The organism is Acidobacteriaceae bacterium (assembly GCA_028283655.1).
Taxonomy (GTDB): domain Bacteria; phylum Acidobacteriota; class Terriglobia; order Terriglobales; family Acidobacteriaceae; genus Granulicella.
Map to the genome: position 1 here is coordinate 2474554 of JAPWKE010000003.1, position 115343 is coordinate 2589896.

Here is a 115343-nt window from a genome sequence, read left to right on the forward strand (position 1 = left end):
TGAAGGCTTTGCGATGTTTGCGTTGAACCAGGGCGAAGTTTGCACCTGCCCTTCGCGTGCGCTGATTCAGCAGTCTGTTTATGAGCGTTTTATGGAGCGGGCGATCAAACGCGTCGAAGCAATCAAGCAGGGATCGCCGCTGGACAAGGTCACGATGATTGGTGCGCAGGCATCTTCAGAGCAGATGGAGAAGATTCTTTCTTACATCGATATCGGCAAGCAGGAGGGTGCGAAGGTGCTGACCGGCGGCGCACGCAATGTGCTGGAAGGCCAATTGGCAAAGGGCTTTTATGTGCAACCGACGATCTTTGAAGGCAACAACAAGATGCGCGTCTTCCAGGAAGAGATCTTTGGGCCGGTGGTTTCGGTGACGACGTTCAAGGATGAAGAGGAAGCACTCGCGATTGCCAACGACACGCTCTATGGGCTGGGTGCAGGTGTGTGGACGCGCGACATCAACCGCGCGTATCGCTTCGGTCATGAGATTCAGGCCGGTCGCGTATGGACGAACTGTTATCACGCCTACCCTGCGCACGCAGCGTTTGGCGGATATAAGCAGTCGGGCATCGGGCGTGAAAACCACAAGATGATGCTCGAGCATTATCAGCAGACGAAGAACATGCTCGTCAGCTATAGCCCGAACAAGCTCGGCTTCTTCTAGAGCGCAACGCAGGACAGGGCTGGAGGAGCCGAGTGCGTCTCCAGCCCCCAACGTTAAAGGTCAAAGCTTATGAGCGATTGCGCGATTGAGGTTCCGATTCAAGTGCAGATGACGCCTGCTGCGAGTGCACTGCTGCGCAAACTCATCACGCAACATGGGCCTGTGCTGTTTCATCAGTCAGGCGGATGCTGCGATGGCTCTTCGCCGATGTGCTATCCGCGGCAAGAGTTTCTTGTGGGCGATCACGATGTGCTGCTAGGCACACTGGAGGAAGGCACTCCGTTCTATATCTCCGCGCCGCAGTTTGAGTACTGGAAGCATACGCAGCTTACCGTCGATGTTGTGCCGGGGCGCGGAGGAATGTTCTCGCTGGAGAACCCGGAGGAGTTGCGCTTCCTGATTCGCTCGCGAGTGTTTCGCGAGGAAGAGATTGCAGCACTGCGCAACGCCGGGCGAATCTAACGTACGAGGAGTATGCTGATCGACAACATGCGAATCGCTGCTCTCCTCGCCACTCTAGCCGTTACCGCTTCCACCGCCCACGCGATCAATAGCAAGGCCTCCCTTGTCGACGTGGCGAAGCAGCCTGCAGTGCTTGCACGTCATGCAGAGCTTGCGCCCGTGCTGGCCAAGCTTTATCACTGCTCGGCGACGTCGCTGATTCCTTCGCCGATTGGCCGTATGGAGATTCCGCATCACTATCTGAACGGATCGAGCGGCCCGACGAACCCCGCGGAGCATGCAGCTACTGAGACTTACATCCACTTTGAATCGCGCGTAACCGCAGGGATGAATCGCTACCTCGCCACCGGCGATCAAGCCGAGGCCAACTGCGCGCTGGAGCAACTGGATGCCTGGGCCAAAGGCGATGCACTGCTGAATTACGATCCGACGGACAGCTCGCAGGCCTGGTACCAGAGCGAGTGGACATTGGCTTCAGTAGGCGTTGCGATGACCGTGCTCGTGAACGATCCGAAGCTCGATCCAGCTGCGGTGCAACGGGTGACTGCGTGGCTTGATAAAGCGACGAATAAGCTGGTCAGCTTTGAGCGTCCGGGCAAGGACAACAACAATCACCATTACTGGCGCGGACAGGCTGCGATGAGCGTAGGCATTGTGGCCAAGGACAAGAAGCTTTATGACTTTGGTGTGACCACCTACAAGCAGGCTGTTGCTGATATCGACGAACGTGGCGCGTTCCCGAAGGAGATGGCGCGGCATGAGAACGCGATCCACTATCAGGCGTTCGCACTGCAACCGCTGATGATTATTGCTCAGCTTGCCAGCCGACAGGGTGACGACCTCTTCACCTACTCCGCGAATGGACGCAGCATTCGCGACGCCGTAGTTTTCCTCGGCAAGGCAGTCGATGATCCTTCGCTGGTGAAGCCTTATACGAGCGATCCGCAGAAGATGGGCTTCAGGAACGGCGACCTTGCTGTGATGGCGTTTTACGTGACGCGGTTTGGTACGCAAGGCTTGTCCACGGCCATCGTCAAGGCTGCGGCCGAACCCTCGTTCACCTCCCGCAGCGGCGGCGACATGCTGCTTTTCACCACCAAATAGAAGGCACGGACAGGCTGGAAATTATTTACATTGAATCCGTAAATAAAAGCTAATATGGGACTTAGCTTCCGCCTCACAATTCAGAAAAGACTGCGAGACACCATGGTCACTGTGGTTGCGCGTCCGGTAATGAAGCGTGCTGATGATATTTTCTTCACCAGCCTGTCCGTCCTCATGCTGCTCATCGTAGTCGTTGGCTTTGCGCCGAGCTACTTCCTCAAAGGCGCAGTCTTTGCTCATCTTCCGAGCCTGCTGGTTCATCTGCATGGCGCGGTGTTTTCGGCGTGGATCATCCTGCTCCCGATCCAGTCATGGCTTGTTGCAGCGAACAACATCCGGCTCCATCGAAAGCTTGGCGTGCTGGGTGCGGTGATCGCCGGACTAATGGTTGTATTTGGCGTGATGGCTCCGTTTGGTACATTGCGCCGCGGTGCAACGGTACCGCCGTTCTTCACACCAGCGTCGTTTCTTATCGACAACGTCATCGGCATGATTCTCTTCGGCGCGTTTGTGGCCGTGGCGATCTGGCAGCGCAATAACCGCAAAGTTCACAAGCGGCTCATCCTCATCGCAAGCACAATGCTGATGCCTCCGCCACTTTCCCGCATTGTGTTCATGCAGCATCACTCTGCACTGATCGGGCTGATTCCACTGGGGATGATTGTCGCGATCTTTGTCTTCGACCTTTTCACGTGGAGGCGTCCGCTGCTCGTAACCATGATCGGCGGATTGATCTTCGTGGGCTCGCAGCCAGTGATGGACGTAGCGACGCGAAGCTCTTTTGGGCAAAGGTTGACCGTGTGGGCGCAGCATCATCCTTGATGGCGCACGTTGCCAGAAACGAGAAAGGCCCGGTATCGCGAGTGCGACGACCGGGCCTTTTCTCTTTGGCTGCGTGAACGTTATCGCCGCTTGGCGACCCACTCGACTGCGCCGCGCACCATGTCTTCGTGTCCGAACGACTGCTCAGGGTGAGGCGAGATGACGAAGACACGACCATCGCCGAACGTGCCGCTTGCCAGGGCCGTGGTGCCGATCATCACGCCGTGCGGAGCGCCCTTCAGAGCGACTTCGCTATCGAACGTTGCGACAGTGGTGTACGGCGGCAGGCTCTTGTCATCGTACGGAGCCAGCAACGGGCCCTGGTGATACATCACGATGGGCTTGTCGTTCTTCTCGCCAATCTGCTGCTTGCCTTCCTTCGTGAAGCCGAGTTCGACATCACCACGGCCACGCGCCCAATGCTCGCGGTCCACGACCTGAGCGTTCAGAATCTTCAGCTGGTAGTCCTTATCTGCTGCAGCGAGGTACGCTCCGGCGCAGATGCCGAGGTAACCGCCGCCACCACGCACAAACTTGCGAATTTCTTCGCGACCTGCGGGTTCGAGCTGCGCAGCCTGCGCCTTCGAACCACCACCGCCCTGCACGATAACGTCGAAGTCCTTCAGCGCGCCGGCGCGGATCTGCTCAGCCGTTACGTTGGTCAACTGATAATGCTCAGGATCGCTGCCGAAGACGCGCTCAAAGTCGCGCGGGGTGCGCGGGCTTCCCTTGTCGTCATACACCGCGATGCGAATCGGCACAGGCTTCTTCGCAGGAACGTCCTGCGCTACGGCTCCGCCCACACAGACACACATCAATACCGCCGCTACCAACAGCTTCTTCAAAGACATCTCTCCCTGCTTGAAAATCTGCTCTTACGCTACGCTGTTTTGCAGCCCATGTCGGCATCGAAAATGTTTATAACTATCGCAAATTCGATTGACGTTTCTTATGCTTAAGACATGAGCACGAACAATACTCGCAGCGTCTTCGAAGCTACCGCCGCCACCTATGATCACGACCGGATGAAGCTGATCCCGGGCTATGAGCGTTTTTATGCCGCCGCGCTGGCGCTGGTTCCTGGCGAGGCGCTCACGATTGTCGATCTCGGCGCAGGCTCCGGGCTCTTCTCCGCCATGCTGTACGCGGCGTTCCCGAACGCAGAGCTTTACCTCGTGGATTTTTCGACGAACATGCTGGAACTGGCGAAGAAGCGGCTGGGTGAGTCGCCGCGTGTGCACTATGTGCTCGCGGATTACAGCACCGAGGCCCTGCCCACGGATGCGGACGCTATTGTTTCGGCTCTCTCCATCCATCATCTGGAGGACGACGCAAAGCAGGCGTTGCTGCCTCGTATTCTCGCGGCGCTGCGCCCTGGGGGAGTTTTTGTGAACGCCGACCACATCGCCGGGCCCACGCCTGAGGCTGAAGAGATCTATCAGCAGCGGTGGCTAGCCGCGATTCGCGAGGACGGGGCGACCGAGCAGCAGATCAGCGACTCGCTCTTCCGCCAACAGGAGGACCGACGTTCGCCGGTGGCTGAGCAGCTTGGCTGGATCGCGGCAGCGGGCTTTGCGGACGTCGATTGCTGGCATAAGGACAACTCGTTTGCGGTAATGACCGGAATTCGCCCCTAACGGCCAGATTCTTTAGGGCCAGATTGAGGTCAGGAAATGCCCTCTGGCCCAAAGAATCCTCATAGCGGCGAAAGCGTCTTATCCTTATAAGCAGAGCAGAGAGGACGCCCACCGCATGAAACTGACACGCTATACCCGCTTCAATGGTGACCTGTCCACGAGCTTCGACCTCGAGGACCTCATGCAGTCGCTCTCCGACTTCCTGCTCGACTCCGGTTTTCAGGACCCGTTTTCTCCGTTTGCCAATGATGGCGAACAGACGATGGAGAACCTGCGGGATGCGATCAAGCAACAGTTGGACTCCGGCGAGCTGCTCGACGAAGACTCCCAGGACCAGTACGACCAGTTGCCGGACGAAGGCAAGGACGAACTCGTCGACAAGATTATTCAGCGCATGAAGGATGAGGCGTACCTCTCCGCTGAAGACCCCAGCGATGCGCAAGGCAAGGGCGAAACCGGTGAGGGTGAATCCTCAAAGTTCGAAGTGACGGACAAGGGGATGGACTTCCTCGGCTATAAGGCACTGCGAGAGTTGCTGGGCCCGCTGGGCAAAGCTTCGGCTGGACGCCACTCCACGCTTTACGAGGCTGCCGGTGTGGAGACCAACGGTTCGTCCAAGCCGTATGACTTTGGCGACTCGTTGAACCTCGACATTACGTCGACGCTGAACAGCGTGTTTGCGCGCGAAGGGATGCCCGCAGACGGCAAGCTGAACCTGGAGTACAGCGATCTCCACGTCCACCAGTCGGACTTCTACTCAAGCTGTGCGACGGTTGTGCTGCTGGACTGCTCGCACTCGATGATTCTGTACGGCGAAGACCGCTTTACGCCTGCCAAGCGCGTGGCGATGGCTCTGTCACACCTGATTCGCACGCAATATCCAGGCGACTCGATTGACCTGGTGCTCTTCCATGACTCGGCTGAGCATATTCCGATTCAGGAGCTTCCGCGCGTGAAGGTGGGGCCACACTACACAAACACCCGCGAGGGTCTGCGTGTGGCGCAGCGAATTCTGAAGCGCTCGTCGAAGGACATGAAGCAGATTGTGATGATTACCGACGGCAAGCCGTCGGCGCTGACGCTCGATGATGGTCGCATCTACAAGAATGCATTTGGGTTGGACCCGATCGTGATCGCCGAGACGCTTGAAGAAGTGAACCGCTGCAAACGGGCAAACATCATGATCAACACGTTCATGCTGACGGATGATTATCCGCTGGTGCAGTTCGTGCGGCAGGTTTCGGCGATGTGCAAGGGCAAAGCCTACTTCACGACTCCACAGACGCTGGGCAATTACCTGCTGATGGATTTCATGAGCCGCCGAGCGAAGCATATCAACTAGTCCGCCAGCCACGTTGGAACAGATATTGGAAGCACGATCAAAGTAAATCCAGCTTCATCGTAAAGCGATATTTATTTCCTTGCTAATCATGTACTTGAGCGTCATTCCTTGCATCAATATCAGGTAGCATAAGCGTTTCAACCAGTCTTTATTGCTGTTACTGTGGCGCGCGGTGTCTTCATGCAGGGGCTGCACGTATTGCTTCTGAAGCCATCCGCACAAATTCCCGGAGGCTCTTGATGTATCTCTCTGCAACACGCACTTTACGCTCTCTCTCCGCTCTTGGCTTATGTTCGCTCGCCGTCGCTTTGACGGGCTGTGGCATGGGCATGTCCTCGGTGGCAACTCCTAACTCCCTGAGCAACCTGGGTGGCATTGTGCATGGCGGACCGCAAGGCGACGCAGGCGCTACAGTAACCCTCTACGCAACGACCACGGCTGCTTACGCAACCGGCGGTACAGTGCTGGCAACGACGACGACCGACCAGTTCGGCTTCTTCAATTTCGGATCTTCAGCCGCGGTTTGCCCCACAGGCCAGCAGGCGTACATTACCGTACAGGGCGGCAACCCTGGTTTAGCCCAGTCCGCGTCGAACCCCAATATTCTTTTGATGGCCGCGCTGGGAGACTGCTCGGGTATCTCCACGAGCACCAGCATTTACATCAATGAGTTGACCACCGTGGCAGCCGGCTATGCTCTCAGCAACTTCATGAGCATTGGCAGCGATGGCACGGTTTACGTCTCGGCTCCGTCGACCAACAATGCGGCAACAGGCAACTGCACCGTGAACTCGACCACAGGTGAGTCCACCTGCACGGCAGCCGGTTTGCGCCACGCCTTCCTGAACGCGCTGAATCTGGTGAACGCGGTTTCGGCGGACGGCTCCAGCACACCCACGGGCACCGCGTACACCACTGTTCCCGGCAATACCTCGTCCACGGTTCCGACGCTGCTGATCAATACGCTGGGCAATGTTCTGATGTCCTGCGTAAACTCTGCTGGTGGCACGGCAGGCGACACGTCACCCTGCGGTCTTCTGTTTACGGCAACGACGCCTCCCTCCACCTCGACGACAGCACCGGTAACGCCGAGCAACACTCTTCAGGCTGTTCTCAACCTGGCGAAGTACCCGACGCTGACGCCCGCAAACGTATCTGCGGTTTTCGATCGCCAGAGCGGTTTCGTGTTCTACACGCCGAACCTGGCAGCAGCGCCGTCTGACTACTCGCTCGCAATTGCGTATGCAGGTCCGGTCAGCGGAACGAACTACCAGTACGGCTTCTACACCGTGACGGACATCAACGACACAACGTACACCATCACCCAGGCAGCAAGCAGCGGAGCTGGTCACACGCATGTGGACGCGATGAGCCCCTACGGTGGCGCCAGCTATGAGGGCGCAGTGATTTCAGCCGCTGCCTGTGCTGCGGCTTCTCCCTGCGAAGCAGGTGTGGACACTGTGGGCAATATCTGGCTGGCAAACACCTCCGGCTCCAACAGCAATGTGTATCAGATCAACGCTGCAGATGGTTCCGTTGTAAGCACCATTCCGCTGTCGACCGCAGCAAACTCGGCAGCCGTGGACAAGTACAACAATGTCTATGCAACGTCTGCACTGGTAACCGGCAGCAACGTCTTCGAAAAGTCGCCCACGGGTACTACCTTTACCGCGGTGGCTTCGGAAACGCAAGCTACGCCGGAGTACATTACCGTTGCCGCAGACGGCAGCGTCTGGAACTCCAACTACAACACCTCCAATGTGCAGGCTTCTTACCTTCAGAACACCTCCACATCGTCAACCCCGGCCCTGTCTGCACCTGTTCTGGCAACGGGCGGCGCAACCAGTTCGGCTTACGGCATCTCCTTTGATGCCTCGGGCAATGCTTGGCTCAATGGCTTGACCACTCTGTACACCATTGCTCCCAGTGCGACCTCGGCTTCGGCCACCTACACCATCAGCGGCCCCGGCGGTGCGGGATCTGGCGTAACCAAGACCTCGACCGGTTCTCGCTTCCATGCCCAGGATGGAGATGGCGATATCTTCCTCCCGGACAACGGCCAGAACGTTGTTTACCAGTACTTCCCGGGAACCCATAACTTCGTCTACATGGTTCCCTGCACTGGCAACTCGGGTACGGCCTGCATCACGACCGGTCAGCGCGTGGCAGCATCGCGCAACGCTGAAGTCGACGCAACCGGCAGCCTGTGGATCTCCAATCCCAGCGCTACTCTCGCAAATGGCAACATCGTTCAAATCATCGGCACCGCTGCTCCTGCCTGGGGACAGCGTTCCTACCAGAAGATTGGTTCGCGTCCGTAAGCGAATCTCTCCGACCAACACAAAACGCCCTGCTTCGGCAGGGCGTTTTGCTTTTGCAGAACTCGTATCTCTGCTCGCACTGCCTTATGAGCGCTCCCGCCACAGCCGATACATGCACCATGCGGCGAGAGTGCAGTTGTCCATCACACGGCCGTCGAGCATCATCGCTTCAAAGTCACTCACAGCGACGCGGTGTACGGTCATGTCGAACTCTTCTACATCGCGGTCAGTATCGCCAGCGACGAGCCCCTCCGCGAGATAGACCGAGTGCAGTTGTCGCATCGCACCGTAGGCGATCCAGTTGTCGCCAAGGTGCGTCATCGTCTCGGCCGACATGCCAGTCTCTTCGCGAAGCTCTCCGCGCGCTAGTTCTTCGGGCACGATATCGTCGCTCTCCCAACCGCCCTGGGGCAGTTCATAGAACGACTCGCCCACGGTGTAGCGGTACTGCCGCACAAGCCAGACAAAATTGCCTGCATCGGTGTGCTCGATCGGCACAACGATGCAGGCGTGGTGTTTGTCCATCACTCCATAGATTCCGCGCGTTCCATCTGGCCGTTCGATGATGTCTTCGCGCATCGAACACCATGCGTTGCGATAGACCTCGCGGCTACTGATCGTCTTGATCATCTGCACCTCCTGCGAGGACAGTATCTCAAGCCGGGCGCGGTTCGACCTCACGATTCTCCACATCTTCCGCAGAGGACTCGAGCACGATCAGTGTCATCGGCGGCAGTGTCAGGCTATTGCTCTTCGGGGCAAGCTCGGCTCGTGACGACAGGCAGAGTTGCTCGCCTTTGAGAAGGTCGATCGACCACTCCGTTGTGCCAAGGTTCGCCATGATGCGTACAGCATCACGCTGCATCGTGAGGAGCCTGCGAGCATCGTCAGAAGAAACGCGCAGGTGGTGCATGTTGCCATCGTTCAGGCAGACCGAGTTCCGACGCATCCTGATCAGCGACTTCACCCAGGACAACATCTCTGCGTGCTTGTCCTTATCGATCTCGCTCCAGATCAGCTTGGAGTCGTTGAAGGTCTTCATGTCCTCAGGGTTGGGAACATCGTCGCCGAAGCCAAAGGCTGCAAAGTCATTCTTGCGGCCTTCGGAGACGGCGCGGCGCATATCCTCATCATCATGGTCTGCGAAGTAGAGGAAGGGTGAGCTTGCAGCCCACTCCTGCCCCATGAAGAGCATGGGGACATACGGAGCCATGAGCGTAATACCGACGGCAACCTTGGCTGCGTCCATGCCGCAGAGGTGCTCAATTCGCTCGCCGAAAGCGCGATTGCCGATCTGGTCGTGGTTCTGGTCGAAGTGAACAAAGTGATGCGCGCTGAGTGCTTCAACAGGCCGACCGTGCCGACGCATTCGATAGCCGGAGTATTGGCCATCGTAGACGAACGCGTGCTTCAGTGCCTTGTGAAGATCGGCCATCGAGCCGAAGTCCGCGTAGTAGCCCGCTTCCTTGGGGTTGGTATACAGCAGCGTGAAGAGCGAGTGATGGAAGTCATCACTCCACTGCGAATCCATGCCGTAACCCTGTGCTTCCCTGGGGCGAACGACGCGCGGATCGTTGAGATCGCTTTCGGCGATGAGATAAAACTCGCGGCCGAGCGTGGCCCCCAGGCGCTCGACTTCGACAGAAAGCTGCTCCATGAAGTGAACGGCAGAAAGATCAATGAACGCGTGTACGGCGTCGAAACGCAGGCCGTCGATGTGGTAATCCTTCAGCCACATCAGAGCGTTGTCACAGAAGAAGCGACGCACTTCATCGGAGCCGCCTTCGTCCAAATTGACCGCGTCTCCCCAAGGAGTCTTGTGGCTGTTTGTCAGGTAGGGACCAAACTTGTTGGTGTAGTTCCCTACCGGGCCGAAGTGGTTGTAGACCACATCAAGGATGACGCTCAGCCCCTTAGCGTGGGCCGCATCCACAAAGCGCTTGAGACCATCGGGGCCACCGTAGGCCTCATGTGTGGCGAAGAGAGCGACACCGTCGTATCCCCAGCCGCGATCGCCTGCGAAGCCTGCAACGGGCAAGAGTTCTAGATGCGTAACGCCGAGTTCTGCGAGGTAGTCCAGACGCTGGATAGCGGAGTCGAATGTGCCCTCCTCGCTGAAGGTGCCGACGTGCATCTCGTAGATGATGGCGCCGGACTTAGGAGAGCCGCGCCAGAGCTGATCGTGCCACTCGAACCTGCTGTGGTCGTAGAGCTCCGAGGGGCCGTGAACGCCCTGCGGCTGGCGCAACGAACGCGGGTCAGGGTACGGCGTGGTGTCATCGTCGACGAGGTACGCATAGAGATCGCCGCACTCGCAGTTGGCTTCCAGGTTCCACCAGCCACGCCGATTGGGGCCGGTCATGGGCATCGCTTTCTCGCCCATCTTCAACTGCATCTTCGTTGCTCTGGGAGCCCACACTCCGAACTTATGCATTCACGTTCTCCTTCGGTTGTGCACGCTACGCGCGCGTCAGCAAGGCCAGCGGGAACTCAGCCAGCAAACTCTTCATCGGGACAGCGCCGCCGTTCCACGTTTCGCCCGTGAGACGGTTCAGCCACTTCCCTCCAGGCAATATGAGCGAGCTCTCACCCCAGTCGGCAGCGAGACGCAGAGAGCATCGCGGCATTACGGAGACCACTTGGCCAGCACGGCAGAATGCAAGCACATGCTCTGCCTTCACACCCTTCGCGCGTAAAGGAACATAGTCACCCTGCTCACCGAACCACTCCGGACGCTCGCGGCGCAATGTGAGTGCGTGATGCAGCACCCACAACTTGGGCAAACCCTCGTCCATACGCGCCATCACGTCAGCCGCACTAAGGGAGCTCAATTCTGCTAACAGTTGTGCGCGTTGTTGATAGTCCACCGGGCGACGGTTGTCAGGATCCACCAGCGAAAGGTCCCAAAGCTCGCCGCCCTGGTAAAGATCAGGCACGCCAGGCACAGTACACTTCGCCAGCGTTTGAGCTAGTGAGTTGATGCGGCCGGGCAGGAGAACCACATTCACAAAACTTTCGAGAGAGTGAACGAAGACTTCGTCAGCGAGCAAGGCATCGATGTACTCGGAGACCGATTTCTCGTACTCGACGTTGTTGTTTACCCATGTTGTACGAGCCTTGGCTTCGCGCATCGCCTTCTGCATATAGTTGCGCAGGCGCTCGGAGTCGATGGGCCATGCGCCTACGAGGGTCTGGAAGAGAAACCACTCGGTTCCACCATCGACTTCGGCACCCCGGTACTTCGAGCCGATAGAACGCCAGGATTTCACGGCATCGGCAAACGCATCGGGGATTTCGGAGAGCACCATCAGACGCGCACGTACATCGTCACTGCGCTTGGTGTCGTGCGTTCCCAGCGTAGTCATCGTCGTTGGGAAGGTGCGCTGCATCTCGAGTTGATAGCCGTGAAACTCGTCGAGTGAGAAGCCCGTGCAGTCCGGGTCTCCGCCGACTTCGTTCATCGCGGTGAGGCGGTTGGAGCAGTAGAAGGTCGTGTCCTCCACACCCTTTGCCATGACGGGGCTGGTGAACTGCTGGAAGCGATAGACGAACTCTGTTTCGTTCTTGCCCGTGACCTCCAGCGTGAGAACAGCCTGCATGAAGTCGAAGAGCGAAGGATCAATGTCGAGCCGATTATCCTTCGCGCATTGCACGGCCTTCGTGATGCGGTCGCGATCTTCATCGCAGATCTCGTTGCGCTCCGGCACAACGTAGGTGCGATAGATGGAGAAGCAGGCGGCAACTTCGCGCACTGCTCGGCGGCACTCTGCGCGGGTGAAATCACGATACTCGCGGTTCGATTCGCAGATGTGAACGAAGAGGTTTGCGAGTCGGTTGACATCGCTGCCCAGAGCCTCCTGCGTAACGGCAAGCTTCTTATCGTGCGCCATCGTGGGGAACGGCACGTTATCGCCAGTGAACGCGGCATAGTGGCCACCGAGCTCTTTGAGACCCTGGCTGTCGAGCAACGTTCCCATGATGACATTGAGGAAGTCGTAACCGCTGGTGCCCTGAATGGGCCACTCCGCGCGAAGCCACTCACCGGGTTCAAGAATTTTTTCGCCGATGATCCAGGCGTCCGGAGGCAAAGCTGCGCAAGCGCTGGAAGTAGCTCAATGGATCGCGAAGGCCATCGGGATGATCGATGCGGACACCGTCGAGCGTGCCAGACTTCAGCCATTTCACGATGAGCGCATGGGTTTCATCAAAGACGTGGTCGCGCTCCACGCGCAGACCGATCAAGGTGTTGACGTCGAAGAAGCGACGATAACCGAGCTGCTGATCTGCAGCCTTCCAGTATGAGAGGCGATAGTTCTGCGCCGATAAGAACGTGTCGAGGTCATCGACGTTGGCGTTGAACTCCTTCACCGTGCGATCGATGGCGTGGCACGCTGCATCCTCTTCCGCGCAGAGGCGTTCCAGCAGCTTCAACAACACATTGCGATCACGATGCCGCGCAAGGATCAAGCGGCGGTCCCAGAACTCAGCCTGCGGAAGGCGCGCGAAGCTTGCGGCGAGAAAGCTGAGTGTGTCGCTCTTTGCGTAGTCCGCTGCACGAGAGAGAAGAGGCGCGAGCGTTTGTGGTGCAACGGGGAGCGCCTGACTGGAGGCTTCTACCGTGAAGTTCGCCCCGTTGCGAACAATTTTGACGCCGCCATCACGCAGCACACGACCGTACTGATCACCGAGGATCGGCACGAGCACCTTGTCGCGAAGTCTCTCTTCAGAAGAGTTCCAATCGATGTCGAAGAAGCTTGCGTAACGGCTGTTTGTTCCGTTCTCCAACACGTCCCACCAGTAGCGGTTCTGCTCAGCGAGACTCATGTGGTTCGGAACGATATCGAGAATCTGACCAAGGTCCAGATCGGCAAGCTTCTTACAGAAACGTTCGTGGCCTTGCTCTCCACCAACCTCTTCATTGATACGGCGATGATCGACTACGTCATAGCCATGCATGGAGCCGGGCGCGGCTTGAAGATAGGGCGACGCATAGACGTGCGAAACACCCAGAGCCTTCAGGTAATCAGCGATCGCAGAAGCATCGTCGAAGGTAAATTCTTTGTGGAACTGCAAACGATATGTAGATGCAGGGACGCGCGGCAAATCTCTCTCCTATAGGGCTGTTACGGCCACACAGAAGCGCGGCGCTCTCTTTCGGGGAGCTGCAATGGCAGCGGGTCTATTGGGTTAGAGTCCTCAGTGGTGGGTTGAGGTTGCCTCGCGACTACTTCAGGACACCTTCCCTGACCATGCGCGGAGCCCACTTCCCAGACAATGTAAAGGCTGCGTGTACGAGTGCGATGTGCGACAACGCTTGCGGGAAGTTCCCCAGCATACGCTTGGCGCGCGGATCGTACTCTTCCGACAAAAGGCCTAAATCATTGCACAAGGCTAACAAACGCTCGAAGAGCGGTCGAGCCTTCTCGCTTTCCCCGATAAGGCAAAGGCCTGTGACGAGCCAGAAACTGCAGGCCAGAAACGTGCCTTCGCTTCCGCTCAAACCGTCGGGCGAGCGGCTTGTGTCATACCGTTCCACAAGGCCATCGCGCATGAGTGTGTTCTCTACAGCGTGCACAGTGCCGATGATGCGGGGATCATCGAGAGGAAGGAAGCGAATGAAGGCGAGACGCAGCAGCGATGCATCGATGGTGTCGCCATCGTAGGTTTGCGTGAAACTGTTGAGCCTCTTGTTGAAGCCGCGTTCGCAAATTTCTTTATGCAGCATGTCGCGGTTCTTGCGCCAGCGTTTTACATCGCCCTTACCGTCGTAACGCTCGTGATGCTCGATAGCGAGATCCAGCGCGAGCCATGCCATCGCCTTTGAATGCACGAAGTGCTGACGTCCGCTGCGAACTTCCCAGATGCCTTCGTCGGGCTGATCCCACACCTTGCAGACACGATCGACGATGGAGGCCATGACGTCATTGGACGGCGTGCGAAGATCATCGACAGCATCTGGCAGACGACTCATCGCGAGGACCACTTCGCCAAAGACGTCGAGTTGGAACTGCCCGGAGGCAGCGTTGCCAACACGGACGGGCGAGGAGTTTTCATAGCCCGGCAACCAGCTTAGAGAGGTCTCCTCCAGACGGCGCTCGCCATGAATGCTGTAGAGCACCTGCAACTGTTCCGGTGAGCCGGCCACAGCGCGTAGCAACCATTTGCGCCAGCTCATGGCCTCTTCCGTAAAGCCTGCGTTCAGCAGCGTGAGCAAGGTGAAGGCAGTATCGCGAAGCCAGCAGTAGCGGTAGTCCCAGTTGCGTCCCCCGCCGATTTGCTCAGGGAGACTCGTTGTTACGGCGGCTACCATGCCGCCAGTCGGCTCATAGGTCAGCGACTTCAGCGTGACAAGACTTCGCTCAACCTGCTCGCGATAGATCCCCTCGTACTTGAGCGGAGCTATCCATTTCTCCCAGAAATTCTTCGTGTCCTGAAGTTCTTTGTCGATGTGTATTGCCGGGGGCAATTCATCGGTCGAAGGGGCATAGGTCATGGCGAAGCAGACACGATCACCTTCGCGAACCGTGAACTCGCTGACCGTGGCCATCGTGTCATCATCGCCACGCAATGTGGCGGTCACGCCTCTGTCGCAGACGGCGCGGAGCACCACCATGTTTGGTCCGGCGACGGCGCGGAGCTCATGGTTATGCATGGTGACCCACGGCACGGTGAGGCCGTAGTCGAAGCGGATCTTGAGGTCCATCCGCATCTTCACCTTGCCGCGCACGCCGGTAACGATACGGATGATGTCGGAGTACTTCCCGCGCGGCGGCATAAAGTCTGTGACACAGACCTCTCCATCCTTTGTGCGGAAGGTCGATTCGAGGATGTTGGTGCAAGGGACGTATCGACGGGAGGCTACTACTGGCTCGTTTTCACCGCAGAGCGGATAGACCTTCCAGAAACCGTTGTCAGCGGTGCCGAGTAGTGAGGCGAAGCAGGCGGGTGAAGAAAATGTAGGCCAGCAGAGCCAATCGATGGAGCCTTGCTTGCTGACGAGGGCCGCGGTTTGCAGGTCCCCGATGATGGCGTAATCTTCAATGCGTGCGCCGTGCAGATGCGGTGCGTCCTGGGTGTGTTTGCGACCGAAACCGAACAAGTTGCCTCCATCCTGCTTTTCTCTAACCTGTTCAGCTGCAGGTGGCATACAGGTGTACGTTAATCGCTTGATTGCGAGCTGCTGTTAGTTTGGATGCAACCGAGAGGCCTGCGTTTGTGCGCTGAGTTGCATCTCACCTAAAGAAAGATCTACTGGAAAAGGATTTGAGGATGAAACCGACCGAAGGCCGCCGCCGCGTAGTGATTGAAGAAGTGCAACCGAGTGTAGATGCTGGACGATATCCGGTAAAGCGTGTTCTCGGCGACGTGGTAAAGGTCCGTTGCGCCGCTTTTTCCGATGGTCATGATCATGTGGCCGCCAGGATTCTGTACAAGCCTGTGAATGAACGCAAGTGGCGGTCGGCTCCGCTGACGTCTCTGCCCAACGATTACTGGGAGGGCGAGTTCCCCGTCGATGCAATAGGCGCGTGGAGCTTCACGATTGAGGCCTGGGTCGACCACGTGGACACATGGGTGAGCGATCTCGAGAAGCGGTTGGCAGCGCAGGGAGCAGGTGGGCAGGATATCCCGCTGGCGTTGCGTATTGGTGCGAACCACATTGAAGCTGCCGGCTCGCGGGCCAAAGGCGCAGATGCGAAGAAGCTAAAGATGACGGCGAAGCAGTTGGAAGCGCTGGCCGAGTCGAACCTGCCCTTCTACGAGTCGCCGATGAAGGCAGAGATCGTGGAGCTCGCAGCGAAATATCCAGACCTCAGCTATTCGACGAAGTATGACGAGGAGCTACCGGTGTGGGTGGATCGTGAACGTGCACGCTTCTCCGCCTGGTATGAGCTGTTCCCGCGCTCGTGCTCGCCTATCGAAGGACGTCATGGAACGCTGAAGGATGTGGAAGAGCGTCTGCCTGAGATTGCGGCGATGGGCTTCGACATCGTGTACATGCCGCCGATCCACCCTATCGGCGTGCAGTATCGCAAAGGCAAGAATAACTCCGTGACAGCAGAGCCGGGTGAGGTAGGGAGCCCATGGGCGGTGGGCTCGAAGGAAGGCGGCCACACGGCGATTCTGCCGGAGCTAGGCACGCTGAGCGACTTTGCCGACCTGGTAAACGCAGCGCAGATGCAGGGCATGGAGCTTGCGCTCGATATCGCGTTTCAATGTGCGCCGGATCATCCGTGGGTGACGGAGCATCCTGAGTGGTTCATTCTGCGGCCTGATGGAACGATTCAATATGCGGAGAACCCGCCGAAGAAGTATCAGGACATCTACCCGCTGAACTTCGAGTCGAAGGACTGGAAGGGCTTGTGGGATGCGCTTTACGGCGTCTTCAAGTTCTGGATCGAGCGCGGTGTGAAGGTCTTCCGCGTGGACAACCCACACACCAAGGCGTTGCCGTTCTGGGAGTGGTGCATCGCAGAGGTTCATGCCAAGCACCCGGAGGTACTCTTCCTCGCCGAAGCGTTTACACGGCCGCACGTGATGTATTCGCTGGCGAAGGCCGGTTACACGCAGGGGTACACCTACTTCACATGGCGCAACACGAAGACAGATCTGGCGGAGTACTTCACTGAGATTTGCAACGAGCCCGTGCGTGACTTCTTCCGCCCCAACGTGTGGCCGAACACGCCGGACATTCTGCATGAGCAGTTGCAGACAGGCGGGCGTGCGATGTTCCAGTTGCGCGCCGTGCTGGCGGCTACGTTGTCGGCAAACTGGGGAATTTACGGCCCGGCGTATGAGCTTTGCGAAGGGCACCCGGCAAAGCCTTCTGCAGGTAAGACCAGCAGCGAAGAGTACCTGGATAGCGAAAAGTATCAACTGCGGTCGTGGGATCGCGCGTCTTCGATCTCGATCGCTCCGCTGATTCGCAGGTTGAACAAGATTCGTCACGCTCATGCTTCGCTGCAAAAGAATGAGAACCTTGTCTTCCACGCCAACCCGAACGAACAGATTCTGGCGTATTCGAAGTCAAACGGCACGGACACGATTCTGACCGTGGTCAACCTCGACAGCTTCAACGAACAGAACACGATGATTGAACTGGATCTTGACGCACTTGGGCTGCAGGCGCAGGAGAGCTTCGAAGTGGAAGATCTGCTGACAGGGGCTCGCTATACATGGCACGGAGAACGCAACTACGTGGCGCTACGGCCATGGGAAGCGGTGGCGCACGTCTTCAGGATTGTGCGATGATTTTTCGTTCCTGTGCAGTGATCGTGCTTTTAGGGATCGGCCTAAGGCCTCTAAAAGCACAAGATACTGCTCCCGTGCACGATTTCGTGGATGGAATCTATGCATGGGATTCGAACGACCAAGCAGACGATCCTCTTCCAGACGAAAAGGTCTACACCCCAGCGCTTATTCACCTCTTTCATGACGATCAGCGACGAGCAGGCAAAGGAAACATCGGCAAGCTGGACTTCGACCCCCTTTGTTCCTGTCAGGATGCCGGTGGGCTGAAATATGCCTTGGGGCCGATATCAATGTCGGGGTTCACTACGTCGAAGGTGACAGTGCATCTTTCGGATTCGAATTTCAGTAGCAACATAACGTTATTTCTCAGGCGAACTCCAAAAGGCTGGCGGATCGACGACGTACAAACGAACAAGATCGCCAGCTTGCGCCAATTTCTTGGCAAAGAATAGCCATCATTGCGGATATTTTTCGCATCCAAACAGGCGAGTCCAGCACGGAGAGGCACCCTTTGATCGTCAAGAAACCCTGCAGCGCCAGCGATCCCCTTTGGTACAAAGACGCGATCATCTATGAGATTCACGTTCGTGCGTTTGCAGACTCGAATGGCGATGGTATCGGTGACTTTCAGGGGCTGCTGGGCAAGCTGGACTACCTGCAGGAGCTAGGCGTTACCTGTCTCTGGATTCTTCCGTTCTTCCCTTCGCCTCTGCGTGATGATGGCTACGATATCGCCAACTATGTTTCGGTGAATCCGAGCTATGGCACGATCGAAGACTTTCAGCAGTTCCTGAACGAGGCCCACGCACGCGGGATGCAGGTGATGATTGAGCTTGTGATCAATCACACGTCGGATCAACACCCGTGGTTTCAAGCAGCACGGCTCGCGCCAAAGGATTCGCCCGAACGTGAGATGTATGTGTGGAGCGATACGGACAAGCTCTACGACGGTGTTCGCATCATCTTCACAGACACGGAGAAGTCCAACTGGACTTGGGATGAAGTAGCCGGGCAGTACTACTGGCACCGCTTCTTCTCGCACCAGCCCGATCTGAACTTTGACAACCCACGCGTGATGGACGAAGTGTTGAAGGCGATGCGCTTCTGGCTGGACATGGGCGTGGATGGTCTGCGGCTGGACGCGATTCCCTACCTCGTAGAGCGCGATGGAACAAGCTGCGAGAACGTTCCTGAGACGCACGAGAAGATCAAAGAGATTCGCGCGGCGATCGATGCTGAGTATGAGAATCGTCTCGTGCTGGCAGAAGCAAATATGTGGCCCGCGGATGTGCGGCCTTACTTTGGCGATGACGACGAGTGCAACATGGCGTTCCACTTTCCGCTGATGCCACGCATCTACATGGCGCTGCGGCAGGAAGATCGTCTGCCCATTACGGACATCATGGCGCAGACGCCGGACATTCCACCAAACTGCCAGTGGGGCTTGTTCCTGCGCAACCATGACGAGCTAACGCTCGAGATGGTGACCGACGACGAGCGAGATTACATGAACATGGCGTATGCGTCGGACCCTCGCATGCGCGTGAACGTAGGCATTCGCCGCCGGTTGGCGCCGCTGATGGACAATAACCGCCGTCGCATCGAGCTATTGAACTCGCTGCTGCTTTCGTTCCCCGGCACGCCCATCATGTACTACGGCGACGAGATCGGCATGGGCGACAACATTTACCTGGGTGACCGCAACGGCGTGCGAACGCCGATGCAGTGGAACAGTGATCGAAACGCGGGCTTCTCGAAGGCTGTGCCCGCGAAGCTGTACTTCCCGGTGATCATGGACCCGATCTGGGGCTACCAGGCGATCAACGTGGAGGCGCAGCAGAGCGATCCGTCATCGCTGCTGCACTGGACGCGCAACATGATTGCGCTGCGCAAGCTCTTCCAGGTCTTCGGGCGTGGGTCGCTGGAGTTTCTGCATCCGGAGAACCGTAAGGTACTGGCGTACGTCCGAGATTATGAAGCGAACGGCCACACCGAGACGGTGCTATGCGTCGCGAACCTTTCCCGTTTTGCTCAGCCGGTGCAGCTTGATCTGAGCAAATACGTTGGGCGACAGCCGGTGGAAATGCTCGGCTACGTGCCCTTCCCTGAGATCGACAACACGCCGTACGCGCTGACGCTGGCTCCCTACAGCTTCTTCTGGCTGGAGTTGCAGCCAGCGGCACCGAAGCCGGAAGCGCCCGTGGTGGACGCCTCGCGGCACAGTGCAGAAGAGCGACTGGGTGCGCTGGCGAAGGCACAGCGAGCGGAGTTCTTCTCGCTGGATCGCTTGATGGAAGAGTCCGCGCAGGAGCTGGTTGGAAGACTGTTGCCGGGGTACCTGCCGCAGCAGCGCTGGTTCGGAGGCAAGTCGCGCAGCATCCGCTCGGCACAGATTCGTACAGCAACTCCCGTGCCGAATACGGCGGCGATCCTTGCCACCGTTGAGGTCGCGTATGAGACAGGCGATAGCGAGCTTTATCAACTGCCGCTCGCGCTGGCCGATGATGGTGAGGCTGAAGCCATTCGCGCGAACATTCCCAAGGCGATCATCGCGCAGCTTACGGAAGACGGTTCCCATCGCGTGCTCTATGACGCGAGCGCCAACGCGGCGTTCCGCGACTCGCTCCTGCGCATGATTCTGGAAAGCCCGGCTGGCAGCGCGGAAACAGCAGCGTCGCATGATGCAGGCACCAGCAACTCCGTGGCTCTGAGTGGAACGCGCTCGGCTTCGCTCGATGCGATGGCGCTGGCAAATGAGGTTTCTCGACTGGGTTCGGCGGAGCAGTCAAACACGTCGATCCTTTACGACGACAAGGCGATCCTGAAGCTCTTCCGCCGTCTGCGTACGGGAGAAAATCCTGACGTAGAGATCACACGCTTCCTGACGGATGTCGCGCACTTTGCGAACATCCCGGCGTATCTTGGCGATCTGCACTTGAACTCAGACGGCACGACCGTGGCGTTCCTGCAGCAGTTTGCGGCGAACGAAGGCGATGGCTGGCAGTGGACGCTGGATGAGTTGGCGCGGTTCTATGAGTCCGCCGCAAACAGCCCACACCCTGTGCAGCTTGGTTCGCCTGCTAACTTCGAACATCCGTCGGCGATTCCCGCAGAGGCGCATGAGCATGCAGGGCTCTACCTGGATGCGGCAGCGCTGCTGGGCAAACGTACAGCAGAGATGCACCTTGCTCTGGCAACGCCGACCGAAAACACGGCGTTCGCCGCCGAGGCGTTCGACGATGCCGCTCTTGCGGCAGAGCGCAAGCGCATTGCCGACGAAGCGACCGAGGCATTCACCGCACTCGAAGCCAAGGCTGCAGAGCTGACCGGAGAGGCCCGCGAAGCTGCGGACAAAATTCTGGCAGCACGTACCGCACTCACGGCACGCCTCGACAAGCTCACCGGCGATCCACGGCAGTTTGGCGAGCGTATTCGCATTCACGGTGACTTCCATCTTGGCCAGGTGCTACGTGCTCGCGAAGACTTCCTGGTCGTCGACTTCGAAGGCGAACCAGCTCGTTCGCTGGAAGAACGCCGCACCAAGCAGTCCCCGCTGAAGGACGTTGCGGGGATGCTGCGGTCGTTCAACTACGCGGCCCGCGCGGCGCTGGATCGCCACGCGCAACGGCGGCCGGAGCAGGCTGCAGCGCTGGCTCCGTGGGCGACGCTGTGGGAGAATTCAGTTTGCTCAGCGTACCTGCAGGCGTACAAAGAAAGCATTGCGGCGAGTCCGCAACTGCTGCCAGCGGCGGAAGCAGCGCAAACGCTTCTGCTCGCCTTATTGCTGGAAAAAGCGTCTTATGAATTGTTGTACGAGTTGAACAACCGGCCTTCGTGGCTGCCCATTCCCATCAACGGTCTGCTCGCTATTGCAAGCGAGCCTCAGTAACTTTGCCGGAGAGCCTCAACGACGCCTATGGCAGCAGCATCCATCTCGCCCGAAGTAACCACTCCCCCGGCACCTACCAGCGGCGGCATACTCATTTGCCTGCCTGCGATGCCGGTAGACCAGATCGACGTCGCCGTAGAGCATCTGCGGGAGGCCTTTGCAGGGCAGGCTGTCTCGTTCGCTGGCACGTCTGGCGCGGATAGCCTGCAGTACGTCACGCCGCGGCCGCAGCTTGGCTGGGTGCTCGGCGCTGGTGACTACGCTGCCGCCGCAGGCCTGTTGCAGCAGCAACAGCCTGACGTGGTGTTGCTGCTGGGAGCCGATGCAACGACTCTGCCCGCAAGCTCACTGCGAGCCCTGGTAGACATGGTGCGGACAGGCGTTGATCTTGCCCTGCCTCGCTACCCGCTGGGGCCACATGACGGACTGGTGAGCAGCGCCCTGCTTTATCCGCTGACGCGCACTCTGTTCACCACGGACATTCGTTTTCCTCTGCCGGTTGATGCTGCACTGTCTGCGCGAATGCTCTCGCGGCTGGCGGCGCTTGCGAATCGCGCGATCGGGCCAGCAGGCACGGAGTCGCTGATCTGGCCGGTCGCTGAAGCGTCTGTAGCAGGCTTCCAGGTGCGGCAGGTGGAGATGCCTGCGCGTACGTTGCCGCCGCCTGCTGACGGCGATTTGAACTCGCTGCTTGCTGCAGTGGCTGGCTCATTCTTCGCAGATGTCGAAGCCAAGGCGACCTACTGGCAGCGTGGTCGCGTGATGACCGCAGCCAGTGCAGCCACATCCGACCAAAGCTTTCCCTCGTTTGATACGGCAGAAACAGCGAGTATGCTTGAGGCGTTTCAGCTTGCGAGCAACAACCTGATGGAGCTTTGGGCGCTGGTGCTGCCGCCACAGACGCTGCTGGCGGTGAAGAAGCTTTCGCGCCTGCCCGCAGGTCAGTTCACCATGGACGCAAGCCTCTGGGCGCGCATTGTGTACGACTTTGCACTGGCGTTTCATGCACGCTCGCTCAACCGCGGACATTTGCTCGGCGCAATGACGCCGCTCTATCTAGCGTGGGCGGCAAGCTACATTCACGTGGTGGGCGATAGCAGCGAACGCGCTGCAAGACAGATTGAATCGATCGCGCAGGCCTTTGAGCGCGAAAAACCATACTTCGTTTCGCGCTGGCGCTGGCCGGACCGCTTCAACCCGTAGGCTTCGCGCGCGACGCTTCCGCGCATAGAAAGGACTTATCCCGATGGGACAGCAAATTCTGATCGCTCTCAGCCAGTCGATGCACCGCGCACTGGTCACGCTAGTGAACTTTCTGCCAGGTATCGTGGCATTCCTTGCAGCGGTACTGATCCTTGGATTGATCGGCGTCGTGCTCGCGGTAGTCATTCGCCGCGTATTGACGGTGCTGCGCTTCGACGAGCGCTTTGGCAGCCGCGCCCCCTCGGGCTGGACACCATCGGCCTCGCCTACGCTGATCGTCTCGCGCACAGCGATGTGGCTCTGCCTGTTTGTCGGCGTGCTGATCGGGCTGACCGCGTTCTCCGAGGCGTTCTCTGCCAACAGCAACGTCTCGCTACTGCTGCTGCCGTACTTCACGCACATTATCGGCGCAACGGTGATCCTCTTCTTCGGCGCACTGATTGCACGCTTCCTGGCACGCAGCGTGCTGGTGGGAGCGGTGAACGCGCAGTTGCAGTACGCCCGCTTTCTTTCGCTGGGCATCAAGTGGCTGGTGCTGGTGCTGGCAGCAGCGATGGCGATGGACCACATCGGCGTAGGTGGCTCGATCATCGACCTGGCGTTCGGCATCCTCTTCGGCGGCATCGTGCTGACGCTTTCGCTGGCGATTGGCCTGGGCTCGCGCGACATCGTCACGCGTTCGATTGAGAAGACGATGGAGCGTCCGGGAAATCCAAACCCAGGTACGGTTTCTCCGATCAATGAGGCTGATCCGACTCGCCCACGGCTGCGGCATTTCTAGCGCGCCTATAATGCACGTAGAGTAAGTTACGCATGCAACAACAAGACATCTACACACAACTGACCGCTATCTTTCACGATCTGTTCGACGACGACACGATCGTGCTTTCGCCGGGGCTCACTGCTGCCGACGTTCCCGACTGGGATTCCTTCAACCACATCAACCTGATCGTTGCGGTCGAAGCGCGCTTCGGCATCAAGTTTCAGACCGCTGAACTGGAAAGCCTGCAGACCGTCGGCCACCTCGTCGACCTCGTTCAGTCCAAGCTGGCGGCCAAAGGCCGCTAAGCTTCGCCTTTTCAGGCGCGGCGGTTTGCGCTATCCTCTTCCGATACCCCGAACAAACGAAGGTATTGGCCCATGGCAGCAGATATCACTGGCGGAATCGGCGCTTCACCCATTCGTAAGGAAGGCCGCGCCAAGGTTCTGGGCGCCGCTCGTTACATCGACGACATCAGCCTTCCTGGCATGTGGTACGGCGCTACGGTGCGCTCCACGATCGCTCGCGGAAAGATCCGCAACATCACCTTCGGCCCCGAAGTGCACTGGGACGAGTTCTGCATCGTTCGCGCGTCGGACATTCCAGGCGAGAACACCATCGTTCACCTGACGAAGGATCATCCCTGCCTCGCAGCGGAAGCGATTAATCATCCTGACGAACCGATTCTCTTGCTGGCCCACCCCAGCAAGACCGCGCTGCTGCATGCCGTGAAGGCTGTGCGCATCGAGTATGACGAACTGCCCGGCATCTTCACGCTGGAAGAGTCAGAGCAAGCGGTAGAGAACGGCGACGTAGACCGCATCATCTGGGATGGATCGAAGTGGGGCGCGACAGCGAACTGCTTCAAGACCTACACGATGTACTCGGGCGAAGGCACTGAAGTGGAAGCGGGACTCGCAGACGCCTTTGAGAAGGCTGACTTCATCGTCACCGGCGAGTACGCGACCGGCGCACAGGAACAGCTCTACATCGAAAATAATGGCGTGATCGCCGAGTGCGTCAAAGACGCGCGTGGCAACGTCGAAAGCGTCTTCGTACAAGGCTCGATGCAGTGCCCGTACTACCTCGTCCATGCGCTGACGCTGGTCTTCAATCTTCCCGAAGAAAAGTGCCGCGTACTGCAGGTAGAAACCGGCGGCGCGTTTGGCGGCAAAGAAGACTTCCCTTCCGTCATCGGCTCGCACGCTGCTCTGCTGGCGATGAAGTGCGGACATCCGGTGAAGCTGACGTACGACCGAGCCGAAGATATGGCCGCGACGACGAAGCGGCATCCTTCGCGCACACGTCTGCGCACGGCCGTGACCAAAGACGGCAAGCTGCTCGGCGCAGAGATTGAAGTGACCATTGACGGCGGCGCCTACTCCACACTTTCGCCGGTTGTGCTTTCGCGCGCGACGATTCACGCTCCTGGCCCGTACAAGTGGCCGTTTGTGCGCGTGAAGTCAAAGGCGATGGCAACGAATATTCCTCCTCATGGAGCGTTCCGCGGCTTCGGCGCGCCGCAGTCGTTGTTCGGCCTCGAGCGCCACATGGACAAGATTGCGAAGACGATCGGGCTGAGCCCGGAAGAGCTTCGCCGCCGCAACTTCCTCGCCACAGGCGACTGCACGGCAACGGGCCAACCGCTGGTGGAAGAGGTCGACATGCAGAAGCTGTTGACCCGCGCGCTGGATGAGGCCGGCTACCACGAGAAAATCGCCCGCTACGCCGAAGAGAACAAGACTTCGCCCGTGAAGCGTGGCGTAGGCTTTGCGACGTTCATGCACGGTACAGGCTTTACCGGCTCGGGCGAGCGACGCTTGAACTCGCTGGTACACCTTGACCTGCTGCCGGATGGCCGCCCGCAGATTCTTGTTTCCTCCACCGAGTTTGGTCAGGGTACGAACACAATTCTGTGCCAGGCGGCAGCGTCCGCGCTGAAGCTTCCCTATGAGCTCATCACGATCGCACAGCCGGATACAAGCGTTGTGCCGAACAGCGGTCCCACGGTGGCGAGCCGTACCGCGATGATCGTCGGCAAGCTGATACAGAGAGCCAGCGAACAGATGCTGCACACACTAAGCACCTTCGCCGGACTGCCCGAAGGCCACACGGCCAAGCAGTTCGAAGAGGCTGCACTGAAGTATCTCGGCGAGTTCAAATCACTGCGCGAAAGCGTGCGCTACGAGCCACCGACGAAGATTTACTGGGATGACGAACTCTATCGCGGCGACGCTTACCCAGGCTACGCTTGGGCGGTGTATGTGGCAGAGGTTGCCGTCGATACGCGCACCTACACCGCAACGTGCACGCGCTTCGATGCGCTGCAGGAAGTTGGTCGCGTGATGCATCCGGTGCTGGCCAAGGGACAGATTGAAGGCGGCGTGGCACAGGGTATCGGCTATGCGATCTACGAGAAGTGCGTATGGAAGGACGGTCACATGGCGAACAACCAGATGACCAACTACATTATGCCGACCTCGGCCGATCTGCCGCCAATTCATGTTCACTTCGAAGAGGTGCCATCGATCCACGGTCCGAACGGTGCCAAAGGCATTGGAGAACTGCCGATGGATGGCCCTGCTCCTGCGATTCTGAACGCGATTGAGAATGCAACAGGCGTCGGCTTCAACACGATCCCCCTGCTGCCGGAAGACATCTTCGAACGCTTCACCTCGCTTGGCCATCCGCACGGCGGCAGCGAAGAACTCGACCCCAACGTTGACCGCGACACACGCGTAGAAGAAGTGCTGGCATGAGCAAGACCACCCCAATCACGTTTACCCTGAACGGCGGTCAGCAGACCGTTGACGTTCCCCCGATGAAGCGCCTGCTCGACGTGCTGCGCGAAGACCTGCACCTCACCGGTACCAAGGAAGGCTGCGGCGAAGGCGAGTGCGGTGCCTGCGCGGTGCTCTTCAACGGCGAACTCGTCAATAGCTGCTTGATCCCTGCCCTGCAATCAAACGGAGCACGCCTGTGCACGATTGAAGGCGTCAGCACGGATGGCCGTCTGCACCCGATTCAGCAGTGTTTTCTGGAGAAGGGTGGCGCGCAGTGCGGCATCTGCACGCCCGGCATGATTCTCGCCACGCATCAGTTGCTGGACAAGTATCCAAACCCCTCGATGGCGCAGATTCAGGAAGGTCTGGGCGGCAATCTGTGCCGTTGCACGGGCTACATGCGCATCTTCGAAAGCGTGCAGGAAGCTGCTGCCCTCAACCCCCTGGCGGCCAAATAAACAATGCGCTCTGACGTTACGCTTTACGAACTGACTGCGCCGCCGACGTTGGCTGCGGTGCTCGATAAGCTGGCCGCTGAGCCGGGCAAGCATACGCCTATCGCTGGTGGCACGGAGTTGATGGTGGCGCTTGGCGTAGGCCGCCTGCAGGCGCAATCGCTGCTTTCGCTGCAGCACCTGACGGAGTTGCGCTTCATCCGTCAGGAAGGCGATGCGCTGGTGCTGGGGGCGAACACTACGTTCACCGACATTCGCAAGAACGCCCTGATCGCCGAGCACCTGCCGTTGCTCGCGCAGTCGGCTTCATGGACCGGAGCGATTGCCAACCAGAATCGTGGCACGCTCGGCGGCAACATTGTGAACGCGTCGCCCGCAGCGGACAATCCGCCGGTGCTACTGGTGTACGAAGCAACGATCACACTTGTCAGCGCAAAGGGTACACGCACGCTGCCCTACAGCGAGTTTCATCTCGGCTACAAGAAGACCGTGCTGCAGCCCGATGAGCTGGTACACAGCGTCACGATTCCTCTGGCGTACGACGAGCACCGGCAGTACATCCGCAAAGTAGGCACGCGAAATGCACTGGCGATCTCAAAGATCGCGCTCGCAGGTATTGCCAAACTCGACGGTGAGCGCATCGCTGAGATTCGTCTCGGAGCTGCTTCACTGACCGACCGGCCCGTACGTTGTGCGGCGGCAGAGGCTGCCTTAAACGGCGCTTCGCTGGCCGCAGAGGATCTCGAGGCCACGATCAAAGTAGCGCGTGCAGCCCTGGCGACAGAGGCCAAGCCGATCGACGACATTCGTTCGACAGCACGGTACCGCTCGGCAGTTGCGGAAAACCTGCTGGAAGAGTTTCTGCGCGAACTTGTGGACTAGCTGCGGCTTTCTGCTTCGAGCAACGTACGCGCTCGAAGCAGATCGTCTTCTGTATCGATATCCAACGCAAGATCTTCGTTCACCACGGCTGCGGCTTCGCGCAGGAGTGAGCGTGCCCCTTCGTCCCCCTGTAGCTGGGACAACGAGCCAAACGTTGCAGCAGGAAAGTAAGCAGGAACGCCGATACGCTTGGCGTACCTTGAACCCGTGATTTGATCGCGGACGCGGCTCAGGCTTTGCAGGTGGGCCGCCGTCAGCATCACCTGGTCGCACGTCATCAGGACCGCGCCTTCAACACCAGCAGCAGGCAAAGTACGCAAGCCTGCGTGGATTGACGTTGCCATCCCTTCTAAGGCTTTGCGATTGAGCACTACCAGCGCCCCCAGGGCCTGCAGCGGTGCGATCAAGTCGGCCTCGCGCACCACGGCGACGACAGGCTCAAGGCCTGCTTCCACGGCGATCCTAACCGCACGCTCGACGAGCATCTCCCCGTGAAGCTGGACGCGTTGCTTGTCCCGGCCTAAGCGTCGAGAGAAGCCTGCGGCAAGAAGGATGGCGGCAACGCTCACAGCGCACACTGCGTCTGCAGATAGCGCGACGCTCCACCTTTGGCAATCTGTTCGGAGACGACCTCGGCCGTCATGCGCCGGATACGAGGAAGCTTGCCGCTGAGGCTGGCCTGTATCTCGGCCACAGTGGCCAGAGCGATGGCTTCCGCGCCATCGCCACCAAGGTCGAGCCCCATGGGGGCGAAGACGTCTTCGCAGGCCCGCTCGATGGGCCAGCCCAGCATAGCTGCAGCCTCAGAAAGCAGCAACGCGCTGCGATGCCTTGCGCCAAGCAGTCCAAGATAGCGCGGAGAAGCGGGGAGCGCCTGACGCAGGAACTCGCGGTCCTGCTCATAGCTATGCGTCATGATGGCGACCGCATCTGCATCGTCGATGCAGAGCCCGGCAAGCGAAGCCTGCACAGTCATGGCCTCTGGAAAGCGCTCGCGCCGCGCCCACTGCGCGCGGCCATCGATCACGATCACTCGCCATCCCATGGCGGCTGCCGAAGCAACGAGGGGCTGGGCATCGTCGCCCGCGCCGAAAACGAAGAGACGCTGCGATGGGGCAAACACTTCGTCAAAAGAGTAGGCCGCATCATCGTGCAAGGTGCTTGCCGTGCTGTAGAGTACATCGCCACAGGCGTTCAGCACTGTACGCGCAAACACTCGACCGTCTTCCGGCAAGGTTGTACTGACACGGCGAAGCTCGCCGTGCAGTGAAGCCTCCATCGCAGCCATCAGAGCGGCGAACTCGGGCGTGTTTGCTGGTTCCAACAGAAGATCTACCGTGCCACCGCAGCCGAGGCCGTACGGAATATCCGCCGTGTCGTCGAAGAGCGTGGAGTAGCGATCCATGCAGGCACCGGAACGAACCTTCCACTGCGTCTTGCGAATGACTTCAGCTTCGAGACAACCACCTGAGATGGCCCCCGCATACTCGCCATCAGAAGCGATGAGCAGACGCGCACCGGTGCGCCGATAGCTTGAGCCTTCCACGCGCACAAGCGTGACCAGCGCCGCAGCGTTGCCGCGCTTCCACAACTCGACGAGTTTGCGCCGGTCAGGCATGGGTTGAACTCGAGGTTACGCCTTCTCGCTGAAGGTGTGAATGCCGCACTCGAGCTTCTTGCCACCCCAACGGCCTGAACGCGGGTCCGCGCCAGCTTCAGGAATCTTCGTGCAAGGCTCGCAGCCGATGGAGGTATAGCCCAGGTCATAGAGTGCCAGGCGAGGAATGCCGTTCGCCTGCGCGTACTCTTCCACGCGCGCCCAGTCCCAGTCAGCAAGGATGCTGACCTTCTTGAGCATCTTGCCCGTGGGCAGCTTATGGTCTTCGACCTTCTTCAGACCTGCACGGGTAGGCGACTGCTCACGGCGAAGGCCTGTGAACCACCACGCGAACGGCTCAAGTGAGCGCATCAGCGGTTCCACCTTGCGCATGTTGCAGCACTCAGTCGGCTGCACGATGTGCAGCAGACCGTACTTGCCTTCGAACTCCGCGAGCGGCAGCTTCGGCATAGCGTTGACGAGGTTCAGCCCCCAGTCGCGGACGAGTTGATCGCGGTACTCAATCAGCGCCGGGAAGTGGTAGCCCGTTTCGAGGAAGATGACAGGCACGTTCGGCAGTTGCTTGCGCAACAGGTGCAGCACGACCATGTCTTCCGTCTGGAAGCTGGAGGTGAAGCAGACCTCGCGGCCTTCGCTTGCGCGAACCACTTCGGCAACCAACTCTTCTGCGCTCAGCGCCTCAACGGCAACTGCATCGTCCAGCAAATTATTCTCTGCCACACTCGACATGGTGCATGCCCTCCCCTCGTTCGCGGTTAGCGAACGAACCGCTGCTGCGCGGCCTCTTCTGATTCGATGAGCGCATCGCCCGCAAGGTCGCGAAGCTTTGCGAGAGTCGTTTCATCCAGCGAACGCGATGTGATGGCGACAACGTTGGCAAGCTGTAGCGCACGAGCGACCGAAACGACAGAAGTGTCGTCGATCAGGGCATCGTCGATCACGACGGCCTGATGATGCTGCGCGTCCAACACTTCAGCCAAACGCTGCACCGCAACCGGTTCGCCACGAAGAGCCACAAAGGCGAAGCCCGATCCAGGCTGTTCGCTACGCTCTTCCGTAGCAGCCACGATCATCGCAGCGCCTACGGTTGCGTTCGTCACCGGGTCGATAAGGATCAGCGAGCCCATGCCGCGCGACTCGCGGTACGCGTCGAAGAAGAGCGGCAGGCTCGTCTCAAACTCAACCTCGGCGATGTCGTTCATCTGCAACTCGCGTGCATCAACATGCTCGGTGGAGTTGACATCGACGCGGTAACGGATCGCCCGCACCGTAGCACGCACGGTGCGCGTGGTGTGCTTGGCGAGATACGTCTTGCCCACGGAGAGCGGCGACTCATGCATCCAGACGAGCATGGCGCGGAACGCGGTGCTCGTCGCAGGAGCAGGCTGACCTTCAAGCACCAGCATTTCGCCGCGCGAGAGGTCGATCTCGTCTTCCAGCTCCAGCGTGACAGAGCGTGGGAACGATGCGGCCTTCAACTCGCCGTCGTAGGTCACGATGCTCTTGACGCGTGTGGTGCGTCCGCTGGGAAGAGCCTTCACTGTCTGGCCCGGCTTGACCTCGCCACGTTCAACGCGACCGGCAAAGCCACGGAACTCGGCGTTCGGGCGCACGACAAGCTGCACGGGGAAACGCATGGGTTCAGCCGCAGTCGTGTTGACATTTAGCGGCACGGTCTCGAGGTATTGCAGAAGCGTCGGGCCGGTATACCAGGGCATATTGGCGCTGGCATCAACGACGTTGTCGCCAGCAAGCGCGCTTACCGGAACAATGTCCATGCTCTCGATGCCGAGCTTCGAAGCAAGCGCGGTGAACTGCTCCTTCACCTGATTAAAGACGTCCTCGGAGTAGCCAACAAGGTCCATCTTGTTCACCGCCGCAACCACATGCGGGATGCGCAGCAGGCTTGCAATGTAGGTGTGCCGACGCGACTGTGGAAGCAGGCCGTCAGCCTTCGCAAAAGCGTTCGCGTCGATCAGCACGATGGCCACATCGGCGGTGGACGCGCCCGTGGCCATGTTGCGCGTGTACTGCTCGTGGCCCGGCGTATCCGCGATGATGAACTTGCGCTTCGAGGTAGAGAAGTAGCGATACGCCACGTCGATAGTTATGCCCTGCTCGCGCTCGGCCTTCAGACCGTCGGTGAGCAGCGAAAGGTCCACGCGGCCTTCGCCCGCACGATTGACGCGACTGGCGCGGATCGTGGCGAGTTGGTCTTCATAGACGCTCTTGGTGTCGTGCAGCAGACGGCCAATGAGCGTGGACTTGCCATCGTCAACAGAGCCAGCGGTGGTGAAGCGCAGCATCTCCTGATCAAGATGAGCGTCAAGGAAAGAGCGGAAGCGCTGTTCGTGCGCGGCGTCGGTAAGGTTCAAAGTCGTCGTTGCCATTTAGAAGTAGCCCTCCCGCTTCTTCAGCTCCATGGAGCCTTCTTCGTCGTGGTCGATAGCGCGGTTTTCGCGCTCGGAACGGCGGAAAGTGATGAGCTCTTCGATGATCTTGGGCAGCGTGTCTGCCGTGCTTTCAATTGCACCTGTGCAGGGCGAGCAGCCGAGAGAACGCATACGCACCATGCGCTTCTCCGTTTTCTCGTGCGGCAGCAAGCGAGTGGTGTGGTCCACGATCGTAACGGTGTTGCCACGAATGACGACGTCGCGCTCCTGCGCAAAGTACATCGGCACAATAGGAATCTGCTCCGCGTAGAGGTAGAGCCAGATGTCGAGCTCCGTCCAGTTCGAGAGCGGGAAGACACGAATCGACTCACCCTTACGCAGGCGTGAGTTGTAGAGCGACCACAGCTCGGGGCGCTGGTTCTTCGGATCCCACTGCCCTGCACCGTCGCGGAAAGAGTACACACGCTCCTTGGCGCGGGACTTCTCTTCGTCGCGGCGAGCACCGCCGAACGCGGCATCAAAACCACCCTCGGTGAGCCCGTCGAGCAACGAACGCGTCTTCAGCGCGCCGCAACAATTCTGCGTTCCGAGCTTCCAGGGGCTGGCGCCGTCGGCAATAGCCTGTTCGTTGCGATGGACGATCAGCTCTGCGCCGATCTCCTTCGTGTACTTGTCGCGAAACTCGATCATCTCCGCGAACTTGTAGCTGGTGTCCACATGGAGCAACGGAAACGGCATCTTGCCGGGGTAAAAGGCCTTCTGCGCAAGACGCAGCATGACGCTCGAGTCCTTGCCGATGGAGTAGAGCATCACCGGTTTGGCGAACTCAGCGACAGCTTCGCGGAAGATATAGAGGCTTTCGGCCTCGAGCGCCTGCAGGTGGTTCAGCCGCTCGTTGTAAACCTCGCGGACTGCCTCAGGCATGGTTTCGACTGGGATGGACAAGAAACGCCTCCGAAGAATTCTGTGTGTGCGCTCACGCGTTCCAGCCATTCAGGCCGGTAGCGAAAAAGTACGCCGCGAACGCAAGTCAAAAAAGAGTAGGTGTTGCGAGCCTCGGTCCTGCGGACGGGACCGGGTAGGGTGGATCAGGCAGCAGTCAACAACCGGCCTGGACAAGCCGTGGACAGCGTGCGGTGATCCCCTCAAAACGTCGCATGGATATAGTCTAAGCGGCTCGCGCCCAGGCCGCAAACCTTTCGTTCAAAATCCACCGTGCTCTCCCAGCAGGTTTCGGACAGGAAATCCACAAGCGCAAAGGGCTGAGGATTGGGAAAAAACCCAATAAGCAGGAATAAATCCAGTAAACTCCCCACAGTCGCCCGTGCTCGCGTCTGCTTTTTCTGGAGGTCACTTGCAGCCCAAACTTCGTCCGCTTGCCCGCCGCATCGCCGGTGTCGTAGCCGTTCTTCTCTGCGGCGCCTTCGCCTCTGCTGCGCATTCGCAAGCAACGAGGACGGCCGCCGAACACCCCGACTCACGCGTCGATATTTACGGCGGCTACGCCTTCTGGCATCCACTGAACTCGGGCATCGACCACAAGCAGTATCAGGACCTCTGGAACCCGAACGCCACGGCCAGCGTCTCGTACTACTTCAATCATTTCGTCGGCATACAGATGGAAGGCAGCTATTTCTCCGGCAACGGAGAGCACAAGACCTACAACCCCACCTGCTCCAAGAGCATGTGCGACCAGTTGATCTACACGGCAGAGGCCGGTCCGGTCTTCCGCTATCCGCTGGGGAACTGGGTTCCGTTCATCCATCTGCTCGGCGGTGGCGAACGCACCAATGGCCCGGTCGATCAGCACCTGTTCTGGGGTTGGGGCGTCACGGGCGGCTTTGGCGTTGACTACGTCGTGCCGATCTGGGGCAAGCATCTCGCCGTACGCCCCATCCAGGCGGACTATCAGTACTCGCAGGTCGTTTACGGCCCGCTGCAGCTTCCTGCCGGCAACGTCGGCGGCTTTGGCGAGATCGACGCGATGAAGCTCTCGGCAGGCGTCGTCCTCCGCTTTGGCGACAAGTCCGAGCCGCCACCGCTCGCGCTCGGCTGCACGGTGAACCCCATCGCGGTCTATGCCGGAGATCCCATCACGGTTACGGCCAGCACCATGGGACTCGACCCAAAGAAGAAAGTCGACTTCACCTGGAACACCAACGGTGGACGCCTGACACCAAACGGCGCGATCGCCACCATCGACACCACAGGCCTGCAGCCGGGTGAGTACGTCGTCGCCGGTCATGTCTCCCAGGGCGCCAAGGCCCGCCAGCAAGCAAGCTGCGAGGCTCCCTTCACGATCAACAAGATTCTGCCGCCGACGGTCACCTGCGCGGCTTCGCCGTCCACCGCGACTTCGGGAACGACGATCGACATCAACACGGTGGGCACCAGCCCGCAGAACCGTCCGCTCTCCTACTCCTACTCGACAACTGGTGGGCAGATCGAAGGCAGCGGCTCAACCGCCAAGCTGACCACCGCGGGACTCGGCGCAGGAACGATCGACGTCACCTGCAACGTGGTGGACGATCTTGGTCAGCGCGCCACGGCCATCGCCCAGGTACAAATCTCGATGCCGATGGTTCCGGTCATCCCGCAGACGCGCACGCTCTGCTCCATCGGCTTCGAACGCGACAAGCGCCGTCCGGCCCGTGTGGACAATGAAGCCAAGGCCTGCCTCGACGACATCGCACTTACCATGAGCGCACAGGCTGACGCGCACATCGAGATGATCGGTAACGCGGCCCCCACCGAAGACCCGCAGATGGCTGCAGAACGCGCTCTGAACGCACGCCAGTACCTGACGCAGGAGAAGGGTGTCGATCCCTCACGCATTGAAGTCCGCGTCGGCCAGACCTCCGGCCGTACGCTCGACAATGTGCTCGTGCCCTCCGGCGCGACGTTCAACGATGTGAATACTCAGCTCTTCGACGAAGCCAGCATCAGCCGTCACGGCGAAGCGTACGGCATCCACAAGGGCACCGGAACGCATCCGGCGTACCGCGGCACTTCGCGCACACACATCACGCATCCGCGTCGCAACATCCACCGTCGCACAGGCAAAGCATCAACGTTTTCGACCATGGAGGCACCCGCGACAAACAGCGGCGCGCCTGTCACGACGATTCCTCCGTTGCAGTAGAAGGCTGGCAGACGGCTGGCAGAATCCCACGCCAGCCGTCCCCGCACAGAGCCGCAAACTCTGTTAGACTAAGCAAGTCGCCAAGCGGCAGTGCTGTGTTCCATCCTCTGGAGCCACGCCGGCCGCGGATTCCCGCATGGTGACCCACGCAAAAAGGTTCGGGGCGTAGCGCAGTCTGGTAGCGCACCTGCTTCGGGAGCAGGGGGTCGTTGGTTCGAATCCAATCGCCCCGACCATCTTCTTTCACAAAATTTGATTGAGTTCAACTCATAGGGAAGCAAAGTCTAAAATCCCCTCGGGATAGTAGGCAGTGTCACGCCCTTAAATCAAAGAAGACCCTTCCCATCTCACAGGTTTGCCTAGGCACGGCAGACAGATCTCTCCTAGCAGGCAGCCAAGCTCAACCGGAGAAATGGAGAGGGGGTGCGTCGCACACCTTGATCTTGGACAAATACGCCCGAGCGGCCTCAGCCGTTTTTTTGTTGAAAGCCGGGATATCTTTCACTGATTGGAGAACCTCCCAGCCAGGAGAGGCAAGCCGCTTGTACTCTTCGTACTCAAGCTTGTCGACCACGATGCTCTTGCCGCTGTCGTGCACTACTTTGTATCTCGCCTCACAAGCCGGACAGGTGAAAGTCCAACTTGGAGTCTGATGTCGACTGAGGTAAACGTCGTGCTCTGAACGTTCGCCTTTGAGCAACCCCTGACCACACATGCAAGGCATTTCACCCCGATACCATTCCGTTCCCATGCGACCAATCGTATCAAGCTGCGATGTGGTGCTCTGGAGCGCGTGGTCTGTGCATCCGGCCTACGGATTGATTCTTCCGTATCAACGACAAGGGCTGCGCTTTTCGCGCAGCCCTTGTCGTATTTATTGCATGTAGCGAACTAATCAGCGATCTGCCCGGACGGCGCGCTGTGCCGAACATCCGATCCCTGCACCCAGAAGATCACGTCTTCCGCAATGTTGGTGGCATGGTCGCCCACGCGCTCCAGGTTGCGAGCGATGATCAGAACGTTCAGCGCCTGCGGAGTCAGCTCCGGCTGGCTCTGAATCAGGTCCGTCAAAGCGCCATACGCGGCCTTGTTCATCGCATCCACTTCGTCGTCCATCGTCAGCACCGAGCGAGCCATATCGGCGTCGGCCTCGATAAACGACTGCAGTGACTTGCGAACCATCGCCTGCGCCAGCGAAGCCAGCTTGGGAATGTCCACAGGAAGATCGATGTTGGAGTGCGAACCCATCTCCACCGCGCGGGCGGCGATGTTCACAGCCTGATCGCCAACGCGCTCAACATCAGCGTTGATGCGAATAACAGCGAGGATGAAGCGAAGGTCGATCGCCATCGGCTGCTCGGTAGCGAGCAGCTCGTAAGCCAGTTCGTCGATCTCGCGCTCCATGCGGTTGATCGCCGGCTCCGACTGGAAGACCAGATCGCAGAGCGAAAAATCGCGAGTACGATACGCCTCGGTGGAACGCTGAATCGCCTGTTCTGCGAGTCCAGCCATCACCAGCAGGCGCTCTTTCAGCCCGTCCAGATTCTGATGAAACTTTGTACGCATTAACCGAACCTCCCGGTGATGTAATCTTCCGTCCGCTTGTCCTGCGGCTTGGTAAAGATAGTGCTGGTTGGAGCAAATTCTACGAGCTGACCCGTGAGGAAGAAGCCTGTGTTTTCAGCCACGCGTGCAGCCTGCTGCATGTTGTGCGTCACGATCACGATCGTGTACTCGTCCTTGAGCTGGAAGATCAGATCTTCGATCTTCGAGGTCGAAGCCGGGTCAAGCGCGCTGGCGGGCTCATCCATCAGCAGCACTTCGGGGTCCACCGCCAGAGCGCGTGCAATGCACAGGCGCTGCTGCTGTCCACCCGAAAGCGAGGCACCGGACTTCTTCTTCAAATCGTCCTTCACTTCGTTCCAAAGCGCTGCCTGCTTCAGCGAGCGCTCAACGACTTCGTCCAATATCTTCTTGTTGCGGAAGCCGTTCAGCTTCAACCCGCTGACTACGTTGTCATAGATCGACATCGTCGGAAACGGGTTGGGGCGCTGGAACACCATACCGATGCGGCGGCGAATCTCTACCGGAGACGCCTGCTTGTAGATGTCGACATCCGCGACCTTGACCGTGCCTTCGACACGAGCAGTCGGGTTCGTTTCATGCATCCGGTTCAGGCAGCGCACGAACGTGGACTTGCCACAGCCCGACGGCCCGATTAGCGCAGTGGCTGAGTTTGCAGGAATATTCAGGTTGATATCCCGCAGCGTGTGCGTACTTCCGTACCACGCGTTGAGATTGACGACTTCAATGCCGACACCCACTAGTGTCCTCCCTTGAGTTGGCCACGCGACGTCACGTAGCGGACCAGTCCCACCGAAACCATGATCAATGTGATGAGCACGAGCGAGCCAGCCCACGCCAGGCGGTGCCACTCGTCGTAAGGACTCATCGCGTACACAAAAATCTGCAGAGGAAGCGCAGCCATCGGCTCGTTCAGGTTGTGCGGCCAGAACTGCGAGCCGAACGCCGTGAAGAGCAATGGTGCGGTCTCACCCGCGACACGCGCAAAGGCCAGCATGCAACCCGTAATGATGCCGGGAGCTGCCGTGCGCAGTGAGATCGACATGATCATGCGCCAGCGCGGTACGCCCAGGCCGTACGCCGCTTCGCGAATGGCGTGAGGCACAGTCAGCAGCATCTCTTCGGTCGTACGCGTCACGGTCGGGACCATCATGATCGCCAGCGTAACGCCGGCAGCCAGTGCCGAGAAGTGCCGCTGATGAACAACGATCAGCGCATAGCCTGCGATGCCCATCACGATCGACGGCACACCGTTCAACACGTCCGCCACGAAGCGGATGATCGTACCGAGGCGCTTGCCCGGGCCATACTCAGCGAGATAAACACCGCCGAGGATACCCACGGGGATGCCCATCAGACTAGCTAGTGTGAGGATGATGCTCGATCCAAAGATCGAGTTCGCCATACCGCCGCCGGTCTCTCCGACAGGCTTCGGTGTCTGCGTGAAGAACGCAACGTTGAGCGAGCTTGCACCCTTGTAGATCAGATAAAAGAGAATCGCGATCAGCGGGATAAGGACAACCAGCGTACCGAACACCGAAATGAACGTAACCGCGTGGTTTGAAGCCGCACGCCTGTGAGAGTTCGCACGGCTGGGGCGAAGCTGAGTAGCACCGTTCATCGGGCCTCCGATGCGTTACCGCGCGTCACAAACCAGACCAGCAGACGTGCAATGCTGTTGACGACGATCGTGACGAGGAAGAGCGCCAGGCCGATCTCGATCAGCGACGAGAGGTACAGATCGCCGGTCGCTTCTGTAAACTCGTTCGCGATAACGCTGGCCAGCGTATAGCCAGGAGCGAAGAGGCTCTTCGCTACATCCGGATGGTTGCCGATCACCATCGTGACCGCCATCGTCTCGCCCAGCGCACGCCCCAGACCGAGGATGATGCCGCCGACAATACCGACGCGAGCATTACGCAGCACGGCGATGCGAATCATCTCCCAACGCGTAGCTCCCAGAGCCAGGACGCCTTCCTTCTGACTCACCGGAACCGCTCCCATCACTTCGCGAGTGATGGAGGAGATCACCGGTAGAACCATGATCGAGAGAATAATGCTCGCCGTCAGAATGCCTTCGCCGAAGTTCGAGCCAGAGAACAGACCCGTCCAGCCGAAGTACTTCACCAGAAAGGGGCCAAGCTGGTCGCGCATGATCGGCACGAGCACGAACACGGCCCACAGACCGTACACCACTGAAGGAATCGCAGCGAGCAGCTCTGTCAGAAACGCTACTGAGCTACGGAACGGCTTCGGGCAGATCTCCATGATGAAGACGGAGACGCAAAGCGCGAGAGGAACGGCGATGCAAAGCGCAAGGAACGACGTGATCAGCGTTCCATAGATGAACGGCCATGCGCCGAAGTCGCCCGTGACAGGATTCCACGCCGAGTGGAAGAAGAACTTGATGCCGAACTGATGCAGCGAGAGCTTCGACTGCTGGATCAGCATGAAAAGAATCAGCGTGACGATGCCGATGATGGAGAGTGCAGAGAGCAGAACGATGGAGCCAAAGGCGCGATCGGTACCGGCACCGCTGCCTCGGCTGCTCAGAAAGTTGCGCACTGCAGCCGGAGCTTTGCCTGCGACAGCCGGGGCTGACGTGTGGTGCTCCCTGTTCACAGCTACCTTTAGCAGGGCGGGCTCTTCGGCTTGAGTTGTTTGCGGATCAGACATAGAAGAAGGTCTTCAAATTCCCATTCTGACTTCTTTGTGGAATACGTACAAGAGTATCCGGCAATTGTGAACGTACCGTGAATAACTGCTTAAACACTTGGAAATTCAATTGTGATGAAACGAAAAACCCGCACGCCACTCTTTGCGACGTGCGGGCCGACCGATTGAATACCGGGGTCTACTTGAGGTAGTTGATTGCGCCCGAAACCTTGATCGCTACGTTCTTCGGCAGCGGAGCGTAGGTCAGACCAGCAGCTTCCGACTCACCATGCTCGAGCATCCACTTCAGGAAGTCCTTGAGCACAGCAGCCTTCTTCGGGTCCTGCGACTGCATCGGGATCAGCAGCCAGGTGAAGGAGGAGATCGGGTAAGCGTTTGCGCCGGGAGCGTTCGTGATTGAAACGCGGAAGTCATTCGGCATGTGAGCAGCTGCGCCAGCGGCAGCTTCCGTCACAGCCTCGGTCGAAGCCTTCACGAACTTGCCTGCGGGGTTCTTTACCGTGCCGAAGCTCATGTGGTTCTGCACCGCGTAAATCAGCTCAACATAACCGAAAGAAAACGGGCTGCTGCGAACCATACCGGCAACGCCTTCGTTGCCCTTCTGGCCGATACCGATGGGCCAGCGAACCGAAGTCGCCTTGCCAACCTTCGCCTGGAAGTCCGACGAAACCTTCGAGAGATAGTCGGTGAAGATGTATGTCGTGCCCGATCCGTCCGAACGATACACCGGCAGAATCTGGTGATCGGGGAGGTTTACACCCGGGTTGATGGACTTGATGCGAGCATCGTCCCACTTGGTGATCTTGCCGAGGTAGATGTCAGCAATGATGTCGCCCGTGAACTTCAGCTCAGCGTTTACACCGGGGATGTTGTACGTCGGAACCACTGCGCCGAGCACGGTTGGGATGTGGAAGAGCTTGATCTTGGCTTCCGACATCTGCTGGTCGGTCATCGGGCCGTCCGAGGCGCCGAAGTCGACGATGCCCTGCGATGCCTGGCGGATACCAGCGCCGGAACCAACAGCCTGATAGTTGATCTGCACGCCGGGGTGCGAAGCGGAGTACTCGCTGAACCACTTCGAGTAGATCGGGTTCGGGAAGGTTGCGCCTGCACCGTTCAGGCTCTGCGCGCCAGCGCTCACCGTAAGGATGGCGGCTGCTGCTGCGACCGCACTCATCAACTTCAGCTTCATATCTGTCTCCTGGGACTTGCTTCACGGCTTCCTGCCGGAAGGTTTTTCATTACTGACTGCAAGAGGATGCTAGGCGCATCCTATTGCAGCCAGATGAATTTGTGGCAATTTCCTGTGATTTAGGGGATGTAGTAGCGCATGCCCACGTGGATCATGCTGTCCTCAGCGCGCGGGCCGGTCGGAGCGTTCGCCACCGTCGAGCCTGCCACCGAACCCGACCACAGGTTACGCTGAATGTACTGGTACGTCATCGAGTACTGCAGGCGACCGATCTTCGGGCTATCGACCAGGCGATAGGTCCAGCCAATCATGCCTTCCTGGATGTAGCGAGTCAGACCAGCGCAGTTGGCAGCAGTATCCGAAGCAGCGTTACCGCCGACGGCAGCCACTGCGTAGCAGCCTGCGTTGTTCGCCGAAGTTGCACCGTAGCCGAAGATGTTCGAACCGATCTGGTACTGGGTGCGCTGATTGTACTCACCACCGTAGTACGTGAACACATCAAGCTTCTTCGTGGGGTGCGTCTCGAGCGAGAAGAGACCGCTGTAGTGGCGGATCGGCTCAAGCGTACCGTCGTTCTTCACGGTCACATCCGAGAGCGTAGCCGAGCTGTAGCGAGCAACGCCCTGACCGGCAAGACCCTGCACTGCAAGCGTAACGAACTTGCTCGGGGTTACGCGGGCGCTGGCGAAGACACCGCCACCAACCTTGGTGTCCTTGAGCTGCTTCGTCGTGTCGTAGGTGTAGGTCGAGCTGTTGCCGCTCGTCAGAGGGTTGTACACCGTGCGGAAGAAGCGAGCGAGACCGCCTACTTCAAAGTGCGAGTGCGGATAATCCAGCGTGCCCTTCACGAGAACGTCAGGAGCAACGTTGTTCGAATAGCTTGCCGTCGCATTGTAGAGACCGCCGCCGACGCCAGCACCCTGGAAGAGATAGCCAGCCGGAGCCGTACCGCTCACGCCCACGCTGAGGGTCTGAGCCTGCTCAACGCTGAGCGCTGCGGTGAAGAGACCGGTCTTGAGGTCGCCAAACTGTTGCTGCACGCGGATCGCGGGCTGGCGGGTCCAGTTGAAGCCGACCATGTACTGCGGATCGATCGTGTTCGGCAGCTTCTCGGTTGCGTTGTTCGTGCTCAGGCCGGTCTCCGTGATCAACGACCACATCTGACCGCCGGTCACAGCGAAGCGGCTCGCCGTTTCAGCCTTGCCCCAGAACTGACGCTGACGCAGCGTGTAGGAGTTCGACTGGTTGTCATTCGAGGTCGTGCCCGAGCTGAGGAAGTCAGCTTCGAAGTAGCCCGAGAGCTTGAAGTTGCCTGCATCGCCCGTGAACAGAGCGCCGATACGGCTCTGGCGGCCCGAGAAGTTCAGTTCGCTGGCGTGGCCTTCGTTCGCACCCGGCAGCGGAATCGTGTTGAAGGGAGTGTTGATGTCCGAGTTCACCGAACGCTGACGCCACACACCTTCAAACGCGAAGAAGGCAACGGGCTTGATCGTCACACCCTTGTAGTGTAGAGCGAGCGGGCTTTCGATCTCCTGGCGCATCTGCGCCTGGTTCGCAACCACAGTCTCCTGCAGGCCCTGGTCGGTCGCCTTCAGGTCGTTCACCGACTGCTGAAGCGTATCAACCTTCTGCTGTGCAGCCGAGGAGCTGGAGTACGCTTCGCTGGCCTTGGCCGTTGCATCTGCCGCGCTCTGCTGTGCCGCTGCAGTGTTGGAGGTCGCCGTTACGATCTGCTGATCGCGATCAGCAAGCTGGCTCTTCAGAGCATCGAGCTGCTCCTGCTGGCGCTTCATCTGCTCCTGAAGCGCGTCGATCTGCGCCACGGCAGAGCTCTTCGAAACCTTCTTCTTCGTCGTGTGCTTCGGCTGGCTGGTCTGGCCTACCGCCACGCCAGTCAACATCAGTGCCGCTGCCACCTTCACAAGTTGCTTCATCGTCGTCCTCTCAATGTGCGGACCGTGACGCGTGCAGGTGTAGCCTGCATTCGCACGCGCATCATGGAGTCAGCCATCAGGGCTTCAAACCATCTGCGCATTCGTCTCACGGGACCGTTGAGAGTGATATTGGCAGGCGACGATAAATGCACTGCTAATTCGCCGTGAACGTTCAGAGAACGAGCTGTTACGAAACGATGAATAGCACTGAGAAGTAAGGACGTTTCTTGTTTCCAACAATCGTTAAGAAATAATGACTAAGCAGCAACAGGCAACGTGAACAAAAATGTTGAACCAGAGCCGAGATCACTCTCTACCCAGATCTTGCCGCCATGCTGTTCCACAATATGCTTCGCGATCGCAAGTCCGAGACCCGTTCCACCCGTCTCACGCGAACGTGCTTTGTCCACGCGATAGAAGCGCTCGAAGATGCGCTCCAGGTGCTCGCTGCCAATGCCCACGCCGTGATCACGCACAGAGAAGCGCACCATCTCGCCGTCCAGCACAGCGCCCACTTCCACCGTTGCCGGCTCGCCTGCCCGCGTACGCCCATAGCGGGTCGCGTTCTCGATCAAGTTGGAAAGCACCTGCACGATCTGATCTGAGGACGCCATCACACGAACAGTCGTAATGGCATGCAACGACAACTGTGCTCCTGCATCCACGACCAGTCCGCGTACCGCCGCTACCGCATCGCTCACCATACGATCAGCCGGATGCGCAGTCGGCGTAAGCTTGTCCTCGCCGCTTTCAACTCGGGCCAAAGCCAGCAGATCTTCCGTCAGACGCGTCATACGTGTGGCGTTCTTCAGGATGATCTCCAGGAAGTTTTTCGCACCAGCGCTCAACGACTGCTCGTGATCAAGCAGCGTCTCCACATAACCGCTGATGGAAGTCAGCGGCGTACGAAGCTCGTGGGAGACGTTCGCGATAAACTCACGCTGCGTGCGCTCCGCATGCTCAATCGGCGTCGAGTCACGCATCACCACCACCGCGCCGCCACCGGGAATCGGCGCCGCAGTCACATCATGAATACGTCCCGGCAACAATCCTGTCGCACGGCGCTCCGCTACGATGTGGTCATCCAGCACCACACGAACGCAGAGCAGAACCTCAGGATCTCGAACAGCCGCTACCAGCGGATTGCCCGAACGTGTCGCCCCATTCAAGACCTCGCGCATCGGCGCGTTGGCCCACAGGATGTAGCCCCCTGCATCAACGGCAACCACCCAGTCACGCATAGCATCGAGCACCGCAGCCAGCTTCGCACGTTCGTCTTCCAGAACTTTACGTTCAGCGAGATGTCGTCCCTGTGCTTCAAGCAGCAGGAACTCCAGCCCCGGCAGCAGGTGGGAGAAGGCAGCGTTATCCGAGGCAATCTGGGCAGGAAACGCGCGCAACGCGTGCTGCATGGCATCGAGTTCCATGCGGCGCTGCTTCACCAGCGCAACCGCAATCCAGAACACGCCGAAGACCCACAGGGCGAAGAAAACGCCCGGGCCCCACGCCGGTGTATGCGGCAACTGATCCGCCAGCCCGGCACCGGCGATCGACGCAGCGATCGCCAGCACAAAGATTCGCACTGCCCAGGAGATTCGCATTGCTGGCCGCCTTAGCTTACCTTCGGCATCTCAAAGCGATAGCCGGCGCCACGCATCGTCTTCAGATAACGCGGATTTTCAGGATCGGTCTCGACCTTTTCACGCACGCGGCGCACATACACGTCCACCGAACGCGGCGTCACGAAGCGAGCGTCACCCCAGACAGCATCCAGAAGCTGATCGCGACTGAAGACGCGGCCCGGATGGCGGGCCAGATAATCCAGCAAGCGGAACTCGGTCGCCGTCGTTGCCAGCAACTCACCGTTCACGCGCAGCTGCATCGCAGCCTGGTCAATTTCAATGCTGTCGAACTTGAGCAGGCTCGGCGCTGTCGGGCGCTCGAAGCGGCGCAGCACAGCCTTCACACGAGCCAGCAACTCACGCGTCCCAAAAGGCTTGGTGATGTAGTCATCTGCGCCCATCTCCAGGCCAAGCACGCGATCGTTCTCGCTCGCACGCGCCGTAAGGAAGATGATCGGCACGCCGGACAGCTTGGCGTTCGAGCGCAAACGGCGGCACAGGTCCAGCCCATCGCCACCCGGCACCATGATGTCCAACAGAAAGAGTGAAGGCGGATCGCGCTCTGCATCGGCGGCAATCTGCCCCGGCGTCGCATAAGCCTTCACGTCATACCCAGCCGACTCCAGCTGATACTGCACCAGCCGCTGGATATCGATATCGTCTTCAAGCACTACAATCGTCTGACTCACGTTGAGCAAACCTCGTTCGTTGGCTAGCCAGAGTATCGCATCGGGCGCCACTACGGATTATTGCGCTTGCGTGAATATGAACAACAATCCCAGCAGAATCAACACGCTGTAACTTGGCTGTAACGGATCTGTCACGATCCAGCGGGATTTGTCGCAACAACCATCTGCACCTCGATGAGTGCATTCCGTGGCAAGGAGCTCGCCCCGACAGCCGTGCGAACATGCTTGCCCGCCTCGCCAAAGACATCGACCATCAAATCAGAGAAGCCGTCCATGACCCCGGCCAGCTTGTCGAACTCCGGCGTCGCGTTCACAAAACCCGTAACACTCACCACGGATGCCACGCGCTCCAGCGAGCCTAGTTCGCTCGCCAACATCGCCAGCGCACGCAACCCGCTCGCACGCGCCGCGCTGTAACCTTCTTCAACGCTGCGGTTCTCCCCCATGCGCCCCGTGATCACCACGTCACCATGCAGCGAGATAGCTCCAGCCAAAAAGCACAACCCACCCATCTGCTTCGCCAGCAGATAATTTGCCGCGGGCTTCGGGGCCTGCGCCAACTCAATCCCCAGCGCCTTCAATCGTGCGTCAATATTCATATCCGTCGTTACTCCAGCAGGTACGCTAGCAACGCCATGCGTACATAGAGGCCGTTCTTTGCCTGCCGGAAGTACGCTGCCCGCAGGTTGCGATCGACGCCCGCAGGAAGCTCCTGCAAGCGCGGCAACGCGTGCAGAATAATCGCCTCCGGCTTGAGCTGATCCGCAACCTCTTCCGTGAGAATGTACAGCGCCTTCACCGCCTCGTACTCCTCATCCGACGCAAAACGTTCACGCTGCACCCGCGTCATATAGACCACGTCCGCCTCGCGCAGAATCTCCGTACTGAACTCTTCGGTCTCCACCACAACGACACCGCGCTGCTGCAACTCCGCCACCGACTCCGCCGGCAGACGCAACGTTGGCGGAGCGATCATCGTGACGTGCAACCCAGGAAAAAGGCTGAGCAAGGGCAACAAAGAATGCACCGTGCGACCGTTCTTCAGATCACCCACGACCGCAATGCGCAGCCCATGCAGACGGTGCAACTCCTTGCGAATCGTGTACGCATCCAGCAAGGCCTGCGTCGGATGCTCCCCCGCCCCGTCCCCGGCGTTGATCACCGGCACCGGCGACGCGCTCGCCGCCTCCGTCACGGCACCCCGCTCGAAGTGGCGCAGTGCGATCACGTCCGCATAGCCACCAATCACTCGCGCCGTATCGGCAATCGACTCGCCCTTCGCAGCAGACGAGTTGTCGACCGCATTCTCCGCCGTCAGCACACCGCCACCCAGCCGCTGCATCGCGGCCTCGAACGAGAAGCGCGTACGCGTGCTTGGCTCATAGAACATTGTCGCCAGGATGCGTCCGCTCAACCGCGTGCGCGACTTGCGCTCGACCTCATCGCGCTCAAACTCCCACGCCAGCTCGAAGAGGTCCTGCAGCAGTGTCACATCCATCAACTGCTTCACGCTAAGCACATGCTGAAGCTTCTCAGCCATTTCCAAACACCTTCCCGCGCAGAATCGTCGCGCGCACGCTTCCAGGGAACGTAAAGCCTTCAAACGGGCTCCACGCACACTTCGTCTTCACACTTTCGCGCGTCACCGTGTACGGCGTCTGCATATCCAGCACCGTCAGCGATCCCGCATAACCCGCAGCAATCGCGCCAAAGCCTTCGCCGAGCTCCTTCGGAAGAAACTCGCGCACAAACCGCGCCGGGTTCGCAGAGAAATACTTGCAAATTAACTCTGGCGTAAACCCATGCTCCGCCATCAGCCACGTCGCAAACGGAGCCAGCGTATCGAGATGCGGCACACCGCTTGCGCCCTTCAGCTTCTCTTCGTGCGAGTGCGGCGCGTGGTCCGTTGCCACATAGTCAATGTCGCCTCGCCGCAACGCCTCGATCATCGCCAACCGGTCTTCCGTGGCTCGTAGCGGAGGATTCATCTGCAGCCACAAGCGGTTCTCCTCCGTCAGCGACGACGTATCAAAGAAGAGATGATGCGGCGTCACCTCAGCCGTCACCTTCACACCACGCTGCTTCGCCGCCACAATCATCGGCAGACCTTCGCGCGTGGAGTAATGACAAAGCTTGCCCTGCAACTCGTACTTCTCGATCAACTGCAGCGCCAGCGCCGTCGCAGACACCTCCGCTTGCGCAGGCCGACGCTCTTCATGCGTCGGCTCGCCGCGATGCGCGTCCATGATGATCGGATCTTCGCAATGAAAGCTGACGTTCTTGCCGCGATAGCGTGCAATCGCCTGCTCCAACTGCTCCGCGCTGGTAAAGAAAAGATCCCCCACCGACGGCCCCATGAACGCCTTATACGGCACATGGCGATGCAGCGGATTCGTCGTCGGCCCAATTCCCGCATAGAGCGTCACATGCACGTCGCTCTTCGCCGTCAGCTTTTCTTTCTCGGCATACAGCTCATCGTTCACCGGAGCGATCACGTTGTTCGGCATGTCCGCCACCTGCACCACGCCACCGTGCACAGCCGCAGCAGAGGTCGTCGTGAAGTCTTCCTTGTACATCTGCTTCCCGCTCGCATCTTCACGCGCGTGGATATGGATGTCGCCAAAGCCCGGAAAGATCAGGCAGCCCGTCGTATCGAGATCGCTCTCGCCGCGCGCGTCTTCCACGCTCACAATCAGGCCGGTTGCATCGTCAATAACGACCGCACCCTGCCAAACCCGATCTTCCGCAACCAACGTTCCTTCAACGCGCACTCTTCGTCACCCGTGCTTCTTCGATTTCCTGATGCAGCGCCTGCGCTGCCGCCCGCGGACTCTCCGCAAAGATCACTCCGCGCGAGCTGGAAATCATCAGCCCGCCACCGCGACCATCCAGCCCAGCATCCACCACCGCACGCACATCACCGCCCTGCGCCCCGATACCCGGCACAAGGAACGGCAGCGTCGCAGCCGTCGCACGCACTTCGCGCATCTCCTCCGGCCACGTCGCTCCAACCACCAGCGCGCAGTTGCCGCGAGCGTTCCACTGCGTGCTCACCTGGTGCGCAACCCGCTTCCACAAAGGCTGCCCTTCAACCAGCAGGTCCTGCAACTCGCCCGCACCGGGGTTCGACGTGCGGCAGAGCACGATCGACAACTTATCGTCACGCTCCAGAAACGGCTTCAGCGCCTCGCTCCCAAGATACGGATGCAGCGTCACCGCATCGAAGCCCATCGCATCAAAGATCGACTCCACGTAGCCGCGATTCGTATTGCCGATGTCCGCCCGCTTCGCATCGCAGATCGTCACAGCTTTCGGTGCAGCCTCGCGAAGAAACGCAACCGTGCGCTCCATCTCCAGTACGCCCTGCGCGCCACGGGCCTCATAGAACGCAGCGTTCAACTTGTACGCACCGATATACTCGCGCGTCTCTTCAATCACCCAACGGTTGAACGCCAGTTGCGGCTCCGCCTGCGACTGAAACCGCTCCGGCAGCAAGCCCAGCTCAGAGTCCAACCCAACACAAACCAATGAGCCTGCACGTTCAAACTTCTCGATCACTGGATTCATGCGCGTGGCCTCCAGTCGCGCGGATCACGCAGCCACTCACGCACGGCAGCAGCCTCGCCTTCACTCACGCGGCCCTCGGCCGACGCCGTCTCCAGCACCTCTCCAAACGTCGTCAATGCATGCAGCGTCACACCTGCGTCGCGGAACTTCTCTTCCGCCTCCGCAAAGCCGTAGCTGATGATGGCGAAGCAGTCCGTAACCTCGGCACCTTCCGCCCGCAGCATCTCAATCGCCGCCAGCGAACTCATACCCGTCGTCACCAGGTCTTCAACCAGCACCACACGCTTGCCCGCAACATCGCCACCTTCGACCAGCTTCTTCGTGCCGTGGTCCTTGGCCTGCTTGCGCACAAACACGCTCGGCTTGGCCGTCGCAAACCCCAGCGCAGCCGAGTGCGGAATACCCGCAGCCTCAACGCCCGCAATCACATCGCACGCGAGCTCTTCTTCCGCGATCACCTGCGCGAAGCCTTCGATCACCTGCTTCCACTGTGTCGGCCAAAACGGAAAGCGGCGATTGTCGCAGTAAACCGGCGACACGATACCGCTCTTGAACGTGATCGGCTGCGACGCGCAAAAACCCGCCGCACCAATCTCCAGAATTGCCTGCGCTATCTGCTTCACGCGCTCACCGCCTCCGTCTCTGCTTCCCAGATTTCCTGCGCCAGCGCAGGGTTCCACATCGCTGCCGTCGCACTCATCACCGCATCCGCGCCCGCAGCCCGATACTCCGCATAATCCGCCGCAGAAGAAACTCCCCCCACGCCGCAGATCTCATACGAAAGCCCAAGCTCCTCGCGCAGACGCGCCAGCTTCTTCACCATCGCCACGCCTGCCCAGCGGATCGAGCGGCCGCAAACTCCGCTCATCAAGCGGCCTTCGCCCGGCAACGCCTGGTTGCCCTCGCGATCGCGAACCTCCGCCGAAATCGTGTTGATCGCCGAAAGCCCGCTGACGAACGGCCCAAGTACGCGCACCAACTCTTCGAGCTTCGCATCGTCCTTGAAGTACGCCATCTTGATCAGCAGCGGCGTCTCGCCCAGCTCTTCGCGGATCGCTTCCGCCACCCGCTGCGACCGCTCCACATCGAAGCAGAGCAGGTTCGCCGTTCCCTCATTCGGGCAGCTGAAGTTCACCTCGACCGCCTTCACGCCGGTCTCACGCATCAACCGCGCGCCCCGCCGAAAGTCCTCGATGTACTCAGCCACGCCGCCGCCATGCTCCGGCAACGTGCCCTGGTAGCTGCCCACAACCAACTGCCCCGGCTGCGCATAGCGCACGCACTCGGCAAGGTCCGGCTGCCACACGTCAGGAGACATCGACGGCACGCCAAAAGAGTTTGTAATCGAGAGCGGCTCTTCGTACTCTTCGCCTGCAATCAGCGTCCGGCCATCTGCTGCCAGATCGCCTTCCACCTTCACCGGCAACACGTTCGGCCAGGCGTGGCTTTTGTACGCCCCTGTCCGTACGGTCTTGTAAACAGGTACGTCAAAACCCTTATCCAGAGCGGCTTTCACGAACTTTCCGTTCACCAGCGGACCTGCTGGAATCCCGAACGGCTGCCAAACTTTCTGACCGGCAAAAGAAAAGCGCGGATCGCCCGCGCGTCTTAAAACTCCCGGTTTGCTGAATTCTCCAAATGGTCCGCGCTCGTAGTTTTCTTCATACGACAGCAACGGGTTGTACATTGGCTCGACTAGCATCCACCACCCTTTATGAGGGTAACACTAGGGTTCGAGAATACGCATCACCTTACCACCCGCATGTGCGCGAACAACGTACGCTCCCTCCCCCGCAGGCAGCACCACAGCCTGCCCCTTCGGCAGCCGCGTCTCCTCGCTGCCGTCCAACGCCCGCAGCGAAGCGCCTTCCACAAGAGCAACAAAGATCTGCAGTTTGCCCACCGCATCCAGCGGAGTCGCTTCGTTGGCCGTCAGCTTCAGCTCATCCACCGCAAAGTACTCGCACCCGACAAGCCGCGTGTACTGCTCATGCTCTTCCGCAGCGACCAGCCCAGCCTTCGTCTCCATCTTCGAAACAGCCAGTCCCTGCTGCAAATGCAACTCGCGCGGACGCCCATAGTCGTACAGCCGATACGTCACATCGCTGTACTCCTGCGTCTCCAGCACCGTCATCCCGGGCCCAATCGCGTGGATCGTTCCGGCATCGACGAAGGCCAGATCGCCAGCCTTCACCGGCACCATCTTCATCTTGCTTTCCATCGTGCCGTCGGCAATCGACGCAGCCAGGTCTTCGACCTTCACCCCGGGCTTCAGACCCAACGCAATCTCTGCTCCAGGCTCCGCCTCCAGGATGTACCAGCACTCCGTCTTGCCGCGGGCCTCGCCAATAAGCCGTGCTTCCTCATCATTGGGATGCACCTGCACACTCAGCTTCTCCTTGGGCAGCAGAATCTTCAGCAGCAGGGGAAAGTCAGGCAGCAGATCGCCCAGCCTCTTGCCCGGCTCCCCGCCCTCGGCAACAGGACACTCCAACGCCGTCAGCCACACCTCACCGATCGGCTTGCCGGGTTCCGGCTGAGGGTATGGGGCGGGCAGTTGCTCCACGCCCCATATGCGTTCCTTCAAGATCGGCTCAAGAACCAGCAGTCCCATGCGACGGTAAAACTCCCTTTGAGGTGTGTACTCAGCAGCGTACTACGTCACTGGCATGGGATGACAAGAACGTCGTCTTTCTCCAACGCAAGTTGCAGGTCATCCTTCTGCCCGCCCACAACCTCAGCCGTCGACTTGCCCACAACCGGCTTGCCCAACCGGCAGCCCATCATCCACGTTTCATCAATCGGCACCGTACGCTTCTCCGCCGCACCGCGATGGATCACGACCAGCGCACGCTCTTCACTTGCCTTCTGCGCTCCGCACGCCTCCGGCGCTGCCGCATGGCGCATATCGCGCAGGAAGACGAGCGTGTCCTTGTCCGTCTCCAGCAACTGTTCCGCACCGCAGCTCAGCGCCGGGTTCTCCCGCCGCACCTTCGCCAGCGTCGACACCCAGTCGAACATCGTCGCCTGCTCGCCCACACGGCCAGCCGCCGTAAACGCGCTCACCTTCTGGTCCGTAAACCCGCCCGGAAAGTCGCGGCGATTGTCAGGATCATCCTTGCCACGCATCGCAAGCTCGTCGCCGGAGTAAATCTGCGGGAAGCCGCGTGACAGCATCACGTACGCAAACGCCTCACGCATCGCCGCATCGCTGGAAGCCTCTTCGCGGAACCGCGACGTATCGTGGTTACCGATAAACATCGGCAGACGCTCCGGGTGCGGATACAGCGAATCATCCGCCAGCACATCCGTCAGCTTGTCCATCGACTTGCCCTTCAGAAAGACCTCACGCACCGCGAAGTACGTCGGGAAATCGAACGGCGTATCCAAGCCCGTATCCACACCCACGCGCGTCACTCCGCCCGCATAGGACGACGTAAACACTGGGTTCGGCGAGAACGTCTCCCCCACAGACGTCAGCCGCGGATACAGCTTCCGCAGCGTCGCATGAAACTCATGCCAGAACGCCCGCTCGACATACGGATACGTATCAATACGCAGCCCATCCGCGCCCGTCTCTTCAATCCACCAGATCGCGTTCTGCCGCAGATACTGCGCCACCGCCGGGCTACTCGTATTCATGTCCGGCAACGCGTTCGCAAACCATCCCTGCTGCGTCGCCCGCTTGTCACGTTCGCTCGCGTGCGGATCAATCAACGCCTGAAAGTCACTCTCGGCCTCTTCATGATTCGCCTTCGTTCCATGGAACCAGTCCGGCGCAGGCGCATCGGCCAGCCAGGGGTTCGCCGGCCCAACATGGTTCGGCACCGTGTCCAGCACCAGCTTCATGCCGCGCGCATGCAGAGCCTTGCCCAGCGACTGAAGGTCCTCCAGCGTGCCATAGTGCTCGTCCACGCGATACATATCCGTCGCACCATAGCCGTGATAGCTGTCAGCCTCATGGTTCTGATACACCGGCGTCATCCACACCGTCGTGGCGCCAAGCTCTTGAATGTACTTCAGATGATCTTCGATCCCGCGCAGATCGCCGCCATGCCATCCACGAACCAACGCGCGCTGCTGCGCCGCATCTGCGCTGGAAGCAGCAGCATCGGCGTGCAGGCCATCGTTCTTCAAATCGCCATCCGCGAAGCGGTCGGTCATGATGAGGTACATCACGTCGCTCGAATTAAAGCCTGCAAACCCCGCCGACGCAGCCTTGCGCTGCTCGAAGCGATAGCTCGCCTCAGCGTGCTCTGCCCCCACCCGCGCGCGCAGAATCACCGTCTCGGGCTTCGTCGGCGAAGCAGCCAGCCACACCTGCGCCCAGTGCCCATTCTCGCTCGGCACCACACGCTCCACCCGCAGCGATTTATCGCTCAGCGAAAACGTCGCAGTCTTCAGACCTTCACCATGAACGAGCAACATTGGCTTCGGCATCTGCGCCCACCAGTTAGGAGGATCAACCTTATCGATCTTCACCTGAGCGCTCATCACAGCGCTTCCCGTCAACAAACAAGCCAGAGCCAGCAATTGCTTCATCGTTTCAAAAACCTCTTTTACTTAAGGCAAAACGGCCCGGCGATCACTCGCCGGGCCGTTTTGGTTCATTGCACTTCGTTGACGACCTACAGTTAGAAGCTCACACGGAAGCCAAGCTCGACTTCACGCTGCGACTCATAACGAATGCCGCTGATCGTGCCGAAGCTGCCAGTCTGTGTGGGCGAAACTACGTAGTTCGCACCCGAAGCAGCACCATCATGAATGGTTGAATCAGGATTGGTGAACTGCGGGTGGTTGAACAGATTGAACGCCTGCGCACGGAACTCCGCATTCACGCGCTGCGTGATGTGGAAGCCCTTGAACGCGGACATGTCCAGGTCGTTGTAGCCCGGGCCATAGTACTTGTTACGCGACAGGTTACCGACGCGAGTATAGCCACCAGCAGTGCTCGTCGGAGGCGTCGTGAACGTACCCGTGAAGTAAACATACTGACCAGCCACCGAGTTTGCACCTCCCAGACGGGCATGCGAAGAGGGCTTGTAGGAAAGCACGTCAGGACGGTTGTCAGCCAGCGAGTTCGTTCCCGAAGTCGAGAAATCAAACGGCGAACCGCTGGTGAGCGTGTACAGAGGATTGATCTGCCATCCGCCGATCACTTCATCGATGTACCAGGGAACGTTCGAGCCAAACTTCTGGCCACGGCCGAAGGGGAGCTTGTACGTTGCGCTGGCTACGAGGACGTGGCGAATATCCTGATCCGAGTTGCCGTAGTTCGAGAGGAAATCAGGCTGACCATTCGCCTTGATCTGGATACGGCCCGATCCGCTGTTGGTTGAGAACGCGCCGTTGGAGTTATCCAGCGTATGCGAGTAGGTATACGCACCGGTGAGCGTCAAGCCATTCGGCATGTTCCGCGTCACCTGCATCTGCAGACCGTTGTAGTTCGACGATCCACAAGCGCAGCCTTCCGTGATCGTTCCACGGGTCGGATAGATCAAACCGCCAGCAACACCTGTCGTCGTCGAGCCAGTGCCACCGAGGTAAGGCTGGTTGGCGTTGAACCATGTCATCAAATGCTGAGACGTGGTGCCGACGTAAGAAACGGTCAGCGAGGTGTAGTGATCAATAGCCTGCTGCACCTGCAGGTTGAACTGCTGGATCTGGCTATTCTGGTTCGTCGGGCGAACGGCAATGACGGTCGCAGTTCCAGGATCAGCAGTTGTCGCGACGACAGGAAGCGGAAGAGCTGCCTTCGTTGCGCTCGCGTCGTTGGTACCGGCCGCTACCTGACCGGTAAACGTTACGCGATAGCCGGCAGATGCCAGATAGCTATACGTGCCGTTGTAGCCGGGGTTGTTGCTGAGCTGGTTGCCTACACCGCCACGGTCCAGGAAGTAGAAGATGCCGTAGCCACCGCGAATCGACGTCTTGCCGTTACCGAAAACGTCATAAGCAAAACCGATGCGCGGAGCGATGTTGTTCTTGTCCGTGTTGACCAGCGAACGAGAGTGGCCATTCTGACCCGCTGCGAAAATCGTGCCCGAAGCGATGTCATAGTTCCCCTGGTTGTTGTACACCTCATACGGCGAGGTGTACAGGTCATAGCGGACACCAAGGTTCAGCGTCAGACGCGGAGTGATCTTCCAGTCGTCCTGAGCGAAGAAGCCATCTTCCGTATTCTTCGTATAGAAGTAGTTGGTCGACGGTCCAATGATGTAATCGGTAAAGCCCGAAACGAGTTCCGAAGACTCATAGCCCGTGAAGCGGCCCGTGCCCGGATAGTTCGGTCCACCGATTTGGAAGAAACCCTTACCGTCGTTGCCCTGGAAGAAGTCCACTTCGCGGTTGATGAAGTTCACACCTGCTTTGAACGTGTGGTTCTTGTGCGTCCACGTCACAGCATCCGCAAACTGCATGGTGTGCTGCGGCACAGAGTACGGCCCACCGTCACCGGTGTACTCGATTTCCGTGCTGCTGCCACCGATGAGCGCACCACCACCCAGCTGGGCGTTACGGTTCGCGTTCACGATGCCGAGGTTGGCAGAAACCGCCTGGTTGTACAGGGGCGGCAGGTAAGAGTAGATGTCCTTGTTGTAGCCGAAACGGAACTCGTTGATGAGGTTCGACGTAAGGATGCGCGTGTAGCCAAAGGCTCCGCCGCGAGGACGCGTTACATTGTTACCCGAGCCATAACCAGCAGGCAGGGCGCTGAATTCGCTGTTGATTGGGTTATCGTCCTGCGCATAGCTGAAGCGCACAAAGAACGAGTCCTTCGCCGTCGGATGGAAGTCAAGGCGAGCATCCATGTCGTTGTAGTTCAGCAGCGAGCTACGCAGCGCATAGAAGTTCTGGATGACGCCCGAACGCGTCGGGGCATCATAGGCGTTGAAGTAATTCATCGCCGCAGCGTTCCGGCGGGCAAGGGGAATCAAGTTCGGATTTGCTGTCGTACCGAACTGGGTGCAAGTGGTCGGATCGAAAATCGCGCCGTTATCTGCACTTGCGTTATAAACCTGCTGCGCGGTCAAGCCGCCAGCGCCGGTCACGGTGCTGTACGTATGCCCATTCAGCGTGGTCACACTGGTGCAACCCGTCAACGTGGGGTCGGGAAGCGTGGTCGTTCCGAGGCCCACCAGTTCGCCGAAATCACCCTGGCGCATGCGCGCCGTAGGAACGGTGACGAAGCCAGCTGCCTGCGGAACCTTCTGACGCAGGCCCTGATAATCAGCAAAGAAAAACAGCTTGTCCTTCCAGATAGGAAGGCCGATGCTGCCACCGAACGTCTTCTTCTGGAACGAAGGCTTCGCCGTCGTTGGCGAGAAGTAGTTGGGGTTCGCATCGAACGCCGCCGCACGGTACAGGCCGAAAGCCGATCCGTGGATCTGGTTCGTACCCGACTTGATAGAGGTGTTCACGATTGCGCCGCCTGCGCGGCCGAACTCTGCTGGCGCCACCGAGGTGGTGACACGGAACTCCTGCACGGCTTCCGGTGGAGAAAAGAAGATGATCGTGTTGACCAAGGCTTCGTTGTTATCCACGCCGTCGAGCAGGAAGTTGTTAGCCTGCTGGCGAAGTCCGTTTACCGAAAGTGCAGCACCACCAGAGTCCTTGTAGCGGAAGGTTTCCACCGCACCAGATTGGCCGGAAGCCGCCGAAGCCGGAGCACCACGCGTAACGCCCGGCATCAGAGTGGCGAACTGGGTGAAGTTGCGACCGTTCACCGGAAGGTCAACCACCTGGGTGCCTTCAACGACGCCACCGGTGGATGAGGTTGAGGTATCGACCACAGGAGCGGCATCCGTTACGTCGACCGTTGTGCTGGTGCCGCCGGTGACTAGCTTAAAGGAGATCGTCTGCACCTGCTGCACCTGAAGCTCGAACGCCTGCTTCTGGGTGTTGAAGCCGGGCATCGAAATCTCGATGCGGTAGTGACCACGCATCTCAGCCGGGAAGGTGAACTCGCCACCCGAACCGGTCGTCCTGTCCTCGACAGCGCCGGTATCTACATTAACGAGCTTTACGGCGGCGCCGGGGAGCAGAGCTCCGGTCGAATCGACCGCCGTTCCGGTGATACGTCCTGTATCGCTTTGGGCCAGCAGGGATCCTGTCCCGGCCGCCAGAAGCGCCGCCATCAGAGCGAAGCTACGAAGCTTCGAACGACGGCTATTTCCAAAAGGTGAATACATGGTGTTGCCTCCAAAAAAGTGCAATCGGGCCTGGTTGGGCTACGTCTGAAAATCTACTTCCCGTTCCCAAAGGAGAATGCGATTGCAACGCGGGCAACCTTGCTTGCCTCTGCGACATCAGCGCAATCCTCTGAACGGCGTTTCTATTTCAATTTTTCTTCAACTATCAAATCTCTATAAATCAATCACTTAGATTCAACCCGCCTTCGCTGAAAAGACCATCGAACGAGAGTGTTACAGTGTCAGTTGCGTACTTCAGGCCCCTCGTTTGCATGCAAAACCCTGTCCAAAACCCGCGCCTCACCTTCGGACTCTTTGAGATTGATCTCGAGACCGGTGAGCTTTGGAAGGCAGGCTTTCGCATCAAGCTGCAGAGCCAGCCCTTCAAGGTGCTCGCCTGCCTGCTGGAGCGGCCCGGACAGATCATCACCCGCGAAGAGCTACAGTTGCGCCTCTGGGGCAAAGACACGGTCGTCGACTTCGACCACTCCCTCGGCACCGCCGTCAACAAGATCCGCGAAGCCCTCGGCGACTCCGCCGACAATCCCCGCTTCGTCGAAACCCTCTCCCGCCGCGGCTACCGCTTCGTCGCTCCCGTGACCAGAGTCGCTCCGCCGCCGCAAGTGCTTCCAGCAGAAGAGCCTGCCGCCACACCCCCCGCAGTGGAGAAAGCCTCCGACGCGGGCTCTGCTCCGCCAGAGCCTCTCGCCGCAGAGCCCGCAGCTCCTCCCCTCCGCGCAGAGCGAAACAACGGCATCCTTTATTTACTCCTGGCTACAGCCACAACCCTGACAGCGCTGGCCAGCGGCTACTTCATCGGGCATCAACGCACATCCGTAACGCCTCCCCATATCATCCAAATTACTCATAACGGGCATCTTGCCCCCTCGGGCAACGCTACCGAAAACTTTGCCGCCGAAGTCACCGACGGCCCCTATCTCTATGCTCCCACGCTCGAAAGCGGCCACTACGGTCTCACCGCTATCGAACTCGCCGGGGGCAACAGCATTCCGATGCAGATTCCCTCGGACGTCGCCAGCCCCACGCTCGGGGACATCTCTCCCGATGGCTCGCACCTGCTTCTGCGCGACCACCTCTCTCCCGAATCCGAGCAGCCTCTCTGGGTCGTTCCCACCATCGGCGGCTCCGCCCAGCGCATCGGCAGCGTCCTCGCGCACGACGCCACCTGGATGCCCGACGGCATCACCATTCTCTACGCCAGCGGCAACGACCTCTTCACCACGCGCTCCGGCACTAGCTCCCCCGAGCACTACGCCACGCTTCCCGGCCGCGCCTTCTGGCTGCGCTGGCAGCCAAACGGCAAGCTGCTCCGCTTCACGGTCATCGACCCCATCACCCACACCGTGGCGCTTTATCAGCTCAACGCCAGCGACCGCCAGCCCAAGCGCCTGCTCGCGGGCTTCTCCCAACCCTCCGGCGAGTGCTGCGGCGTGTGGACCGCCGACGGCTCGCAGTTTGTCTTCCAAAGCAGCCACGGCGGCACCGACAACCTCTGGCAACTTACTGGAAGCGCAACCACTTCGCCCATCCAGCTTACCGACGGCCCCCTGCAGTTCCAGTCGCCGGTAGCTTCCCGCACCGGGCACCGCATCTACTTCCAGGGCGTCGACGCCCGCTCCGAATTCGAGCGCGTCTCCCCCACAGGCGACGTCACTGCCGACGACTCCTTCCTTGCAGGTGCAGTGCGCCTCGACTACTCGCGAGACGGCCAGTGGGTCGTCTGGACAGACTCCAACGGCCTTCTCTGGCGCGCCCGCGCCGACGGCCGCGAACGCCTGCAGCTCTCGCCCGACGGCCTCGACGTCTTCCTCGCCCGCTGGTCGCCCGACGGCAAGCAGCTCGTCGCCATGGCCCGTGAACCAGGCAAAGCATGGCGTATCTATGAGATACCGTCCAGCGGTGGCAGCATCAAGCCGCTTGTGGACGACGCCCGCAACGCAGCCGACCCCTCCTGGTCGAACGACGGCACGACCATCGCCTTCGGCCGCCTGAATGACACACTGGGCAAGGAAAACGCCGAACGCGGCATCAATCTCCTGCATCTGGATACCGGCAAGACAGAGCCGCTGCCCAACTCGCAGGGACTTTTCAGCCCTCGATGGTCACCCGACGGCCACTATCTCGCCGCCCTCACGCTCGACCAGCGCGAGGTGCGCCTCTACAACTTCGCCACCAAAAGCTGGACGACGATCACCAGCGACTCTGGAGCCGACCCCGTCTGGTCCTCCGACAGCCGCTTCCTCTACGTCCATGCCTCGCTCGACCCCAGCCAGCCGATCGAGCGGATCTCCATCCCCGACGGCAAGGTAACGGTGCTCGTACGCTTGGCCGATTCCCGCGCCCACGGCGCCGTCGATTACGTCTTCAGCGGCCTCGCTCCCGGCGATGTGCCCTTGATTCGCACCCGAATTTTCACCGGAAACCTCTTCTCACTCGACCTCAAGCAGTAATCTCGTCGCCCGTAAACAGTTCATAAAAATACGTTTACCTGTTGACAAGAAAATGATGGATGAAAGGCGTGGTCTGCATTGCGCTGATCGATCGCAATCCGGCCTCTTGAAGGTGTTATGCGTCCCCTCAATCTCTTCTCGCTCGGGCTCCTGTCTTTTTCCGCCGCCCTGTACGCTCAGCAGCCCACGGCGCTGCCTGCTTCGGCCCACACCGCTACCGGCCTCGAACTCTCGGGAGCGCAACTTACCCTTCGGGTGGACGCTCTGCGGCCGGACGTTCTCCGGGTCCGCATCTTCCCCAACGGTCACCCGGCCGAGGACGCCTCCTGGGCTGTTCTCCCCGCGGCCCGCACCGCGCGCATCCAGGTCACATCCGAGCCGGACGGCTTCGCCACCTCCAGCCTCCGCGTCTCCGTCGACCCTGACCAGAAGCTCACCGTCGCCGACCTCGACGGACACATCCTGCAGCAGGACGTCCTGCCCGTGCAGTGGAGCTCCGACGGTTTCCGTGTCAGCAAGAAGAAGACCGAGGACGACCACTTCTTCGGCCTCGGCGACAAGATGGGACCGCTCGACCGCGTCGGCGAAACCTTCACCATGTGGAACACCGACAACTTCGGCTTCCAGGAGTCCACCGACCCCATCTACAAGTCCATCCCCTTCTTTTTGGAGATGCACGGCGGCCGCACCATCGGTGTCCTCTTTGACAACACCTTCCGCACCTTCTTTGACTTTGGCCGCGAGCGCAACGACCGCTACACCTTCTCCGCTCCCGCTGGCCCGCTCGACTACTACCTGCTCTACGGCCCTGAGCCCAAGCAGGTCGTCGAAGACTACGCCTGGCTCACCGGCCCCACGCCGCTCCCGCCGCTCTGGGCGCTCGGCTTCCAGCAGTCGCGCTACTCCTACTACCCGCAGTCCATGGTCGAAGACGTCGCCGCTCATCTCCGCCGCGACAAAATCCCGACCGACGTTCTCTGGCTGGACATCGACTTCCAGGACCGCAACCGTCCGTTCACCGTCGACAAATCGCGCTTCCCGGACATGAAGGGCCTGCTCGGCAACCTCGATAAGGACGGCTTCAAGACGATCCTCATCACCGATCTCCACATCGCTCACGTCACCGATGGCACCTACCTGCCCTACACCTCCGGCCACGCGGGCGACCACTTCGTCCACGAGAACGGCAAGGAGTACGTCGGCCCCGTCTGGCCCGGCCCCTCCGTCTTCCCTGACTTCACCCAGGCCTCCTCCCGCAAATGGTGGGGAACGCTCTTCGCGGAGTTCCTCAACGACGGCGCTGCTGGCTTCTGGAACGACATGAACGAGCCAGCCGTCTTCCGTTACCCGTCCAAGACCATGCCCGACGACGTCGAACACCGCATCTCCGGTAACGAAGCGCAGGGCTTTGCGCCGCGCACCGCCTTCCACCCCGAGATCCACAACGTCTTCGGCATGGAGAACTCGCGCGCCACCATGGAAGGCCTGCTGACGCTCCGGCCGAACCTCCGGCCCTTCGTCATGACACGTGCTTCCTTCGCTGGCGGCCAGCGTTACGCCGTCACCTGGACCGGCGATAACTCCTCCACTTGGAACCACTTGCGCGAGACTACCCCGCAGCTTCTCAACCTCGGACTCTCCGGCTTCGCCATGTCTGGAGCGGACGTTGGCGGCTTCGCTGGCTCGCCTCCGGCTGACCTGCTGACCCGCTGGCTGCAGCTTGCCGCCTTCCAGCCCATCGACCGCGACCACTCCGCCAAGGGCACCAATCTGCACGAGCCCTGGGTCGACGGTCCCGAGCATGAGGCCATCCGCCGCCGCTACATAGAAGAACGCTACCGGCTGATGCCCTACCTCTACACCACCGCGGAGGAGATGTCGCGGACCGGCCTGCCCATCACCCGCCCGCTCTTCCTTGAGTTCCCCCACGCCACCACGGACAGCCACCCGCTGGACAACGACGCAACCGGAGAGTTCCTCTTCGGCCCCCGCATCCTGGTGGCCGCAAACCCCTCGCCCGAGGAGGTCGCACCCTACACCGTTCATCTCCCCGAAGGCCTCTGGTACGACTACTGGACCGGCGCAGCGCTCGATCGTCGTGGCTCCATCGGTGCCGCTGACCACGAGATTCGCGATGCGAAGCAGGGCCCGCCGCCGATCATGATCACGCCGAAGCTGGCTGATCTCCCGGTCTACGTTCGCGGCGGCTCGATCATCCCCATGCAGCCGCTGGTGCAGTCCACCAGCGAAACGCCAAACGGCCCGCTGACGCTCCGCGTCTTCCCGCCAGCCACCGGCGAAGCCTGCTCCGGCGACCTGTACACGGACGACGGCCTCACCTTCAACTTCCGCAAGGGCCAGTTCTTCCGCGAGCACTTCACCTGCTCGGCCGCAGCAGACGGATCGCTGACCGTTACGCTCGACGCGCCGAAGGGCAGTTTCAAGCCCTGGTTCCACACTCTGCGGATCGAAGTCGTCGGATCGAAGGCCACAACCGCCACATTGGCAGGAAAATCTCTCTCCCTAGAGCACTCGGAGATTGGCCAGGCCGTAATCTTCACCCCCTCCCAAAAGCCACAAACCATCACCCTGCGCTAGACTCACAGGCCTCAAGCGACACCGTTCCATCGGTGCAGCTTGAGGCCTTCGTCTTTCCAATAGATGCACGGAACATGTACCCTCAGAAGCGAAGATTCTTGCCGCATCAAAAGCTTTTGTAAGGAGTCCCACCCTTGGCCGTTCCTCTCCGAAATCCCAGCGCGCCCGGTTATCGCGAAGACGCATATAGCAAAACCGACACCCGCGCGATGAGCGTGGCCACCGCGCTCTTCTTCATGGTTGGCTTCCTTACGTGTCTTAATGACGTCGTCATTCCGCACCTTAAGAGCATCTTCGAGCTCTCCTATGCCGAAGCCATGCTCGTGCAGTTTGCCTTCTTCATGTCCTACTTCGTCTTCAGCTACCCTGGCGGCAAGCTGGTCGACAAGTTCGGCTACAAGAAAACGATGGTCGCTGGTCTGCTGGTGATGGCGGTCGGCGCGGCTGGCTTCATCCCCGCATCGTACTTCGCGGTCTACGCTATCTTCCTCGGTGCGCTCATCATCCTGGCTGCCGGCATGACGATCGTGCAGGTCGCCGTAAACCCGTACGTCACGGTGATCGGCCCATCCTCCACCGCATCGAGCCGTCTCGTACTGGCCCAGGCATTCAACTCGGTTGGCACGTTCATCGCTCCGCTCATCGGTGCACGCTTCATCCTGAAGGGCATCGGCGAACTGAAGCCCGCGCAGATGCACTCGCTCTCTGCCGCCGCGCTGCAAAGCTACCGCGCGACGCAGGCCTCCTCCGTTCGTATGCCCTACATAGGCATGACGCTCATGCTGGTGCTGCTGGCCGTGGCTCTCGCCACCATCAAGCTGAAGACCACGACCGGCGTCTCCGAGCACACGCAGGACTTCCGTCCCGGCGCCTTCGCGGAAGCGTTGAGCAGCTCGCAAAGCATCTGGTCCAAGCCGTGGCTCATCGGCGGCGCGCTCGGCATCTTTGCTTATGTCGGCGCTGAAGTCTCCATCGGCTCGCTGCTGGTGAACTACATGGGCGAGAAGAGCATCGCAGGCCTGCCGGAAAACCAGGCAGCACAGTTCCTGATGGTCTACTGGGGCGGCGCCATGATCGGCCGCTTCATCGGCTCGGCCATTCTGCAGAAGGTGAAGACAGGTCTCCTGCTTGGCTTTACGGCCATCGTAGCGTTGGCGCTGGTCATCACCAGCATGAACGCTCACGGCTTCACCGGCATCTACGGCACGACGCACATCTTCGCGTACGTCGGCGGTCTGACTCAGACACTCGTGCCGCACTCCGTCGCTATGTGGACGCTGCTCGGCGTTGGCTTCTTCAACTCCGTCATGTTCCCGTCGATCTTCACGCTCGGCATCCAGGACCTCGGCTCGCTTACCTCCAAGGGCTCCAGCCTGATGGTGGCCGCCATCGTCGGCGGCGCGATCCTTCCGCTCACCACCGGCAAGCTGGCCGATCTGCACGGCCCCCAGGCCGCGCTCATCATTCCCGCACTCTGCTACGTGTACATCACCCTTTACGGCCTGATGAGCACACGTCGCCCGCCGGTACTGGAACCAGTCGTCTAACAGCAACGCATCTGCAGCAAAAGGAAGGGAGCGGCTTTCGCCGCTCCCTTCTTTTTGCTCTTCACCCCGATCAAGGGACCTTCACCAGCGACATCGCCACAAAGCCATTCGTCCCAGCGCTCACCGCCACGTTCGTAACAGCCGCAGTGTTCGCAACCTCCAGGGGAGCAAAGCTCACGCTTCCATCCGCCCCGGTTACCGCGGCCGTCTGCGACTTCGTCAGCACAGGAGCAGCCGGGCATCTTCCCTGCGTCGGGCAAGCACCCTCCCAGGCCGTCACCGTCTGCGCGATCGTCACCGCCGCTCCCGGCAGCACATGCCCCGCCGCGTCAGAGACCACGACCACCACCGGCTGAAACGTCGCACTCGACGCTACGCTCTGCCCTGCTCCACTCGCCAGCGACGGCACCCACTGGCTGGCATCGACAGCGATCACCATCCACATCGCGCAGACCGTGCTCCACGCACAGCCCTGTACCTGCGCCGTTCCGCTCGCCAACCCATTCATCCCCACACTCACACTGGCCACACCATTCGCCGCAGTCAGCGAACTTGTCGCACTCAGCGTCAGCCCGGACGAAGCGCTCCACGCCACAGGCACACCGCTCGCGGGGCTGCCGTCCTGCACCGCGTTCAAAACCACCGGCAGCGACACACTGCCGCCAGCCGCAACCCACGCCGCGGTTGCGAGCATCTGCACGCTCCGCACCGGATCAGCATCGGTCACCGCGACCTGCACACTGGCTCCTCCGCTCAACTCTGTGGCCGACAACGTCACCAGCCCAGCCGCCACACCTGCGACCTTGCTCTGCACCAGCCCGTTCGCATCCGCCGTCAGCACGCAGCTCGACGCGACGCCACAGGCTACAAGCGACGCTCCTCCGCTCACGGCAAGGCTCACACTGGCTCCCGCAATCGGCGTAACTCCATCACTCGCCAGCACACGCACCGCGAAAGAAGTCGCCGCCGTCATCCCTGTCGCCAGCGACGCCGGGGCTGAAACCTTCGCGACCGTGTACGCTCCCGCTCCTGCATAGACAAGCGCTCCGGTGATCGACGTTGCCGCCCCCGTCGTCATGTCCGTCACCGCAACAGACACAGGCACACCCGACGTCGCCTTCGCCAACACGCTCGTCGGAGCCACGGCCACAATCGTGTTCGCCGACCAACTCACCACCGAGGCAACCACGCCGTTCACCGTGACACGGTTCCCACTTGCAAAGCCCATCCCCGTAATCGAGATCTGCCCCCCGCTGCTGCTCACCGAAGACGGCGAAACAGCATCGGCGTACATCAGTCGCGCCTTGTAGAGATAATCCGGCCGGCCGTCACCGTAGTAGTCCGCAATCGCCACACGATAGCTTGCATCTGCAGCAGAAGCGGACACCTTCAACTGCGTCAGCCCAGCGACGCTGCCGTTCATGGGCACCGTTGCCGAAGCGACCGTCGGCAACAGTCCACCATCGTCACGCGCTCTCCAGACACCAATCACGGGCTGCGCCTTGTTGGTAGAGGTGTTGCCCTGTTCATCCTGCGCAAGCGTCTCCAGCGTCCAGCTTCGTCCACCGCGTAGCGTTGGCGTAACACTCCACGCCGGGAACTGGCTTCCGCACAGAACATCGCTCCACCATCCGCCCGCAGCCGTCGCCACCGGGTTTCCTTCCGTCCCATTGGTGCTGGTATAGCAACGCTCAGGGCCATCGTTCAGCACCGTTCTCGAGGTCACAGTATCTGTCCCCCCGTAATCACCCCAGGTGATATTTCCGGTGGAAGTTGGCGTCACGGGAGGACGCTGCCAGTTCCCAAGCGCATACTGCCCCGTGTACAGCGGATTAACCGCTTCCGTTTCGATCACATAGCGCACGGCCCCCTCCGTCATGGGCACACGAGCCACGTTGTAATACCCCTGCAGATCGACATTGCTCACCCCCGTATCAAGCTGTTCCGGCGGGGCTCCACTGACCGGATTGCCCGCGTTCTGCCGGAACAGATAGCCCGACACGCTGGAAGCATACTGCCAGTCGCTGGGAACAAACCCCACCATCAGCCGCACATTTACATTCACTGAACCGCTGCCGGTGACGTACCCATCTTCGTTCTGTATCACTCCGTTGAAGCGCACCGCCTGGCTCAGACTCGGAATTTTGCCGTTCGCCTCCGTGGTCACGGGATACAACATGGTCAACGCGCTCAGGTCATCCGCGCGCAGCGTAAACGGATTGGTCATGCAAAGGTACGTATAGCTGCCGCACAGCACATCGATCGGATGCATCACCGGCCAGTACACCACCTGCCGCGCATTTGGCGTAGAAGCCGCCGTGAACACGTTGTCGTTCGTCTGCGACCAACCCAGCCCCAGCACTCGCCCAAACGCACGCATCACCAGGTATTGCAACTGCTTCAGCGAGTCTGTCGACGATGTCACGCACTTGCCGTTCACCACGATCAGCGCATGGTCAATCGTCCCTGCGGCGCCAAAGCCGTCCACACTCTCCAGCACCTCATTCTGCCGACAACTGGAAAGACTGCTCGCCCCCGACCCCAGCAGTAGGTCCGTCACCGAACCATCCGAATCGTAAACGATCGCGATCGGCTTCCCCAGGTAGTTCGAAGCCTGCACGTCCGCCGGAAACACCACTGCCGTGCCGTCAAAGTATGTGTTCCCGCTGCTCACATGCTCACTCAGCGTCCCACCCTGGCTTAGGGTCAGGCTCGCCACCGGCACCGTCCACACCGCTGCCGCAGCCGCCACAACCGCGTCCGCCTGCGCATGGGTCACACTGCTGTTCAGCACTGCGGGGTCCGTGAAGTACAGCACGTTGTTCGTCCGAAACGCCATCGGCTGCCCCGGGTTGGCGTACTGCGCCCCCGTCACAAACCGGGGCCCGCCCGCCAGCGCAGGAACCACCACCATTACAAGAAGAATCGCCGCCAGAAGACGCAGAAACCTACTCATGCGTAGCCTCCAGCATCGGCTGCATCCGCTGTGAAGCCATCGTCACCCCACCGCGAGCAGGCACCCCCTCGGCCGGAAGCTCCTGCACCGGACTACGCCGGTGCGGCGTCCCGGCAACCGGCACCCCCGGCTCCTTCCACGTCGGCTCGCGCCACGCCGCGGCCACCGCAGCCGCCTCCTGCAGCGGCACAAAAGCACTCACCGCCACACTCGCCAGCGGAGTCTCCAGCGAACGCTGCACCCGCGTCGCCAACCGCCGCACATCCACCTGCGGCGCGCTTCCATCTCCAGCCATCACGACCGGCACAACGCCTTCAGCACCATCCACCGGCGAACTCAGCCCAGCCGCGCTCGCAGCCTGGACAAACACCATCGCCCGCTCGCCCACCCAGTACCGCTGCATCCCCACCGGCCACAGCCCAGCCCACTCACGCAGGGTGAACGTAGCCCCCGTTCCATTCCCCATCACATTCTGGTCGACGCGAAAGACCACCTCGACCACGCCACCCTTCCGCGTGATCGACACCACCTGCCCCACAAACGCATTCTCGGCACGCGACGCCAGGCTGCGCAGCGCCGCCCCCACCGAGACGTCCTGCGCCCCAGCCGCAGCGACAGCCACGCCCAACAGCCCTATCCCCACGCACCAGAAAATCCGCTTCAGCATCGCCCGTACCCTCCACGCTCTTCTTCGTCGCGAAGTGCGTCAGGATAGGCCACTGTCCCTGTGCGGACAGCGCTAAAGCCAGGAGGCTACAAGCTCATGCCTACGAAATTTCCGGATAAAAATCGAAGAACGCATCAATGCTGTGGCGAAGCTGCGCTTCAATCTGCTCCCGCGAGCCCGAAAGCACATGCATCGTCACGCGAGAGTCGTTCCCGTTCTTCAGCTCTATCTTCGCCGCCTCAACTGCCGCAACTTCCTCTGCCGGCAGCAACTTCATCCCATAAACCAAAACCAGATCAGCCATCCTCAAATCCTACGCTTTTGCCCGTCTGAACCCTTTTCATCGCCGCTACAATCAAAAGAGTTATGTCAGAGATCGTTCGCGACACCGTCATCCTTGGCTCCGGCTGCTCCGGACTCACCGCCGCTATCTACGCGGCCCGTGCCAACCTCAAGCCCCTCGTTCTCGAAGGGCATGAACCCGGCGGACAGCTTTCCATCACCACGCTGGTTGAAAACTTTCCCGGCTGGCCCGAAGGCATCCAGGGCCCCGAACTCATCGAGAACATGAAGAAGCAGGCAACGCGCTTCGGCGCCGAGCTGCGCATGGCTCACCTCACCAGCGCGAACCTGCTCGTCTCCCCGTTTGAGCTGCAGGTCGGCAAAGACATCATCAAGACCCGCACGCTGATCATCGCCTCTGGAGCCTCGGCGCGCTGGCTCGGCCTGTCCAGCGAAAAAGCGCTCGTCGGCTTCGGCGTCAGCTCCTGCGCCACCTGCGACGGCTTCTTCGCCTCTGGCAAGGAGATCGCCGTGATCGGCGGTGGTGACTCCGCGATGGAAGAGGCGCTCTTCCTCACGCGTTTCGCCAGCAAGGTCACGCTCATCAACCGCTCGGAGAACTTCAAAGCTTCGCGCATTATGCTGGAGCGCGCCATCGCGCACCCGCAGATCGAGTTCCTCCACAACACCGTCGTAGAAGATTGCCTCGGCGTGGAAGAGAAGGACCTCAAGGGCCTGAAGCTGCACAACACGAAGACCGGCGAGCGCTGGACGCTTCCCGTGCAGTTCATGTTCCTCGGCATCGGTCACGAGCCCAACGCAACGATGTTCTCCGGCCAGATCGACCTCGACGCCGACGGCTACGTCAAGACCGAGCACAACGTCTTCACCACGCGTCAAGGCGTTCAGATCCACGGCGTCTACGCCTGCGGCGACGTCCAGGACCGCCGCTACCGCCAAGCCATCACGGCTGCCGGAACAGGCTGCATGGCCGCTCTCGAAGTTGAAAAGTACCTCGAAGAGCTCGGCCGCTAAATCAACGGAAGCAACAAAAAGCGGCTGTGAGTCGGTGGATTTCCTTCCACCCTCTCACAGCCGCTTTTTTCTTCCCTTCCGCTAGATCTTGGCAGCCTCCAGCACAGCGATTCGCTTCTGCGCCAACCGATACGACGCCGTCGGCCCGACATACGTCGACAGCGAAAACTGGTTCGGCTCCACATGTCGATAGGCCCCGAGCGCCGCTTCACGCTCACCATACTGCTCATAGATCAAGCCAAGCGCGAACCATATCTCCGAGTTCGGCATCGTTTCGTTGGCAGCCGTCATCGCCTTCGTCACCATGTCCCGAGCCTCGGAGACGCGCCCCTGCAACGCATACACACAAGCCAGTGTATGCAGCTCCGCGAACGACGGCGTCTTGGTCATCTGTACCGCCTGCTGCGCCGCCTTCAGGTCCGCATCCGTGATCGTACCCGTCACAACACTGAGCCACGCAAGCCCGTTCCAGTCACGAGCTTCCGCCTTGTCACTCGCGGTAATCTGCGTCATCACCTTATGCGAATCAGCCCACCGGCCCTGTGCTTCCAGCGAGAACGAAAGCTCGCGCAGCAGCACAACGTTGTCAGGCTTCTTCTCCAGCTTCGCCCGCAGCAGTTTCTCCAACGGCGCGCCTTCGTTCTTCAACAGGTATGAGCGGCACAGCAACCTCAACGCCGTATCAGAGTCCGGCTCAGCCGCAAGCAAACGCTCCGCAGCAGGCCGCAGCACGTCACCGTTCTCAGCCCCGGAAGCAGCTTCCGCCAGCAGCAGGTCAAGGTCTTCCTGGTGCGACCCCGTGGCCTTCTCGCGAGCCGCAGCCACCTCGGCAAGGTACGGCTTGGCATCCACCGACGAAGCGACCAATGAGATCGCCGCCAGCCGCATAGACGCCACCGAATCAGCGCCCTCCTTCGTGCTGCCAACCGTCCAGAAGCGCGGCAGCATCGGGCCGCTCAACACATCATCGCCACCGCCACGGTGCGTCTCCTCTCGAATCCAGTCGAGCATCGCCTTCGCAGACTTCGTGTCCCCATGCTCTAACCGCTTCAACACCGCGTTGCCGCAGAAGACAGTGTCTTTGTCTTCGCAAATCACACGGTAGCTCGAGCCCTCCCGCGCAACAAACATGTGCGAAGGATCGGCGCCGACAATCTGCACCACCACCTTCCATCCGCTCGCATCGTCTCCGGTAGCCTTGAAGCTCACGTTGTTGCTGATGAGGTCAGCCATCACATTCGGTTGCAGCGACGACTGCCGTGCCAGAATCCGCATCATGTCCGCGCCCAGCATGGCCTTGTCCAGATCGAAAGCGAACTCGCGGTCCGAGACGTAGCCATCATGGCTCATCTGCGGCTCCATCTGCGCACGAGTTGCATTCCCGCGGAACATCATCGTCATCATGTGCTCGACAGGATAGGTAGGCTCCGTGGGCTTCACCGTCTCCCCGTCCACATGCTTTACCTGGCGATACATCTCCACCTGGCGCCCCAGGGCAGCAGCATTCGCGTCGCCCTCAATTCCAGCGTTCAGAATCTCTGCACCCTCTGCGTAGTGAGAGATCTGGGCCAGCAAAGACCCTGCCGTACGCAGGTTCTGCAGCCTTTCGCTCGCACCATCATTGCCGCGCGACGCTGCCGCAAGCCCTGCAGACACGCCCTTCGCCACCGTTGCAGACGCAATCGCCAGAGACCGCCGCGTACCATCCGAAGGTAGTTTCGCCAGCTCTGCATCGAGCTCCGCATAGCGGCCCGAGAAGTACAGCGCGTAGAGCAGATTGTTCATAGTCTGCGACGTCACCTTGGTCTTGTCCTTATCGATCATCGCGCGATACGTCGTAACGGCACTGGCAACATCTGCGTCCTTTGCATAACGCACGCCACGTGCATTGAACTCGTACAACACGGCCAGATCGAAGCGCATGTCATTGTTTTCAGGGTCAAGCTCAACGGCCTTCTTCATAGCTACCAGCGCAGCCGCGCGGTCGAAGTTACCGCCAAAGCGAACACCCAGGCTATCGCGCTCCAGCGAATAAGCCAGCACCACCTGCGTGATCGACTCCCCCGGCGCAAGCTCAACTGCCTTGCGTGCCTGCGCCTGGCTCTCTTCCACCAGTCCAAGCTCCATCAACGTGTTCGCCAGACGCGCGTGATACATCGCCTCCGACGGATGCGCCGCAATCATTCTGCGCTGAATCGCAAGCTCATCCTTCACCTTGCCTGCAGCCTTCTCGCGCTCGCCAGGAGCATCGAAGAAGAGCCCAATGTAATCGCGCTTATCCAACTCCAGCACAGCCGTCCGCATCGCCAGCGCTTCTTCCGCCGTCAACGTTCCCGGGCCACTGTCAAAGTGAATCACCGCATCAATCACATTCGGCTGTGGGCTCGTGTACGTCTCCGTCAAAACCGCCTTGCCAAGCTGCGTCGTCTTGTTCGGCAGCAAAGCACGAGCCACAAATCCATCGGGCGCAACAACGTGGAGACGACGCTCATCCGTAAACGGCATGAAGGTATACGTCTTCAACCGGCTCGCTTCCGCCAGCGCAAACTCATGCTTCGCCTGTGCACTTGCATCCGGGTTCAGCTTCTCCGGCTCCGTGCGGAACCAGCGCGGCAAGCGGTAGATCGCATAGGTGGCATACGCCACCGCACCCGAGTCTGTCAGCCCGGACATGCCTCGACGCGCGCCATCCATATCCAGCGTCAGCGCAAACGGCTTCTGCAGATCAGCCGCATCTCCATGTGAAACGTGTGTCAGCGTCTTTGCGAGGTACGTGTTGTTTGCATACTTCTCCATCTGCGTATGCAGTTCGCCGACATCCTCGCCCCCATACTGCGAGCGATACTGCGCGTCCACGTCCCCCGTCGTCTGCGAAACCTCTACAGTGTGTGAAGGTCCATACTGCGCCAGCGTGAAATCACGCGTCTCCACCAGCACAGACCCCGTCGCGACAGCCTCTGGAATCTTGGTCAGCTCCGTCGTCCCTGCCGCAATCACCAGCGCTTTGCGGCCATGATCGCCCCACGGCAGACTGCCTAGCGCATAGTGCTCCGCCGTCGCATCGATCCACACCGCCGGTTCGCTGCCCGCCGCCGGAACATAGACGATCGCATGATCGAACTGCGTCAGCCCCGGCTGATCGCTCTCAACGTCCGCACCCGGCCCTGCACTCAACAGCGCCAGGTTTGCCGGCACGCCAACCGCCCGCAGCATCGCAACCAGCAACGTCGCCTTGTCTTTGCAGTCGCCGTAGTGACGCTTCAACGTCTCTGCCGGGCGCTGCGGAGTCAGCTTGGCCGCACCAAACTCCACGCCGGTGTAACGCACAGACTTGTGCAACGCCGCCAGCACAGCAGCCATCTTGGCCATGCGCTCCGTCGGCAACGTGCTTGGCAACGCAGCCTTTACGTCGTCCACCACAATCTGTGGCTCCGCCAAAGCCGCATAGCCCGACGCCATCGCAGCCCACGACGCCCCCGTCGAAAAGAACACATGCGGCCGCGTCGACTCGTTCGAGTTGAGGTTGATGTCGTCCTCCGTCGTCGCCGCCATCCCTACCGCCTCGTACACCACGCGGTGCAAACCAGCCACATCCTCACTCGTCGTAGCTTCGTGCACCTCTGTCGGCAGCTTGGTTCGAACCGCCATCCCCGCAGGCGACTCCACGATCAACCGCGACACCGCCACCGGCACGCTCAACCGCACAGAAAACTGGTAGTTCCCCCCACCGGCAAAGTAAGGAGTCTTCTCCTCCAGCGTCTCCACTTCTTCCACGATCGAACCCACACCCACCGCCGGAAGAGGCGCTCGTCGCACATGCTCCGAAGAAAACGTATCGCTGTCATCAGCCTTTACCGGAGCATCCGTCACGGTCTTCTGGTCCAGCTCTGCAAAGCGGCCATCCACCGTCAGCACTCGCGCACGCAACTGCGAGGGCTTCTCAAACCAGGGATCCCAGGTCTGCGAGATCTCTGACCAGCCCTTCACCGCCTCCTGCACATCAATGCGGTAGATCCGGCGATGCTCCGTGATCCGCGTTCCATCTGCCGCAAACCGGAAGCGAGACTCTTCCAGCAGAATCTGCACATCAGATTCTGACGATGCAGGAACGGCAGCAGACGCAGCACGTAACTCCGCCACGCTGGAACGAAAGACAGCACCACCCAGCTTTGGGGCGGTTGCCGGAACACTCTGGGCCTGGGACACAGAAAAAGCAGAAAGCAGCAGCGCAGCCGCCGCGACCGGATACGAACGCAACATCGGGGAAACCTTCAAAATGGAATGTGCACTCAACATACCAGCTTCGTCAGCCCAATCCCCTCAATAAGAGCACGACGCATAATTCCCTACCGCAACAGCGTCAAGCCAATCGTGCGTAAATCGCCCATCTCCTGAAAATCCCCTTGGAGACAAGTCGAGCATCGATATAACGTTGCCAATACGATCCTTTTCTATCCTGGGAGCCTTGTACGCACACTCCCGCCTACCCTCTGGACTACCCGCAAGGAGAGTTGCGTTGACGTTCCTATCGATTACTCGTCGTCTTATCATCCCTGTTACCGCTGCGGCGGTAACACTGGCGCTCGCTGGCTGCGCCATGACCAACACCGCCACCACGACCTCCGCCACAACAGCAGCTTCTCTGACCGGACACATCATGGGCGGCAACCAGCCCGTTGTCGGATCCTCCGTATATCTCTATGGGGCAGGTTCAACCGGATACGGCCTCGGCTCCCAGGTGTATGCTTCGACCACCTCGGCCTATGACGCCTATGGCTCGTTCTCCTTCACCAAGAACAGCACAAACACCGGCGCAAACCCTGGTGGCAACACCTGGGGCTGCCCCGCAAGCGGCGATCCGCAGATGTTCCTCGTCGCCCTCGGCGGAAACTCGACCGGCAACGGCACGGCAAACAATCCCAACCCGAACAGCGCGATTGCTCTGGTAGCTTCCATCGGTAAGTGCTCCACGGTATCGAACGCGACCTTCGCAAACATTAACGAAGTCACCACCGTAGCCTCGATGGCCGCGCTTCAGCAGTACTACAACCCTGTGAGCGGAGCCATCGGCGCACCCGCCACCACACAGGGCCAGCTCGGCTTCAACAATGCCGTCGCGACCATCTCCACGCTAGTCAACACCTCTGCGGGTACGGCAAACACCACCTACACCCCGTCCAGCAGCGTCAGCGGAGTCACCGTCACGGCCACTCCCGAGTCGGCCAAGATCAATACCATCGCAAACATCCTCGCCGCCTGCGTCAACAGCACGGACGCAAGCAGCGACAATTGCACCACGCTTTTCAGTAACTCGGTACCGCCGTCGCCTTCCGTAATCAGCCAGCCGTCGCTTACCTTCCAGACGGCGAACAACACGCTACAGGCGATCTACTTCATGCTCACGAATCCGACCAGCGGTTCACCGACGGCGGTGGGCAAGCTCTTCGGCCTCACAGCCGCTGCAGCCCCCTTCCAGCCCTCACTGACTGCTGCCCCCAGCGACTGGACAATCGGCATCAGTTACACGACCGCAGGAAGCTGCTCGATTGGTTATCCCCTGGATTACCCCAACGGGGTCGCTATCGACTCCCAGGGAAATGTCTATGTCAACAACAGTGTGACCGCAACCCCGACATTGGGTGTTTTCTCTCCCACCGGAGGCGTATCAGCCTGCGTCGGCGACAGCGCCCTCTACGGTAGCACCTACGCGCTCGCCATCGATGCAAATGACACGGCGTGGATGTCGACGTACTCCACCTCGTCCAGTGCCACCAGCAAGCTGCTCCGTTACGGTGCAGGCACCGAGACAGTATGGACTGAGCCTGTCGCCACCATGGAGGGACTCTCTTTTGATGGCAGCGGAAACCTCTACGCCTACGACTACGGCGGCAAGCAGCCCTACATGTACAGTGGCGCAGCCTCCGCCTCCTCCGCTGTAGCCGCCACTCAGATCGGAACCACAGGCGCGAGCTACGGCTCCGCGCAGGCAACGGACGGTCTACAGAACACGCTTATCGTCAACAACACCTACACCATCGCCAGCAGCGGCCCGTACGTCGTGACACCGAGCACCGCTACAGGAGCGGTCAACGGCTACACCACCAGCGCAGCCAGCTACACGGGCGGCCCCACGTATTACACGTACGCCATTGCGCTTGCGTCCAGCAGCGTTCCAAACAACACGAGCTCCTTCTGGATGGGCAACTACTGCGCAACGAACTGCGCAACGGTTGGCACATCGAACAGCCTTGTACCGGTGAACATGGCCGGCCACACCGCCTCTTTCGGCACCTCGACCGCGCAATGCGCAGGCGGTATCTTCCGCCCCCGCGGCATCGCAGTCGACGGCGCGGGCAACGCCTGGGTATCGAACTACAACATCGCCAACGGTTCGGTCTCTGAGATCAGCGCCGCGAGCGCCGCGTTGTCTCCTGCCTACACCGGAACCTGCACGGACACCACCACAGGCTCAACAGCCATTGGTGGCTTTCAGAAGGCCTTCTATACCTCGAACCCGCGCGGTATCGCAGTCGATCCCTCCGGCAACGTTTGGACAGCTATCGGAACAACACTTGCAGGCTCGGCAATCGTCGAGTTCGTAGGCGCTGCCGTCCCGGTGGTCACCCCCATCGCTGCAGGCATCGCAGCCAACACCGTCGGCATGAAGCCCTAACCAGCACCACACAACAAACCGAAAAGCGGCGGCCACCTTGGCCGCCGCTTTTCTTTGCCTCATCAACATCCGCAACAATCCTCCTACCCCTCTCGCGCGTCCTATCCACAGAGGTCTTCCATGCGCCGCCTTTTCACCACCCTCTTCGCCGCGACTCTGGCTCTCTCCACAGTTGCCTGCAACGCCCAGCTCACGCACTCTCCCCTGCCCGCTCCAAAGCAGGATGACGCACTCGCCGCCAAACCATCACGCGCGACCGCCGTCTTCGCTGGCGGCTGCTTCTGGGGAACACAAGCTGTCTTCGAACACGTGAAGGGCGTGCTCAAGGTCACCGCAGGCTACGCTGGCGGCTCAGCCTCCACCGCCACGTACTCTCAAGTCACCACCGAGACCACCAAACACGCCGAGTCCGTTGAAATAGTCTACGATCCCTCCAAACTCACCTTCGGCCAACTGCTCCGTGTCTTCTTCACCGTGCACGACCCCACCACGCTCAACCGCCAGGGCAACGACGAAGGCACCAGCTATCGCTCGGCAGTCTTCTACACCTCGCCCCAACAGTTCAAACTCGCGCAGGCCTACATCGAGCAGCTCTCCGCCGCACGCTCATGGCCCAACAAGATCGTCACCGAAGTCACACCGCTCAAAGGCTTCTACCCCGGCGAAGACTACCACCAGGACTACGCGCTCAAGAACCCGAACGATCCCTACATCCTCGTCTGCGACCGTCCCAAGATTGCCACGCTAAAAGCCGACTACCCTGAGCTCTACGTCACCTACAAAGGCCACTAAGCCTCTGCCTCCGCAGCGATCGCAGGCGGCCTCGCGGCCCTTGCGGTCGTGATGAGGATCACGCTGCCCAGCACGAACACGCCACCCACCAGCGTCCGTACGCCCCACGGCTCGCCACCCAGAAAGTGCCCCAGCACCACAGCCACCATCGGGTTCACATAGGCGTATGTGCCCACCTTCGTCGGACTCTCCCGCGCCAGCAGCCACACATACGCGGTGAACCCTGCAATCGATCCCGCGAACACCAGGTACGCCCACGACCACAGCACATTCTTCGGCAACGCCATCAGCGAAAACCCACGCAGGTTACCCATCGCCGCAGCCAGCAGCAGCAACGCGCCGCCGCCCACCAGCATCTGCGCACCAGAACTCACGCCCTTCGACGCAGGCAGCGTCACGCGCCGCGAAACCACACTGCCCAGCGCAAAAAAGAGCGCCGAGCCCAGCAACGCAAGCGCGCCCACAACCGTCACCGGAGCCTCTCCCGAAGCGCCCAGCCGCAGCGACAACACCGCGACCCCGGCCAGCCCCAGCAACAACGCTCCCACCAGCCGCACCGTCAGCTGCCGCGTCTTCAGCACCACCACTTCGCCCAGCGCGATGAACAACGCAATCGTTGAAATCACCACGCTCGCCAGCCCCGAAGGCACATGCGCCTCGGCCCAGAAGAGCAGGCCGTAGTTGCCGACAAAGATCAGCAACGCCACAACGCTGAGCCCCTTCCACTCCGCCACCGAAGGCCAGCGAGCACCGCGCAGCATCTGCCATCCGAACAGCAGAATGCCCGCGGCAAAAAATCGCATGGACGCAAACAACACCGGCGGCACAACCAGCACCCCCACGCGGATCGCATAGAACGTCGAGCCCCAGATGAAGTAGATCGCTGCAAATGCCAGCAGCACCTTCCACAACGGCGCGTGATCTTCCTGCTGCATCATGCCTGCTCCTGTTGAACCATCAGTCCCTTGCGGCGTACCAGCCGGTCGCAGTGCTCGCTCAACCCCACCAGCTCCAGCCGCTTGCCCTCCGCGCGATACTTCGCCGCCACGCCTTCAATCGCCTCCAGCGCCGACGCATCCATCACGCGTGCGTTTTCAAAGACCACCACCACATGCTCCGGGTCCGTCTTCGGCGAGAACATCCTCGCAAACTGCGTCGCCGAAGCAAAGAACAACGAGCCGTCCAGGTGATACACCTTGCGCCCCTCGCTCTCCTCCGCCGTCACATCAAGGTCCTTCGCATGGTCCCACGCAAACACCAGCGCCGAGATCACAATGCCCGTCACAACGGCGACCGCAAGGTTCGTCAGCACCGTTACCAGCGTCACCACAACCATCACCAGCGTGTCATGCCCCGGCACCTTGCGCAGCATCGTCAGGCTCTTCCAGTTGAACGTCTCAAAGCTGACTACGAACATCACACCCACCAGCGCCGCCAGCGGAATCCGTTCAATCCAATGCGATCCCCACAGGATGAACGAAAGCAGAAACAGCCCGGCCATCACACCCGACCAGCGCCTGCGTCCACCCGCGTTCAAATTGATGATGCTCTGCCCGATCATGGCGCAACCGCCCATGCCGCCAAACAGCGCGCCCACAGCATTGCCCACACCCTGCGCCATCGACTCCCGGTTCGGTTGCCCGCCGGTCTCCGTCATCTCATCGATCAGGTTGAGCGTCAGCAGCGTCTCCACCAGGCCAATCGTTGCCAGCACCAGTGCATACGGCAGGCAGATGCGCAGCGTCGCAAACGTATACGGCACAGCAGGCAGATGGAAGTGCGGCAGCGAGCCATGAATCGACGCCAGATCGCCAACCGTACGCGTAGGAATATGCAGCACCAACGCCACCGCTGTCGCCGCCAGAATACCCGCCAGCGCCGACGGAATCGCCTTCGTCAGCTTCGGCAGCAGAACCGTCACTAGCGCCGTAATCGCAATCAGCCCCAGCATCAGGAGCATCGGCTTCGCCGGCAGCCAATGGCCATGCTCATGCAGATGCTGCAACTGCGCCGAGCCGATGATGATCGCCAGCCCGTTCACAAACCCCAGCATCACCGAGTGCGGCACCATGCGTATGAACTTACCCAGACGGAACCACGCAAAGAGCATCTGCAGCACGCCCGTCAGCACAATCGTGGCAAAGAGATACTCCACGCCGTGCTGCATCACCAGCCCTGCGCTCACCACCGCCATCGAACCCGCAGCGCCGGAGATCATTCCCGGGCGTCCGCCCCAGATCGCCGCAACAAGACAGATGATGAACGCCGCATACAGTCCCGTCAGCGGATTCACATGCGCCACCAGCGCAAACCCCACCACCTCCGGCACCAGCGAAAGGGCAGAGGTCAGGCCAGCCAGCACTTCGCTCTGCGCCAGACTCCAGGAGACAGGGCCCCAGGACATCGAATTGTTTTCAGGCACGTTGTTTCTATTCCTCTCTTCGTCTGCGAAGAGCGGTCCGCTGGCGCTGGCCTCAACTGGATTCAGCCGGGTTCCATCAGCGCGCGTCCCGCCCTCTGGGTTCGGTGTACAGAAACGGCGTTGGCTCTCCGTTCCCCGCTGCGGCTTCTCAGGCCGCCATCTCGTTCGTCACACGTCGAAAGCTTTTGAATGCAGGCAGCTTCAACATCCGTCCGGCAAACTTCCCGGCCCATCGACCCTTCGCATTCCTTCAAGCGCGCATGTAACGTTTCAAGCCTATTGTCTCGCATTGCAGCCATTTCTTGCTTCTGATACCCGCACCCCCATGCATCGTGCGCCGCCCGTCCCCATCCAATCCCCAACAGGAGATCACATCGCATGGCCCACAAAATCGCTCTCATCGCAGGCGTCACCGGAATCGTCGGGCGTAACCTCGCCACGCTGCTTGCCACACAGTCTGACTGGACGATCTACGGCCTCTCGCGCAGCGGATGCTCCATCAAGGGTGTTCACTCCCTCGCCGCGGACCTGCAAGACCCAGCCTCCGTCGCCGCGGCTCTGCAAGGCCTCCAGCCCACCCACATCTTCATCACCACCTGGCTACGCCAAGCCACCGAAGCCGAAAATATTCGCGTCAACGCCGGCATGGTGCGCAACCTCCTGAGCGCGGCCACAGCATCGGGCCACGTCGAACACGTCGCCCTCGTCACCGGCCTCAAACACTACCTCGGGCCGTTCGAGGCCTACGGCAAAGGCGTACTTCCCGCAACACCCTTCCGCGAAGAGCAGCCGCGCCTCGACATCGAGAACTTTTACTACGCGCAGGAAGACGAAGTCTTCGCCGCGGCTGCAAACGCAGGCTTCGGCTGGAGCATTCATCGCCCCCACACCATCATCGGCTACGCCGTCGGCAATGCGATGAACATGGGCACGACACTCGCCGCCTACGCCAGCCTCTGCCGCGAAACAGGTATGCCCTTCCAATTCCCCGGCTCTGCCGCACAGTGGAACAGCCTCACAGACATGACCGACGCCCGCCTGCTCGCCCGGCATCAACTCTGGGCAGCCACCACTCCCGCCGCGCGCAACGAAGCCTTCAACGTCGTCAACGGCGATGTCTTCCGCTGGAGCTGGATGTGGCCGCGTCTCGCCGAGTGGTTCGGCATCGAAGCCGCCCCTTTCACCAGCGACGGCTTCCCACTCGAAACACAACTCAAGCACGCCGAGCCCCTCTGGAACTCACTTGCAGAAAAGCACGGACTCGCCGAACCCGATCTTCATCGTCTCGTCTCCGCCTGGCACACAGACGCCGACCTCGGCCGACCCATCGAAGTCGTCACCGACATGTCCAAGAGCCGCAAGCTAGGCTTCCTCGACTATCAGGCCACCGACGAAGCCTTCTTCGATCTGTTTGAAACTCTTCGCGCCAACCGCCTTATCCCCTAGCGGCTATGCCGTGAAGCTGCGGCCAAGCCCCAACTCCGCAAGCATTCGGCGATACAGGATCGAGCTGCGATCGGCAGGAAAGTGCGCTTCAGCCTGCAGGTCCAGCGGCAGGTCTTCGGGATACTGCGCCTCAACAAACTCCTGATCTTCGGCAAACACCTGGTGGTTGAACTCCAGCGTCGCTTCCATCGGAGCATCCACGTCGAAGTTGCGGCAGATCGGCACGAACAGCTTTGTCTCACGCGCTGACACCGGCGACGCCACATTCAGAATGTGCAACTGTCCCTCGTTCGGAAAGAACACCGTCAGCTTTGCCGTGAACGGCAGATACGTCTCAAAGCGCCGTCGCCACAGAAAACCCTCAGGGTTCAGGTGCTTGTAGCCATGCCCGTAGTTGCTCACCGTGCTGATGTAGTCGGCCACAAAGCCATGTTCCGTGCGTTCGACCTTATAGTCGGGCACTTCGACGTTCTCCACTTCACCAAACGTCTCCGTATGCACGAACGCAAAGTGGCTCACATCGAGAAAGCCTTCAAGCTGCCGCCCTGCGGCAGCCTTCATGGGCACGCTGTTCGGCAGCACCTGCACATAGTCTGCATCGTTCCACTCATCCATCACAGGCAGCTTCGCGGAGTCATCCGGCAGCAACTGTACCCACACCAGGCCAAACGCCTCCTGCGCTCCCAGCATGTGCAACCGTAGACGCGGCGAAATCTTTGCACCCGGATGTGCGGGGATGCACACGCACTGACCATCCGTGTCGTAGCGCAGACCATGGTAACCACACACAATCTCATCGCCCTGCACTTTGCCCATACTCATCGGCGCTCCGCGATGAAAGCAGATGTCCTTCGCCGCTCGCACAGTGCCATCGGTAATGCGGTACACCACCACACGCTCATCCAGCAGACGCGCTGCATGCGGCTTGTCCGTCACCTCGCTCGAAAACGCCACGGGGAACCACTGCGTCGCCAATACCTTCCAGTCAGACTCAAGGAAAGTGCAGTTCCGGGGCAGCAACGAGGCCGCGCGTGACGCAGCGTCAACAACGCTTGAAGCAGGGACAAAAGAAGAAGAGGTAGCCATAGATCATCTTCTCGCAAAAGCTTCCTGCCTACAATTCGATTCATATAATTTCGTTATCACGGAAATTGATAACAGGCGGCAATCCTGACTTCGGATCGCCGCCTGTTCGTTGTTGTTTCGTACTTTTCTGCCTACATCCTAGTGGATGTCGAACTGCTCGGGATGCAGCGCCGGATCGCTCTTCACGAGGATCGTCTTGCCGCTCATCTCTTCCATCTCCTGCAGCCACTTGCCGCTTCCGGCCTTCAACTGCTTCACTACTTCAGGGTTCACGCGCAGCATCACATCGCCCTTGTCCAGATGCTTGTGCATCTTGCGCAGCTCGATGTAAATCTCGTTGCAGACCGTGATCGGCGACTTCACCATGCCCGTACCGGCGCAGATGTTGCAGGTCGTCGACAACGTGCGCTCCAGCGACTGCTTCACACGCTTACGCGTGATCGCAACCAGCCCAAAGTCGTTGAACTGCAGAACCTTCGACGGTGCGCGGTCCTTCTTCAACTCCTCTTCAAGGGCAGCCAGAACCTTGTGACGGTTCTTGCGCTCGTCCATGTCGATAAAGTCGATCACAATGATGCCGCCTAGATCGCGCAGGCGAATCTGGCGTACGATCTCGGGGATCGCATCGAGGTTCGTCTTCACAATCGTGTCTTCCAGGCGGGCCGTCTTGCCGACATACTTGCCGGTGTTGATGTCGATCGCCACCAGCGCTTCCGTCTGGTTGATCACGATCGATCCACCCGACTTCAGCCACACCTTCGAACGCAGTGCCTTGTTGATCTCTTCGGTGATGCCGAACTGTTCAAACAGCGGCGTCTCCTTCGAGTACAGCTTCACGCGGCGGATCAGGCTCGGCTGGAAGCGCTGCAGGAAGCGCAGAACGCGCTCATACGCATCTTCCGTATCCACCCAGATCGCCGAGAAGTTGTCCGTTACCTGGTCGCGCAGGATACGCTCGACAAGGTTGAGATCGTGATAGATCAGCGCCGGTGACTTCGACGACTCCGAGCGGGACTTGATGTCCGCCCACAGGTTCAGCAGGAAGCGAAGATCGCTACGCAGCTCCTCTTCGCTCGCGCCCGACGCCGCCGTGCGAACGATGAAGCCGCCTGAAGCGTCACCACGCTCGCTCAGCAGGATTTCCTTCAAGCGACGACGCTCGCCATCGCTTTCAATCTTGCGCGAAACACCCACATGCGAAACAGTCGGCATGAACACCAGGAAGCGGCCCGGCAAAGCAATGTGCGACGTGATGCGCGCACCCTTCTTCGCAATCGGCTCCTTGGCGATCTGTACCAGAACTTCCTGTCCCGGCTTCAGCAGATCGCTGATCGCGGGCAGATCCGTCAGCTGTGCAGAAGCACGCGACATCCGGCCACCCGAACGCGAGCCAGCCATGCCACGACGGTCACGACGACCACCACCGCTGCTGCGCTCTTCGCCACCCTCGCGACGCTCGCTCTCCTCTGCAGGAGCAGCTTCGGTCGCCTCCGCTGCGGCCGGACGCTCGCGGCGTTCCCCACGCTCACGCTCGCGTCCACCACGACGACCACGGCCACCGCGACGTCCGCGCTCGCGGCGTTCGCCGCCCTCAGCGCGAGCCACCGGCTCACCATTCTCGTCCAGCTCCGTGCTCTCGGCAAACGGCTCTTCTTCGCCTTCGCTTACCTCTGCACCAGCAATCTCCGAACCCGCATCGAGTTCATCTTCCTCAAGGTCATCGTCCTCGAAGTCAATGCCCTCGTCCTCGTCTTCGTCCTCATGCACCAGCGCGTCGAGCGACATCTCGTCGAGCAGCCCGCCAAGCTCCGGAGCAGCCTCCAGCGTCTCTTCTTCCGTGTCATCGTCAAAGGCGCTCGCCGACAGCATCAGCGTGCCATCCTCTTCGTCATCGAGCAGCTCTTCTTCCAACTCACCTTCGCCAGGTGCGAACATCGGCGCAGCCATCGGCGTGCCTTCGCTCTCGCCCAGATGCGTTCCCTGCACAGCACGTTCGTGGTCGAGCGGATCAGCCTCATCCAGCATCTCTTCCTCGATCATCGGCTCAGAGATCATCTCGCCCGTCGCCTGCACGCTCGTGAAGGAGTGCTCTTCAGCAGCCGCTTCGCTCTCCTCCGCCAACGGCTCCGCATCGGGAGCACTCTGACGGAACTCGCGCTGATCGCCATTGTCCACGCGGAACGACGCCGACGCATTCTCTTCCGGCTCGTACTCCTCCACCGTCTCGTGGAACTCTTCGACCGCCTCGATCACCGCTGCCGGGATCTCTGCCTCAGGTGCCATTTCGGTGCTGACTTCATAGCTCGGCTCAACTTCTTCAAGCTGCTCCTGCGCTTCCAGTCGCTGCGCGATGAACTCCGCGTGTGCGTCGTCCTGGTCATGCTGCGCAAAGCGCTCTTCCGTCTCAGCCACTTCGTACGACGGCGCATCATCGGAGAACGGCAGTACCGTTGCTTCCGGCTCATGCTGGCTCGTCACCGCGGGCAACACGGCCTCAGCAGGATCAATGTTGCGGTCACGACGACCACGGCGCGCATCGCGATCGCGACGGCGGTCATCGCCCGTGTTCTCGCCACGTCCCTTCCTCTCACCGCGATCATCCCGCGCATAGCGGCGAATGTCCTCGGCAGAAACCTCTTCCGAACGCGAAGAGGAAGAAGAAGCTGCAGGCGCTGCGCCACGCGAACGAAGCGTCTCACCCGGCAGAACCGTTCCGCCATCCCATCCGCTGATCACAAACTCGGTGCTGGCCGCAGCCACATGGGCCTTCGGCAGCTTCGCTGCAGCCTCTGCCTCAGCGCGATCGATAGCCTCACGCTCTTCCTTCGGCAGGTACTTCGACAGCGTCTCGCCCGGCAGGATGAACGGCTCTGCACCCGGAACAGCCTGAACGTTATCGTCCGCGCCATACTCCTGGCTCGGGGCCGACGAACGCTCGCGGCGCTCTCCGCGGCCACCACGTCCACCTCGGTCATTGCGATCACGACGGCCACGACGACGGCTACCTTCGCCCTGCTCGCTGCCCGCCTCGGTCTCTTCCACGACAGCTTCCGCTTCAGGAGCCGCGCTGGCCGAAACATCAAAGCCCTCGTCGTCCCATCCGCCTTCCACCACAACCTGCTGCTCGCCACCGGTCGACGGCTGCGACTCCTGGCGCTCTTCGCCCGGACGTCCACCACGGCGACGGCCGCGGCGTCCACGCCAGCGACGGCTGCCATCGGCACCCGGTGCTCCCTCGCCCAACTCTTCGCCATCGCGGCCCGCATCAACAACCATCGGCTCGTCCACAGCGCTGCGGAACTCCGCCTCATCGCTGCTTTCGACGCTGGCCTTCGGCTGGCGCTCACGATCGCCGCCGCGCTCCTTGCGTCCACGTCCGCCGCGGCCACCCTCTCCACGGCCACCCTCGCGACGCGCACCGCCACCACCCGCGTTTCCGCCCGAGCGATCGCCTTCGAAGTCCGCGGAGTCGCCCGCTTCTTCCATGAAGTCTGTGATGTAGAGGAAGGCATCGCGCTCAAGGCCGATGTCCACAAAGCTCGACTGCATGCCCGGAAGCACGCGCGTCACCTTGCCGTTGTAAATAGAGCCTGCGAGCGTGTACTCGTTCTCGCGCTCGTAATAAATCTCGTTAAGTTCGTTGTTTTCAACGATCGCCAGCCGCGTTTCCTGCGGTGTGCTGGAGATGTAAATTTCCTTCGACATGCTTGCTGTCCCGCTTTCTGCTCGTGCATTTCACGAGCAAGCCGGAACAGGCAATCCGAAATATCTACGCTGCCTAAGCCGCGCAGACCACCTCGGCGGATGCGGACAGGATTTGATAAGCGGGATGAACAGGGGGTGCGCTCGACAGCAGAAGCCAGCCCGCTCCCGGTACAGAACCGGGTAGCAGACCTTCGAGTTGTGCCTTGATGTTCGTAAAGATACCGCGTGCGCTGTTGCGCGAAATGCAAAAAACGGAGTTTGTGACCAACACTGCCTCATCAAGAGGCGGGGCCGTTAGCTGTCCGTTTCCTTGCATTCTCAAAACCTTGTCCGGCCCGCAAAAATGAGATCGGTGCCTGGCCGGCTTTCTATCCAAACTTGTGTGTCTCGGTCTCGGCGGGAATATAGACGTCCGCGCAATACCGGCTTCTTGCGTTCACCACCGCGACCCTGGCCGGGGTGGTTTCAGTCATTAGTATGCAACAAAAAACGAGCATCCGGTACGGCTCATTACAAACTGGAACCACACCGACCGAAGCAGTCTAGTTCACAAACCGCTTCATACGCACATTCATCACGATTCCCAGCGACAGAAACGTGAAAAGGATCGACGATCCGCCGTAGCTCATCAGCGGCAGCGGAATACCCGTCACCGGCATCAGCCCGATGCACATCCCGATATTGATCGCGATCTGGAAGATCATGATCCCCACTGCGCCCATCACCAGCAGCGTCCCCGGCGGGTCGCTCGCCATCTGCGCGTTCTGGATCAGCCGCACCAGGATCAGGAAGTACAGCACCAGCACAAACGTCGCGCCCACAAACCCATGCTCCTCGCAGAACGCCGCGAAGATAAAGTCCGTGTACGGAATCGGCAGAAAATCTCCCTGCGTCTGCGAGCCCTTGTTCGCGCCCTGCCCCCACACACCGCCCGAGCCCACCGCGATCAGCGACTGCTTAATCTGATACCCCGAGCCCTTCGGGTCCGAGTCCGGGTTCAAAAACGCGTCAATACGCTTCTGCTGATACGGCTTCAGCCGTTTGCCCGCCGCAAAGCCAATTCCCAGCACCACCAGCAGTCCCAGCAGAATGATGCCAGCCTGCTTCCACCGCATCCCACCCAGGAACATCCCCACAGCCAGCACCGGGAAGTACGTCAACCCAGTCCCCAGATCGGGCTGCTTCAGCACCAGCGCCATCGGGATCAGAATCAGCGCACAAGCCTTGCCGATGTCCTTCCAGCTCAGCTCCTTGCCCTCGCCCGCCCGCCCCCACAAAAAGCGGGCCATGGCCACAATCAGCACCAGCTTCACCCACTCCGACGGCTGAAAATGAAAACCTCCGCCGAAGTTGATCCACCGCCGCGCACCCAGCACCTTTTGCCCGATATGCGGAATCAGCACCGCCACCAACAGCCCAACGCTGATGCCATAGGCAACGTACGCAATATCCAGCAGCCGGTGATAGTCGATCAACGACATCCCAAACATCAGCACCGTCCCAATGCAGAGAAAGATAATCTGCTTGGTCTGGAAGCCATGAAACTTGGTCATCGCGGTCGCTGACCGGATCTCCAGCACGCTGATCACGCTCAAAACCAGGACAAACCCCAGCAACGTCCAATCGAAGTCCCGAAATTTTGAGCGAACCATGCGTCTAGTTTATTTGCTCCGAAGCAGGAAACCTGGGATCGCTGGCGGCAAAACACACTTGTGCCGACGCGCCCCCTCCAGAAAGCTTGAAACCGCAGTCACGATCTCTCCGTTGATGCGATCCGTATCCGGTCCACGCCCCGCAAAGCTCATGTGCGTCGCCCCATCGATCACCCCAAGCCAGTCGCAGCTACCCGCTCCCGGCAACCCGGCATAAGGCTCCTGCCGCCACGTTGGCCCGCCCTGTGGTGCCTCGTCCTTCGTTCCCGTCAGATCAAACACAGGTTTATGCAGCCCATTCCACGCACCTTTCGGGAAAACATTTCCCGCCCCCTGCGGACTCATCGCCACATAGGCGTCAAAGCGGTCCATGCCAGCCCCTCGCAAACCCAGGGAGTTCTTTGCTCCAGCTTCGAGCAGCACCGTCTCCGCTCCCATCGAATGCCCCACCAGGGCCCGAAACGGCGCCTGCTTCGCCTTGCACTGCGCTCCGGCCCACTCCAGCGCCGCCCCCGTATCGCCAATCCGGGCCTCATACGCAGAGGGCGTCGAGACCAGCTCCTGCACCCCATCCCGAAGGCTCCTTGCCTGGCGAATGTCCTTGACCATCGCCTCCCGCCCACTTTCGCGATGCCCCATCACGATCACAAACCAGCCCTTCCCTGCCAACCCCGCAGCCAGATACTCATACCCGCGCTCACTTCCCCCTGCACCATGCGAAAGAACGACGAGCGGCGAACAACTCGCACCCTGCATCGCCTGCCCATAGACCATCAAAGGAACCTGCGCTCCATCCGCTCTGTGCCCAAAAGCCTGCTGCTGCGCCACACCAGAAACCGCTACCGCCAATCCCGCAAGAAGAACCCCAAACAACTTCATCGCTTACCTCGCTCAAACGCATCAACCCGAGTCACCACAAAAACATGCGCTCTACGCAGCGTTCGATGCAGGCTTTTAACAGGAAGTGGATCTGCGACCAGACGACAAACGGTAGGTCGGGGCTTCAGCCCCGACACATACGACCTTCAAAAAACCCGTGGCTTCAGCCGCTGAAGTAGGAGGATCCATCGCCACCGACAAAAGACGGCTCCGTCTTCAACCAAAATAGAATTTTCCTCGCGACCCACTCCTCCCGCATACAATTGCGTGGAGAGATGACATGGACGATCTGAGCCGCATCACCCACAATCCGGAAGTCATGCAGGGCAAGGCCTGTATCCGCGGAATGCGCGTCACGGTCGGCATGGTCATTGGTCTTATGGGCAGCGGTGTTTCGATCGAGGAAGTGCTTGCAGCCTACCCCTATCTCGAGAGGGAAGACATACTCCAGGCCTTGCGTTACGCAGCGTTGAGCACACAATCCAGTGAGCTCATCCCTACCGTCGCATGAAGCTTCTGATTGATATGAACCTGAGCCGCTTGTGGTGCGAAACACTGCAAAAGGCAGGCTATGAAGCCCTACACTGGTCAGAAATCGGCCGAGCCGACGATCCCGATGAAAACATCATGCTTTACGCCAGTGAAAACGGCTTCGTTGTACTCACTGAGGACCTTGACTTCGGCATCTTGCTCGCCCGTAATCGCAGATCTGGCCCAAGCGTAGTTCAACTGCGCACGGGGATGAATCTGCCTCGGCAGATCGCGTATCGAGTGATTGAGGCTCTCGATCAAACCAGGAAAATGCTGGCCAGCGGCGCGCTTGTAAGTATCGATTCCCACTCGAAATCGCGTGACGCCGTTACCTATGCGCTAACCCTGAGCCGTTCCTACTCGTCATCTTTCTTCGCCGCCGCATGCTCCACATCCGGCTCGGCAGGCGTAGCTTCGGCCGTTCCACCGATACCCACCTCCGGCTTCACCGTTGCCACCTTCACCAGGTTCCCCGCCCGCGCGCGCTGCTTATTCACAAACGCCGTAATCACCTGCGCCGCCAGCTTCGCCGAGTTATTGCCCCAGTAGCCGTGCTCCCACAACACCGCCACGACAATATCCGGGTTACGGCGAGGCGTCATACCAACAAACCACGCGTTGGGAATCGTATTGCGGTTGTGATCGCCCTTCTTGCGGCCGCTCACGACGTCAGCCGTGCCCGTCTTGCCGACGAAATCCACGCCGTCCAGATGCGCTTCCGCCGCCGTTCCAATCGGCCCCGTCACCCCGGCCATATCGTCCGTGATGATCTGCCAGTTGGCCGCCGTCAAAGGAATCGTCTTATCGCCCGAGCCCGGGAAGCTCTGCTTCACCGCAGCCAGCTCCTGCGGCGAAAGCTCGCTATCCATCACCAGATGCGGCCTGCGCAGAACGCCGCCCGAGGCAATTCCCGACAACGCGCGCGCCATCTGCAGCGGCGTCGCCTGAATCGCTCCCTGCCCGATGCCCACCGAGATCGTCTCGCCCGCGTACCACTTGTCGTGCATCACCCGCATCTTCCACTGCTGGCTCGGCATCGTGCCTGCCGCTTCTTCAGGAAGGTCCACACCCGTTTTCACACCCACACCCACCGAGTTCGCATAGCGCGCCATCGTGTCGATGCCCAGCTTGTTCGCCAGCGTGTAGTAATACGTGTCGCACGAGTACGGCAGCGCGTTGTGAATATCGACGTAGCCATGGTGCCGGTCGCAGCCGAAGAAGTGGCCGTAGAACGTCGCTCCCCCGTTGCACTCCACCTTCAGGTCCTGCGCCACGTTCTCCTGCAACCCGGCCAGTGTCATGATGACCTTGAACGTTGACCCCGGAGCAAGCTGCGCCTGAATCGCCTTGTTCATCATCGGATGATCGGGATTGGTCAAAATCGACTGCCAGTAAGCCTTCGACAACCGCACCGCAAACTCGTTCGGATCGAACGTCGGCCGCGAGGCCATCGCGAGAATCTCGCCCGTATGCGGGTCCATCGCCACAATTGCACCGGACTTGCCCTCAAGCGCCCGCTCTGCGGCCTTCTGCAGATCAAGGTCAATGGTCAGGTAGATATCGCGGCCCGGCTTAGCCATCTCCTGTCCCATCAACCCGACTTCCTTGCCGTGTGAGTTCACGATCACATCGCGAGATCCATCCTGACCGCGCAGAACCTCGTCGTAACTCTCCTCAATACCGCTCTTGCCCACAACATCGCCCGGCGAATAGAACGCATAGCGCGACTGATTGAGGTCGTTCTCGCTCACCTCGCCAACGTAGCCGATGACGTGCGCCATGAAGCCGTCGCGGGGGTACAGCCGACGCTGCTCGTCGAGAGTCTGCAGTTCGGGCAGCTCGTTCCGATGGGCTTCGATGAACGCCTGCTCGTCCGGCGTGATGTCCTGCTTCAGCGGAAGAGGCTGATATTTGGGTGTGTACGAATAACGTTTCAAAATCACCTGAATCTGCTCTAAGGGCATATGAAGGCCCTCGGCAATACGAGGCAGATCGGCGTCCAGGTTCTTCACCTGCTCGCGCAACAGATAGCAGCTCACCGACGGATAGTTGTCGACGATGATGCGGCCTTCGCGGTCGAAAATCTTGCCGCGCGGAGCCAGAACCGGAACCTTGCGGATGCGATTCTGCTCGGCCAGAACACGATAATTGTCCGCTCCCATGACAGAAAGCCGCCAAAGTCCGATGCCCAGGACAAGAAGCACCAGCGCCACAATGTACGGCGTAGCAGCAAGCTTCTCGGCAGAGAGCTTATCTTCGCGGCGAAAGCTTTCGATTTCCATAGTCGGCGGGAACACGAAACCCGGGTTCTGACGGGGCCTTTTCTTATTCTATCGACGCAGGCGCAGGCAAGAGGTCAACGCCTCTACTCACGCTGCTTGAAACGATCCAACAGGAAGAACAACGGTATCGCCACAAGCGTGTTGACGACCGCACGAATCAACTCATGCAGCGGCCAGCCATGCAGCGGCAAAAAGTGCATCGTCGAGTCCCCCAGCAGGCCATGCTCGATGATGAGTTCAATCACGGACTGGAAGAGGCTGGCGACAAAGGTGAGCACGGCACGGTTGACCATGTTCTCCATGTCCACCGCAAAGCCAATGCTTGCAGCCATATAGCCGACGAAGGCTTTCGCAATTCCGTAGACGCCGAAGGGGTGGTTGGTCAGCCCGTCCTGAAAGAGCCCGACCAGCGTACCCGTCACCGCGCCCGCAATCGGCGAGCGCCGCGCGACGGCGAAGAAGATGACCGCAATCAAGGGCAGGTCAAAGATCGCGATGCGCGGAAACACTTTCGGCAGAACAGTTTGCAGCAGTACCAGAACCAGCGGGGCAACCACCGTGACGACCGGATGGAAGTAATACTGATCGAGTTCGCGCCGGGAGGTGTAACTATGTTCGGCCATTACTGGTCTCCTGGCTTCGAGTCGGAGTCGCTTTTGGGAGCAGGCGCACCGGGCTGCAACTGATCTGCAGGCGGCGAAGAGTCCGGCGAGTAGCGGTCGGGATGGACGACAGGCTGCGGCTTGGGCAGAACCGGCGTCGGCAGCGCGGTGTTCTTTGGATCAGTCCCCGCGCCTGTGGCGTTCTGCTTGTCGTCGTTGAGCCCCGGCAGGCGTTCGGCCACCATGTCGGCAGCGCGTTTGTTGGAGTCGGCGGTGGCCTCAGCGGCATCGGCATCGGCGGCAGCCTTTGCGGGCAAGCCCTGCTGGGTTCCCGTAATCACGAGGACTTCTTCCAGCCGCTGCAGGTTCGCGAAGGGCTTCACCACGATCGCCAGGTACGGCTGGTGCTGCGGGTCGGGAGCGAGCGACTCGATGACGCCGACGGGCAGGCCGCGCGGGAAGACGCCATCGCCACCAGAGGTGAGCACATGCTCGCCGGGCTTGATGCGGGAGTCTGAGGTCAGGTTGTCGATCTGCACCTGGCCGTTTGCGGCGCCGCGCAGAATGCCGCGAATGCGCGTGGAGGCGAGTAGAACGCCAGCCCCGGCGGTGGGGTCGCTGAGCAGCAAAAGCTGCGAGGTATGCGTGGAGACGTCGCGGAGTTTGCCAACAACGCCGTCGGGCGTCATCACGGCCATATCCGGCTTCAGGCCTTCGGCTGAGCCTTTGTCCAGCGTGAGCACGCGGGCGCGGTCGGAGCCGCTGGTCCCGATGACTTCAGCCACGACGGTGGAAGAGATGTAGCTTTGCTTGAACTGCAGCAACGCGGCGAGGCGGCGGCCTTCGTGCGCGTCTTCCGCGAACTCGGCTTCTTCGGTGCGCAGGCGGGCGATTTCGGTCTTCAGCCCCTGGTTCTGCTCGCGGGTGTGGCGCAGATCAATATAGTTCGACCACAGATGGCGAACCCCGGAGCTTGCGCCGTGCGTGGCCCGCTCAAACGGGCTAACGACGGCGAGAACCCAGCGCCGCATCAAGGTGACCTTATGCCCGTCTTCCAGACCGATGCCGTTGGGCGCAGGGCGCTGCACCTGCGTGGCGAGCGCGACGACCTGCACCAGGACGAGCGCCATCAACGTCAGCGGATTACGGAATCGAGTGAAAAAAGAGTCCATGCAAAGAGGTACGCGCAGGCGTACGACTCCATTATTCCATCCGGCGAAGACCTATGCCGAGACAGGAACAAAGGGAGTTGAGAGTAACAACAAGAGCGTCGTTTCATGCTGTCCGGCGCATTCGTTGCGGGCTTCCTCAACCGCTCCCACTACACTCAATCCGTGGCTCTCGAGTTCTCCACGCCGGTCAAGTTTCTGAAGCGAGTGGGCGAACGTGTGGCTACGGGTCTGGCCGAGCGCGGCGTCCACACGGTCGAAGACCTGCTGTACCACCTTCCCTTCCGCTACGAAGACCGACTGCACCCCAAACCACTCTCCAGCTACCGCGCAGGCGATATGGCGTCGCTGATTGGCGAGGTGCGGGCGACGAGCATGGTGAACACGCGTTCGGCACCGATCTTCGAGTTGACGATAGGACTTGCGCCGCCGAGGGGCGACAGCGACGCGGCGATGCATGGCCTGATGCAGGCCCCGCCCGTGGCCGTGGAGAGCGTAAAGTGCCTGTGGTTTCACGGGCAGTATCTGCGCGAGCGCTTCCACATCGGCCAGCAGGTGGCGCTCTACGGAAAGCTTGAACCGTCACGCTCAGGCAACGTACCAAACGCTCCACCGGGGGCGATCAAGTACAAGATGGTGCAGCCGACGTTCGAGATCCTGCCGGAGGCGCACGTTGCCGGGGACGATGCCGAGTTCACGATGCTGGAGATGGGCCGCATCGTGCCGGTGTATGAGTCGCTGGGCGGCAAGACGCCGTGGGGAGCGAAGCTGACGTCACGCTGGCTGCGACGAGTGGTGTGGGGAGTCTTCAAAGACCTTGCCGAGTCGAACCTGCAAGCCGAAGAGACGTTGCCTCGCGCGTTGCTTGCGCGGCTGAAGTTTCCCTCGCGCATGGAGGCATTGCGCGCGCTGCACTTCCCTCCTGCGGGGACGGACCTCGCCGAGTTGCAGGGAGCGCGAACACCTGCGCATCGCCGGTTGATCTTCGAGGAGTTCTGGTATCTGGAGCTTGGGCTGGAGTTGAAGCGGCGGCGGATGCGTTCGCGCGAAGGCACAGCGTTTGTGACCGATGAAAAAGTTCGCGAGGCGCTGAAGCAGGTGCTCCCGTTCAAGCCGACCGGAGCGCAGAAGCGCGTGCTTGGCGAGATTGCCAGCGACATGCGTTCGCCCACGCCGATGCGGCGATTGCTGCAGGGAGATGTGGGCTCGGGCAAGACGATCGTCGCGCTGGAAGCGGCGCTGGTCGCGATTGAAAACGGCTATCAGGTGGCGATGATGGCGCCGACAGAGATTCTTGCAACGCAACATTACCTTGCAGCGCGCAAGCTGCTTGCAGAGGCTCGTTCGCCGAGCACGGGCAAGCCCTACAACGTCACGCTGCTGACCGGCTCGCTTGATCTTCGGGGCAAGAAAGACGCGCGCGGCCGTATCTTTCGCGGAGAGACCGACCTCGCGATTGGCACGCACGCGCTGGTGGAAGAGAAGGTCGACTTCGCCAACCTCGGCCTCGTGATCGTGGATGAGCAGCATCGCTTCGGCGTACAGCAGCGCTTCAACCTGATGCGAAAGCCGGGAGCCGATGGCAAAGCCAGCGAGCCGGATGTGCTGGTGATGACCGCTACGCCGATTCCCCGAACGCTGGCGCTGACCATGTACGGCGATCTTGAAGTCAGCGTGCTGGATGAGCTGCCGCCCGGACGCACACCGATTACGACGCGAAGGCTAAGCGGCAAACGCGCAGGTGAAGCGTGGGAGTTTGTGCGCAAGCAGGTGGAGCAGGGACGACAGGCGTACATCGTCTATCCCGTGATCGAGGGCGAGCGCGACGATCAGGCAGAGTTGGATTTTGCAGCCGACTCGTTGGCACAGCAGGATGCGGAAGAAGCATCAAAACCCGCAAAGAAGCCACGTGCCTCCAAGAAGCAAGCGAGCCTGAAGAGTGTCCCGAGCAAGGCGGCCAAGCGTGCGCCGAACAAGACCAAGCTGCGTTCTGCGACAGAAGCCTATGACGAGCTCAGTGCAGGGCCGCTGCAGGGGATGAAGCTGGGGCTGCTGCATGGCCGCATGTCCGCCGACGACAAAGAGGTGACGATGGCGCGCTTCAAACGCGGCGAGCTGGATGTACTGGTTTCGACCACGGTGATTGAAGTGGGCGTGGATGTGCCGAACGCTACGGTGATGGTGATTGAACATGCCGAACGCTTTGGCCTGGCGCAGCTTCATCAGCTACGCGGCCGCGTTGGCCGTGGAGCGGCGAAGAGCTTCTGCGTGCTGATGACCGGAGAGAAGATTACGCCGGAAGCGGAGCAGCGGCTCGACGCGATGGTGCGTACGCAGAACGGATTTGAGCTGGCGGAGTTCGATCTTGCGCAGCGTGGTCCGGGCGAGTTCTTCGGGACTCGGCAGGCAGGGCTGCCGGAGTTTCGCGTGGGGGACCTGGTACGCGATCGCGAGTTGCTGGAGTTCGCCAAGAGCGAGGCGGCACGCTTTGTGGAGCATCCTGATGCGGCGATGAGCAAGGAAGAACGCGAGGCGGTGTGGACGCGTTTGAAGCAGCAGTGGCAAAGGCGTTATGGGCTGGTGGAGGCGTAACGCCACCACCAGCACCATGAGTCAGCCGAGCGGATAGGGCTCAGCGTAGTGCGTGGACCAGTCGACGCGCGGCTCGTCGAGCCAGCGAATGGTGCCTTCACGCGGGTCGGCCTGGAAGACCATGTACGCGCGCTCGTTGTAGCGGGTGGACGCGATGATCGTGTGCTGCGGGCCGTAGGTGTGGGCGAAGTCGATCCACTTGTGCCAGTGGCCGGCGATGACCATCTGGATGGAGTTCTGGTAGCGGCGCAGCAGTGGATGCAGGCCGAAGTCCTTGACCTCAACCGGAGCAACGGCACAAAGCGGATAGTGGATGAAGACGACCGTCGGCTTGCGTTCGGCAAGCTGCGCTTCGAGCCACTGCAACTGCTCTTCGCCAAGCGAGCCGACGTCCTTGTGGAAGTTTGGAGAGTTCTTGTCCCACGTTGCGCCGAGGAAGTTGTTGAGCATGAGAAAGCGGAAGCCGCGGTAGTCCTGCGACCAGTAGGGCGCTGTTTGAAACTTGGCTTCAAACAGCTTGTGCGACATCTCGCGCGAGACACGCGGCACGTCGTAATCGTGGTTACCCCAGCCGAGACGCACGGGAGCTTCGAAGCCGGAGAGCAGCTTCTTCGCGATGTCCAAGCGGGTTTCGTTCTGGAAGTAGAAGTCGTAGTCCGCGGAAGGATAGTTATGGAAGACGTCGCCGGGCAGGTAGTACTGCTCGATGCGGCTGCCGTCGGAGAAGCGGATCTTGTTGAGCGTATCGCGAGCGATGACGAGGCGATCGTTCGCCTTCAGAATGCTCTCGTTGTCTTCGACGCCGTTCTCTGAGCCGGGCTTGTAGAACTTGTCGATGATGTGGGTGTCTGAAAGTACAGCGAAGTGAAAGCGGCTTTCAGTGTCTGCGGATTTCCCATCTTTCATGCTGGCGTGCGTGCTCTGTTGCGCCTCGGCAGAAAAGGGAGAGAGCGCCGCTCCCAGGGAAGCGGCGCCCAGCTGTGCAAAGGTTCTGCGGGTAATCTGCACTGTTCTCTCCGTTGCTGGTTAGAAGATGATCTTCGCAGCCAGCTGGAGCTGACGTGCAGGGAATGCGCTGGTGATGGCGCCGAACGTCGAGCTTCCGAACGTCGTTGCGGGGGCAGAGTAGTTGACCTTGTTCAGCACGTTGAAGGCCTCGGCACGGAAGTCGAACTTCGAGCTTTCGTTCCAGAGCGGGAACTGCTTGTGCAGGCCGAGGTCGGCGTTGTAGTAAGCGTCCGAACGCAGAGCGTTGCGGCTCATGTTGCCCATGCCGTAGGTTGTCGGTGTGGCAAAGGCTGCGTTGTTGAAGACGCCCGTAACCTGCGTGTTGGACTTCACCCGGTTGGACTTGGAAGCGAAGAGCTGCTGCCCGGCAACACGGTTCACGCGGTAGTTGATGAAGCTGGAGGTGTAGAGACCGGAAGACGAGGAGAGCGAGTAGATGATGTTCTCGGTCTGACCGCTGGTCATGGAGTTGATGAGCGTAACCTGCCAGCCACCCAGCGCGGTCTGCATCAGACGGCCGGCGCCATCACCCCACGGGCGTCCGTGACCGAAGGGAAGGTCATAGACAACCGAGAAGGTGTCGTTTAGCGGCTGATCGTACGAAGACGGGCCATAGCTGGCGTTTGGGTTGGTGTAGTCGACACGCGAGGTGTCGCCGACGCCTGTTTCCAGGTGACCGCCCGCGATATCGAACGCGCGGCTCCAGGTGAAGGAGTTCAGGAAGTAGAGACCCTTGTTCGTGCGACGCTCCACGCGGAACTGCATGGCGTTGTAGTTCGAAACACCGATGTTGTAAGCGATTTCAATCTGACCGAAGGTCGTGATCGGGCGACGGTTTGCATACGACGCGCAGCTCGTTCCTGCCGTGCAGTTGGTTGCCTGGTTATAGTCGGCCAGGGTCTGCAGATGCGTTCCTTTGTTGCCCACATAGTTGAGGTCGAAGAGCCACTTGCCAGCCTGCTGCTGCACGCCGAAGAAGTACTCCTGCACGTAACCCTTAGGAGAGCTCTTCGGGATGTAGCGCGAGGTGGCGATGAGTGGGTTGAAGTTTGCAGCCGATGTCAGCACGTTCGAGTAACCCTGCTGCGTTTGACGGAAGCAGTTGGACTGCAACTGCGTATCGGTGGTGCAAAGCCCCTGCGTCGGTGTCTGCGTGATGCTGGCGTTGACGACGTTCGGACCGTTGTAAGTCAGGTTGTTTTCGCCACCAGCGCGGTTCCACTCCGTATAGACGATGCCGTAACCGCCGCGGACCGTGGTGTTTGGGCGCGCCTGATAACTGAAACCGAAACGTGGAGCGATGTTCAGGTAGTTAGTGTTGACCTGCGCACGGCGGGCGATGCTGCCATTCGATGCCTGCACAAGCGAGACGCTGGTGGGATCAAAGTTCGCCAGCTTGTTGTCTGCTTCCCACTGCGGGGTCACGATCTCATAACGAAGACCAGCGTTTACCGTCAGGTTGGGCAGCAGCTTCACGTCGTCCTGCAGATACATGAAGTTGTAGCGTTGGCGGAGGTTCACCACGGCGTAGTTCGTGATGGCATAGGCGCTGCGGTTGCCGAAGTAGAAGTCGGCAAGATTCTGCGCCTGCTGAAGCTGCGTGGTCAAAGAAGGGTTGCTGCCCACAGCAGTGTTCACGGGGTTGCCGTTGCTCGCAAACTGACCACCGTAGGTGTCAGAGCCATAGCTCGGGTTGAAATCGTTCAGCTGCGTGTGCACAGCCTGGAACTCAAAGCCAGCCTTCAAGGTATTGCGACCCTTGATCCAGGTGTAGTTCACCTTCGGGTTGTAGACCGTCGGGTTCTGGAACTGTGGGTTGGAGTTCTGCGCACCAAGCTGAGTAAAGCCAGTGATGGCCTGCGTGTTGAGATCGCGAGTGGCGGCTGCCGGAAGGCCATCGGTGATGCCCTGCTCCGTCAGGATCGACGTGTCACCATAACCGATGGGCGTCTTCTGACCGACGTTCGAGGACCAGCCAAAGCGGACGTCGAAGATCTGGTTGGGACGAAAGGCCCAGGTTACGCCCGCAGCCACATTCTTGTTGCGGATCACCGTGTTGCCGTTGGAGTTTCCACCAGCGCGGCCCGGGATGCCCGGAGGATCGAAGATGTAGCCAGCGTGCTGGCTGTAACGACCGAAGACCGTAAGCTTCTGGTTGAAGGTGTGGTCGATGCGTACATCGCCCTTGTCGTCATTGATGACGCCACGCGGGGTGTACGAGTAGTTGTTCGCCAGACCAGCCGAAGTGTTGGTGGGAAGTGCGCCCATGACAGCCTGGGCAAAGGACGTGATGTCCGTGAGAGGAATCTGTCCCAGATAGGTCTGGCCTGTGATCGGGTTCTTGAGCGGGATCGCGTTGTTGGGATCGGACGAGTCGTCGTTCAGATAGAACATGCCGGCGCGCTGGTTTGCGGTAGGCAGTACCGATGCCGTCTGCGTGTTGTTGAAGATCTGGCGAACACCTTCATAGTCTGCAAAGAAGAAGGTGTGGTCCTTCCAGAGGGGGCCGCCGAAGGTCGCACCAAACTGGTTGCGTATGAACTTAGGATTGCCACCAGTTGGCAGGAACGGCCCGGCTGCGTTGAAGGCAGTGTTGCGGTTGTAGTCCCAGACGCGGCCGTGGAACTTGTTGGTACCGCTGCGGAGTGACACGTTGATGACAGCACCGGGGTTGCGACCGAACTCCGCAGAGTAGTTGTCGGTCTCGACGCGGAACTCGCTGACGGCGTCCGGCGAGGGAGCGATGTTTTCGTTCGCAAAGCCCTGGTTGGACGTGCCGTAGTTATTGTTGTCCAGGCCGTCGAGTAGGAAGTTGTTGAACGCCGAACGCTGGCCGTTGATGTTGAAGCTGCCTTCGCGGCTGGAGGTCGTGCCGTTTTCCAGCGTCGACTTGCGAACGCCGGGGGCCAGCAACGCCAGATCGGCGTAGGAGCGGCCGTTGAGCGGAAGGTTCTCCACCTGCTGGGTCGCAACGACCTGGCTGCGCGAACTGCTCTCCGTCTCAAGCAGAGTGGGGGCACCCTGAACTTCGACCGTGGTATCGGCTGCGCCGACGGCCATGGAGAGGTCATACAGCTGGTGAGCGCTGACGCTCAGCGGGAATACCGGGGTTTCCGTGTGCCGGAAGCCCTTCGCATCACTTGCCAGGCGGTACTGCCCGATGGGCACGCTGACAAAGGTGAAGTGGCCAGCGCTGTCCGTGGTGACCTCGCGCGTGACGCCAGTAGTGACGTTTATGAGGACTACGCGGCTGTGCGGCACTGCAGCACCAGAAGAATCGCGCGTCGTTCCAAGTACCGAAGCGGCGTCAAATTGTGCGACAGCAGAGCCAAGACCAGCAGTAATCAGGAAAGCCAGCGTAGCGATATTGCGACGCGGGTTTCGGCAAAATTCGAGCATGACAACTCCTTTGAAGGACTGGAGATAGGGTCGCCTGGCTCGATGAATGAAACGTTTCAACTATAAGAACAGAGTGTTGAAGTAAGGTGAACAGTTCGTGAACGCGCTCCTGATATCGCGGAAAAGACGAGAGAAATGAAGAACGCCTCCCACAAAGGTCGGAGGCGTTCAGGAGGAATCAAAAGTCTTTGGAGCACCGGGTGGGGATCGAACCCACGAATACTGGTTTTGCAGACCAGCGCGTTAGCCACTTCGCCACCGGTGCTCGTTAGGTTCTAGGGTACAAGGTTTCTGCTCAGCGACCAAGCGGTACCACCTGTGCGAAACCCTGCCCCCGGAACCAAAGCGTTACTTAGGCTGCTGCGTCATACGCAGGTAAGGCTTTACCGTCTTGAAGCCGGGGAAGATCTTGTCGGCTTCTTCGTTGGAGACAGCGCCCGTGATGATGACGTCGTCGCCCTGCTGCCAGTTGGCCGGGGTGGCAACCTTGTGCTTCGCGGTGAGCTGGATGGAGTCCAGAACGCGGAGGATCTCGGCAAAGTTGCGGCCGGTGGTCATCGGGTAGGTCAGGTTCAGCTTGATCTTCTTGTCCGGTCCGATGACGAAGACCGTGCGGACGGGAGCGTTGTCAGCCGGGGTGCGTCCTTCGCAGCTATCGCCTTCTTCCGCAGCGAGCATGTTGTAGAGCTTCGCTACCTTTAGTTCGGGGTCGCCGATGATCGGGTACTTCACGGCGTGGCCGCTGACTTCCTCGATATCCTTCTCCCACTTGCTGTGCGACTCGACGGGGTCAACCGAGAGGCCGATGACCTTCGCGCCGCGGGCAGCGAACTGGTCTTCGAGGGCAGCCATCGCGCCAAGTTCCGTGGTGCACACCGGGGTGAAGTCCTTGGGGTGCGAGAACAGAACAGCCCAGCCGTCGCCAATCCAGTTGTGGAAGTCGATCGGGCCCTGCGTGGTTTCAGCCTGGAAGTTGGGTGCGATGTCGTTGATGCGAAGTGACATTATCTTTCTCCTTCAAACAGTTCAGTTCGGTCGCACCAAGCAGAAAACCCACCCGGCGCTGGCCTTGGGTGGGTCGTTTCGTTCGCTGATGTACGCTTTACGCGTTCTGCGATTCGCTTCGACTCACACCCGCACGGGGCCGCAGCAACAGCAGCGGCAGCACATGAGGGGCGAGTTGGTAACGGTCTGCTTCATGAATATTTAGAACCGCCGCCTGCAAACAAAGTTCACTGGCATGAGGACGGTTGCGCCTCACTGCGGTAACACCTACCCTACGATGCGTCTTCTTCGCTGTCAAATTTGCAGGCTGACGCGAGATACTTATCAGACCATGATCCACGAGCCATCTTCCACGTCTGCAAACACTTCCGAGAGTTCACGAGCCTACGAGTACACCGTCTTCGACGTCTTCGCCGAGCACGCGCTGGAGGGCAATCCCCTTGCCGTCTTCCATGATGCCCGCGGCTTGAGCGATGACGAGATGCAGGCGCTCGCGCGTGAGACGAGGCTCTCCGAGACCACGTTCGTGCTGCCGTCAGAGGAAGACGGCGCGCGGGGTAGCGTGCGCGTTCGAATCTTTACGACAGAAGAAGAGCTCCCCTTCGCCGGGCATCCGACGCTCGGCACGGCAACGTGGCTGCACCAACACCACCCAGAGTTGCGCGGACGAAACGAGATCACGCTCGATCTGAACGTGGGTCCGATCCCCGTGTGTTTTCTGGAACGGCCGGGCGCGGGGGCGTTTGCCAGTATGCGGCAGAATGATCCTGCCTTTGGCGCAACGTTCGGGCACGAAGAGGTGGCCGAGGTGATCGGGTTGCACGCTGCGAAGCTGGATACGCGGTTTGCGCCGCAAAGCGTTTCGACAGGGAATACGTTTTGCATCGTTCTGCTGCGCGACCTGGCAACGCTGGAGCGACTGAGCATTCCCCAGCGGGAAGCAGAGGCGTGGCTGCGGGAGCGCGGGATGCGGTGGTTCTATGTGATGGCACCAACGGACGCTCCTTTGAACTTCCGCTGCCGGATGCAGTTCAATGGAGGCGAAGACCCGGCCACGGGTTCTGCCGCCGGGCCCGCGATTGCGTGGCTGGTCGCCAATCGACTGGTTCCCGCAGGCGCAGAGTGCGTGCTGGATCAGGGAGTGGAGATCCGTCGGCCCTCACGTCTTTATGCCCGAGCTTCGCAAGACGGAAATCGTGTTCACGAAATCGACATCTCGGGTCGCACCATTCCTGTGGCAATGGGACGCTATTTCCTGCCCTGAAACCGGAGTTTCCCACAGTGCCAGGAACCTCAAACGCCAATAGGCACGGGGGGTCTTCAAAGGCCGGTGGAACCGCCTGCGGGAAACCGCACTTTGTTCGCCTAAATTTCGCCATTGTCACACGGGGTTCACACCTGTACCGTTAGCAAATCGCAGCACGGAGATGGAAACGGCTGTGAGCAAAATTTTCGGTTTTTCCTTTAGTTTTCACACAATTTAGCGTGTTAGGGCCTGTACAGCAGGTACTCGACCAAACCGCGTAGGGGGACGCAGTCTTCCCTCTCGACGGTTTCCTCGGATTCTCGGTTGTAACAGTCCTTTCACACCGCAACGCCTTCTAATGAGCCGGATACGGCTTCTTATAGGCGTCCGCTGGTCACCTTCTTTGCAACGCTGGTTGCAGGTTGGAAAAGATTTTTACGCTCTTTTCCACCGGTTCCACAGCCATGCACAGAAGCCCACCGGAAGCGGCCCCGCAGGCTCGAAATACGTGGGTCAGCGGCGTGGCCGGAGTGCGCCCTGAAATGGGCTAGCGCGCTCTCCACGCCTTCCTGCCCCGAACGGCAAGACCCTTTAGCAGCACCGCGATTCGGTGAGAAAGACAGAAGGACCAGCAATGCGCCCTCGGAAATCAATTCTTTGCGTGGAAGACAACGAACAGCTGCTCGGAGTACGGAAGTTCCTGCTCGAAACCCGTGGATACCGCGTGATTCCCGTCACGACGGCGGCTGAGGCGCTGGAGTACCTGAAGGACGCTCCGCAGGGTTCGCTCGACCTGCTGCTCTCCGACCTGATCCTGCCGCAGATGGACGGCAACGAACTGATTCGCCGCGCCAAGGAGATGCACCCGATGCTTCCGGCGCTGCTGATCTCCGGCACGGTGACGAGCTTTGACCGCGCGACTGCGGCTGACGCTTTCCTGCCCAAGGGCGCAAGCACACCGGCAGAGCTGTTAGACCGTATCCGTATCCTCGTGGCGCGCAAGCGCGGCCCGAAGAAGCAGCCCGCCAGCGTGACGCCGATGGCTGCGGCAGCGATGGCGATGGAGCCGCTTCCGCTCGCTCAGGCCAGCTAACGCTGGCAGCAGCAGAGAGCAAAGCTGCGAAGAACAAGCAACAAAGCAAGAGGCCCGGCGAAGTTCGCCGGGCCTCTTGCTTTGCTCTGCCTTCGTTAGACGAGGGCGTTGCGGCGAATCAACTCGCTATAGAGCTTGGCGCTGAGTTTCGGCGTGCGCGTCTGCGTCTTGAAGTCGACGTAGACGATGCCGAAGCGCTTCTCGTAACCGTCGGCCCACTCGTAGTTGTCGAGGAGACTCCAGAGGAAGTAGCCCTTGACCGGGACGCCTTCGGCGGTGGCGCGTTGGAGCTGCGTCCAGTAGTTGCGCAGGTACATGACGCGGTCGATGTCGTAGACCTGACCATCGGCCTGCATAACGTCGGCAGCGGAAGCGCCGTTCTCCGTGATGTAGAGCGTCTTCACGTTCCAGACTTCATGCATCAACTTCGGGACCCAGTAGAGCGACTCCGGCACGACGCGGAGCCAGGGGCTCTGCATGGCGGGGAAGCCGTTCGGCCAGGAGGTATGGGCGTAGCCATCTTCCGAGTTGTCCGCACGAACGTAGCCCGCGGTGTAGACGTTGACGCCGACGAAGTCCAACGGCGAGGAGATGATGGCGAGGTCTTCTGCGGTAAAGGTGGGAGCGTTGGCGCCGAGCTTGCGGAGGTATCGCTCGGTGTAACGGCCCTCCTGGATGACGGTCATGTACGGTGCATTACCTTCGCGGAAGGCCTTCTTTGCCGCCTCAATGTGTTCGGGCGTTTCGATGACCGGAACGTTGGCGGAGACGTTTTCCGCGAGACCGACGATGGCATTCTTTGCAGCGGCGCGAATGGCTCGCACGGCGAGTCCGTGGCCGAGCACCGCGTGGTGCTGCGCCTGGGCGAGGTCTTTCGGGCCAAGCTTGAGACCCGGAGCGTGGCGGCCGTCGCGATAGCCGACGCCGATGAAGGTGCTCATCTCGTTCACCGTCATCCAGTGGGAGATGGTGTCGGAGAGCTTGCCGGCGGTGTATCCCGCGTAGTCGGCGAAAGCTTTGGCTGTGTCACGGTTTTGCCAGCCGCCTTTGTCCTGCAGAACCTGCGGGAGATCCCAGTGGTAGAGCGTGCAGTAAGGCTCAATGCCCGCCGCGCGGAGCTTGTCGGAGAGGCGGCGGTAGAAGTCGATGCCCTTCTGATTGGGCTGGCCGGTGCCGTTGGGGAAGATGCGCGGCCAGGCGATGGAGAACCGGCAGGTCTTGAGGCCGAGCTCTTTCATCATCTCGATGTCTTGCGGGTAGCGATGGTAGAAGTCGTCGGCGATGTCGCCGGTGTCACCGTTGTGCGTCTTGCCGGGAGTGTGCGAGAAGGTGTCCCAGATGCTGACGCCGCGGCCATCCTCTTTCACCGCACCTTCCACCTGGTACGACGCCGTTGCCGAACCCCAGAGAAAGCCCTGCGGGAAGGAGCGTTCGTGACCTTCGTGCCTCATGGGAAGCAGGCCCTCTGCCACTACGGCCGGGGAGGCCACCGCAGCCGCTGCGGAAACGCCCAGCAGCCGCCCTAACGTACGTCGCGAAATCTTCATCCTTTTCTCCTTCTATTGAGCAAGCTATCGCCTGCGGTTGTGTCTGTCATCTTTCTGCGCTTCCCGATCCGCAACTGGCGATGCTTTACTGGAAGCCATGCTGAGCGAACTCAACGTCGAACCGTGGGGCCAGGCTGCGCTGGACAACCAACCTGCACATCGCATCACGCTGAAGAACGACCACCTTCGCGTAGTGCTGACGGACCTTGGGGCACGCATCGTTTCGGTCTTTGCGCCGGACCGCGAGGGCAACGTTGCTGATGTGGTGCTGGGCTATGAAACGCTGGCGGAGTATGACGCCGATACGTTCTTCCTGGGCGCGACCTGCGGACGCTTTGCCAACAGAATTCGCTATGGCCAGTTCTGGCTGGATGGGAAGAGCTTCCAGATACCGACGAACGATCCGCCGAACTCGCTGCACGGCGGCGCAGTCGGTTTCGACAAGCATGTGTGGCAGTGGCGAGAGGTGAACAGCAGCACGGCCGAGTTCACGCTGGTCTCGCCCGATGGCGATCAGGGATTTCCGGGAACGATGCAAGTACGCGTGCGGTTCAGCCTGCTGGGACGCACGCTGCGTATCGCGTATCACGCAACAACCACGGCACCGACGGTTGTGAACCTGACCAACCACGCCTACTTCAACCTGACCGGCGACTTTACGCGAGAGATTCTGGGCCACGAGTTTCGGCTTGCGGCCAGCCGCTTTCTGCCGACAACCAAAAGCATGATCCCGACAGGCGAGCTGACTCCCGTGGAGGAGACACCGTTCGACTTCCGCTCGTTTCACGCGGTGGGTTCGCGTGTGACAGACCCGAACACGGAGATCGTGCAGGGATCGGGCATCGACCATAACTTCGTGCTCGATGCCGCGCAGCCTGCGGCGTTCGTGCAGGAGTCGTTGACGGGGCGGACGCTGAGCGTCGAGACCTCCGAGCCGGGGCTGCAGTTTTATACCGGCAACCATCTCGACCCGGCCGTGCGCGGCAAGGGTGGTGTGCCGTTTGGCAAACGCACGGGCTTCTGTCTCGAGACACAGCATTTTCCTGACTCTCCTAACCAGCCGTCGTTTCCTTCCACGACGTTGCGTCCCGGTGAAGTGTTGACCTCAACGACGAGCTACACGTTCGGCGTGATCTAACGCTTGCAGCGGGGCGCTTCGCGGAAGGACTCTGCTGCGTCCCATGCGGCCTGCTTGGGCTGGCCGTTGCTGTCGAAGAGCAAGGGGCGCTGCGATTTGCCGATGTTCGTGGCGACTCCGGCTTCAGCGCCCACGGCGCGGACCTGGTCCCAGACACCCCAGGTGACGACCGTGTTCACGCAGCCAGTGCCAAGCACGAGATCGAGGTACTGCTTGTAGACGTCGGCGACCTGCATGTCGCGCGAGTGATCGTCGGCAGCGATGACGCGACTGTCGTCCACATCAAGCTCTGTCACCCAGCACTCCAGGCCCATACTGTGGACTTCGTGAATGAAATCCGCGAGGTCCGGGCCGAACTTTTCGCCGGTTGCGCGCAGGTGCGACTGCATCCCGAGCGCGGTGATGGGCACGCCTCGTTTCTTCAACTCACGCAGCATGGTGAGCACGGTCTGACGCTTGGCGGTATCGACGCGGTTGGCGTACTCAAGGCCGTAGTCGTTGTAGGAGAGCACGGCCTTCGGGTCGGCTTTGTGCGCGGCGTCGAAGGCGATGTCCATGTACTCCGGGCCGAGCTTTTCATACCAGAAGGAGTTGCGCATGTTGCCGGGCAGGCCGTCCTTCGGCTGGATGGCTTCGTTCACGACATCCCACGAAAGGACGCGGCCTTTGAAGTGCTGCATAACGGCTGTGATGTGCTCGCGGAGGATCGTCTCCGCGCTCGCCTTGTCCGTCGCCTCGCGTGCGACCCACGGCGGCAGAGCACGATGCCAGACGAAGGTGTGGCCGTGCACCTTGATGTTGTGCTTCGCCGCAAAGTCGACGATGGCGTCGGCCTGTTGGAAGTCGTAACGATCGCGAGCAGGATGCAGGGCCTCCCACTTCATCGCGTTTTCAGGCGTCACGATGGTGCACTCGCGGGCCAGCAGCTCGCCGTAGCTGGGAGTGTCGGCAAGCCTGTGCGGGTTGACCGCCATACCGAAATCGATGCCCCTGGCCGCGGCAAGTTTGCCGAGAGGAACCCACGGCTTCGGGTCTCTGCGCTTAGCCCAGGCGGCTAACGGCAGGTTTGTGGCCATGGCTGCAGCTGCAACCGAAACCGTCTGCCCCAACATCGTTCTGCGTGAGATTGCCGCCATCGTCCTATTACCTTCCCTGTGCTTCCAGATTGTTACCCAGCCTGCGCGAAGAGGCGGCCGGGAACGCACCACGAAATACTAAATGCTTTTAGTAGAAGCCCGTCGCCGCACGTGGCTTTGGCAGGATATGCTTGACTCCATCGTGCCGCGCCCGTCGAACAAGAAGCCCGCTGACGTTCCTGCTCCTGCACCAGCGCAGGTGGCCAAGCGAGTCAGCCTGAAGACTCTCGCAGAGTATCTGGACCTGTCGCCGGCTACGATCTCTCTTGTGCTGAATAATTCGCCAGTGGCGAACTCGATTCCGCCGACGACCCGGCAGCGCGTGGTGGCTGCGGCCAAAAAATTCAACTATCGCCCGAACCCGCTGGCGCGGTCGCTGCGCATGAACCGCACGCATACCGTCGGCATCATTGCGCCGGAGCACTCAGAAGGCTACTTTACCGGGCTGATGATGGCGATTGAAACATACCTCATCCAGGCCGGGTATCTGTACTTCACGGTTTCACACCTGGGGCAGCGCGACCTGCTGGAGGAGTATCCGCGGCTGCTGGTGAACCGGCAGGTGGATGGCGTGCTGCTGATCAACACGCAGCTTCCGGAAGCACTACCGATACCGACGGTGGCGATCTCTTCGCACTCCACGCACTCGAACGTTATCGATGTTTCGCTGGACCACGAAGTCGCCGCGACGTTGACGCTGCGGCACCTCTACGATCTGGGGCATCGACGCATTGCCTTCATGCACGGCCAGACGAACTCGCTGGATAGCCAACCACGCTGGGACGCGACCATGCGCGCGGCGAAGGCGCTTGGGCTTGTGGTCGACCCGAAGCTTTGTATCTCGCTGGAGCATAACTCGTGGTCGCCCGACCTGGGCTATCAACCGGTGCTCGAACTGTTACGCCACACGCAGGACTTCACGGCGCTGGTGTGCTTCAACGATCAGGCGGCGATCGGCGCGATTCGTGCTGTGGCCGACTGCGGGCTGCGCTGCCCGGTGGACCTTTCCATTGTTGGCTTTGACGATATCTCCGGCGCAGGGTTCTCGATTCCCCGCTTGACGACCGTGCGCCAGCCACTGCAACAGATGGGCGAAACCGCTGCGCGGACGCTGATCGCAGCGATCGAAGGCACGGCGCCTGCGGAACGCGAACTGTGCTTCGCTCCGGAGCTGATCCACCGCGAGTCCACGGCGGCGCCGACGAGGCTCATGAAGACCCCTGCCCGTAAGGCCCGCTAGGCCCACTTCCCGCTTCAACCTGGCCCCCAAACTTCGCGAAATCTTTATTTTTCCTTTACTAAAAGCTTTTAGCTTTACAACTCTGCGTGCTGGTGAATATATTGCGTGAGTTCGAGGAATCACTAGAGGTTCGTCCGGGGGCTTTCCACCGCTTCCTGAGATAGAGCCGAGCATCGCCCTTTTTCGGAGGCCCAGCATGTCATCCCCATTCGCCCGTACACTCGCCGTTTTTGCCGTCCCGTCCCTGGCCCTTCTGGTCAGCGGTTGCGGCATGGGCAGCGGCAATCTTCTGCAAAGCGCCACCACCTCAAGCAACGCCGCAGCGTTGCACGGCTCAGTCCTTGGCGGCCAGCAGCCCATCTATAACTCGCAGATCACGCTGTGGCAGGCCGGCAACACGGGCTACGGTCAGGGCGCGACGAACCTGATGCACTCCGGCGTAGACATTCGCACCGCCGCGGACGGCACGTTCAACATGACCGGGACCTACGACTGCCCCACCAGCGGCAGCCCGATGGTGTACCTGGTGGCAAGCGGTGGTGACCCGACCGGCGGAGCCAGCAGCAGCGTCGACAACACGGCAGCCGTGCTGGTTGCAGCATTGGGCAACTGCGGCAACCTGAGCGCCAGCACGTTTATCAACGTGAACGAAGTAACGACAGCGGCTGCAGCGTTTGCGCTGGGCCAGTTCGTCGGTGGCTTTGGCGGATCGACCGTATCGATCGGAACGTCGTCCACGAATCTTGTCGGACTGAACAATGCGTTTGCGACCGCTCACAATCTTGCCAGCACGACGACCGGTGTGGCGACAGGCACGAGTGCGGCTTCCGGCACGAACTACTACCTGCCGTCGAGCGATCAGTCGAAGCTGAACACGATGGCAAACATCCTGGCAGCTTGCGTGAACGTGACCGATGCCAGCCAGCCGAACTGCCTCTCGCTGTTTGCGGCGGTGGCTCCGAGCGGTGCAACTGCGCCCACCGATATCTTCCAGGCGGCGACGTATCTTTCGTTGAATCCGATCTCGGTGAACTCTGCGACGTCGTCGACGAACATGACGACGCTGTTCAATCTGCAGTCAGCGTTCCAGCCATTCAGCCCTTCGCTCTCCGCTGTTCCAACAGACTGGACGATGGCGATTGCGTACACAGGTACAGGCATCAACTACCTTTCCTCGGCAGCGGTCGATGCAAACGGCGATGTCTGGTTCTCGAACCAGAACACAACCGGCGGCGTGGTTGTGCTGAATGGCGGCACGGGCGTTGCAGGTGGCAGCGCGGGTGTGGCAGGCGGCGTGATCGGCTTCTACTCGTCGGGTGCGAACTCCGGCGGAACGACGATCACGGCTGGCGCGGTGCGACAGGTTGCGATCGATACCAATGGCAAGGCGTGGTTCGGCAGCTACACCGCTGCAGCAGATAGCAAGTACTACCTGTTCCGCGCGGTCTCCGGCTCGGGTGTCGATGCGGTGTACGCCTACACTGCTGGCAACAACGCACCGTATGCGGTTGCGGTCGACGGCAACAATACGGTCTACACCACGACCAACGACACGCACCTCGACTACATCAGCGCGACTGCGGTCAACACCACGTCTCCGAGCTTTGACACAACGCATCTCGGCGGAGCCACGGTAGGACTGGCCGTCACTGGCGGCAGTGTTGTGTATGCTCCGCGGCAGGCGAACGCTGCGGTGTATAACTTCACGACAAACCCGCTCGGAGCAGCGACCTCCGGCACGGCAACCAGCTTCTCAAACTACGGCACCGCGGCGGACGGAAACGGCCACGCGTGGGTAGTGAACAAGAATGCTGTCGGGGGAACGTCCGGCGTGAACCTGGGCTACCTTTCCGGTACGAGCTTCACCGCGGCTCCCAGTTCCGCTTGCCTGAACGCGCCGAACTTTCCGGCGGTGGATGGCAATAACAACATCTGGGTGACGAACGCCTCGGCGACGAGCGGCATCACGACGGTCTGCGAGTTCAACAGCTCCGGGACGTTGATCTCAAGCGCTACCGGCTTTGGCCCGCATGGGCTGGCAACTGCGCGTGGCATTGCGATTGACCAGTCCGGCAACGTCTGGGTGACGAGCAATGGAACGTCGTACAGCTACGTGACCGAACTGGTTGGCGCAGCGGTTCCGGCTGTGGCTCCGCTTTCGCTTGCAGCGAAGAACAACACACTGGGCCAGCGCCCGTAAACGTTCCCATGAGCTCCGCTGCCGGTGCAGGCAGCGGAGCAATTTTTCGATCTTTTCAAGTTAGTTTTGAGAGCAAATTCCATGCGACTCCGTAATACTCTTACGCTTCTTTCCGCTGTCGGTGCGTTCTTCGCGCTGCAGATTTCGGCACAGGTTCCTGCGGTTGTGATGAGCAACCATCAGACGCTCTACTCCGCCCTGACGAACGGCACGCAACGAGTGTCAGCGAACGCGCGCGGCGACGTCTTCTTCCATGACTCCTACAATCACCAGTTGCTGGAGTTGCCCGCGGGAACGACTACGCCGGTTGTGATTCTGAAAAACACGAACACCACGACTTCGACGTCTGGCCCGAGTTCCGTGGATATCGATAAGCTCGGCAATCTCTACTTCAACAACACCTACGGTGGTCGCGTGATCAAGGTTCCGTTGGCGAACGGAACCTATGCCACAAACGTAGACGCAAGCGATGCGACGTTGAAGGCCAACACCTGTATTGCGGGTGCAACGGCACCTTGCGTTCTACCGACACTCGGCGTCCTGGTGGGCTACTACGCGCAGACATCGGATACCGCGCAGGACGGCGCGCAGGATGGGACGGGCAACTTCTACTTCGTCGATGTGAACGACAGTGTTTCGTCAGGCAAGTACAACCGCATCGTCAAGCTGACGCCCTCGGGAACAGTCTCGATTCTGATCGACAGCCTTACAACGTCGTCAAACGCGCAGCTTGCGGCCGACACTACAGGCAATCTCTGGTACGCCAACGGGACAGGCCTTTACTACGCCGCCGCTGGTGCCAGCAGCTTTACGCAACTCAACACGTCGACGCTATCGAAGCCGACAGGTGTGACGTTCGATAACGCCGGCAACCTCATCGTCACCGATACGGGCAACAACCGTCTGGTTGTGATCCCGAATGAAAACGGTGCGTTGAATTACAGCGATCAGTACCTGCTTGCGCCGTACTACTCGGCGAACTCGGTTGGTATCGATGCGAGTGGAACGATTTATTACACGGGTGCGTCCGGTGGCACGTCTGCCGTCTCGCAGATGCATAGCTCCACCTACAACGCTGCCGCGCTGAACGTAAACGCAACGACGACGTCGAACCTGGTCTACGCGTCGTTCAACGCAAACGTTACGTTCGCGTCCATTTACCAGAAGACGGTGGGCGCGAACATGATCGCCTCCGTGAACACATGCGTGCTCGGCACGACGTACACCGCGACCAAGAGCTGCGCGCTGAATGTACAGGTGAAGCCAGTACGCGTTGGCCCTGTCTCAGCACTGGTCGGCGTTACAGATAGCAACGGCAATATCGCCGGACAGTTTGCGTTCACCACCACGGGCACAGGCTCTGCGGTGAACATCGATCCGGGCACGGCGACGACGATCTCCTCGTCGTTCACTGCGCCTGCGGGCGTTGCTGTCGACCGTCTCGGCACGGTGTACGTCGTGGATACCACAAGCAACGCAGTGCTCGCATATGCAGGAGGAACGGGCACGCCGGTGAGCTACGGAAGCGGTCTGAGCAGCCCCACGGGCGTTGCGGTGAATGCGAATGGCGATCTCTTCATCGCCGATAGCGGCAACTACCGCGTCGTGGAGATTCCCTCGCTGGGCTCCGTGCTGCAGGCCAGCGCGCAGGTCACGATCGCAAGCGGACTGGCACTGCCCATTGCGATTACGACCGGTCAGCTCGATGCACTCTTCATCGCGCAAGCAGGCCGTCTCGACCAGTACGCTGTGCGCTCCATTCTGCCAGCACAACGCACGGCAACGATCTCAACCTCCTATGCCAAACCCCTTGCGTTGACGACCGACCCCACCGGGAACCTCTTCCTGGCCGATGGCACGAGCGGCGTAGTGGAGTTTTCGTATCCGGGATTCACGACGACAACAGCTATTGCCTCGGGCCTGACCACGCCATCGGCACTCGCTACCGATGCGGCAGGCGATCTGTTCCTCACCGACGCAGGCACGGCCAAGGCTGTACGCATTCCCAACACAAACGGAACGCTGAGCTATGCCAACGCGGTCAGTGTTACTTCGCTCACAGCCCCTTACGGCATGGCGGCGGATTACAGCGGCAATCTCTTCTTCACCGACACGTCGGCGAAGTCGTTGGTGAAGGTTTCCCGCACGCTTGGAGCGTTGGCCTTCGGCGCGGTCAACCAAGGATCGACGAGTGCGGCACTTAGCGCGACGATTGCATCGTCGGGCAACACGGCACTGACACTGGGGACGCCGCTCTACACCACAAGCGGAGACACAAGTTCTTTCAGCATTCAGGGCTCGAGCACCTGCGCTGCGGGAGCGTCTCTTGCTGCAGGATCAGGCTGCACCTTGAGCGCGACGTACACGCCTGTGGCACGCGCCACAAACACGGCGACCTACACGTTGAGCGCTTCGCCTACCGTGGCAACCTCACCGTTCACCCTCACGCTGACCGGAACGGGGACATACCTCGCGCCGACTTCGCTGGCTGTTACAGTTTCGCCGACAACACTTACCTACTCACAAACAGCGACGCTCACCGCCACGCTCACACCGTCGCAGTTCAACGTGGCAGCAGCCAGCGGCACGGTCACCTTCTACATCAATGGCACGGCGCAGAAGCCAGCAACGCTGACGAACAATGTAGCCACGCTGCAAACGTCCGCGCTGCCCGGCGGACAAAATACGGTGTATGCCGTGTACTCCGGTGACATCAACTATGCGACCAGCACGGCGCCTTCGATCAACGCAACGGTAGGCACCGCGAGCACGACGACGGCGCTAACGTTGACCACCGGATACTCCAACCCGACCAGCTCTTCCACGGGTGGCAGCATTACGTTCGCCGCGACGGTGACACCGAGTGTCGCAGGATCGCTCGCAGGTTCCTCGGTGAGCTTTGTCAGCGGATCCACCACGCTGGGCACCGCAGCCCTGACCGCGAACACCGATGGAACGTACTCCGCATCGCTGACGACTTCGAGCGTTGCAGCAGCCACGTACAACGTGGTGGCTTCGTTCGCAGGCAACTCCAACTACAGCGGCTCACAGTCTGCGGCGCAAACACTGATCGTCTCGGCGCCGGGCATCAACCTCACCTCGAGCGCTAGCACGATTACCTCGTCCGCAGGGACGCCCGGAGCGGTCACGCTCTCGGTGCGGTCCGTGGCAGGACTTGGAGCCAATGGCACGCCAGCGACGGTGACCTTCTCCTGCTCGGGTCTCCCGGCGAATGCATACTGCCGCTTCTCGCCAGCGTTCATCTCGCTGCCAGCCTCGCCGTCGACAACACCAGTGCCCGCCACGCAGGTGAACCTTGCCATCGAGGTTTCCGTGAACCCAGGCACGCCGCTGCAGGGAGTTTCTTCGTTGCGAACGTCCTCGACCATCAGCCTTGCGCTGCTGCTCGCGACACCGCTGCTCTTCCTGCGCCGCCGCATCGGCTCGCTGCTCGCAGTCGTGCTCCTTAGCGTTGCTGCGATGGCTTCCCTCTCGGGATGCTCTTCGGGCAGTTCGCCAACGACGACGCCAGCCGGAACGTACAACGTGACCGTAACCGCCCAGAGCACGACAGCAACCACCAGCCTGCCCATCACCCTGACGGTGCGCTAAGAGGAACCATGATTCAGAGCAACTTTCGCAAACTTCTCCTCACAACTCTCGTAGCCCTCTTCGGTGTGTTCGCCACGACGGCGTGGGCGCAGACCAATGCAGCCTCGCTCTCGGGTATCGTCACCGACGCCAGCGGCGCACGCATTCCCGATGCGCAGATTACGCTGACCTTCGACAAGAGCAGTGACAAGCGCACGGCCACATCGAACGCGGAGGGCGTGTACAACTTCTCCGCGCTCGAACCCGGTGTGTACTCCATGCATACGGAGCGCGATGGCTTCAGCATAAGCAATGCACGCAACATTGCGCTGCATCCCGCAGACAGCCGCACCATGAATGTAGTGCTTCAGATTGGCGCGGTGACAGACACCGTAGAAGTGGATGCTGCGGATGAGCCTCCGACGAACGGCGAACGCACGGCGCTGATCTCTGCTGATGATATTCAGCACCTCAGCGTGCAGGGCCGCGATGTTTCAGAGCTTGTGAAGACGCAGCCTGGCTTCGCCATCATCCCGCCGGTCGGCATTACGAACGGAACGTATGATCCCGGTCAGGTGACAACAGGTGGCGGTCTGGCAAACTTTGCGGCGAATGGATCGCCGTCGGGCGGCGTGAGCATCACGTCGAACGGCGCGGACATTACCGACCCCACCGCAGGCAACCAGACCACGCAGAACATCAATCAGGAGATGGTGCAGGAGGTTCAGATTCAGACCTCAGCCTTCGGTGCCGATCAGGCGAAGGGTCCGATCAACATCAATGTGCAGACGAAGAGCGGCACACGCCTCTTCCATGGATCGATCTATACCTATCTGCGTTCGTATCACCTGAATACCAACAACTGGTTCACGAAGAACCAGGGGCTGCCCGACGCGCATGACCGCTACCTCTACCCAGGCGCACAACTCTCCGGACCTGTTTTGATTCCCGGCACCAGCTTCAACCAATCGAAGAAGCTGACGTTCTTCGTCGGTGGCGAAGATTATGTGCAGCGCAATGTATACGCCTACGGCAACGCGCTGAACTCTTCCGTGCTGGCGCTAGTGCCCACACAGAACATGCGCAACGGCAACTTTACAGCAGCAGAGTTGGCGAACTACCTGGGCACGGACACGGGCAGCATCAACACGCAGTGCACCACCTCCGGAACGCTCGCGAACTATGTTCATCTCTGCGGCGTGCCAACTGGAGCCTCAAACAACGCTGGTTATAACGTGCTCAATGGCCAGTTCGACCCCGGTGCGATTGACCACAACGCACAGGTTCTTTTGAACAGCATGCCACTGCCGAACCGCCCGACTACCGGTGGCTATAACTACCTGACGACCAACTTCGAAAACAACGATCTGTGGCAGATGGTTTCGCGTGTCGATGATGCGATCTCGGATCGCTTCAAGCTTTACTTCACGTACTCTGCGGAACGCGGACGCCATACAGGGATCCCCGAAGCGCAGTCCTACTCGCCTGCGAACGGCGGCCCCAGCATGGGTGGCATCAACACTCCGGGTAAGTCGACGGCGCGTGTGTTCACGCAGTCGGCCAGCATCAACAGCACGTATGTATTCAATCCTCATCTGACCAACGAGGCGTACCTCTCGGCGGCGTTGAACCGGAACGACTTTGCACTGGCTCACCCGGAGATGTTGAACGCAGCCGCGCTCGGCTATACAAATACGGGTATCTATCCGAATGCCAGCAAACAGATTCCTGGCTTTGGCGATTACGGCTTCGATGGCCTTCCCATCGCGCTTTATCCAGACACCTCCAATGGCCCGTACTTCCAGCACACCTTTACGCCGACGTTTGGCGACAACCTGACCACAGTCATCAAGTCGCACACGTTGAAGATTGGCGCTTATGTACAGCGTGCCACCTCGAACGTGAACACCAACATCACGTCGGACGTTCTGCAATCGACAACCTCGGGCATCAGTACGCTGTACTACCTGCCCTCGGGTTCGCAGTTCACCAATCCTGATGGTTCGAAGGGCAATACCCTCTCCAATGGCAACTTCCTTGCGGACTTCCTGATCGGCGATGTGCAGCAGTTTGTGCAGACCAGCCAGCAGAAGAACCTCAACCTCTACTACTGGAACACCGACTTCTTCGCGACCGATACCTGGAAGACCACGCGTCGCCTTACGCTGACGCTGGGCATCCGTTTCGATCACATGGGTGCATGGCAGGATGAGCACGGCAACGGCATCGCCGTCTTCAGCAAGAAGTATTACGACAACCCTGTCGTAGCCGCCTTCCCCGGCCTTGCCTGGCATGGAGTCGATCCCTCCATCCCGAACTCTGGCACGCCGGGACGCACCTTCTTCTACTCGCCACGTGTGGGCATGGCGTACGACCTCTACGGCACGGGCAAGACAATCCTTCGCGGAGGCTTCGGCTTCTATCGCTCGCATGATCCGGCGAACCCGTATGCCAACGCAGCCGCAACGGCTGCAGGTGTCTATTCGTCGACAGCAGGAGGCTCGGGCATTCAACTGTCCAAGCTTTCGCTCGGCACCACATCGTTAGCGGATTGCACCAATCGCGCGATCTCCAATGCAAACTCGAAGTGCCCGTCGCTGAACGCGACCGTCTTCGGGCTCGACGCCAGTGATGATCGCCAACCGCTAACCTACACCTATAACTTCACCGTGACGCAGGCGGTTGCCAAGCGCACTGTCTTCCAGATTGCTTACGCAGGGTCGAACTCGCAGAACCTGCTGCTGCAAGGCACGCTGCAGAACATCAACGCGAATCCGATTGGCACGCTCTTCAAGCCGAACCCGATCACCGGGGCCGTCATCGCTCCGTCGTCGCAGTCGATCGCGCAGCAGGGCGACTATCGTCCATACAAGCCGTATCAGGCGGTTGAAGTGCCGCGCCATCTTGCGTACTCGAACTACAACGCACTGCAGGTTGGCTTCAACAAGACGGCTGGGCTCGTTCGCTGGGGTCTGAACTACACCTGGTCGAAGTCTCTCGGTATTCGCTCGATCCCCGGGCAGCCTGGCGATCCAATCTACCTGCGCAATAACTACGGCCCGCTGAACAGCGACCGCTCCGACATCTTCAACGCAACGTACACCATCGAGTTTGGCAACCACCATCTCGCAGGGCATCGCCTGTACGGCCTTGGAGTGAATGGGTGGGAGATGTCCG

79 protein-coding genes, 2 tRNA genes and 1 pseudogene (2 of these 82 only partly in view) are annotated in these 115343 nt (G+C 60.2%); 35 read left to right on the forward strand and 47 right to left on the reverse strand.

All coding sequences use genetic code 11. From position 1 onward, the window contains the following. The 4 genes from PW792_13565 to PW792_13580 form a co-directional block, all read left to right on the forward strand. Window positions 1–661: the end of an aldehyde dehydrogenase family protein gene (locus tag PW792_13565; GenBank protein MDE1162955.1), read on the forward strand. It extends 863 nt beyond the left edge of the window; only the last 661 of its 1524 coding nucleotides appear in the window; its start codon lies off the left edge, out of view; its stop codon occupies window positions 659–661. A gap of 69 nt (window positions 662–730) precedes the next feature. Beyond that, the gene (locus tag PW792_13570; GenBank protein MDE1162956.1) at window positions 731–1123 is read left to right on the forward strand and encodes a DUF779 domain-containing protein; all 393 of its coding nucleotides are present in this window, start codon (window positions 731–733) and stop codon (window positions 1121–1123) included. A 12-nt stretch (window positions 1124–1135) separates the two neighbouring features. After that, a complete protein-coding gene (locus tag PW792_13575; GenBank protein ID MDE1162957.1) occupies window positions 1136–2227 on the forward strand; it encodes an alginate lyase family protein in 1092 nt (363 codons plus the stop codon). 129 nt (window positions 2228–2356) lie between these two features. Further along, window positions 2357–3049, forward strand: coding sequence for a hypothetical protein (locus tag PW792_13580; GenBank protein MDE1162958.1), 693 nt, complete (start codon window positions 2357–2359; stop codon window positions 3047–3049). Window positions 3050–3129: 80 nt separating this feature from the next. Here PW792_13580 and PW792_13585 read toward each other — a convergent pair whose 3' ends face one another. Beyond that, window positions 3130–3900, reverse strand: coding sequence for a BPL-N domain-containing protein (locus PW792_13585; GenBank protein MDE1162959.1), 771 nt, complete (start codon window positions 3898–3900; stop codon window positions 3130–3132). Window positions 3901–4011: 111 nt separating this feature from the next. Here PW792_13585 and PW792_13590 point away from each other — a divergent pair, with 111 nt between their 5' ends. The 3 genes from PW792_13590 to PW792_13600 all read left to right on the forward strand — a co-directional run bounded on the left by PW792_13590 (window position 4012) and on the right by PW792_13600 (window position 8349). Beyond that, window positions 4012–4686 (forward strand): methyltransferase domain-containing protein, encoded by a 675-nt coding sequence (locus tag PW792_13590; protein ID MDE1162960.1) that lies wholly within the window; start codon window positions 4012–4014, stop codon window positions 4684–4686. A 115-nt stretch (window positions 4687–4801) separates the two neighbouring features. Then, window positions 4802–6028, forward strand: a complete 1227-nt coding sequence (locus tag PW792_13595) for a VWA domain-containing protein (GenBank protein MDE1162961.1) — start codon at window positions 4802–4804, stop codon at window positions 6026–6028. A 239-nt stretch (window positions 6029–6267) separates the two neighbouring features. Continuing rightward, complete coding sequence (locus PW792_13600) at window positions 6268–8349, forward strand: hypothetical protein (GenBank protein ID MDE1162962.1); 2082 nt, start codon at window positions 6268–6270, stop codon at window positions 8347–8349. Between the two features lie 84 nt (window positions 8350–8433). Here PW792_13600 and PW792_13605 read toward each other — a convergent pair whose 3' ends face one another. The 5 genes from PW792_13605 to PW792_13625 all read right to left on the reverse strand — a co-directional run bounded on the left by PW792_13605 (window position 8434) and on the right by PW792_13625 (window position 15448). After that, on the reverse strand, window positions 8434–8979 hold the full coding sequence (locus PW792_13605) for an NUDIX hydrolase (protein ID MDE1162963.1): 546 nt from the start codon (window positions 8977–8979) through the stop codon (window positions 8434–8436). 25 nt (window positions 8980–9004) lie between these two features. Next, complete coding sequence (gene treZ, locus PW792_13610; GenBank protein MDE1162964.1) at window positions 9005–10783, reverse strand: malto-oligosyltrehalose trehalohydrolase; 1779 nt, start codon at window positions 10781–10783, stop codon at window positions 9005–9007. Between the two features lie 25 nt (window positions 10784–10808). Further along, window positions 10809–12437, reverse strand: coding sequence for a malto-oligosyltrehalose synthase (gene treY, locus PW792_13615; protein ID MDE1162965.1), 1629 nt, complete (start codon window positions 12435–12437; stop codon window positions 10809–10811). Then, window positions 12397–13452, reverse strand: coding sequence for an alpha-amylase family glycosyl hydrolase (locus PW792_13620; protein ID MDE1162966.1), 1056 nt, complete (start codon window positions 13450–13452; stop codon window positions 12397–12399). The genes treY and PW792_13620 overlap by 41 nt, the downstream gene beginning before the upstream one ends. A gap of 121 nt (window positions 13453–13573) precedes the next feature. Further along, the gene (locus tag PW792_13625) at window positions 13574–15448 is read right to left on the reverse strand and encodes a glycoside hydrolase family 15 protein (protein MDE1162967.1); all 1875 of its coding nucleotides are present in this window, start codon (window positions 15446–15448) and stop codon (window positions 13574–13576) included. Between the two features lie 170 nt (window positions 15449–15618). On the opposite strand from PW792_13625, the gene PW792_13630 reads away from it, so the two are divergent. The 9 genes from PW792_13630 to PW792_13670 all read left to right on the forward strand — a co-directional run bounded on the left by PW792_13630 (window position 15619) and on the right by PW792_13670 (window position 27570). Then, window positions 15619–17598, forward strand: coding sequence for an alpha-1,4-glucan--maltose-1-phosphate maltosyltransferase (locus PW792_13630; GenBank protein MDE1162968.1), 1980 nt, complete (start codon window positions 15619–15621; stop codon window positions 17596–17598). Next, on the forward strand, window positions 17595–18050 hold the full coding sequence (locus PW792_13635; GenBank protein ID MDE1162969.1) for a DUF3828 domain-containing protein: 456 nt from the start codon (window positions 17595–17597) through the stop codon (window positions 18048–18050). The genes PW792_13630 and PW792_13635 overlap by 4 nt, the downstream gene beginning before the upstream one ends. Window positions 18051–18109: 59 nt before the next feature. Continuing rightward, entirely contained in the window at window positions 18110–21487 is a 3378-nt protein-coding gene (gene treS / locus PW792_13640; protein MDE1162970.1) for a maltose alpha-D-glucosyltransferase, read from the forward strand. 27 nt (window positions 21488–21514) lie between these two features. Beyond that, the gene (locus PW792_13645) at window positions 21515–22690 is read left to right on the forward strand and encodes a hypothetical protein (GenBank protein ID MDE1162971.1); all 1176 of its coding nucleotides are present in this window, start codon (window positions 21515–21517) and stop codon (window positions 22688–22690) included. Between the two features lie 43 nt (window positions 22691–22733). Then, entirely contained in the window at window positions 22734–23471 is a 738-nt protein-coding gene (locus PW792_13650) for a hypothetical protein (GenBank protein MDE1162972.1), read from the forward strand. Between the two features lie 32 nt (window positions 23472–23503). Beyond that, window positions 23504–23758, forward strand: a complete 255-nt coding sequence (locus PW792_13655; protein ID MDE1162973.1) for an acyl carrier protein — start codon at window positions 23504–23506, stop codon at window positions 23756–23758. Between the two features lie 72 nt (window positions 23759–23830). Next, entirely contained in the window at window positions 23831–26209 is a 2379-nt protein-coding gene (locus tag PW792_13660) for a xanthine dehydrogenase family protein molybdopterin-binding subunit (protein MDE1162974.1), read from the forward strand. After that, window positions 26206–26691, forward strand: a complete 486-nt coding sequence (locus tag PW792_13665; protein MDE1162975.1) for a (2Fe-2S)-binding protein — start codon at window positions 26206–26208, stop codon at window positions 26689–26691. Before PW792_13660 ends, PW792_13665 begins: the two co-directional genes overlap by 4 nt. Window positions 26692–26694: 3 nt before the next feature. After that, window positions 26695–27570: an FAD binding domain-containing protein gene (locus PW792_13670; GenBank protein ID MDE1162976.1), complete on the forward strand. Its 876-nt coding sequence runs from the start codon at window positions 26695–26697 to the stop codon at window positions 27568–27570. Here PW792_13670 and PW792_13675 read toward each other — a convergent pair. Genes PW792_13675 through cysD form a run of 5 tightly spaced genes read right to left on the reverse strand, consistent with a single transcriptional unit; the run spans window position 27567 to window position 32505 of the window. Next, a complete protein-coding gene (locus PW792_13675; GenBank protein ID MDE1162977.1) occupies window positions 27567–28139 on the reverse strand; it encodes a nucleotidyltransferase family protein in 573 nt (190 codons plus the stop codon). The two genes, PW792_13670 and PW792_13675, sit on opposite strands and share 4 nt — an antisense overlap. After that, the gene (locus PW792_13680) at window positions 28136–29188 is read right to left on the reverse strand and encodes an XdhC family protein (protein MDE1162978.1); all 1053 of its coding nucleotides are present in this window, start codon (window positions 29186–29188) and stop codon (window positions 28136–28138) included. Before PW792_13680 ends, PW792_13675 begins: the two co-directional genes overlap by 4 nt. 15 nt (window positions 29189–29203) lie before the next feature. Beyond that, window positions 29204–29917 (reverse strand): phosphoadenylyl-sulfate reductase, encoded by a 714-nt coding sequence (locus PW792_13685; GenBank protein ID MDE1162979.1) that lies wholly within the window; start codon window positions 29915–29917, stop codon window positions 29204–29206. A 26-nt stretch (window positions 29918–29943) separates the two neighbouring features. Next, window positions 29944–31578, reverse strand: a complete 1635-nt coding sequence (gene cysN, locus PW792_13690; protein ID MDE1162980.1) for a sulfate adenylyltransferase subunit CysN — start codon at window positions 31576–31578, stop codon at window positions 29944–29946. Beyond that, window positions 31579–32505 carry a sulfate adenylyltransferase subunit CysD gene (gene cysD / locus PW792_13695; protein MDE1162981.1) on the reverse strand — a complete coding sequence of 309 codons (927 nt, stop codon included), beginning with the start codon at window positions 32503–32505 and terminating at the stop codon, window positions 31579–31581. A gap of 430 nt (window positions 32506–32935) precedes the next feature. On the opposite strand from cysD, the gene PW792_13700 reads away from it, so the two are divergent. Together PW792_13700 and PW792_13705 are read left to right on the forward strand one after the other, a co-directional pair. After that, on the forward strand, window positions 32936–34723 hold the full coding sequence (locus tag PW792_13700; protein ID MDE1162982.1) for an outer membrane beta-barrel protein: 1788 nt from the start codon (window positions 32936–32938) through the stop codon (window positions 34721–34723). 159 nt (window positions 34724–34882) lie between these two features. After that, window positions 34883–34959, forward strand: a tRNA-Pro gene (locus PW792_13705). Between the two features lie 655 nt (window positions 34960–35614). On the opposite strand, the gene phoU is transcribed toward PW792_13705, so the two are convergent. From phoU to PW792_13790, 17 genes are all read right to left on the reverse strand, one after another. Continuing rightward, window positions 35615–36289, reverse strand: coding sequence for a phosphate signaling complex protein PhoU (gene phoU, locus PW792_13710; GenBank protein ID MDE1162983.1), 675 nt, complete (start codon window positions 36287–36289; stop codon window positions 35615–35617). Beyond that, window positions 36289–37047, reverse strand: coding sequence for a phosphate ABC transporter ATP-binding protein PstB (pstB, locus tag PW792_13715; GenBank protein ID MDE1162984.1), 759 nt, complete (start codon window positions 37045–37047; stop codon window positions 36289–36291). Before pstB ends, phoU begins: the two co-directional genes overlap by 1 nt. Continuing rightward, entirely contained in the window at window positions 37047–37928 is an 882-nt protein-coding gene (gene pstA / locus PW792_13720; GenBank protein ID MDE1162985.1) for a phosphate ABC transporter permease PstA, read from the reverse strand. Before pstA ends, pstB begins: the two co-directional genes overlap by 1 nt. Next, entirely contained in the window at window positions 37925–38983 is a 1059-nt protein-coding gene (gene pstC / locus PW792_13725) for a phosphate ABC transporter permease subunit PstC (protein ID MDE1162986.1), read from the reverse strand. Before pstC ends, pstA begins: the two co-directional genes overlap by 4 nt. Window positions 38984–39161: 178 nt before the next feature. Continuing rightward, window positions 39162–40175 carry a phosphate ABC transporter substrate-binding protein PstS gene (pstS, locus tag PW792_13730; GenBank protein MDE1162987.1) on the reverse strand — a complete coding sequence of 338 codons (1014 nt, stop codon included), beginning with the start codon at window positions 40173–40175 and terminating at the stop codon, window positions 39162–39164. Window positions 40176–40294: 119 nt separating this feature from the next. Next, complete coding sequence (locus PW792_13735; protein MDE1162988.1) at window positions 40295–42109, reverse strand: hypothetical protein; 1815 nt, start codon at window positions 42107–42109, stop codon at window positions 40295–40297. A 257-nt stretch (window positions 42110–42366) separates the two neighbouring features. After that, a complete protein-coding gene (locus PW792_13740) occupies window positions 42367–43710 on the reverse strand; it encodes an ATP-binding protein (GenBank protein MDE1162989.1) in 1344 nt (447 codons plus the stop codon). Window positions 43711–43721: 11 nt separating this feature from the next. Beyond that, a complete protein-coding gene (locus tag PW792_13745) occupies window positions 43722–44420 on the reverse strand; it encodes a response regulator transcription factor (protein ID MDE1162990.1) in 699 nt (232 codons plus the stop codon). Window positions 44421–44551: 131 nt separating this feature from the next. Next, entirely contained in the window at window positions 44552–45019 is a 468-nt protein-coding gene (locus tag PW792_13750) for a RidA family protein (GenBank protein MDE1162991.1), read from the reverse strand. 8 nt (window positions 45020–45027) lie between these two features. Further along, window positions 45028–45960: an aspartate carbamoyltransferase gene (pyrB, locus tag PW792_13755; protein ID MDE1162992.1), complete on the reverse strand. Its 933-nt coding sequence runs from the start codon at window positions 45958–45960 to the stop codon at window positions 45028–45030. Further along, a complete protein-coding gene (locus PW792_13760) occupies window positions 45953–47191 on the reverse strand; it encodes an amidohydrolase family protein (protein MDE1162993.1) in 1239 nt (412 codons plus the stop codon). Before PW792_13760 ends, pyrB begins: the two co-directional genes overlap by 8 nt. Beyond that, window positions 47181–47987, reverse strand: a complete 807-nt coding sequence (gene pyrF / locus PW792_13765; protein MDE1162994.1) for an orotidine-5'-phosphate decarboxylase — start codon at window positions 47985–47987, stop codon at window positions 47181–47183. The genes PW792_13760 and pyrF overlap by 11 nt, the downstream gene beginning before the upstream one ends. Further along, complete coding sequence (pyrE, locus tag PW792_13770) at window positions 47984–48610, reverse strand: orotate phosphoribosyltransferase (protein MDE1162995.1); 627 nt, start codon at window positions 48608–48610, stop codon at window positions 47984–47986. The genes pyrF and pyrE overlap by 4 nt, the downstream gene beginning before the upstream one ends. After that, the gene (locus PW792_13775; GenBank protein ID MDE1162996.1) at window positions 48607–49518 is read right to left on the reverse strand and encodes a hypothetical protein; all 912 of its coding nucleotides are present in this window, start codon (window positions 49516–49518) and stop codon (window positions 48607–48609) included. Before PW792_13775 ends, pyrE begins: the two co-directional genes overlap by 4 nt. 195 nt (window positions 49519–49713) lie before the next feature. After that, entirely contained in the window at window positions 49714–50601 is an 888-nt protein-coding gene (locus tag PW792_13780; GenBank protein ID MDE1162997.1) for a class I mannose-6-phosphate isomerase, read from the reverse strand. Between the two features lie 47 nt (window positions 50602–50648). Further along, complete coding sequence (locus PW792_13785) at window positions 50649–52529, reverse strand: alpha-amylase family glycosyl hydrolase (protein ID MDE1162998.1); 1881 nt, start codon at window positions 52527–52529, stop codon at window positions 50649–50651. A 92-nt stretch (window positions 52530–52621) separates the two neighbouring features. Beyond that, a complete protein-coding gene (locus PW792_13790; protein MDE1162999.1) occupies window positions 52622–56176 on the reverse strand; it encodes a TonB-dependent receptor in 3555 nt (1184 codons plus the stop codon). Window positions 56177–56448: 272 nt separating this feature from the next. Here PW792_13790 and PW792_13795 point away from each other — a divergent pair, with 272 nt between their 5' ends. The 3 genes from PW792_13795 (at window position 56449) to PW792_13805 (ending at window position 62792) form a co-directional block, all read left to right on the forward strand. After that, a complete protein-coding gene (locus PW792_13795) occupies window positions 56449–58647 on the forward strand; it encodes a winged helix-turn-helix domain-containing protein (protein ID MDE1163000.1) in 2199 nt (732 codons plus the stop codon). Between the two features lie 117 nt (window positions 58648–58764). Continuing rightward, on the forward strand, window positions 58765–61245 hold the full coding sequence (locus tag PW792_13800; GenBank protein ID MDE1163001.1) for a glycoside hydrolase family 31 protein: 2481 nt from the start codon (window positions 58765–58767) through the stop codon (window positions 61243–61245). A gap of 134 nt (window positions 61246–61379) precedes the next feature. After that, window positions 61380–62792, forward strand: a complete 1413-nt coding sequence (locus tag PW792_13805; GenBank protein ID MDE1163002.1) for a sugar MFS transporter — start codon at window positions 61380–61382, stop codon at window positions 62790–62792. 70 nt (window positions 62793–62862) lie between these two features. Here the strand turns inward: PW792_13805 and PW792_13810 are convergent, their stop codons facing one another. The 3 genes from PW792_13810 to PW792_13820 all read right to left on the reverse strand — a co-directional run bounded on the left by PW792_13810 (window position 62863) and on the right by PW792_13820 (window position 66719). Beyond that, window positions 62863–65748, reverse strand: coding sequence for an IPT/TIG domain-containing protein (locus tag PW792_13810; protein ID MDE1163003.1), 2886 nt, complete (start codon window positions 65746–65748; stop codon window positions 62863–62865). After that, window positions 65741–66415, reverse strand: a complete 675-nt coding sequence (locus PW792_13815) for a hypothetical protein (GenBank protein MDE1163004.1) — start codon at window positions 66413–66415, stop codon at window positions 65741–65743. The genes PW792_13810 and PW792_13815 overlap by 8 nt, the downstream gene beginning before the upstream one ends. Before the next feature lie 100 nt (window positions 66416–66515). Next, on the reverse strand, window positions 66516–66719 hold the full coding sequence (locus PW792_13820; GenBank protein ID MDE1163005.1) for an allantoinase: 204 nt from the start codon (window positions 66717–66719) through the stop codon (window positions 66516–66518). A 62-nt stretch (window positions 66720–66781) separates the two neighbouring features. Here PW792_13820 and trxB point away from each other — a divergent pair, with 62 nt between their 5' ends. Next, on the forward strand, window positions 66782–67732 hold the full coding sequence (gene trxB, locus PW792_13825) for a thioredoxin-disulfide reductase (GenBank protein MDE1163006.1): 951 nt from the start codon (window positions 66782–66784) through the stop codon (window positions 67730–67732). A gap of 81 nt (window positions 67733–67813) precedes the next feature. On the opposite strand, the gene PW792_13830 is transcribed toward trxB, so the two are convergent. Further along, window positions 67814–71992: a DUF3857 domain-containing protein gene (locus PW792_13830; GenBank protein MDE1163007.1), complete on the reverse strand. Its 4179-nt coding sequence runs from the start codon at window positions 71990–71992 to the stop codon at window positions 67814–67816. 256 nt (window positions 71993–72248) lie between these two features. On the opposite strand from PW792_13830, the gene PW792_13835 reads away from it, so the two are divergent. Beyond that, window positions 72249–74405, forward strand: a complete 2157-nt coding sequence (locus PW792_13835) for a hypothetical protein (protein ID MDE1163008.1) — start codon at window positions 72249–72251, stop codon at window positions 74403–74405. Between the two features lie 120 nt (window positions 74406–74525). Next, entirely contained in the window at window positions 74526–75197 is a 672-nt protein-coding gene (msrA, locus tag PW792_13840; GenBank protein ID MDE1163009.1) for a peptide-methionine (S)-S-oxide reductase MsrA, read from the forward strand. On the opposite strand, the gene PW792_13845 is transcribed toward msrA, so the two are convergent. Further along, window positions 75194–76135: an EamA family transporter gene (locus PW792_13845; protein ID MDE1163010.1), complete on the reverse strand. Its 942-nt coding sequence runs from the start codon at window positions 76133–76135 to the stop codon at window positions 75194–75196. The two genes, msrA and PW792_13845, sit on opposite strands and share 4 nt — an antisense overlap. Further along, on the reverse strand, window positions 76132–77619 hold the full coding sequence (locus tag PW792_13850) for a SulP family inorganic anion transporter (GenBank protein ID MDE1163011.1): 1488 nt from the start codon (window positions 77617–77619) through the stop codon (window positions 76132–76134). Before PW792_13850 ends, PW792_13845 begins: the two co-directional genes overlap by 4 nt. Before the next feature lie 378 nt (window positions 77620–77997). On the opposite strand from PW792_13850, the gene PW792_13855 reads away from it, so the two are divergent. Beyond that, window positions 77998–79065 carry an SDR family oxidoreductase gene (locus PW792_13855; GenBank protein ID MDE1163012.1) on the forward strand — a complete coding sequence of 356 codons (1068 nt, stop codon included), beginning with the start codon at window positions 77998–78000 and terminating at the stop codon, window positions 79063–79065. A gap of 3 nt (window positions 79066–79068) precedes the next feature. Here PW792_13855 and PW792_13860 read toward each other — a convergent pair whose 3' ends face one another. The 4 genes from PW792_13860 to PW792_13875 form a co-directional block, all read right to left on the reverse strand. After that, window positions 79069–80151 carry an aromatic ring-hydroxylating dioxygenase subunit alpha gene (locus PW792_13860; GenBank protein MDE1163013.1) on the reverse strand — a complete coding sequence of 361 codons (1083 nt, stop codon included), beginning with the start codon at window positions 80149–80151 and terminating at the stop codon, window positions 79069–79071. A 138-nt stretch (window positions 80152–80289) separates the two neighbouring features. Beyond that, window positions 80290–83856: an Rne/Rng family ribonuclease gene (locus PW792_13865; protein MDE1163014.1), complete on the reverse strand. Its 3567-nt coding sequence runs from the start codon at window positions 83854–83856 to the stop codon at window positions 80290–80292. Between the two features lie 542 nt (window positions 83857–84398). Continuing rightward, the gene (gene rodA, locus PW792_13870) at window positions 84399–85508 is read right to left on the reverse strand and encodes a rod shape-determining protein RodA (GenBank protein MDE1163015.1); all 1110 of its coding nucleotides are present in this window, start codon (window positions 85506–85508) and stop codon (window positions 84399–84401) included. Between the two features lie 9 nt (window positions 85509–85517). Next, window positions 85518–86387: a hypothetical protein gene (locus tag PW792_13875; GenBank protein ID MDE1163016.1), complete on the reverse strand. Its 870-nt coding sequence runs from the start codon at window positions 86385–86387 to the stop codon at window positions 85518–85520. A gap of 280 nt (window positions 86388–86667) precedes the next feature. Between PW792_13875 and PW792_13880 the strand changes: the two genes are divergently transcribed. After that, window positions 86668–86898 carry a DUF433 domain-containing protein gene (locus tag PW792_13880; GenBank protein MDE1163017.1) on the forward strand — a complete coding sequence of 77 codons (231 nt, stop codon included), beginning with the start codon at window positions 86668–86670 and terminating at the stop codon, window positions 86896–86898. A 14-nt stretch (window positions 86899–86912) separates the two neighbouring features. Next, a pseudogene (locus PW792_13885) lies at window positions 86913–87068 on the forward strand (DUF5615 family PIN-like protein). Between the two features lie 206 nt (window positions 87069–87274). On the opposite strand, the gene mrdA reads toward PW792_13885, so the two are convergent. From mrdA to mreC, 3 genes are all read right to left on the reverse strand, one after another. After that, window positions 87275–89200 (reverse strand): penicillin-binding protein 2, encoded by a 1926-nt coding sequence (mrdA, locus tag PW792_13890; protein MDE1163018.1) that lies wholly within the window; start codon window positions 89198–89200, stop codon window positions 87275–87277. An 83-nt stretch (window positions 89201–89283) separates the two neighbouring features. Continuing rightward, window positions 89284–89823 (reverse strand): rod shape-determining protein MreD, encoded by a 540-nt coding sequence (gene mreD / locus PW792_13895; GenBank protein MDE1163019.1) that lies wholly within the window; start codon window positions 89821–89823, stop codon window positions 89284–89286. Next, window positions 89823–90974 carry a rod shape-determining protein MreC gene (gene mreC / locus PW792_13900; GenBank protein MDE1163020.1) on the reverse strand — a complete coding sequence of 384 codons (1152 nt, stop codon included), beginning with the start codon at window positions 90972–90974 and terminating at the stop codon, window positions 89823–89825. The genes mreD and mreC overlap by 1 nt, the downstream gene beginning before the upstream one ends. 105 nt (window positions 90975–91079) lie before the next feature. Between mreC and recG the strand changes: the two genes are divergently transcribed. After that, on the forward strand, window positions 91080–93563 hold the full coding sequence (recG, locus tag PW792_13905) for an ATP-dependent DNA helicase RecG (GenBank protein MDE1163021.1): 2484 nt from the start codon (window positions 91080–91082) through the stop codon (window positions 93561–93563). A gap of 21 nt (window positions 93564–93584) precedes the next feature. Here recG and PW792_13910 read toward each other — a convergent pair whose 3' ends face one another. From PW792_13910 to PW792_13925, 4 genes are all read right to left on the reverse strand, one after another. Further along, entirely contained in the window at window positions 93585–94469 is an 885-nt protein-coding gene (locus PW792_13910; protein ID MDE1163022.1) for a metallophosphoesterase, read from the reverse strand. A 120-nt stretch (window positions 94470–94589) separates the two neighbouring features. Then, on the reverse strand, window positions 94590–97970 hold the full coding sequence (locus tag PW792_13915; protein MDE1163023.1) for a TonB-dependent receptor: 3381 nt from the start codon (window positions 97968–97970) through the stop codon (window positions 94590–94592). Between the two features lie 189 nt (window positions 97971–98159). Beyond that, window positions 98160–98235, reverse strand: a tRNA-Cys gene (locus PW792_13920). An 83-nt stretch (window positions 98236–98318) separates the two neighbouring features. Then, a complete protein-coding gene (locus PW792_13925; GenBank protein ID MDE1163024.1) occupies window positions 98319–98975 on the reverse strand; it encodes a peroxiredoxin in 657 nt (218 codons plus the stop codon). Window positions 98976–99306: 331 nt separating this feature from the next. On the opposite strand from PW792_13925, the gene PW792_13930 reads away from it, so the two are divergent. Both PW792_13930 and PW792_13935 read left to right on the forward strand, forming a co-directional pair. Beyond that, complete coding sequence (locus PW792_13930; GenBank protein MDE1163025.1) at window positions 99307–100239, forward strand: PhzF family phenazine biosynthesis protein; 933 nt, start codon at window positions 99307–99309, stop codon at window positions 100237–100239. Between the two features lie 616 nt (window positions 100240–100855). After that, complete coding sequence (locus PW792_13935; GenBank protein ID MDE1163026.1) at window positions 100856–101314, forward strand: response regulator; 459 nt, start codon at window positions 100856–100858, stop codon at window positions 101312–101314. Window positions 101315–101409: 95 nt separating this feature from the next. Here the strand turns inward: PW792_13935 and PW792_13940 are convergent, their stop codons facing one another. Further along, window positions 101410–102861, reverse strand: a complete 1452-nt coding sequence (locus tag PW792_13940) for a GH1 family beta-glucosidase (GenBank protein ID MDE1163027.1) — start codon at window positions 102859–102861, stop codon at window positions 101410–101412. 97 nt (window positions 102862–102958) lie between these two features. On the opposite strand from PW792_13940, the gene PW792_13945 reads away from it, so the two are divergent. Next, window positions 102959–103999 (forward strand): galactose mutarotase, encoded by a 1041-nt coding sequence (locus PW792_13945; GenBank protein MDE1163028.1) that lies wholly within the window; start codon window positions 102959–102961, stop codon window positions 103997–103999. Here the strand turns inward: PW792_13945 and PW792_13950 are convergent. Beyond that, window positions 103996–105135 (reverse strand): endo-1,4-beta-xylanase, encoded by a 1140-nt coding sequence (locus PW792_13950; protein ID MDE1163029.1) that lies wholly within the window; start codon window positions 105133–105135, stop codon window positions 103996–103998. The two genes, PW792_13945 and PW792_13950, sit on opposite strands and share 4 nt — an antisense overlap. A gap of 82 nt (window positions 105136–105217) precedes the next feature. Here PW792_13950 and PW792_13955 point away from each other — a divergent pair, with 82 nt between their 5' ends. The 4 genes from PW792_13955 to PW792_13970 form a co-directional block, all read left to right on the forward strand. Further along, on the forward strand, window positions 105218–106375 hold the full coding sequence (locus PW792_13955; GenBank protein ID MDE1163030.1) for a LacI family DNA-binding transcriptional regulator: 1158 nt from the start codon (window positions 105218–105220) through the stop codon (window positions 106373–106375). A gap of 196 nt (window positions 106376–106571) precedes the next feature. Then, a complete protein-coding gene (locus PW792_13960) occupies window positions 106572–108575 on the forward strand; it encodes a hypothetical protein (GenBank protein MDE1163031.1) in 2004 nt (667 codons plus the stop codon). Window positions 108576–108656: 81 nt separating this feature from the next. Beyond that, window positions 108657–112187 (forward strand): Ig-like domain repeat protein, encoded by a 3531-nt coding sequence (locus tag PW792_13965; protein ID MDE1163032.1) that lies wholly within the window; start codon window positions 108657–108659, stop codon window positions 112185–112187. Window positions 112188–112195: 8 nt separating this feature from the next. Then, on the forward strand, window positions 112196–115343 hold the 5' portion of the coding sequence (locus tag PW792_13970) for a TonB-dependent receptor (protein MDE1163033.1). 575 nt of this gene lie beyond the right edge of the window; only the first 3148 of its 3723 coding nucleotides appear in the window; the start codon lies at window positions 112196–112198; the stop codon falls past the right edge of the window.

Bases quoted from the DNA above. Each gene is read 5' to 3' on its own strand.
- PW792_13570 (MDE1162956.1), top strand. From the start codon at position 731: ATGAGCGATTGCGCGATTGAGGTTCCGATTCAAGTGCAGATGACGCCT.
- PW792_13575 (MDE1162957.1), top strand. From the start codon at position 1,136: ATGCTGATCGACAACATGCGAATCGCTGCTCTCCTCGCCACTCTAGCC.
- PW792_13580 (MDE1162958.1), top strand. From the start codon at position 2,357: ATGAAGCGTGCTGATGATATTTTCTTCACCAGCCTGTCCGTCCTCATG.
- PW792_13585 (MDE1162959.1), bottom strand. From the start codon at position 3,900: ATGTCTTTGAAGAAGCTGTTGGTAGCGGCGGTATTGATGTGTGTCTGT.
- PW792_13590 (MDE1162960.1), top strand. From the start codon at position 4,012: ATGAGCACGAACAATACTCGCAGCGTCTTCGAAGCTACCGCCGCCACC.
- PW792_13595 (MDE1162961.1), top strand. From the start codon at position 4,802: ATGAAACTGACACGCTATACCCGCTTCAATGGTGACCTGTCCACGAGC.
- PW792_13600 (MDE1162962.1), top strand. From the start codon at position 6,268: ATGTATCTCTCTGCAACACGCACTTTACGCTCTCTCTCCGCTCTTGGC.
- PW792_13605 (MDE1162963.1), bottom strand. From the start codon at position 8,979: ATGATCAAGACGATCAGTAGCCGCGAGGTCTATCGCAACGCATGGTGT.
- treZ (MDE1162964.1), bottom strand. From the start codon at position 10,783: ATGCATAAGTTCGGAGTGTGGGCTCCCAGAGCAACGAAGATGCAGTTG.
- PW792_13630 (MDE1162968.1), top strand. From the start codon at position 15,619: ATGAAACCGACCGAAGGCCGCCGCCGCGTAGTGATTGAAGAAGTGCAA.
- PW792_13635 (MDE1162969.1), top strand. From the start codon at position 17,595: ATGATTTTTCGTTCCTGTGCAGTGATCGTGCTTTTAGGGATCGGCCTA.
- PW792_13645 (MDE1162971.1), top strand. From the start codon at position 21,515: ATGGCAGCAGCATCCATCTCGCCCGAAGTAACCACTCCCCCGGCACCT.
- PW792_13650 (MDE1162972.1), top strand. From the start codon at position 22,734: ATGGGACAGCAAATTCTGATCGCTCTCAGCCAGTCGATGCACCGCGCA.
- PW792_13655 (MDE1162973.1), top strand. From the start codon at position 23,504: ATGCAACAACAAGACATCTACACACAACTGACCGCTATCTTTCACGAT.
- PW792_13660 (MDE1162974.1), top strand. From the start codon at position 23,831: ATGGCAGCAGATATCACTGGCGGAATCGGCGCTTCACCCATTCGTAAG.
- PW792_13665 (MDE1162975.1), top strand. From the start codon at position 26,206: ATGAGCAAGACCACCCCAATCACGTTTACCCTGAACGGCGGTCAGCAG.
- PW792_13670 (MDE1162976.1), top strand. From the start codon at position 26,695: ATGCGCTCTGACGTTACGCTTTACGAACTGACTGCGCCGCCGACGTTG.
- PW792_13680 (MDE1162978.1), bottom strand. From the start codon at position 29,188: ATGCCTGACCGGCGCAAACTCGTCGAGTTGTGGAAGCGCGGCAACGCT.
- PW792_13685 (MDE1162979.1), bottom strand. From the start codon at position 29,917: ATGTCGAGTGTGGCAGAGAATAATTTGCTGGACGATGCAGTTGCCGTT.
- cysN (MDE1162980.1), bottom strand. From the start codon at position 31,578: ATGGCAACGACGACTTTGAACCTTACCGACGCCGCGCACGAACAGCGC.
- cysD (MDE1162981.1), bottom strand. From the start codon at position 32,505: ATGCCTGAGGCAGTCCGCGAGGTTTACAACGAGCGGCTGAACCACCTG.
- phoU (MDE1162983.1), bottom strand. From the start codon at position 36,289: ATGCGTACAAAGTTTCATCAGAATCTGGACGGGCTGAAAGAGCGCCTG.
- pstA (MDE1162985.1), bottom strand. From the start codon at position 37,928: ATGAACGGTGCTACTCAGCTTCGCCCCAGCCGTGCGAACTCTCACAGG.
- pstC (MDE1162986.1), bottom strand. From the start codon at position 38,983: ATGTCTGATCCGCAAACAACTCAAGCCGAAGAGCCCGCCCTGCTAAAG.
- pstS (MDE1162987.1), bottom strand. From the start codon at position 40,175: ATGAAGCTGAAGTTGATGAGTGCGGTCGCAGCAGCAGCCGCCATCCTT.
- PW792_13735 (MDE1162988.1), bottom strand. From the start codon at position 42,109: ATGAAGCAACTTGTGAAGGTGGCAGCGGCACTGATGTTGACTGGCGTG.
- PW792_13740 (MDE1162989.1), bottom strand. From the start codon at position 43,710: ATGCGAATCTCCTGGGCAGTGCGAATCTTTGTGCTGGCGATCGCTGCG.
- PW792_13750 (MDE1162991.1), bottom strand. From the start codon at position 45,019: ATGAATATTGACGCACGATTGAAGGCGCTGGGGATTGAGTTGGCGCAG.
- pyrB (MDE1162992.1), bottom strand. From the start codon at position 45,960: ATGGCTGAGAAGCTTCAGCATGTGCTTAGCGTGAAGCAGTTGATGGAT.
- pyrF (MDE1162994.1), bottom strand. From the start codon at position 47,987: ATGAATCCAGTGATCGAGAAGTTTGAACGTGCAGGCTCATTGGTTTGT.
- PW792_13780 (MDE1162997.1), bottom strand. From the start codon at position 50,601: ATGGGACTGCTGGTTCTTGAGCCGATCTTGAAGGAACGCATATGGGGC.
- PW792_13785 (MDE1162998.1), bottom strand. From the start codon at position 52,529: ATGAAGCAATTGCTGGCTCTGGCTTGTTTGTTGACGGGAAGCGCTGTG.
- PW792_13790 (MDE1162999.1), bottom strand. From the start codon at position 56,176: ATGTATTCACCTTTTGGAAATAGCCGTCGTTCGAAGCTTCGTAGCTTC.
- PW792_13795 (MDE1163000.1), top strand. From the start codon at position 56,449: ATGCAAAACCCTGTCCAAAACCCGCGCCTCACCTTCGGACTCTTTGAG.
- PW792_13800 (MDE1163001.1), top strand. From the start codon at position 58,765: ATGCGTCCCCTCAATCTCTTCTCGCTCGGGCTCCTGTCTTTTTCCGCC.
- PW792_13810 (MDE1163003.1), bottom strand. From the start codon at position 65,748: ATGAGTAGGTTTCTGCGTCTTCTGGCGGCGATTCTTCTTGTAATGGTG.
- PW792_13815 (MDE1163004.1), bottom strand. From the start codon at position 66,415: ATGCTGAAGCGGATTTTCTGGTGCGTGGGGATAGGGCTGTTGGGCGTG.
- PW792_13820 (MDE1163005.1), bottom strand. From the start codon at position 66,719: ATGGCTGATCTGGTTTTGGTTTATGGGATGAAGTTGCTGCCGGCAGAG.
- trxB (MDE1163006.1), top strand. From the start codon at position 66,782: ATGTCAGAGATCGTTCGCGACACCGTCATCCTTGGCTCCGGCTGCTCC.
- PW792_13830 (MDE1163007.1), bottom strand. From the start codon at position 71,992: ATGTTGCGTTCGTATCCGGTCGCGGCGGCTGCGCTGCTGCTTTCTGCT.
- msrA (MDE1163009.1), top strand. From the start codon at position 74,526: ATGCGCCGCCTTTTCACCACCCTCTTCGCCGCGACTCTGGCTCTCTCC.
- PW792_13845 (MDE1163010.1), bottom strand. From the start codon at position 76,135: ATGATGCAGCAGGAAGATCACGCGCCGTTGTGGAAGGTGCTGCTGGCA.
- PW792_13855 (MDE1163012.1), top strand. From the start codon at position 77,998: ATGGCCCACAAAATCGCTCTCATCGCAGGCGTCACCGGAATCGTCGGG.
- PW792_13860 (MDE1163013.1), bottom strand. From the start codon at position 80,151: ATGGCTACCTCTTCTTCTTTTGTCCCTGCTTCAAGCGTTGTTGACGCT.
- PW792_13865 (MDE1163014.1), bottom strand. From the start codon at position 83,856: ATGTCGAAGGAAATTTACATCTCCAGCACACCGCAGGAAACGCGGCTG.
- rodA (MDE1163015.1), bottom strand. From the start codon at position 85,508: ATGGTTCGCTCAAAATTTCGGGACTTCGATTGGACGTTGCTGGGGTTT.
- PW792_13875 (MDE1163016.1), bottom strand. From the start codon at position 86,387: ATGAAGTTGTTTGGGGTTCTTCTTGCGGGATTGGCGGTAGCGGTTTCT.
- PW792_13880 (MDE1163017.1), top strand. From the start codon at position 86,668: ATGGACGATCTGAGCCGCATCACCCACAATCCGGAAGTCATGCAGGGC.
- mrdA (MDE1163018.1), bottom strand. From the start codon at position 89,200: ATGGAAATCGAAAGCTTTCGCCGCGAAGATAAGCTCTCTGCCGAGAAG.
- mreD (MDE1163019.1), bottom strand. From the start codon at position 89,823: ATGGCCGAACATAGTTACACCTCCCGGCGCGAACTCGATCAGTATTAC.
- mreC (MDE1163020.1), bottom strand. From the start codon at position 90,974: ATGGACTCTTTTTTCACTCGATTCCGTAATCCGCTGACGTTGATGGCG.
- recG (MDE1163021.1), top strand. From the start codon at position 91,080: ATGCTGTCCGGCGCATTCGTTGCGGGCTTCCTCAACCGCTCCCACTAC.
- PW792_13910 (MDE1163022.1), bottom strand. From the start codon at position 94,469: ATGAAAGATGGGAAATCCGCAGACACTGAAAGCCGCTTTCACTTCGCT.
- PW792_13915 (MDE1163023.1), bottom strand. From the start codon at position 97,970: ATGCTCGAATTTTGCCGAAACCCGCGTCGCAATATCGCTACGCTGGCT.
- PW792_13925 (MDE1163024.1), bottom strand. From the start codon at position 98,975: ATGTCACTTCGCATCAACGACATCGCACCCAACTTCCAGGCTGAAACC.
- PW792_13930 (MDE1163025.1), top strand. From the start codon at position 99,307: ATGATCCACGAGCCATCTTCCACGTCTGCAAACACTTCCGAGAGTTCA.
- PW792_13935 (MDE1163026.1), top strand. From the start codon at position 100,856: ATGCGCCCTCGGAAATCAATTCTTTGCGTGGAAGACAACGAACAGCTG.
- PW792_13940 (MDE1163027.1), bottom strand. From the start codon at position 102,861: ATGAAGATTTCGCGACGTACGTTAGGGCGGCTGCTGGGCGTTTCCGCA.
- PW792_13945 (MDE1163028.1), top strand. From the start codon at position 102,959: ATGCTGAGCGAACTCAACGTCGAACCGTGGGGCCAGGCTGCGCTGGAC.
- PW792_13950 (MDE1163029.1), bottom strand. From the start codon at position 105,135: ATGGCGGCAATCTCACGCAGAACGATGTTGGGGCAGACGGTTTCGGTT.
- PW792_13955 (MDE1163030.1), top strand. From the start codon at position 105,218: ATGCTTTTAGTAGAAGCCCGTCGCCGCACGTGGCTTTGGCAGGATATG.
- PW792_13960 (MDE1163031.1), top strand. From the start codon at position 106,572: ATGTCATCCCCATTCGCCCGTACACTCGCCGTTTTTGCCGTCCCGTCC.
- PW792_13965 (MDE1163032.1), top strand. From the start codon at position 108,657: ATGCGACTCCGTAATACTCTTACGCTTCTTTCCGCTGTCGGTGCGTTC.